This is a genomic window from Enterobacter sp. 01-M-02-SI-ECC (assembly GCF_047530595.1).
Classification (GTDB): Bacteria; Pseudomonadota; Gammaproteobacteria; order Enterobacterales; family Enterobacteriaceae; genus Enterobacter; species Enterobacter cloacae_M.
In genome coordinates, this window is record NZ_JBLKCZ010000013.1 from 1 (window position 1) to 104,673 (window position 104,673).

Here is a 104,673-nt window from a genome sequence, read left to right on the forward strand (position 1 = left end):
CTGTTCGTCGGAAAAACGCTTCTTCATGGGGATGTCCTCATGTGGCTTATGAAGACATTACTAACATCGGGGTGTACTAATCAACGGGGAGCAGGTCAAGGCATTCATCATTACTGGCCTGTCAATTGCGTTCTTAAATAGCAGCCCGCACGTCAGCAGCATGAAGAGTGATAACCCGGAAGGGTAACCGTCTGGCAGGAAGCCAGACGGTGGAAGGGTTATGCTTTACGCGTCGCCGCTTTCATTGCGGTCACAAACGCTTTCAGATCGGCCAGCATCTGCTCGGGCTTGTCCACGTTCTTTTCGATGATCTTCACAATCGCGGAGCCGGAGATGGCACCAGCCGCCTTCGCGTCAATCGCTGCGGTGACCTGATCCGGGGATGAAATCCCGAACCCCTGCAGCGGAGGCGCGGCATGGTACTCGGCCAGCTTCTCCACCAGATGATGCAGCGGCAGGGCGGCTTTATTCTCGGCACCGGTCACGCCCGCGCGGGAGAGCAGGTAGGTATACCCGCGTCCGTAAGAGGCAATCTGGCGCAGCAGTTCGTCATCGGCGTTCGGCGGGCAGATGAAAATCGGGGCGACGTTATGGCGCATCGCCGCCTGACGGAATGGCGCAGACTCCTCAACCGGCACGTCTGCCACCAGAACGGAGTCGACGCCCACGCGCGCGCACTCGGCATAGAACTCATCAATACCGCGGTTAAAGACCAGGTTGGCGTACATCAGCAGGCCGATCGGAATGGTCGGGTGCTTCTGGCGAATCGCCGCCAGCATCTCGAAGCACTGGGTTGGCGTCACGCCGGAGGCAAATGCGCGCAGCGTTGCGTTCTGGATGGTCGGGCCATCCGCCAGCGGATCGGAGAACGGAATACCCAGCTCCAGCGCGTCGGCCCCGGCTTCAATCAGGGTGTCGATAATCTTCAGCGACTGTTCCGGGCCCGGATCGCCCAGGGTGACGAAGGGAACGAACGCGCCTTCCTGGCGCGATTTCAGCTCTGCAAATACGTTATCGTAGCGTTCCATCAGATTTCCCCTCGTGCTTTCAGAATATCGTGAACGGTGAAGATATCTTTGTCACCGCGTCCGGAAAGGTTCACCACCAGCAGCTGCTCTTTTTCCGGGTTTTCTTTCATCATTTTCAGCGCGTGCGCCAGCGCGTGCGAAGACTCCAGCGCCGGGATGATCCCTTCGCTGCGGCACAGCGTTTTGAAGGCTTCCAGCGCTTCGTCATCGGTAATGGAGACATAGTCCGCGCGGCCGGTGCTGTTCAGATACGCATGCTGCGGCCCGACGGACGGGAAGTCGAGGCCGGCAGAAATAGAGTAAGACTCTTCAATCTGACCCTCATCGGTTTGCATCATCGGGGATTTCATCCCGAAGTAGATCCCCACGCGGCCATGCTTCAGCGGCGCGCCGTGTTCACCCGATTCAATGCCGTGACCGGCAGGCTCGACGCCAATCAGGCCCACGCTGGTGTCGTCGATAAAGTCTGCGAACATACCGATGGCGTTGGAGCCGCCGCCGACGCAGGCGATCACCGCATCCGGGAGGCGACCCTCTTTTTCGAGGATCTGCGCTTTGGTCTCTTCACCGATCATGCGCTGGAATTCGCGCACGATAGTCGGGAACGGGTGCGGGCCAGCCGCGGTACCGAGCATATAGTGTGCGGTTTCATAGCTGCCAGACCAGTCGCGCAGCGCTTCGTTACAGGCGTCTTTCAACGTCGCGGAGCCGCTGTGCACCGGGATCACTTCTGCTCCCATCAGACGCATACGGAAGACGTTCGGAGACTGACGCTCAACGTCTTTTGCTCCCATATAGATGCGGCATTTCAGACCGAGCAGGGCGCTGGCAAGCGCAGAGGCCACGCCGTGCTGACCCGCACCGGTTTCGGCGATGATTTCGGTTTTGCCCATACGCTTCGCAAGCAGCGCCTGACCCAGCACCTGGTTAGTTTTATGCGCGCCGCCGTGCAGCAGGTCTTCACGCTTCAGATACAGCGTGGTTTTGGTGCCTTCCGTCAGGTTGCGGCATTTGGTCAGCGCGGTCGGACGACCGGCGTAATTTTTCAGCAGGTCGGTAAATTCAGCCTGAAACGCCGGGTCTTTCTGCGCGCTGACAAACGCTTCTTCCAGCTGGCGCAGCGCGGGCATCAGGATTTGCGGGACGTACATCCCGCCGAACTCACCAAAATACGGGTTAAGTAATGTCGTCATCTTCTCTTCCTTAATATGCACGCAGAGTTTTAAAAACCGAGGCCAGCTTGCTGGCATCTTTGATACCCGGCTGGGACTCTACGCCTGAATTGAAATCGAGGCCTGCGCAGCTGGTTTTAGCGGCTTCTACGCAGTTATCCGGGCCTAATCCACCCGCCAGCAGGACGTTGTCCAGCTTTGCGCCGTTCAGCAGCGACCAGTCAAAACGCTGGCCGGTACCGCCCGGGCCGTTATCGAGGACGTATTTATCCACGTGGTTCAGGTTACGCGAGGGCAACGTATCGCCAACGCTTTGCGCTTTCCAGATCTGCACCTGTGGTGCCAGCGCGGCGCGCAGGGCATCGATATAGATCTGGTCTTCATCGCCGTGGAGCTGCACCGCGCTCAGGGATAACGCGTCGGCTTTTGCCGCAACGTCTGCAATATCTGCATTGCGGAAAACGCCCACGTAGCTGAGCGGAGCCGCTGCGATGACCTTACGCGCCTGCTCTACGCTGACCGCGCGAGGAGATGAATCCACAAAGATCAGCCCGCCATAAATCGCCCCGGCTTCATACGCGGCCTGAGCATCCTGTTCGCGGGTTAAGCCGCAGACTTTGTTTTCACCCAGCAGCACGCGACGCACAGCCGCATTGAGATCGTCATGTTCCATCATGGCGGAGCCAATCAGGAAACCGTTGGCGAAGTGGCTCAGCTCGCGCACCTGGGCGTAGCTGTTAATGCCGGATTCGCTGATCACCGTGACGCCAGACCCCAGACGCGGCGCCAGCTGACGCGTACGGTTAAGGTCAATGGACAGGTCGCGCAGATCGCGGTTGTTAATGCCGACCACTTTGGCTTCCAGCGCAATCGCGCGCTCCAGCTCCTCTTCGTTGCTCACTTCGGTCAGCACGCCCATATTCAGGCTGTGTGCCACGGCGGAAAGCTGGCGATACTGCTCATCGTCGAGCACCGAGAGCATCAGCAGGCAGGCGTCGGCCTGGTAAAAACGCGCCAGCCAGATCTGATACGGGTCGATAATAAAGTCTTTGCACAGGATCGGCTGCGGCGCGATGCCGCTGACGATGGGCAGAAAATCGAAGCTGCCCTGAAAATATTTCTCATCCGTCAGCACGGAGATGGCTGAAGCATGATGCTTATAAATGCCGGCAATACGTGCCGGATCGAAATCGTCACGAATAACGCCTTTGGAGGGGGACGCTTTTTTGCACTCAAGAATAAACGCGGTGCGCGTACCCCGCAGGGCGTCATAGAAACGACGGCTGCTCGGGACGACGTCATTCTGGAAACTGGCAAGCGGCTGCTGTTGCTTGCGGGCTTCCACCCAGATGGCCTTATCGGCAACGATTTTCGCTAAAACGGTCTGCATTCTTTACCCTCTTGCCGCAAGTGCGGTAACGCGATCGTAAGCTGCACCGGAGCGCAGTACATCCAGAACTTTTTGAACGTTGGCCTTCAGGTCTTCCTCACCGTGCAAACGCATCAGCATGGCGACGTTGGCAGCAACGGCGGCCTCATGGGCGACCTCTCCTTTACCTTGTAATAAGCGCGTGAGAATGTCACGGTTTTCTTCCGGCGTACCGCCAGCCAGCGCTTCCTGATGGTATGGCGCAAGGCCGAAGTCGGCAGCCTCCAGCTGATAGCTCAGGATTTCACCGTCGCGCAGTTCGGCCACCAGCGTTGGCGCATGAAGAGAAACCTCATCCATACCGCCGCTGTGCACCACGGCGGCACGCTGATAACCCAGCACGCGCAGCGTCTCGGCAATCGGCAGAACCAGTTCCGGGCTGTAAACGCCAATCAGCGCCAGCGGCGGGTGGGCCGGGTTGATCAGCGGGCCGAGCACGTTAAAAAGCGTGCGGGTTTTAAGCTGCTGACGAACCGGCATCGCGTGGCGGAAACCGGTGTGGTACTTCGGCGCAAACAGGAAGCAGACGCCCAGGTCATCCAGCGCTTCACGGGAACGCTCGGCGTTCATATCGAGGTTAATACCGAATGCGGCGAGCAGATCGGAAGAACCTGACCGGCTGGACACGCTGCGGTTGCCGTGCTTCGCGACCTTCAAACCACACGCCGCCGCCACGAAGGCGCTGGCGGTGGAGATATTGATGCTGTTACTGCCGTCACCGCCGGTACCGACAATATCCGCAAACTGATAGTCCGGGCGAGGGAACGGGGCGGCATTTTCCAGCAGTGCCGTGGCGGCACCGGCGATCTCCTGCGGGCTTTCGCCGCGCACCTTCATGCTCACCAGCGCGGCTGCAAGCTGCTCAGGCTTCAGCTCACCGCGAACCACGGCGGAGAAGAGCTGATGGCTCTCCTGCTGGCTCAGGGTCTGCGCCTGGTACAGTTTTTCCAGAATCGGCTGCAGGGTGTTGGTCTGCTCCAGCTTCTGTAACGCCCAGTCGAGCGTCTGCTCCAGCAGGCGGGCGCCATGGGAGGTCAGGATTGATTCCGGGTGGAACTGCAGGCCGCAGACGCGGTCCGCATCGTGGCGCACCGCCATCACCATACCTTCAAACGAGGCGTTGATAGTCAGCCCGGCGGGAATATTGCTGCCAACCAGCGAATGATAGCGCGCGACCGGGAGCGGGTTCGGCAGCCCGGCAAACATCGCCTGGCCGTCATGTTCAATGCTGGACGCTTTACCGTGCAGGATCTCACCCGCCTGGCCAACGTAGCCGCCGTAGGCTTCAACAATCGCCTGATGGCCGAGGCAGATGCCGACGATCGGCAGTTTGCCGCGCATGCGGGTCAGCAGCTCCGGCATACAGCCCGCTTCGCTCGGCGCGCCTGGCCCCGGGGAGAGCATCAGCACCGGGTTTTGCATGGTGGCCAGACGGTCAATCAGGGTCTGCGCCGGAACGTGGTTGCGGTAGATAACGACGTTGTGGCCATTCGCACGCAGCTGATCTGCCAGGTTATAGGTAAAGGAGTCGATATTATCGAGCAGCAGAATGTCAGCCATCAGAAAATCTCCTGTGCATGGTGTGCGGTAGCAATGGCGCGAAGGACCGCACGGGCTTTACTGCGCGTTTCGTCAGCTTCAGACTGCGGAACAGAATCAAGAACAATCCCGGCACCCGCCTGAACGGTGGCGATACCGTCTTCAACGTAGGCAGAGCGGATTACGATGCAGGTGTCGAGGTCACCGTGGGCGGTGAAGTAGCCCACCGCGCCGCCGTAGCTGCCGCGACGGCGTCCTTCGGCGGCAGCAATCAGCTGCATGGCGCGTACTTTCGGCGCGCCGCTGAGGGTGCCCATGTTCATGCAGGCGCGGTAGGCGTGCAGCACGTCGAGATCGTGGCGCAGCTCGCCGACCACGCGGGAGACCAGGTGCATCACGAACGAATAGCGGTCGACTTTGGTCAGGTCCGCCACGTAGCGGCTGCCGGGAGTACAAATGCGTGCCAGATCGTTACGCGCCAGGTCAACCAGCATCAGGTGCTCGGAGAGTTCTTTATGGTCGGTGCGCATCTCCAGCTCGATGCGGCTGTCCAGATCGCGGTCCAGCGAGCCATCGGCGCGGCGTCCGCGCGGACGGGTACCGGCAATCGGGTAGATCTCAATCTGACGGCTGGTGGCGTCGTATTTCAGCGAGCTTTCCGGCGAGGCGCCGAACAGCGTGAATTCGTTGTCCTGCATGAAGAACATGTACGGGCTTGGGTTACTCTTTTTCAGCACGTCGTAGGCTGCGAGCGGCGATGGGCAGGGCAGTGAGAAGCGACGGGACGGCACGACCTGGAAAATTTCCCCGGCGCGAATCGCTTTTTGCATCTGGCGAACCACGGCGCCGTACTGATCGTCAGTCTGGCTAACGTCGCAGGTCATTTTCTCCACGCGCTGCACCGGCAGCGCGGGTGGTGCTTCCGTCATCTGCTGCTGCAGCTGAGCGATGCGGTGCTCAAGACGGTTTTTCTCAGCGGCAGACGGCGTGAACAGGCTTGCCTGGATGCGGGTGTATTGCTTCTGGTGGTCGATCACCAGCAGCGTTTCAGCCAGATAGAAGCAATAATCCGGGCAGCGATTGCCCTGCTCGGTTTCCGGCAAATCTTCAAAACCGGCAACCAGGTCGTAAGCAAACAGCCCGCCGAAGAACATCGCCTCACGCTCGTCTTCCGGCACGGTGACCAGATTCTGCAGCAGGCGGAAGGCATCGAAAACGGACAGGGAGCAGAGGCGCGCGTCTTCGTCCAGCAGCTGGCTCACCGGCGGGAAATGCAGAATGCGCATTTCTGGATGACGTTCATTTTCAATGCCCGATGGCAGGGCGGCATCCAGCAGCGGCAGCAGCGATGCGCCATTGTCTGATAATGCCTTGATGGTGACAGTGTCACCTAAAGCGGTAATGCGCAGCGCGCTGTCGACCAGCAGCAGGCTCTTGAGATCGTCCTTGCTGTCAATATCCGCCGATTCCAGCAGCAGCGTTGCCGGACGTGCCCCGCACACCTGATGAAACAGCGCGGTCGGGTTGTGGCGATAGGCCGCCTCGCAGGTCAGCAGTTCGAGATGAGGTTTGGCTGTTTGCATGTTGTTGTTCTCATATTTTGTTCAAAAAAAAGCCCGCTGGGTAGCGGGCGGGTATCTGTTTGCATTTCGCAGACGCGTGACACTGCCCGAAGATCAGGAAGTGCGCCACCAGCCGTGAAGAGCGAAATGTGCTGTCATTTTCAGATACCTTTCTCGTGTGAACTTTCGTACTAGTTAACTGGTTCGGTGGCAAGTTGTCAACCCTTGATTTCAGAATTTCGCGTTAAGTCGGTATCATGGTGTTTTCGGATGTCTCCAACCTGTTATGGGAAGTGCTTTGAGCGATACCACCTACGCCATTATTTATGATTTACACAGCCATACTCAGGCCTCTGACGGCCTGCTGACACCCGAAGCCCTGGTTCATCGCGCCGTTGAAATGCGCGTCGGCACGCTGGCGATAACCGATCACGATACCACTGATGCCATTCCGGCGGCGCGCGCAGAGATTGCCCGCAGCGGGCTGGCGCTGAATCTGGTGTCCGGCGTCGAGATCTCGACCGTCTGGGAAAACCATGAGATTCATATTGTTGGCCTGAACATCGATATAGACCATCCGGCACTTACGGCATTTTTGCAAGAACAAAAAACGCGCCGCAATCAGCGCGCAGAGATGATCGGCGAGCGTCTGGAAAAGGCGCATATTCCGGGCGCGCTGGAAGGCGCGCAAAAAATGGCGAATGGCGGGGCGGTCACCCGCGGTCATTTCGCCCGTTTTCTGGTCGACGTGGGCAAAGCGACGAACATGGCGGACGTCTTTAAAAAGTATCTGGCACGCGGTAAAACCGGATACGTTCCGCCACAGTGGTGTACAATAAAACAAGCTATTGATGTGATTCATCATTCTGGTGGTAAGGCCGTGCTGGCCCATCCTGGGCGGTATAATCTTTCTGCTAAATGGCTGAAAAGGCTGCTGGCACACTTTGCCGAATGCGGTGGCGAGGCGATGGAAGTCGCCCAGTGTCAGCAGGCGCCCAACGAGCGCGCGCAGCTCGCGACCTATGCCCGCCAGTTCGGCCTGCTTGGGTCACAGGGCTCTGATTTCCATCAGCCCTGCGCGTGGATCGAACTGGGGCGCAAGCTCTGGTTGCCCGCTGGCGTTGAGCCGGTCTGGCAGCTCTGGGAACAGCCGCAGCAAATTGAAGAGAGGGAAGTATGAGTCAGTTTTTCTATATCCATCCGGATAACCCGCAGCCACGTCTGATCAACCAGGCCGTGGAGATCGTCCGCAAAGGTGGCGTGATTGTCTACCCGACCGATTCAGGCTATGCGCTGGGCTGTAAAATTGAAGATAAAGGGGCAATGGAGCGCATTTGCCGTATTCGCCAGCTGCCGGACGGCCATAACTTTACTCTGATGTGCCGCGATCTCTCTGAGCTGTCGACCTATGCGTATGTTGATAACGTGGCGTTTCGCCTGATTAAGAACAACACGCCGGGCAACTACACCTTCATCCTGAAGGGCACGAAGGAAGTACCGCGTCGTCTGCTGCAGGAGAAACGCAAAACCATCGGTATGCGCGTGCCGTCGAACCCGATTGCGCAGGCGCTGCTGAAAACCCTCGGCGAACCGATGCTTTCTACCTCGCTGATGCTGCCCGGAAGTGAGTTTACCGAGTCCGATCCGGAAGAGATCAAAGATCGTCTTGAGAAGGTGGTCGAGCTGATTATTCACGGCGGCTATCTCGGCCAGCAGCCGACCACCGTGGTCGACTTAACCGAAGATGCACCAGAAGTGATTCGTGAAGGCGTGGGTGACGTAAAGCCTTTCTTGTAAAGGTATAAGCAGATATACTACGCGGCCATCAAAGCAGGGCTCAGCCCTCTTTTGACCTGATTCGACGCCTGTGAAGGCGAAAGTAATTTTGTGATTTTTCTTTTAAGTGATTGAAAGTAATGAATTTAATAATTCTTTGATTTTGAGAGAAGATTGATTTGTTACAGTCATTTTGCCATCCAATTACTACAGTTAGATCACGGTAAAGTTGTACACGTATAAAAAAAGGCCATTCGCATTTCGAATGGCCTTTTTTGCTGAATGGACTACTTGCTGAGAAGAGGGGCGTAATAGGTTTTCTCGAATGCCTCAACTAATGCCTCAAACATTGAACGACCGTTTAATGGTATGTCGAATTCACCTTGTGAGCATTTAATGTGCAAAGGATCACCAGAAGTCACAATCATGCCGCCATCTACACAAGACGAAAAGACCAGAACCCCCTGAACAACACTCTTGATCTCTTTGTTTTCAAGGATGGCGTATGCCATATCTTCGGACAATTTTTTTATTAGTTGATTACTCATTTTATTTCCCTTTATGAACTAAAAACAGTTCGATGATAGTAACTTAAACATCTTATAACATGCAAAAAGGCCGACCCGTTAAGGCCAGCCTCTTTAAAATTCAATATGTTACTTACTTCTTAGGCGCTGTTTAGCGATCATAACGTTAAGCGCGTATTCAAAGCCGTGTTGCTTTTCCAGGCGGCTAAAGATCACGTTACACAGGCCCAACTCTCTGCACAGTGCTTTACGGTTTACGACTTCCGCCGCGCCAGATACGTACACGGCCCCGGAGCCAGGTATATTAATTGTAACTTTGATATGTCACCTCAGTGTAAAAGTAAAAATGAATATAACCGGAAGAGATAACCCCCAGCCGATACCCAAAGGGCGCGACCGGGGGAAATGTGCATTACTTCAGCTTGACGTTCAGCATGTAGTTCGGGCGCAGGTTCAGAGGAATGAAGCTCGCCTCTTGGTGAACGGTCACCATGCCGTAACGGTCAGTCATTACTTTCTGGTAGTAAGGGCTGATCACACCTTTAGCGGCAATATCCTGATTACGGGATGCTGGGCCATGTACCAGTTTGAACGGGTTACGATCTGCTGTATTGAACTTAGGAACGAACAGGCCGGAACCTTCTTCGATTTCGTAGCGGTCATCGTCCGCCAGAATGAAAGTAATGTTGCCAATGCTGAAGGAGTCATAACCCGCGGTGTTAACCGGGATCAGAGCGCCTTTTGCAGCTTCCGCCACTTTGTTGGTGATCAGGCTGGTTACTTCCGGGTGGCTCGCCAGTGCGTCATACAGATCCGGGGAGCAGAAGACAAAGAAGCGATCCAGATAAGAGCGGCTCGCGCCGTACTCTTTAACCAACATGCGGCGAATCTTCGCAAGCTGTGCATAGACGTTAGCGCCTGCTGATCCGTCGAGGTCGAAACTCAGCGGGGCGGTGCCGAATACCGAATTAAAATCCACATCGCCCGAATCCGTTTTAGCCGCTTTGGCGGACTGTTTGAACAGGGCACGGGCCAGTGTGCTTTCAACTGTTTCCAGATGATAGTTACGCATACGGATAGCTTTATCAGCAATAACAGAGGTGATCGCCTGAGCCTGATCCGGGTTAGCCGGGCTTACCAGGCCTTGCCAGTCAGCGGTTTTTACATCCGCCTCAGTGGCATAGTGTGGGATCTCCTGGTTACGCAGGATGGTTTTATCCATCTTGATCGCGTTAACTTCGGTGCCATAACGGGCAACCTGTTCCAGTTCGCTAACCTGAGTTTCCACAATATCCACAATCTGGGCGTTTGGAGTGGTTGAGTTAACATCGGAGAAGATACCCAGATCAGTGATCAGGTAATTACCTGCTGGTTGATCTTTGATCGCCGCTACAGTGTCCAGCTTTTCAAACTGTTTAAAATCAATAGCCATTGTGTGATTTCCTTATGCTTTGAAGTAATCGGCGTTGATAGCCAGGCGAATATCACCGGAGGCTGTCAGCGCTTCCAGTGCGGCTTTTTTGCTCGCGGCGTCTTTAGCACGTAGGGCAAAATCGGTAATCACAACATGGCGATCCACGATAACCAGCGTTTTGGGCTTGCCATCGGCGGACATATTGGAAAGGTTAATGATCGGCTTGCCAGCGTCAGCGGCGTCAGAGTCGAACAAGGCAAAACTTTTGCCGTCCAGAATATCGCCACAGAAGACGTCAGCCGGGAGGCTTGGGGCGGTTACTTCGGTGCGGTCAAACAGGCTGGAGGCGTAATTCACGATTACGTCACCTTGCGTTACCGGGTAGCGCTCGGAAGTTTTCATAAAGGTTTTCCTTATGGAGGGTTTTAGACGTGGAGAGAGTCCACAGGGTGATCCGGCTTTGCACCGGATATAAGGACCGCCAGAGAGGGCAATCCGAATTGTTGGAAGATGGGAGGCCGTGGATTGAATAGAAGAGGGCGGCTTCCTCGCCGCCCTTTCTAATCTGGCTCTCTCTCACCCTCGCAGGGTGGGGGGAGGTGTAAACCTCTTTTTTGTGGTCACTCACCCGCCAGCGTCACGGGAGCAACCGCCAGCCGATGGGCAAATAACCACAAAAAAGAACCTGGAAGGAGACACCGGGATGAAGGCGATGTAACTTACTGTCTGATCACTTGTTTTCCTGTGTAGCCTCAGAGCCTTACATGATTTGCTTTCATGGTTCAGCAAAGAAGCCACAGAGGAAAACGGACGCCTGAAATACGCCCGGAAACCATCGAAGAAAATCAATAGTTTATCGTTGCAACTGGGGAACCACCCCCGGCCCAACTGAGACCCCGTGGAGGGTCGCTACAATCGAGGAGATCGCTTGTATTCTGAAGAGCCGCAGTCTAAGAGACTTTTAGCGACGCTTTAGAATAGGGCCTGTGGAGCAAGCCCTATGATTAGAGGCGTTTTGAATCGTAGGAGAAACTACAATCGGCGGAACTTGAGGAGAGGACCGCACACAAAGCATTCTGGCAAGTGGAGTTGAAAGAACACTTTGGGTGAGGGCCGGGGCGGGGGAGAAGTCCGCCCGGCTCACTCAGTACAGACCCACAGGGGCTGGCTAAAGCACACGTTAATGAAAGTTCTGTACAGGTGCGGGGCGGTAAGCTGCAAAACGGCGATTTCGACATACTCACCACATCCCACACCATGTATATTAGTTTAACACGAATGATTATCATTTGCAATAAAAATTAATTGCATTGTGTTGATTGGTGTGTTATATGATAATGTGGGTAGATCTTGCGGCTGGTACGGAGGAGCCACGCAGGAGAGGGGCGGGAGCATCCCACAGGTGCCATGGGAGAGCCTCCACGGGGTTTTAATGGGGTAAGATGATAAATAACCTTGCCGCAGTGGTGGACGCGCTGGAGAGCTTTACAGAAGGTTGGAGAGGGTGGAGGGATTATTGATTGATAATTGAACAGGGACGTGTCCCAAAAGGCACACAAGAGTATATAACTACATAAAACCTCGCTACGCTCGCCCCCCGGGCTACGGTTTTATTGATCTTATATTATAACTTCATTCAATAACTAATTGTTTGCACAATTAATTATTTCATTCGTTATAATCTGTTCTTAAAACCTTCTCGCCCTTCCGGGCTTACCAGGTTTTAGGCCGTTGGCCTGTTTTCCACAGTGTGGAGTCTCGCCTGTGTGGCTCACTCCAGGGGAGGGGGGTCATATTGACCCCGGTAGGGGGTTCAGGCTGGACCCGGTAGGGGGTTCACATTGGACCCCAATAATACTAATCATAAGACTAACCCATAACACTAACCCCAGGGGCCAGGTCAAGATCTTTAAGGGAGTGTTAGAGATTGATTAATGGTTAAGTGATTTGTCTCTTTGGACAGGCTACGCCCAACGGGTTAGCCTCCTTTTGGGCAATGCAGAACAGAAAGCGCAACGCGCCTTTCTTTTCTGCCTTTGGGAAACACCGGAACGATGTGAAGGTGACATCTGGGCGGCGGGGTCCCGGCCCGGTACAGCGTACAGAACCACAAGCAGCAGGAATCCCCTAAACGCGCCGCTATGGCGCTTTCTCATACGTAGACAGGGAAACGCCTTCTAAACGCCCTGCGCCTCACTGAGGGCGTTACAGAGGCTTTCTATGCCTCTAGCACAATAATCAACTGAGCGCAAGATAAAACAAGAAAGTTATTGCGAATCATTGTCAAATAGTGTAAAATAGATATTGTGATGAGGAGATTAATGATATTTTAAATATCCCCATCATACTATAACCAACCCGAAAGGAGATTGCAATGAGTATTTACCTTGATGTTGAAAAAATGGTTGATCGTGTCGATCAGCGTGATTTGACCCGTAAGACCCTGACAGAAACCCGTAGCCGAATGAAAGCCGCCGGACGTATGAGAGAAGTAGAAGCGATTACGCAGGCACTTGAATTGACCAAATCCAGCGCCTCCGGCGTTATGCGACAGTCTCAACGTATCGCGGCAAAGGTCACCGAGATGGACGCAGAGAAAGCACTTGAAGTTAAAGCAGCCGTTTCGCTGTTCGCTTCCAAGTCTACAGACATGCAAGCCTCCATCGTGATGGCGTTCCAATCTCTCTTCGAAGCTAAAGGCGTCCCGATGGAATATGACGAAGTGATGGCCTTTATCATGCTGCAAGCGGCGGATCAGTTTGAGCGTATCACCGGAGAGTTGCCCGTTATCGTTCACTAATTATTCATTTACTTTTTGGAGAGGAAACAATGAGCAAATATCAGCCTTATGTTGATTTGAGTGATTCCCCTGTGCTGTCAGCGTATGCACAGCAGATGATCAACCAGTTGGAGCCGACTTTGTATAGCGACATTTACGAAATGTTGACGCAGGTTAGCCCCTCCCAAATGGTGACGATTGGCAACCCGGCTATTACCGCCCCGGCGTCATGGTGGGGTGATTGGTTCGGCCTCAACCTCACCGCTGAAGACATCGCAGAATTAAAGGAGATTTGCCTGTGAGTAAAAACAAAGAGTTGGGGATCAGCTTCGATCCCTATGTTATGGAGCAGCTTTTCGCGTTGGCCTCCACCCGTGAACATGGCAGCGTTCACACCATTGTTAAGAAAGCCGTTAGCCAGTACCTGAAAACCGTTAATTCCATCTCTGTTAAGGATTCCCAAAATGACAGCAGCCGCAGTAAATAAATCTGGTTTTGTAATGTTGGAAAATGACCTCCTGAATATTGAGAAGGTCGCCGGAAAAACTTTCACCGGGAACATGAAAATCACTTACAGCCTGATCCAAGGCTTTGAGAAAAACGGGCAGATCGCCTATTTCTCCCGCGCCACTCTGGAGCGTTATCTCGGGGCCTCCCGCTCTACTGTGAAGCGACTTGTAAACGAGATGGTAGAGATCGGACTGATCCAAAAGGTGGAGAGAAAGCAGGGCGAAACGATAGAGTGGCGCACCTGCCCGATCACCCCGGAAATGGTGGGAACCCCTGAAGCCGCCAAACCTGAAGTAACCAAACCAACCGCAGCACCCCGACCCGTGGAGACCGTAGAGAATGCAGGAAGTAACCAGCCTGGAATTGTTAAGTGTGGATCTGACAGCGTACATAGAAGCCGCCCGGCGTCGCCTGGAGCTTCTCCTGTGGACCACAGCGGGGGCGCTGTTCGTCCCGCTTCTGTCCCTGTGCCAGTAGAGCAGGGGGCCGCAAACGATGATTTACGCAACCCTGTTATTAATTTTGTGGCTGGCTCTAATGTGATGATGGTCAACGGCTTGCCTGTTGAATATTTGGAGCCAGAAGAAAGCGCCATTGATCAGTTTGGTGATGCTTTCTAAAAAGTCTGCAATTGATTTCCCACAAGTAACACTCTACACCAAACACCCGCCGTTTACAACCCTTTGGAGAGTCTCGCATGAATAACTTTATCACCACTAAATTCAACGCCTTAACCTCTGAAGAGGAAGCCGCAGTAAATGCACTGGCGGAGAAATTAGCAGCAAACAAGCCCCGTCGGATTATGGATGAGAGCCATTTAACCCCGGATCAAATCCTGAAGATCAAGCGGGCCTGTATTCAGGGCCACAGCGCTAAAGCCATCCAAGCGGCCTTTAACGTTTCGTTGGCCTATGTGCTGAGAGTAAAGCGCTCCCACAACCCTATGAAGTACCAGAAGACCCCGCTCACCTTGCCAGAAAAGGCAGTGTTGGCCCAGCAGATGGACGCCGATAATTTGAGCGTGGATAAAATGGCGGAACTTCTGGGGATCAACAGTAAGATGGTCTCCCTACTTCTTACCCAACCTTCACCCTATTACCTGGTGGAGCAAATGCTCCCGTATGACCAAGTTTTACAGAACCTCCGCAGCGCCCGCTACGTGGAAAGCCCTGTATACAAAAAAGGGACGAGTATGCGCCGTGTGCGACTGATCGTTTCTGAAGCTCGTCAGCAGGCCCGCCAGGCAATCATTAAATCCCGGTAATTATGTCCAACCCAACGGAATGGGACCTAAAGGATTACTTAGGTTCCAAACTGGTTAAGCGTCAGACAAGACTCTCTAACTTTCTCGCCTCCCTCCTCTATATCCCCTTTAAGCCCGCTTCCCTCCTCCTGTGGGTAGTGGTAATCACTTTCATTATAAGGACTCTCTCAAATGCACCCCTTTGAACTACTGAAACGCCAGCTTGACGAAATGGCGAAATCCCGCCAGGTAGAGCAGGCCAAAGAGGAAGCCGCCGCCCGTGAACTCCGCAAGGCACAGGCCGATCTGTCACTGGATGAGGCTATCGCTCTGTACGGTACACAGTTGGAAGCCTCCACAGAGGCCGCAGACAGCGCCCAGAAGGGCCGCACCATTAAGAGCCGGGGAATTGCTCTGTGTCACAAGGATCAGGGCTACAGCGCCAACGGTCGCCCGGTCTCTCTCCTGACCAAATCCGCAGACCTGCCAGCAGGTCACCGCCGGGTAATCATCAACAAGGCAGCAGGGCGCACCCTGAAGGCTATCAATCTGGAAGGGGCTGAATAATGAGCGGTAACGTGATTATTACCAAGACCGTCAATAGAACAGTTTTTACTGTAGATTCAGCGAGTTACAGAAAGATCGTTGACCGTATCAAACAGGTGGGGAAAGAGTGGGATAAAGTCTCCTCTAAAATGAAGCCTCTACGGATGAAATTTGAGGAAAACGCCTACACCAAGATCCGCCGGAAACAGCAGGACGCCGCCGCAAAAGCAGCACTGGCAGAAGCCAAAGCCAAAGCGGCAGCAGAAGCCAAAGCAGCCAAAGCACAGATCGCAGCGGAGCGCAAACTCCAGACAATCCGAGCTAAAGCCATCCGCTTTAATACCGCAGCGGCTAACGCCAACGTGACCCCGGCCCAACGTGCCGGACACCTTCAGGAGTTTGGACAGCTTACCCGCCAGTATCACGCCGGGTCTATGGCATTGCAGGAATATAACGCCCGTGTGTCACGCCTTCAGCAAACCATGCGCCAACAAGGCCGGGTAGGCATGAGGGGAGCAACAATCCCGGTAACCGCCAAAGTAAACAAACTGGATACCTCCATGATCGAGGGTGCAGGCGGGGCGATCACCTTAGCGGCTACCGTTGCGCTCTCCGGCAAGATCATGACCACCGGACAGGATTTTGAATCCGCTATGTCTGGTCTTACAGCGATCACCGGTTCCACAGAGAAAGCCGCTAAAGAGTTTGAGTATCTCAAAGAACAGTCCAACCGCTTGGGTTTGGATTTGCTTAAAACATCCAAGGATTACACACAATTTGCGGCCTCTGTTGGGGATAAACTCCCTAAAGACCAGATGCGATCCATCTTTGAGGGTGCCAGTGAATGGGGCCTTGTAACTGGTGCATCCGCAGATGAGCAATCACGTGCTTTGAAATCGCTCAATCAAATGATGTCTAAGGGAACGGTAATGAGTGAAGAACTCAAAGGCCAGTTGTCCGAAGCTCTCCCCGGTTCTGTGGGTCTGTTCGTTAAGGCTCTTAACGACATGAAAGGCGTTACCAACCTGACAGAGAAAGATCTGTTTAAGTTGATGGAAGACGGGAAGCTGTTCTCTAAGGACATCCTCCCACACGTGGCTAAACAGATGAAGGGAGCGGCCCGGAACGGCGGAGCACTTGACAAGGCTATGAAGTCCAACCGGGCATCATGGCAGCGCCTCAATACCAGTATGCAGAACGCTATGAATGTTTTCTTTACTTCTGGCTTCGGCAACGAATTAACCAACGCTTTCGACTCAATCAGCGCCGCTATTGACGGGTCTGGAGGAGCCTTTGAGATGTTCGGGCATATCGCCGGGAAGATTGTTGAAGGTGCCACAGATGCGTTTACAGAGTTGCATGACACTGTGATCCTGACCTTCCGCATTATTGAGTATTACGCCGCCAAAATGGGGATCAGTGGGGAGCAGATCAAAGCCTGGGGGGAAATGGCAGCATACGCCGCCGGGGTGGCTTTGTTCGCTGGCTCTGTTTACAAGTTGGGCGGGGCTTTCAAGTGGGTTCTCACCATGCTGAACCCTCTTACCAAACTGTTGGGAGTCATGAAGGGGATCGCCGCTATTGGTGGCATTGAAGCCGCTTCTGAAGCTCTGGGGGACGGTAAGCCAGGTAAAGACGGTAAACCGGGCAAACCTGGGAAGAATACCAAACCGATCGGCGCGGGCCGTGGCGTTAACTTTGGTCTTCCGGCAGTAATCGCCGCTGTATCTCTGAATGACCGCCTTGATCAGATTCAGGCAGACCCGGAAGCGTTTAAGCGCAACGTGCAGGAGAATAGAGACCGTCCAACCTTGTGGACCGACATCATGGAGGCTTTCTCCGGTAGTTGGTACGAAAAGCAGCAGAACGCAACCCAGCAGGCAGCACAGACCGCAGCACTCGATCAGACTGTTCGTGTTGCTGTCCCAACCTTCACCCCACCAGACGCAGCGACGCTAACCAAAAACGGGTATGGAAATCCACTGATGGCCCCGCCAGCGTGGCTAAACCAGCCGCTTAACGTGAACGTTAATGTGAAGGTGCAAGACGGACAAGTGAAAAACCTTGTGCAATCTGAGATTGAACGTAGTGAACAGGCGGCATTTAACATGCTTATGCAGGGCGGGCCTAACTAACTGCCCATACAAAAATGGCTCCTCTAGTGGGAGCCTTTTCTCTTTCATAATTCCTAATATCCTGGCTTTTCATAACAGATCCGCTATTGAATATTTATCACTAAAATCATCTACTTTGCGTTGCGTGGCCCCAATGTAATGGAGCGTACTTGATAACGATTTGTGCCCTAATGCCTTACTGATTACGGCTATATCCTCCCCATTGTCATAACCAATTGTTGGTTTACTCTTCCTCATGCTGTGGGTCGAAAGATTCAGCCCCAGCTTTTCCCCGGCGTAGCTAATTTCCTCATGCAATTTGGAGCGGCTCACAGGTTTTCCCTTGCTCCTGTGGCTGTCCAACTGTAAGAGGTACACATGATCAGGGTTCGCCTCTCTCCGGGCCGCTATGATGCGTTTAGCGGTATCGGTAAGCCTCACCCGGACAGATTCACCGGTTTTCTGTTGGGACAGGACAAGGTGATCGCCTTTGATGTCGTCATAACGGATAGAGCGCAGATCCGACACCCTCAGCATTAATTCATAACCTAATAACCAGGCGTCACGGTACAGCGTCAGCCCCTTGCCCTGTTTGAGTAGCTCAACCGCTACCGCTTTCACTTCCTGAACTGATTTACAACCCTCTACGAAATTCATTTTGTACCCTCCAGATCCTAACTGTGATCGATTCTTGATCAAAAACAGGCACTTGTAAACGACAAAAATTATTAATTTTAAGTTGTGTCTTTTTAGTGAATTAAATCGGGTTTAATCGCGTTTAATGGCAGAGTAATGACCCTGCAGGGGAGAGAAACGGCCCTTATGGGCTGTTTATGTGGGTAAAAGATGGTTGCTTAATGTACTATTACCACAAAGCGGGTAAGGTGATTTGACTCCCTTGGTGCATTTAAGTTATTGTATTTGTTGGTAATTAATTATTGTTTCGTAATAGTGTTGCCTGGCAAAATTTCAATTTACCCTCAAGAAAAAATCCCCAGCTTTTTTATTTTGATATGAGAATCAATCTCACCTGTAAACGATAGTTATTCTCAATTCCAATCGGGGCGAAGGCTTTCGCCCCTCAAAGGGTCTCTGTAGGCCCGCTCTCTGTATGCGCCTGTGGCGCTACCACTCTTAACCCTGTGGGTTTGTATTGCTTGCCACAAGATAACGCGCCACAGGCGCACAGGGGAGGCGGACGCCTCCGGGGTGGCCCGGCTGGGCCACTGGTCCACAGGATAAAAGGACAGAATCACATTGTGTATTTACTAACTTATTGAATCCAAAGGGATGGCCTGAAGAGTTGAATCGGTATGGGTCTGTAATATCAAGAAGTGTAAAGAGTGGATGGCTGGGTGAATGGTCAGTGTTGACAAGTGCAGATATTTGTGAAGCATGATCGAGGCCCCCTGGGGGGGCGGTTCGTGGTGCCTGGCAGCACTCTAAAGGCGCTGGATATTTTCCCACATAAGATAAGGCGCTGGGGGAGGCGGACTTGTACCACCCCCAGGAAATGGGGATCTGTTAAGTTATTGATTTTTATCGATATTCGATCAATCATCCGTTGTCGGTATCACCCCCACCCAGACGGATGACACATAAATGAATAACGATAAGTCTACCCACCCGAAACGCTTCCCATATGGTGGGCGCATGGTCACCGCTTACCCTACATACATCATAATTGATGGTATCCGGATAAGCCGTACCCGTCTGTCATTTGCCTTTCAGTTGGAGTTAGCGAAAGCTTTTCGTGTGTATACATCAGGAAAAGAATAAAAAAACCCGCCATAAGGCGGGTTAGTGAGTTGGGGTTAATCTTCTTCGTCTAATTTAGTTCTGACCCACTTGCGCTGGATTTTTAGATCCGCAGGATTTTTCTTCCTGTGCGGAAGAAACATAAGGTCATGATCAATCATTGCTTCAATCACTGCTTTTTCGTATTCTTGTTGATCAATTATAATGCCTTGGAACGTCACTATGACAAGAGGATCATTCTCGCCAGTACTTAACAATCTGGCGTGATAAAGGCCCGTGTATTCGGGTGAAGAGCCCGGAACTGAGTTGGAATCTTTAGCTAAGGGATAAGATGCTTTACTGCCATGTATGGTTTCATCATAGACTTCGATGAAACCGTCTTCTTCCCAACGCTCTTGGAGATTTAACAAGTCATCATCGTAAGAATCTTGGACCTCTTCGTCAAATCCAAATTTTTCGCTATTTGTTGCGTATTTATTTGAAATTTCAACTCGTTTTATGTGAAAGCGTTTTGCACGTTTCTTAGAGGGTTGTGTCGCCAACTCTTTTCCCTTCTTGCAAAAAATCTCGACAACGAAGGGCTTTCAACTGAGCTTTACGTTCTTCACGCGAACCACATAAATGAAAGCTTCCTGCTTTACGAGACTCATTCAGGATTGCAACAATTTCTTTTTGGGTTGGAGTGTGTTTCATAGAGAACCTCCATATGATTTCTACCTCATTATACACCAAAGAAACTTCATTGATACACATCAAATGTATCAATTGTGGTTTATTAAAGCCATCACGCTCTTTGACTAGCCACAGGGTGAGGGATTCCAGATCCCGGCCCGCCTTGTGGGTCCGCTTGCCTTTACGCATGAATGAGGCGACGTAATAGCCGGGGACACGTTCCACAATTCCACGAGGGAGAGTGGACTTACTACGGGTGCCACTGGCAGAGGCCACTCGGGCCGCTTTACGGCGTTCTGTGGCTTTCTCTACGGTGATCAGTGTGGCATTGCTCAGGCGACTGTCTGCCGGGTCCTGAAGCGCTATAGTGTAACCGTCTGGGATATCACCATTGTGGAGAATCCAAGCGATTACAGAGGCGGGGACGTCCCCACAGTTGGGAACACGCACCAGAGATTTACCTCTGGCAATGAAGCCCACAGCTTTACGACCGTGTTTTCTGCCACGGCCCTGTTTAACGTCACGCACGATAGCAAACGGGACGCTCTCGTCGTATTCATAACCCCATGCGATCAGGTTGTCACGGGTTAAAGGGGTATCAGGTTTAAAGGTTGCTTTCATTGCCATGCGGGGATCTCCTCAACAGTTAAGTAAGGAGTTAGGGCGGTGGGTGGCTCTGTGGCCTGTTTGATATTCTCTAACTCATCCTGTATATATTAACAGTATTCTTTGCAATTTGCTATACATACATTTCATTACAATGCAATAAAAATTAATCAGGTTGCTTTGTGTACAAAAAAGGCCGAATAAATCGGCCTATGTATATGATTTTATTTCTTAAATACAATCACATGTGTGTTTGTCGTTTCCCAAAGAATTGGGAGCTATTGGTTTGCCGAATCAACCACGGTAAGCAGATCCTTTAGTGGTGGTGTATGGGTATACCTGGCTGTGATGCCAAGGGATTGGGTCCTGCTGTGACCGACGACAAATTGAACCAGTGAGGAATTCCCAACTGATGCAATAGCATTGCTTATAAATGTGTGTCTTAGTGAATGAACCCGCCGCTTGAGTTCAAACTCGTTATAATCTGGGATGTCTAATCCATTCATCATATCTACCCAATCCGTGGTTACGGTGGTGTAGTTGGGAAGGTTGCCAAATACATGCTCGGAATCCTTGAGGTTTTTTATACAAGACAAAAGCCCTGCCTCTATAGCTTTATGGATTGGAACCTGTCGCCGAGCGTGTTCGGTTTTACCACCTTCAATAAAGATGTACCAGCGCCCGGTCTCTTCATCTTTCCTTATATGGTTTCTACAGATCGCCCCTATCTCTCCACGGCGAGCGCCTGTATAAATCAGGGTGAGGAAATACCATTTTCGATAATTACTGTCCGGTAGCGCGAAGAGATATTCTTTGATTCTACCCAGTTCGCTGGATGTATAGCTTCCACCACGGTTAGGCTTCACCTCGTAGGTGATCCCATCGGTTGGGGACTTGGTAAGAATATCTTTCTGATCGACTAGATACGTTTTGAACAAAGAGCGCCAGAGCTTTAAATGTTTGTGGACATGCTCGCTGGCGATCAGGTCATCCTCGGGGACATCGTAATCTATGCACTCGGCAAGACTCATTTTGGAGTAAGGTAGTTTAGTTCGAGTAGGCAGGTTTTCCGCGACCTTTAGAGCTTCCCTTATATGTTGTTTAGATATTTTATCGACGGGAATGTCCCCAACAACGTGAGAGAGCACATCAAAGAATCGCTGATTTTCGTTAGCTGTCTGCTTACGCCACTTTTGACCTTTATCCTTTATATAGTCCTTCCACGCTTCTAACAAACTTGGGCGGTCTGCTGGTTCAGCCTCTGCAATTGTCGCTGTATTTTGCTCCACTGGTGCGGGGATAACCGCCGGGGCTGCATTTTGTAAAGCTGACCCCATCGAATCAATAATCTGCTGGTATCGTGTCAAATCCCCAGAATAGAATGCTTCATAAGCCTGTGACATAAGAGCCTGATTCATATCTATCTGGCTGGCGATATGATGAACCTGATCAAGGTCGGATTCATTGACATCTAACTTTTTCATTTTCAGCGCTGCGACCATCATTTGGGCTGTCATATTTTCGCCACTGTACATCTTGCCCAAATAGTGGTTAGCGTAGCCTCGCGCTTCGTTTGCTGTAGCTGACGGCGATAAAGGCTCACCAGTGATTTCTTTATGATACCGTCCTAACTCTGGCAATCGTTTAGCCTCTTCGAGACCACCTCTAAGCCAGTTCAGTAGGTACTCGTCGAAATCCTTTTTTGTGGCGTCTCGGAAACCTTGCAGATGCAATTTGAACTCGTCTAGGCTCATAGAACCGTTTTGAACTAGGGGGATATATGGGCGGATCTGATTCATAATCAGATCAGCCTGTTTAAAGCTATCCGTCCCCAATGTTAGTCGTACAAAACGATCAGAAGCATTGATTTTGAAATTAGTGTACCATTGCCGCCCACGTAAATAGGCGTGTCTGATTTGGTACGGTTGTTGTGACATATTTTGGGACACCCTTATAAGCAAAATTTACATACACAACAATGAGTTATGAGATTATCTATCTAACTCTTTGTTTTGCAAGTATATCAAGACGCCTGTGAAGGCGACACCTGAGGAAGCTCAATGAGCGAGAAGTTACAGAAAGTGCTGGCGCGCGCCGGCCACGGCTCACGCCGTGAAATCGAAGCCATTATTGAAGCGGGTCGCGTGAGTGTGGACGGTAAAATCGCCACGCTGGGTGACCGCGTTGAAATCGTACCGGGGCTGAAGATCCGCATCGACGGTCACCTCATCTCCGTGAAAGAGTCCGCTGAACAGATCTGCCGCGTGCTGGCTTACTACAAGCCGGAAGGCGAGCTGTGCACCCGCAACGACCCGGAAGGTCGTCCGACGGTGTTTGACCGTCTGCCTAAACTGCGTGGCGCTCGCTGGATTGCCGTCGGTCGTCTGGACGTGAACACCTGCGGTCTGCTGCTGTTCACCACCGATGGTGAACTGGCAAACCGTCTGATGCACCCAAGCCGTGAAGTGGAACGTGAATACGCGGTGCGCGTATTTGGCCAGGTTGACGAAAATAAACTGCGCGATCTGTCGCGTGGCGTTCAGCTTGAAGACGGTCCTGCGGCGTTCAAAACCATCAAATTTACCGGTGGGGAAGGCATTAACCAGTGGTACAACGTGACCCTGACCGAAGGCCGTAACCGCGAGGTGCGTCGTCTCTGGGAAGCGGTAGGCGTCCAGGTGAGCCGTCTGATCCGCGTCCGTTACGGCGACATTCTGCTGCCGAAAGGTCTGCCGCGCGGGGGTTATACCGAACTGGATCTGACCCAAACCAACTACCTGCGCGAGCTGGTTGGCCTGACGCCAGAAACCACCTCAAAAGTGGCGGTGGAAAAAGATCGTCGTCGCATGAAGGCGAATCAGATCCGTCGCGCGGTGAAGCGCCACAGCCAGGTGAGCAGCAGTCGCCGCTCCGGCAGCCGTAACAACAACGGTTAATATTAAAGCCCGGTGAACGCACCGGGCTTTTTTCTTTAGTAATCAATTCCAATTTGCGCTTTGACGCCTGCATCAAACGCGTGTTTGACCGGACGCAGTTCGCTGACGGTATCGGCCATCTCCAGAATATCCCGATGACACCCGCGCCCCGTGACGATAACCGTCTGGTGTACAGGACGATTCTTTAGAGCATCCAGCACGGCTTCCAGCGGCAGGTAGTCGTAGGCGACCATATAGGTGATCTCATCCAGCAGCACCATATTCAGCGAGGGATCGGCCAGCATTCTCTTTGCATGCTCCCAGACGGCGAGACAGGCTGCGGTGTCCGTTTCCCGATTCTGAGTATCCCACGTAAAACCGGTCGCCATCACCTGAAACTCAACGCCGTGAGGCTCAAGCAAATTCCGCTCACCGTTGGGCCATTCGCCTTTGATAAACTGGATCACGCCCACTTTTTGACCGTGTCCAACGGCGCGTGTTGCCGTGCCGAATGCGGCGGTGGTTTTCCCTTTTCCGTTGCCGGTAAAAACGATGACGATCCCACGTTCGTCCTGGGCTGCGGCAACGCGTGCATCGACCTGTTCTTTCAGACGCTGCTGGCGCTGCTGATGACGTTCTTCACTCATTGCGAAATTCCTGGTTTACGTCCCGGCTGGGCGTCAAAGGTCATCCCGGTTTTGCGGCGGCTGTCGTCGCCCATCAGCCAGAGATAGAGCGGCATAATGTCTGCCGGGGTTTTCAGCTTCTGCGGATCTTCGCTCGGGAACGCGCTGGCGCGCATTTTGGTGCGCGTACCGCCCGGGTTAATGCAGTTTACGCGCAGATGGCGGCTCTGATACTCCTCCGCCAGCACCTGCATCATGCCTTCGGTCGCGAATTTTGATACGGCATAGGCTCCCCAGTTTGCGCGTCCTTCACGGCCAACGCTGGATGAGGTAAAGACCAGGGACCCGGACTCGGATTTGAGTAATAAAGGAAGCAATGCCTGTGTCAGGAAAAACGTGCCGTTGACGTTGACCTGCATCACCTGCTGCCAGATATCAGGATCCTGTTCATCCATCGGACGAACCTCGCCTAACAAACCGGCGTTATGCAGCACGCCGTCGAGTCTCGGATAGTGAACGCTGATGCGCTGGGCTAATTCCTGGCACACCGCGGGCGTGCAGGTCAGTAAATCGAGTGTATACCACGGGGCAGGCGTGCCGCATTTAGCCTCAACCTCCTGAGCGACGTTTTGCAGTTTTTCTTCGCTGCGGCCGATCAGAATGACGTTCGCGCCATATTCGGCGTATGTCAGGGCCGCCTCGCGGCCAATCCCGTCGCTGGCACCGGTGACAAGAATAATCCGGTTGTGCAGCAGATTTTTTTGCGGTTGATAATGCACGGTGACTCCTCTGGCGACCGGTGACGCAATGGTGCCTTTATAATGACTTTTCGGCTTTATGCCCGAATTCGCCTGATAATTCAATCAGTCTACAGGACGCATTACTGTAAAATTAACATTTTGCAAATATTTAATCTCCGGTCCGGGGATTCCTGAAGGCGCCTCGCAGAGGTAATGTCGCGAGCGAGACGCATGGGCAGGGCTGTTGTACACTGCCGTGAAAGATTCGTGGTTAAATCAAGGTGGAACGCGTGGAATTACTTTCTCAATATGGGTTGTTTTTGGCCAAAATCGCGACGGTGGTGATTGCCATTGCGGTGGTAGCCGTTCTGATTGTCAACCTGACGCAGCGCAAGCGTCAGCGTGGGGAGTTACGCATCACCCGCCTGAGCGAGCAGTATAAAGAGATGCAGGAAGAGATGTCTCTGGCGCTGCTTGATAGTCATCAACAGAAACTCTGGCTGAAAGCGCAGAAGAAAAAGCATAAACAGGAAGCCAAAGCGGCAAAGGCAAAAGCAAAGCTCAATGCGCCGCAGGATAAGGCCACGCCGCTCGTCTATGTGCTCGATTTTAAAGGCAGTATGGATGCGCATGAAGTGTCTTCTCTGCGGGAAGAAGTGACTGCCGTTCTGGCCGTGGCGACACCGCAGGATCAGGTTGTCGTGCGTCTTGAAAGCCCGGGCGGGGTGGTTCACGGTTACGGACTGGCCGCCTCACAGCTGCAGCGCCTGCGTGAAAAACAGATCCCGCTGACCGTGGCCGTGGATAAAGTTGCAGCGAGCGGTGGCTACATGATGGCCTGCGTGGCGGACAAAATTGTTGCCGCGCCGTTCTCCATTATTGGCTCGATCGGCGTGGTCGCGCAGATTCCGAACTTTAACCGCTTCCTGAAAAATAAAGAGATCGATATCGAACTTCACACGGCGGGTCAGTACAAACGTACCCTGACGCTGCTGGGGGAAAACACGGAAGAAGGACGTCAAAAATTCCGCGAAGATCTCAATGAAACGCATCATCTCTTTAAAGATTTTGTACACCGTATGCGCCCAACGCTCGATATTGAACACGTCGCGACGGGCGAGCACTGGTACGGCGTCCAGGCGCAGGAGAAAGGGCTGGTGGATGAAGTTGGAACCAGCGACGATCTGCTGCTCAATCTGATGGAAGGTCGGGAACTGGTGGGCGTGCGCTTTACCCAGCGTAAGCGACTCCTTGACCGCTTTACCAACAGTGCCGCAGAAAGCGCGGACCGCCTGCTGCTGCGCTGGCTACAGCGCGGACAAAAACCGCTGCTGTAAACAAAAACGCGAGGCATATGCCTCGCGCTTTGCGTTAATCGAGCAGGTGATATTTCTCTGAAAGCGTATGCGCCAGGTATTTGAACATGTTAAACACGGCAGTGCTTTTCGGGGTCGGTAAACCCTGTTCGTCAAGGAAGTATTCGCCGCTGAAAATCAGCACGCCATTACGCTGCTCTACGCCGGTGGCTTCAATGCCCGCCAGCGTATCTTCATGGTCACGGATAAGCTTGTTTGCTTCGATAAGCAGAGAGGCTCGGTCAATAGGTTGGGTCGTATTCTGCATAATCCACTCCTTAAACAGTGACAATAGTCTACGCCGAGGGCGCTTTGGGGGCAAATTTTCCCTGTAATGTGAGGGGATAAGGTGCAGGGTCCTGGCTGGCGGGATCTGCTTTTGCATGCTAATAAAGTTGCGTAACGAATTTTATCAGGTAGAGTGTGCGCTTTCGTCATTCTGGCAACAGAATTGCTTGACATTCAACCGGGAATTCGTCACGAATTACACGAGATGTGAGAAAAATACCCGAAAACTCAATCACCTGGGCGTCTTCTCATTAACGTCCGGTAAGACAAAGGGGTTGATATCTCCTGACGCAGTCGCAATATCATTGGCTCGTCGTCAGCGGAAGGGAAATCAACGTGCGGCGTATTCCTGGAAGAATTAAATTAGGTAAAGGTGAATATGGGTAAAGCTCTCGTCATCGTTGAGTCCCCGGCAAAAGCCAAAACGATCAATAAGTATCTGGGTAATGACTACGTGGTTAAGTCCAGCGTGGGTCATATCCGCGATTTGCCGACCAGTGGCTCAGCCAGCAAAAAGAGCGCAGACTCTACCTCCACCAAAGGGGCTAAAAAGCCTAAAAAGGATGAACGTAGCGCGCTTGTCAACCGCATGGGTGTTAACCCATGGCATAACTGGGATGCACAATATGAAGTGCTGCCCGGTAAAGAAAAAGTCGTTAACGAACTGAAGCAGCTTGCTGAAAAAGCAGACCACATCTATCTCGCAACCGACCTTGACCGCGAAGGGGAAGCCATTGCGTGGCACCTGCGGGAAGTGATCGGTGGTGATGACAAACGCTACAGCCGTGTAGTGTTTAACGAAATTACGAAGAATGCGATTCGTCAGGCGTTTGAGAAGCCGGGCGAGCTGAATATTGACCGCGTAAACGCACAGCAGGCACGTCGCTTTATGGACCGCGTTGTGGGTTACATGGTCTCTCCACTGCTGTGGAAGAAGATTGCCCGTGGCCTGTCCGCAGGGCGTGTGCAGTCCGTCGCCGTGCGTCTGGTCGTTGAGCGTGAGCGCGAAATTAAAGCCTTCGTGCCGGAAGAGTTCTGGGAAGTCGATGCCAATGTGACCACGCCGGGCGGTGACGCTCTGCCGCTGCAGGTGAGCCATCACAACGACAAGCCTTTCCGTCCGGAAAACCGCGACCAGACCATGGCCGCCGTAGCGCTGTTGGAAAAAGCACGCTATCAGGTGCTGGAACGTGAAGACAAACCGACCAGCAGCAAGCCGGGTGCGCCGTTTATTACCTCTACGCTGCAGCAGGCTGCAAGCACGCGTCTGGGTTATGGCGTGAAGAAGACCATGATGATGGCGCAGCGCCTGTATGAAGCGGGCTACATCACCTACATGCGTACCGACTCAACCAACCTGAGCCAGGATGCGGTCAACATGGTCCGCGGCTACATCAGCGACAATTTCGGTAAGAAATACCTGCCGGAAAGCGCTAACCAGTTCGCCAGCAAAGAGAACTCTCAGGAAGCTCACGAAGCGATTCGTCCTTCTGACGTCTCGGTGTTAGCGGAATCGCTGAAAGACATGGAAGCTGACGCGCAGAAGCTGTATCAGCTGATCTGGCGCCAGTTCGTGGCGTGCCAGATGACCCCGGCGCAGTACGACTCCACCACGCTGACCGTCGGCGCGGGTGATTTCCGCCTGAAGGCGCGCGGTCGTATTCTGCGCTTCGACGGCTGGACGAAGGTGATGCCTGCGCTGCGTAAAGGCGATGAAGACAGAACGCTGCCTGCGGTTAATAAAGGTGACGAGTTGTCGCTTGTCGATCTGGTTCCGGCACAGCACTTCACCAAGCCACCTGCGCGCTTCAGTGAAGCGTCCCTGGTGAAAGAGCTGGAAAAACGCGGTATTGGTCGTCCATCGACCTACGCGTCCATCATCTCGACCATTCAGGACCGCGGCTACGTGCGCGTTGAAAACCGCCGTTTCTATGCGGAAAAAATGGGTGAGATCGTCACTGACCGTCTGGAAGCAAACTTCCGCGAGTTGATGAACTACGATTTCACCGCGCAAATGGAAGACAGCCTCGACCAGGTTGCCAGCCATCAGGCGGAATGGAAAAAGGTACTCGACAGCTTCTTCAGCGACTTTACCGACCAGCTTGAAAAAGCGGAGAAAGACCCTGAAGAGGGCGGCATGCTGCCTAACCAGATGGTTCTGACCAGCATCGACTGTCCAACCTGCGGCCGCAAGATGGGGATCCGCACTGCAACCACAGGCGTGTTCCTTGGCTGTTCCGGCTATGCGCTTTCACCAAAAGAGCGCTGCAAAACCACTATCAACCTGGTGCCTGAGAACGAAGTTCTCAACGTGCTGGAGGGTGACGATGCGGAAACTAACGCTCTGCGTGCCAAACGCCGCTGCAAGAAATGCGGCACGGCAATGGACAGCTACCTGATCGATCCAAAACGTAAGCTGCACGTTTGCGGTAATAACCCAACGTGTGACGGGTATGAGATCGAAGAGGGCGAGTTCCGCATTAAAGGCTATGACGGCCCGATTGTGGAATGCGAGAAGTGTGGTTCTGAAATGCACCTGAAAATGGGGCGTTTCGGTAAGTACATGGCCTGTACCAACGACGAGTGTAAAAACACGCGCAAAATTCTGCGTAACGGCGAAGTGGCTCCTCCTAAGGAAGATCCGGTTCCGCTGCCAGAACTGCCGTGCGAGAAATCAGACGCGTACTTCGTGCTGCGTGATGGTGCTGCAGGTGTCTTCCTGGCCGCCAACACCTTCCCGAAATCGCGTGAAACGCGCGCGCCGCTGGTGGAAGAGCTGCATCGCTTCCGCGATCGTCTGCCTGAGAAACTGCGTTATCTGGCCGATGCGCCACAGCAGGATCCGGAAGGCAACAAAACCGTGGTACGGTTTAGCCGTAAAACTAAGCAGCAGTATGTTGCGGCAGAGAAAGAGGGTAAAGCGACCGGATGGTCAGCCTTCTTTGTCGATGGCAAATGGGTTGAAGGCAAGAAATAATCTTCCCTTACCGTAACTTACCTGTAAAAGGGCCGGATTTCCGGCCCTTTTTTATTACCTTGTTATTATTTTTTGTTCCGTACTATACAGTCAGGCTATAAATGATATAGTGGTTATAGTTAACCTGTTTCTTATTATTAAATCGTCTTAAGCGATTGACCGCATGCGCTAAATCGGATGGTCTGGCATGAAATTACAGCAGCTTCGTTATATCGTTGAGGTGGTGAATCATAACCTTAACGTCTCTTCTACCGCCGAGGGGTTGTATACCTCGCAACCGGGCATCAGCAAACAAGTTCGTATGCTGGAGGACGAGTTAGGTATCCAGATATTTGCCCGCAGCGGTAAGCATCTCACCCAGGTGACGCCTGCGGGGCAGGAAATCATCCGCATTGCGCGGGAAGTCCTCTCTAAAGTCGATGCAATTAAGTCTGTGGCGGGTGAACACACCTGGCCGGATAAAGGTTCGCTGTATATTGCCACGACGCACACCCAGGCGCGCTATGCGCTACCCGGTGTGATCAAAGGCTTTATCGAGCGTTATCCTCGCGTCTCTTTGCATATGCACCAGGGCTCGCCAACGCAAATTGCTGAAGCCGTATCCAAGGGGAATGCAGACTTTGCCATCGCCACCGAAGCGCTTCATCTGTATGACGATCTGGTGATGCTTCCATGCTATCACTGGAACCGTTCTATCGTGGTGACCCCCGATCACCCCCTGGCGGGTAAAGGGTCGGTCACTATCGAAGAGCTGGCTCAATATCCGTTGGTGACGTATACGTTTGGCTTTACCGGACGGTCCGAGCTTGATACGGCCTTTAACCGGGCAGGGTTAACGCCGCGCATTGTCTTTACCGCGACGGATGCCGACGTGATTAAAACCTATGTGCGGCTTGGTCTGGGGGTGGGCGTTATTGCCAGCATGGCGGTGGATCCGGTGTCAGACCCTGACCTGGTGCGTCTTGATGCGCATGATGTTTTCAGTCATAGCACTACAAAGATTGGCTTCCGTCGTAGCACCTTCCTCCGCAGCTATATGTATGATTTTATTCAGCGCTTTGCCCCTCATTTAACGCGTGACGTGGTTGATACCGCCGTTGCATTACGCTCAAATGAAGATATTGAAGAGATGTTTAAAGACATCAAACTCCCCGAAAAATAATCACACCCGGTATCTTTCCCTTAGGGAAAGATACCGAAATAACGCCTCAAAGCTAAATTAGAATTATCATCATCTACGCATCCCCTGTCATATAATGTCATTATCCATTTAATTTGTAAGGTTATAATGTCGTGAATTGGCGACAAAAGTAGAAACTAATTTACGCCTTCGCAAATTTTTCTTTTCAATTATTTATTTCTGGTCAAAAGATTGAATATTTCATACCTTCCGGTGCGTAAATTCACTGGCTTTTCGGCTAAAGTTTCTTTAGGATTTATCTCAACAGATGATTAATTGTACCAATTGTTTGGTCCTAAATGATAAGCGATGTCGATTGTATGAGGTTAGCAATGCCTTCAGGAAGCGAAGAACCGCAAAGGGATCCTGCGCTCAAGCGTAAAGCCTGGCTGGCGGTCTTTCTCGTCTCTACCCTGTTTTGGGTGGTGGTTGCTCTCCTGGCCTGGAAATATTGGGGTTAAATATGGCAGTGACGGTACGTACAGAAACGGTAAAACAGATGTGTCAGCATCGTGACAACGGCCACAGAGGGCGTAAAGCACCTGCGACTGTTGTACCCGCGTCCTGGAAACTAACGCCGCAGCAGCAAGCGTTTATTGATGTGTTCGCAGAAGACGAACCCAAAAAACAATAATTTAGTTAATTGCGTAATGATGCAAATAGTCTGAATATCGACTCTGCACTTTCGTACTCTTTAATAAATACACATCAGCAATATAGCACTGAGGACTTACCTCGGAACTTTTAATAAATAATGCCTGGTGTCCCTATGATGAATAACATGACGTCTCACAAATACTGGTCATGGATCGGCGTTTTTACCGTGTCGATTCTGTTCTGGAGTCAGCTCATCTGGTTGGCCCTCCACTAAATTGTAAAACCTCGCTCCGGCGGGGTTTTTTGTTTTCCCTTTCTGGACCAATCCTAAATTTATCAATTTGGGTTGTTATCAAAACGTTACGACATCTTTGTGTTATCTTTAATTACGGCCCTGATGATTGTCGGGGCATCTCTGTGATTAAGGAGGAGCTTATGTCGTTAACCCTACGCGAAGCCAGTAAGGATACGTTACAGGCAGAAAATAAAACCTGGCATTACTACAGCCTGCCGCTGGCTGCCAGAACGCTTGGGGACATTTCGCGTTTACCCAAGTCATTGAAAGTTTTACTGGAAAACCTATTGCGCTGGCAGGACGGTGACTCTGTCACCCTCGATGATATCAAGGCGCTGGCAGGGTGGCTGGAAAATGCCCATGCCGACAGAGAAATCGCCTACCGCCCGGCCAGGGTGCTGATGCAGGACTTTACCGGTGTCCCGGCCGTCGTTGATTTAGCCGCGATGCGCGAGGCCGTTAAGCGTCTCGGCGGAGATACGGCAAAAGTGAATCCGCTTTCCCCCGTTGACCTCGTCATTGACCACTCCGTAACCGTTGACCGCTTTGGTGATGACGACGCCTTTGGCGAGAACGTGCGTCTGGAGATGGAACGCAACCACGAGCGCTACGTGTTTCTTAAGTGGGGGCAGCAGGCGTTCAGCCGGTTTAGCGTGGTCCCGCCGGGTACCGGTATTTGTCACCAGGTGAACCTTGAATATCTGGGTAAAGCCGTCTGGAGTGAATTGCAGGATAAAGAGTGGGTCGCCTATCCGGACACGCTGGTGGGCACGGACTCCCATACCACCATGATCAACGGTCTGGGCGTGCTGGGCTGGGGCGTCGGGGGTATCGAAGCGGAAGCGGCCATGCTCGGCCAGCCGGTGTCCATGCTTATCCCTGACGTGGTGGGCTTCAAGCTCACCGGCAAGCTGTCTGAAGGCATTACCGCCACCGATCTGGTGCTCACCGTCACCCAGATGCTGCGTAAGCATGGTGTGGTGGGCAAGTTTGTAGAATTCTACGGTGATGGTCTGGATTCGCTGCCGCTTGCCGACCGTGCCACCATTGCCAATATGGCGCCTGAATACGGTGCAACCTGCGGCTTTTTCCCCATCGATGACGTCACGCTGGAATACATGCGCCTTAGCGGGCGCAGCGAAGAGCAGGTCGCGCTGGTGGAGGCCTATACCAAAGCGCAGGGCATGTGGCGAAACCCGGGCGATGAACCGGTCTTCACCAGCACGCTTGAACTCGATATGGGAAGCGTCGAGGCGAGCCTCGCCGGGCCGAAACGTCCACAGGATCGGGTTGCGCTGAGTGACGTGCCAAAAGCCTTTGCCGCCAGCAATGCCCTGGAAGTGAACGTGGCGCAGAAAGACCACCGTCCAGTCGACTATGTCCTGAACGGACATCAGTATCAGCTCCCGGACGGCGCGGTTGTTATTGCGGCCATTACCTCCTGCACCAACACCTCGAACCCCAGCGTCTTAATGGCGGCAGGTCTGCTGGCTAAAAAGGCGGTAGAGCTTGGGCTAAAACCTCAGCCATGGGTCAAGGCCTCGCTGGCACCGGGTTCCAAAGTGGTATCGGATTATCTGGCGCAGGCCAAACTGACGCCGTACCTTGACGAACTGGGCTTTAACCTCGTGGGCTACGGCTGTACGACCTGCATTGGTAACTCCGGCCCACTGCCTGAACCGATTGAAACGGCGATTAAGCAGGGCGACCTGACGGTAGGCGCGGTCCTGTCCGGTAACCGAAACTTTGAAGGGCGTATTCACCCGCTGGTGAAAACCAACTGGCTTGCCTCGCCGCCGCTGGTCGTGGCGTATGCCCTTGCAGGCAACATGAATATCAACCTGGCGACCGATCCGATTGGGCACGATCGCAAGAATGACCCTGTCTACCTGAAAGATATCTGGCCATCTTCGCGTGAAATCGCGCTGGCCGTTGAAAAGGTCTCAACCGAGATGTTCCGCAAAGAGTATGCGGAGGTCTTTGAAGGCACGCCGGAGTGGAAAACCATCAACGTCGTGGGCTCAGATACCTACGACTGGCAGGATGACTCGACCTATATTCGTCTGTCGCCGTTCTTTGATGAGATGCTGGCCGAGCCGGCACCGCTTAAGGATATCCACGGCGCGCGCATACTGGCGATGCTGGGGGATTCCGTCACGACCGACCATATCTCTCCGGCGGGGAGTATCAAAGCCGATAGCCCGGCAGGCCGTTATCTGCAGAGCCGGGGCGTCGAACGCCGCGATTTTAACTCCTACGGCTCGCGTCGCGGCAACCATGAGGTCATGATGCGCGGGACCTTTGCCAACATCCGCATTCGTAACGAAATGGTCCCGGGCGTAGAAGGGGGCATGACGCGCCATCTGCCGGGAACGGAAGTAGTTTCGATTTATGATGCGGCGGTCAAATATCAACAGGAAGGTACGCCGCTGGCGGTGATCGCCGGGAAAGAGTACGGTTCCGGCTCCAGCCGCGACTGGGCGGCGAAAGGTCCGCGTCTGCTTGGCGTTCGCGTGGTCATCGCCGAATCGTTCGAACGTATTCACCGCTCGAATCTGATTGGTATGGGGATCCTGCCGCTCGAGTTTCCGCAGGGTGTGACGCGTAAAACGCTGGGACTGACCGGGGAAGAGCAGATTGAGATTAGCGGTCTGCAAAACCTGCAGCCGGGGAAAACGGTGCCGGTGAAGTTAACGCGGGCAGACGGGAAAATCGAGGTGCTGGATTGCCGGTGCCGTATTGATACGGCAACCGAGCTGACCTATTACCAGAACGACGGCATTTTACATTATGTGATTCGTAAGATGCTGGATTGATGAAACGAGCCCGGCACCCGTGCCGGGCTTTTTAGCATTACTCTTTCAGCAGGTGACCCATTTTGGCGGCTTTGGTATCCAGGTAGTGGGCGTTCTTCGGGTTACGGCCGACAATCAGCGGTACGCGCTCGACGATGTTGATCCCCGCTTCGGTCAGGATCTCCACTTTTTTCGGGTTATTGGTCAGCAGGCGAACTTCGTCCACGCCCAGCAGCTTGAACATATCGGCGCATAAGGTGAAGTCGCGTTCGTCAGCGGCAAAGCCAAGCTGATGGTTTGCTTCAACCGTATCGTAGCCCTGGTCCTGAAGCGCGTAGGCGCGGATTTTATTCAGCAGACCAATATTACGACCTTCCTGACGGTGATAAAGCAGCACACCGCGGCCTTCTTCTGCAATATGAGACAGGGCGGCTTCCAGCTGGAAACCACAATCACAGCGCAGGCTGAACAGCGCGTCGCCGGTAAGACACTCTGAATGGACGCGGGACAGAACCGGCGTCTGCCCTGAAATGTCACCATAAACCAGCGCGACATGATCCTGTCCGGTTGCCAGTTCTTCAAAACCCACCATCAGGAAATCGCCCCATGGGGTTGGCAGTTTGGCTTCTGCCACACGTTTAAGCTGCATGTGATTCTCCAGAGTAGGCTGACACGTTTCGTGCCTTTGCCCTGTTTTGCTTTCTGTATCAGTTCATTTTGCCACAAGCTCAGCAGGTTCGCCTAATGGGCACCATGCTATATGAACGTTAAACGCACGATCCGACATATCCACCAGGATGATTAATTTCAGTTATGATTGTGACGCTTAGCGAAAAAGGAGAAGACATGCTTTCAATCGCCAGACGTACGGCAGCAGGTGCGGCCATTTTACTGATTATGCCTCTGGCCGTATGGCTTTCAGGCTGGATATGGCAGCCCGGGCATAATGCCACGTGGCTGAAAACGTTATACTGGATAACGGAAACGGTCACCCAGCCGTGGGGGATTATTACCCACGTACTCCTCTGCGCCTGGTTTCTGTGGTGCCTGCGCTTTCGTTTGCGCGCGGCGCTGATGCTCTTTGCGATCCTCGGGGGCGCTATCCTTGTCGGCCAGGGCGTAAAGTCCTGGGTTAAAGATCGCGTTCAGGAACCGCGTCCTTTTGTCGTCTGGCTGGAAAAAACGCATCATGTTCCGGTGGATGAGTTCTACAATTTAAAGCGAAAAGATCGTGGCGCGCTGGTGAAAGAACAGCTTTCGGAACAGCAGGATATCCCGAAATTCTTGCGTAAACACTGGCAGAAAGAGACCGGGTTCGCGTTTCCTTCCGGTCACACCATGTTTGCGGCCAGCTGGGCGTTGCTGGGGGTTGGGCTGCTTTGGCCAAGGCGCCGAACGATCACTATCGTGATTTTACTGGTCTGGGCGACGGGAGTCATGGGCAGCCGCCTGCTGCTGGGGATGCACTGGCCGCGCGACCTGGTCGTCGCCACGCTCATCTCATGGCTGCTGATCGTGCTGGCGACCTGGCTCACTGAACGATTCTGTGGCCCGCTAACGCCACCGCCAGAAGAGAAAGAAGAAATTGCCGAAAGGGACCAGACAGACGCCTGACGGTTGATATTCCGCATTTTGCCCATAGATCCATGACCTGCGCGTCACTTTTTCCGTTTCGCGCTCGTCGCTAAAATGGTAGTTTATAAGGCTGATTGCGGTGAATTGAACACACTTTATTCGCTTGAACCACATAACGGGAAGTAATGTGAAATATTTACTCATTTTCTTACTGGTATTGGCGATTTTTGTCATTTCAGTCACGTTGGGTGCACAAAACGATCAGCAGGTGACGTTTAACTATCTGCTGGCTCAGGGTGAGTATCGCGTCTCGAGCCTGCTGGCGGTATTATTTGCTGCCGGATTTGCCATTGGCTGGCTGGTTTGCGGTCTGTTCTGGCTTAAAGTCCGTGTCTCTCTTGCGCGCGCTGAACGTAAAATTAAGCGACTCGAAAATAACATTGCCCCTGCGTCTGACATCCCGGAAAGCTCTGGTGTGCCGGTCGTGAAGGAATAATCGACTATGCTGGAGTTGTTGTTTCTGCTTTTGCCTGTAGCCGCAGCCTATGGCTGGTATATGGGCCGCAGAAGTGCGCAACAAACAAAACAGGATGAGGCCAACCGGCTCTCCCGCGACTACGTTGCGGGGGTGAACTTCCTTCTGAGCAATCAGCAGGACAAAGCGGTAGACCTGTTCCTCGATATGCTGAAAGAGGATACGGGGACGGTTGAAGCGCATCTCACCCTGGGCAACCTGTTCCGCTCGCGCGGCGAGGTCGATCGTGCCATTCGTATTCACCAGACCCTGATGGAAAGCGCCTCGCTGACCTACGATCAACGTCTCCTTGCGGTGCAACAGCTGGGGCGGGATTACATGGCCGCAGGGTTGTACGATCGCGCAGAAGATATGTTCGCGCAGCTGGTGGACGAAACAGATTTCCGCATCGGCGCGCTGCAGCAGCTCCTGCAGATTTATCAGGCCACCAGCGACTGGCAGAAAGCCATTGATACCGCGGAACGTCTGGTGAAGCTGGGTAAAGATAAGCAGCGCGTTGAGATCGCCCATTTCTACTGTGAACTTGCTCTTCAGCAGATGGGCAACGACGACATGGATAAAGCCATGGCGCTGCTGAAGAAAGGCGCCGCCGCGGACCGCAACAGCGCGCGAATCTCCATCATGATGGGGCGCGTCTTTATGGCGAGTGGCGACTACGCCAAAGCCGTTGAAAGCCTGCTGCGGGTTATCGACCAGGACAAAGAGCTGGTCAGTGAAACGCTGGAAATGCTGCAAACCTGCTATCAACAGCTGGACAAGCAGGAAGAGTGGGTAGCTTTCCTGCGTCGCTGCGTGGAAGAAAATACCGGTGCCACCGCTGAACTGATGCTCTCAGACGTCGTTGAGCAGTATGAGGGAAGCGACACCGCGCAGGTTTATATTACGCGTCAGCTGCAGCGCCATCCGACCATGCGGGTGTTCCATAAGCTGATGGATTACCACCTGAACGACGCTGAAGAAGGGCGCGCCAAAGAGAGCCTGATGGTGCTGCGCGACATGGTTGGCGAACAGGTGCGCAGCAAGCCGCGCTATCGTTGCCAGAAGTGTGGTTTTACCGCGTATACGCTCTACTGGCACTGTCCTTCCTGCCGCGCCTGGTCCACCATCAAGCCAATCCGTGGTCTGGACGGGCAGTAATTTTTTTAAAACACTCCACTTTAGTTACAACATACTGATCGTTTTTCCCACATCCTGAACTCCGTGCGGTTTGTCGGCCTGGCAGGCGCGTAAATGGATCCTGTCAATTTGCGGCGTCGGCAGGTAGAATGCTGGCCGTTTATCTGTTCCGCGCCGCTGCGCGCCCATAGACGAAAAGGGCTGGTCATGACGTCTGTTACATCCTCCACTTCCCGCGTAATTACGGATTCTCCTGTTGTTGTTGCGCTTGATTACAATAAGCGTGACGCTGCACTGGCGTTTGTCGACGGCATCGACCCTCGCGACTGCCGTCTGAAAGTTGGCAAAGAGATGTTCACGCTGTTTGGACCGCAAATCGTTCGCGATCTGCAGCAGCGCGGCTTTGACGTTTTCCTCGACCTGAAATTCCATGATATCCCGAATACCACGGCGCACGCCGTTGCCGCAGCCGCAGAGCTGGGCGTATGGATGGTCAACGTCCATGCATCGGGTGGGGCAAGAATGATGACGGCCGCCCGTGAGGCGCTCCTGCCGTTCGGTAAAGATGCACCGCTGTTGATTGCGGTCACCGTTCTGACCAGTATGGACGAAAACGATCTACGCGACCTGGGCGTGACGTTGTCACCCGCCGAGCATGCCGAACGTCTCGCACGTCTGACGCAGCATTGCGGCCTGGATGGCGTCGTCTGCTCCGCGCAGGAAGCGGTACGTTTCAAATCAGCGCTGGGCCAGGATTTTAAACTGGTTACGCCGGGTATCCGTCCTGCAGGCAGCGAAGTGGGCGATCAGCGCCGTATTATGACGCCTGAGCAGGCGCTGGCTGCTGGCGTTGACTACATGGTCATCGGGCGTCCGGTAACGCAGTCTGCCAACCCGGCTGAGACGCTTAAGGCTATCAACGCATCGCTGAAAAAGGGGGCCTAATGACCGATTCCAACAGCCGTCTGGTCTATTCAACTGATAGTGGGCGTATAGACGAGCCGAAAGCGAAAGTGGAACGTCCAAAAGGGGACGGCATCGTTCGGATCCAGCGTCAAACCAGTGGACGAAAAGGGAAAGGGGTTTGCCTTATCTCCGGCATTGACCTGAATGATGCTGAACTGGCAAAGCTGGCGGCCGAGTTGAAAAAGAAATGTGGCTGCGGCGGCGCCGTGAAAGACGGCATTATTGAAATCCAGGGAGATAAGCGCGATTTAATAAAATCTCTGCTGGAAGCCAAAGGTATGAAAGTCAAACTGGCAGGCGGTTAAAATAAATGAGCCACGGCAAATGCCGTGGCTCGTGTTATATACGTGCGTATGTCAGACCTGAAATGCGTTCAAATATCGCAATACCGTGGAAGGCTTAGATAATAATTATTTGCCAACCTGGTGACCGATAATACCACCGACAGCAGCGCCACCTAATGTACCCAGCGTACTACCATCCGTTAATACTGCACCACCGAGAGCACCGGCACCGGCACCAATAGCGGTGTTACGGTCACGTTTAGACCAGTTAGAGCACGCGCTCAGGGACATTGCTACAGTGATTGCCAGAACAGCGGCGGCTAATTTTTTGCTGGTTAAGGTCATAATACTTTCTCCTGAATTATCGATTCACGGAAAGATGTACACGTTAAGTATAGACGAATCGAATACTTAATTCTGTTCTCCGTGAAAGCTGGTCGCGCAGGCGTTACGTAATCACGCAGGTGATAGTCACTTCCTGTTATATCGCTAACATTAATTTTACGACTTTAATGCAGGTTAAACAGGTAAAAACTCTTAAAGAAGTACCAGGAATCATCTCAGACAAAGAAGGGGCTTATGCGCCCGATATTCGGGCGCGGAGGGAACTCAGGCGGTCGTTTTAATAATATTGACGATCAGCCCGTCATCTTCCAGTTTATTACGGTGCGCATCGCTCAACCGTTCATCGGTAATCACGCGGCTAAAGCGTGACACGGGGCCCATCGTATAAGGGTGAACGGCACCAAATTTAGAACTGTCGGTCAGTACAATGGCTTCACACTCTTTTTCCAGCACGGCATTCACCACGTCGGAGCGCATCATATCCCGGCCGGTAAAACCTGTCTCCGGTTGCCAGCCGTCAATCCCGATAAAGGCCTTGCTGAAATGTACCTGCTGGACATACTGACGGGTCAGCGGGCCAACCATGCTTTCACTTTTTTTCTGGTAAATACCGCCCAGCAGAATCACCTCGCAGCGCGTCTCTTTGAGCAAATGCGCGATATAGCTGCTGACGGTGATGATGGTAACGTCTTTTTGATCGGCAAGCGTGCGCGCCAGCAGGGCATTACTGCTGCCGTTTTCAATAAAGACGGTCTCGCCGTTGTTCACCAGTGACGCGGCAAATTCCGCCAGTTCACGTTTGAGCGCGTAGTTATTCATCATGCGCGTCTCAACGTCATCACTGTCCAGCGGGACAGCATATCCGTGCGCGCGACGCAGGTAGCTCTGTTTTTCCAGCAGATTAAGATCCTGACGAATGGTGACTTCAGACACGCCAGTGGTTTTAGCGAGATCGACTACGCTTACGCGTCCCTGATCGATGACCATCTGCAAAATGAGTTGTTGTCGGGAATTCATAGCATCCATTTAATAAAGCGAAACGAGGTCGGAGACGGTGGGATTAAACTTCCCACGGCGCTTTTGGCTGTCCGTTTTCTGGCGCATTGTCGGCACCATTCTGAGCAAGAAGTTCAGACTTCAGGATCTCGAGATTACGGATAGCAGAGTGATAATCGCCCGCCACCAGGATATCCAGCACGGTATCAATTCGTTGTGCTACAGCTTGTGCGTCAATAGTCGACATAATCTCACCCCAGGCGCGAAAAGTTAATATTTTCAATGATGCAGAAAATAGGATCAAAAGAGAAGGGAAAAAATGCAATAACTAAATTACTTAAACGTAAGTGATAAATTTATTCCCCCTCATGCAGCAGGCTTAATGAGTGGATTAGTCTAAAACTGCGCGCAAGGCGCTTTTTTATAAGAGGAATTAGACTATGACAGTTATCAATCAGCCTACCTGCACACTGTTTACCGATACTGAACGGTTCACGCAGCTGTCAGGGTATTACGAGGCGGAGCGTCACACGGTCTGGATGATGCTGCGGGCTCAGCCACGTCCTTGCTTTAACCATGCGTTAATAGAGGAGATCATGAACTTTTCATGGCTGGTTCGCCAGTCCGGGTTTGCGGTTGATTTTTGGGTAACCGGATCGCTGGTTCCCGAGATGTACAATACGGGCGGTGATTTACAGTTCTTCGTCGAGTGCATTCAGAACGGACGTCGGGAAGCGTTACGGGCGTACGCTCGCGCCTGCGTTGATTGCGTCCATGCGGCCTCGCGGGGGTTTGATACTGGGGCTATCACTCTGGCAATGGTCGAAGGCAGTGCGTTAGGGGGCGGGTTTGAGGCCGCTCTGGCGCACCATTTCGTCCTGGCTCAGCGCGATGCCCGTTTAGGTTTCCCGGAGATTGCCTTCAACCTGTTTCCGGGTATGGGAGGATATTCCCTGGTTGCACGCCGTGCAGGCATGAAGCTGGCGGAGGAACTCATCTACAAAGGGGAATCCCATACGGCTGAATGGTACGAACAGCACGGGCTGGTGGATGTCCTGTTTGAACCCGGACAAAGCTATGTCTCCACCCGAACCTTCATCGATACGCTGCGGCCAAAACTGAACGGCGTAAGGGCGATGCTGCGCGCCCGTACCCGCGTTCTGCAATTGCCCCGCAGTGAACTGATGGATATCACGGAAGACTGGGTGGATGCAGCTTTCTGCCTGGAGCCGAAAGATATCGCCTACATGGAGCGTCTGGTCACGCTGCAAAACCGCCATCACGCGGCGGGGCTGCGTAAAGCCAGTTAACGTTGATTTCGCGCTTGATATCGTTTTAGCCATCGCTCGAATGCGGCAGCGGGCATCGGCTTAGCAAACAGAAAACCCTGCCGTTCGTTGACGCCGTTCTTGGTCAGAAAGGCGTCTTCTTTTGCATTTTCCACACCTTCGGCAATCACCTGAAGATTTAACGCCTGCGCCACCGCGACGATAGCGCGCACCAGTGACTGTGAAATGGACTGCTTATGAATGTCCCGGACAAAGGATTGATCGAGTTTAATGGCGTCGATAGGGAAGCGGGCGAGCTGCGAAAGAGAAGAGTAGCCGGTGCCAAAATCATCCAGATGAATCTGCGCCCCGAGCCTGCTGAACTGCTGGATCACGGAGAGCGCCAGCTCTTCGTTCTCGATAAGACAGCTTTCGGTCAACTCGACGTCGACAGGGCAGTATTCAAAATTCAGATCCTTCAGCGCCTGCTTTAAGTCGCTGAAGATAGTCTGGTCGGCCAGCTGTCGCGCAGAGACGTTCACCGCCACGCGCAGGTTAATTCCCTTGTCGCGCCATTTCGCCACCTGGCGAACCACATCAAGCATCACCCAGCGGCCCAGCGGCACAATCAGCCCCGACTCCTCGGCATAAGAGATAAACTCCAGCGGCGGGATCAGGCCGCGTTCTGGTGATTGCCAGCGGACCAGTGCTTCAAGGCTTCTGACTTCCCCACGCCAGGTTATTTTGGGCTGATAGTGGATTAGAAGCTGATCGTTATCCAGTGCTTTACGGAGGTTGGTATCCAGCCAGAGATACTCAAACACGCGCTGGTTCATCTCGGGTGAGAAGACGCAGAACTTGCCCCGGCCGTTCTCTTTGGCGGTGTACATGGCGGTATCGGCGTTACGAATGACGCTTTCCCGGTCGCTACCATGCTGCGGGGCTAGGGCGATACCCAGAGAGCAGCCGGTATAAATCTCAATCAGACCGATTCGGAACGGCTGGCGCAGGCGGGTTAAAATGCGTGATGCCATTGCCTCCAGAGAGCCCTGAGAGGTATTGGTGGCCATGACGATAAACTCATCACCGCCAAGACGCGCCAGCACCTGTTCCTCATCCAGACAGCTCAAAATGGCTAGGGCGACAGCCTGTAGCAGCTGATCGCCAAACATATGCCCGTAAGCGTCGTTGACCTTTTTAAAGTTATCCAGATCGAGATACACCACGCCTACCTGCGTGTCGCCGCGGTTGGCGATGGCGTCAGAAATCAGATCGTGGATCGCATTGCGGTTTGGCAAGCCGGTGATGGTATCGGTATTGGCCAGCACGCGCAGCCGCTCCTGAGCGCGGCGTTCGTCGGTAATATCTGTCCCGGAACAGATAAGGAAAATTTCATTTTTACCGCTGCCGCTGTGAACGAATTTGTTTCTGAACAGAAACAGCCGCTGGCCTTTACGCGTTTTGATCCAGCGTTCGACTTCATAGGAGCTGCCGTTACGAAAAAAACCGGTAATATTGCGCTTTGAAGCGGCCGCTTCGCTGCGGCTCATAAACAGCTTAAACACGTTCTGGCCAATCACTTCCTGCTCTTTCAGGCCGGTATACTCTTCGCTAAGCCGGTTAAAACGCTGGATATTGCCGTGCCGATCGAGAATAACAATGACGGAGTTGGCCTCAGAGACAACCTGTTCCGCAAAAGAGAGCCCTTGAGCCAGATCGCGCGCCACGGAGGGCGTATCGTTCCATGCGGAAGCGGTTCCGGCCCACTCGTTACGGGTTATTTTCCGCCCAACAAGGTGAACCGGGAGGTCTTCCCCGAATAGCGAGAGCGTCATGGAAATACTGGAGGTAATAACGGTTAAGTGACGGATGAGATCGGCCTGATCGTCGTCCAGCGCAATCACCTGAGTGACATCGGCATTTTCGCTGGTGGAAAGGTGCAGAGCGTTGCTGTCAGCTGACAAACGCCACCACGGGCTGTGAGTCCCCATGTAGCGAAACAGCAAATTCTGCTCCAGATCGTCCATCATGTTTTCTCCCGCAGCTGTTCATTAGCGCACAAATTATTCATTTGTTGTCGACTTTTCCGTTGAGAAACAGCGGCAAAACCGAAGTGAACCTGTTGTTTTTACCTGCTTTCTTATAATAAAACGAGTCAGGTTAAAAAGGATACTGAGCGTATAAAAATTCACGCAACCGAATATAACAACACTCTTTTACTGTAGATAATTCTGGCGGTTTTGGGCGAAGGGATACTGAAAATAGTAAGGAAAAATAATGATTTTGTTGCGGGGATAAAAATAAAAATTGTCGGCCCTTCCGAAACGAAAAGACCGACAATTGAAGCGGTTATCAGGCGACAGGACGCGCGATAATACTGCGGGTTTCCATGCGAACTTCGGCGATCTTAACGTCAATCACGTCGGTGACTTTGTAAACTGTTTCACCTTTGATTTGCACGGTACCGTTTTCCTGACTACAGACCATTTCGTCGCGAACCGCATGCAGGAACGGCGCAGGAATAAACGCGACAGCACCGTTATCGACCAGACGGACGCGCATACCCCCGCGGCTGATATCGATGATCTCTGCGGCGAAACGGGTATCCGTACCGGCTTTATCCTGCAGGAAGCGTGCGTACAGCCAGTCGCCAACGTCACGTTCCGCCATGCGGTTCAGACGACGGCGATCGGCCATCTGCTGCGTGGTGTCCTCCTGAGGACGGGCAATGGTTTCACCTTTGATAATCGCTTTCAGCAGACGGTGGTTAACCATATCGCCATACTTACGGATCGGCGATGTCCAGGTGGCGTAAGCTTCGAGGCCAAGACCAAAGTGCGGGCCAGGCTCGGTGCTGATTTCAGCGAAGGACTGGAAGCGACGAATGCGGCTGTCCAGGAAACCCGACGGCTGCGCGTCCAGTTCGCGGCGAAGCTTGCAGAAGCCCGGCAGCGTGAGCACTTCTTCCGGATCAACGTGCACGTCGTGATTCTTCAGCAGGGCCGCCAGCGCTTCGGTATTCGCCGGATCAAAGCCGGTATGGACGTTGTAAATGCCAAAGCCCAGCTTGTCGCGCAGCACGCGCGCGGCACAGATATTGGCGGAAATCATCGCCTCTTCAACGATGCGGTTCGCAATGCGTCGCGGTTCGGCCACGATATCCAGCACTTCGCCTTTCTCACCCAGAACAAAGCGATAATCCGGGCGATCTTTGAACACCAGCGCATGGGTTTGACGCCACTCGCCGCGGTTGAGACAGATGCGATGCAGCAGACGGATCTGAGCGGCAATGGCGTCTGATTCAGGTTTCCAGCTACCGGTATTTTCCAGCCAGTCGGAGACGTTATCGTAGGCCAGCTTGGCTTTCGACTCGATGGTGGCGGCAAAGAACTCGATATCGTCTTCGATGGCGCCATCCGCAGCAATGGTCATGCGGCAGGCAAGGACCGGGCGCACTTCATTTGGACGCAGCGAGCAGAGATCGTCTGACAATTCGCGCGGCAGCATCGGAATGTTGAAGCCCGGCAGGTAGTTGGTGAACGCACGGATTTTCGCGGCGTCATCCAGCTTGCTGCCTTCGGCAATCCAGGCGGTTGGATCGGCAATGGCGACGGTCAGATGCAGTTTGCCGTCGGCGCTCTCTTCAGCGTACAGCGCGTCATCCATATCTTCTGTGCTGGCGCTGTCGATGGTGACAAACTCCAGCGCGGTAAGATCGCGGCGCGTCAGACCTTCGTCCTGCATCTCGGTTGCCACGCCGTTCGGCGCTTCTTTTTCAAGATTATGGCGTGCCAGCGTAACCCACCATGGCACAAAATGGTCGGCGCCAAAGGTAATGAACTGGGTCAGTTCAGCATAAAAACCGCGATCGCCTTTCAGAGGATGACGGCGCATTTCAGCTACGGCCCAGTCGCCTTCTTTAAAATCATGCTCAACGCCACGGGCGGCGCGGCAGGGAATAGCATCTTTCAGCAGGGGATGATCCGGCACGATAGAAAGACGATCGTCTTTTCTCTGTACCTTACCCACAAAACGGGTCAGGAACGGTTCGATCAGTTCTTCCGGCTCGGCAGACTCGCGGTCCTTCTCGGTATGAATGACGGCCATTACGCGATCGCCATGCATCACTTTCTTCATCTGCGGAGGCGGAATGAAGTAGCTTTTCTGCGCGTCAACCTCAAGGAAGCCAAAGCCCTTTTCCGTGGCTTTTACGACCCCTTCTGCACGCGGCGTCTGGGAATGCAGTTGCTGTTTAAGCTGCGCTAGCAGCGGGTTGTCCTGAAACATAATGTTCTATTTTCGTAGCCATTGAGCGGCTGACAGTTTTACGCGATTCTCACTGTCTCAGCAAGCGGTCTTTGGGTAATGAGTGTGGTTATTCCTCTTTACCAAACGCGACTTTCAGACGATTGAGCCAGCCATCAAACGCGCTTTGGGTAAGCAGCGTGATGGCTTGTTCGCCCGCGATCCCTCGATCCGTGAGAGGGGTAAACTGCGCGGCGCTGAAGCGGTCAGGAGAGCGTGTCAGCAGTTCGACCGCCGCCGAAAGTGCGGGGGACGTCAGCGGGATCTCTTCGCGGGTGTTTAACAGGATTTCTCCGGTCAGGTCGAGCAACGACGGCTCATGACAAAGGACCGGCGCCAGCGCCTCCAGCGCGGGTTCAGCCTGCCAGCGGGACAGCGACTCAAGCTGGTGCGCACTCGCATAGCGCAGCTCGACGACGGGCAACAGCGGCACCCAGGCGGCGTGGCTCGCGGGCAGCGTGTGCGGCTGAATATGATGGCCTGGCAACCAGCGAACGGGGTGTCCTAACAGCGCCTGAAAAACCGCGACCACGCGCGCCTGAAAACCAATAAACCCGATAATCTGGTTAATCACCACAATGTCATATATTGACAGGCCAACCTCATCAAGCTGGTTCTGCGCTTTATCATCAATGACATCAGGGGAGCTGGCGAGCTGGCGGGCATACTGCGTAATTTGCGCCAGACGTCGGTTGCTTTCACGCGAGGAGTCCGGGCCGGGAAGCGGGGCGAGGAGGGCGGCGTAATGGTTACAAAGCCGCTGAACGCCACAGGCCTGGGCGACCGTTAGCGCGGTGCTGAGCCGATCGTATGCGCTGAGCGTATGCAGGCGGTTCACGGGAATCGAGAGCGGAAACAGCTGGTGGCACAAGGCTCTGGCAGGGGTAAGCCAGCCAGAACAGGCGGCGATAATCTTATCAGGCAGGGCTAAATCGAGCAAAAAACGATCGTCAACGTTAGCGGCTTCGGGCACCAGAGGCAGAACATCTGTCTGCGCGTGGTTCGACTGGGTCTCGTGATACCAGTGGCCTTTGCCGGAAAAACGGCGTTGTTCCATGTGCGTTCCTTGATCTCAAAATGGCGATCAATATCCTGGCGTAAGGCAGATAAAGGGAAAAATATTGTTAGGTGATAACAAATAGCAGAACGGAATAACGAAGGGGCGGTGCGGGGGGGAAACTCTCTTCCCGTGCGGGAAGAGAGTCACAGCTTATTTAATTTCCAGCTCGTTCATTGCAGCGATGTTGAAGCCGCCGTCAACGTGAACTACTTCGCCGGAGATACCAGCGGAAAGGTCAGAGCACAGGAATGCTGCAGAGTTACCCACATCTTCAATGGTAACGGTACGACGAATCGGGGTAACCGCTTCGCAGTGTGCCAGCATTTTACGGAAATCTTTAATACCGGAAGCTGCCAGGGTGCGGATAGGACCTGCAGAGATGGCGTTAACGCGCACGCCTTCAGGACCCATTGCGTTCGCCATGTAGCGTACGTTGGCTTCCAGAGAGGCTTTCGCCAGGCCCATAACGTTGTAGTTAGGGATAGCACGCTCAGCGCCCAGGTAGGACAGAGTCAGCAGGGCTGCGCCCGGGTTCAGCATCGCGCGGCAGGATTTCGCCATCGCAACGAAGCTGTAGGAGCTGATGTCGTGAGCGATTTTGAAGCCATCACGGGTAACCGCGTTCACGTAGTCGCCGTCCAGCTGGTCGCCAGGAGCGAAGCCAATGGAGTGAACGAAACCGTCGAATTTCGGCCATGCTTTTGCCAGTTCAGCAAACATGCCGTCGATGCTTTCGTCTTGTGCAACGTCACATTCCAGAACGATGCTGGAACCCAGCTGCGCGGCAAACTCTTCAACACGGCCTTTCAGCTTGTCGTTCTGGTAGGTGAACGCCAGCTCAGCGCCTTCGCGATGCATTGCCTGTGCGATGCCGTATGCGATGGACAGTTTGCTGGCAACGCCAGTCACCAGAATGCGCTTACCGGAAAGAAAACCCATAGCTTTAATCCTTATATTCATTGCTAATTTTGCCTTGTAATTCATAGCGTTACAGGCAGTATTTCAAAATCATTCGAAATTAGCTCGAAATTATAGCCCACTCACAGCCCCTTGTGTCACGATATTTCTCGCTGTTCTCCGAAGACGCCTGCTCCGAAGAATGCGCCGCGGACTCGCGGGGGCTCAAAATTTCAGCATTCGTCCAGTATATCACCCGGCAACAGCTTCGCCTCATCCAACCAGCGAGGAAGCGCGATCCCGCAAGGGTATTCACGCTTTCCTGAGGTTGTCGATGAAGCGCGCGATGACGATAAAGAAAACCGGTACGAAGAAAATGGCGAGAAGCGTACCGCTAATCATCCCGCCAAATACGCCGGTACCGATGGCATGCTGCGTACTGTCGCTCGCCCCATGGGCCAGCATCAACGGAACAACCCCTAAGGTGAAGGCTAACGACGTCATCAGAATAGGGCGCAGGCGCTGGCCGGCGGCATGAATGGTTGCCGCCAGCAGGGGCTGCCCCTGGCGATGGAGCTGCCTCGCAAATTCAACAATCAGAATGGCGTTTTTTGCCGACAGGCCGATAAGCGTAATCAGGCCGACCTTGAAGAAAACGTCATTCGTCATGCCGGCAACGGACACCGCGATCACCGCGCCAATAAGACCCAGCGGAACGACCAGCATGACCGCAAATGGAATAGACCAGCTCTCATACAGGGCGGCGAGCACCATAAACACGACCAGTATCGACAGGACGATAAGGCCCGGAAGCTGAGATTCCGATTTTCTCTCCTGCAATGAACTCCCGGCCCACTCGCCAGCCATGCCCTGAGGTAAATCTCTGGACAAACTCTCCATAACCTTCATTGCGGTGCCGCTGGATGCTCCCGGCGCCGCATTTCCGGTAATGCGAATAGCCGAATATCCCTGATAACGCGTCAGCTGCTGGGGCGCAACGTTCCAGGAAAGCGTGGCAAACGTCGATACCGGCACCATCTGTCCCATCCGGTTTTTCACTGATAATGTCAGTATCTGCTCAGGCTGCATTCGGTAGGGCGCATCGGCCTGAATGATCACCTGCTGAACGCGGCCGTTGTTCGTATAGTCATTAACGTAATTTGAGCCCAGGGTGACGGAGAGCGTCTGGTTGATTTCATCAAACGAGACGCCCATTGCTTCCGCCTTTTCTCTGTCCAACTGGAGCGCAAGGTTTGTTCCTTCCGGCAGACCGTCTATATACACGTCACTCAGTTCAGGGCGCTGGTTGGCCTGCAGGACCAGCGCGTCGGCAGCGCGCTTTAACGCCTCGTAGCCCAGTCCCGCTCTGTCCTGCACGTACCAGGTGAAGCCCGACGAGGTGCCCATATCCGAAATGGCCGGCGGGAGCAGGCTCATCGTGACGGCATCAGAGACGTTTGCCATGCTGGCCTGTATCCGGTCGGCTTCCCCCTGGGCCGTCGAGCCCTGCCGATCTTTCCAGTCTTTCAGCGTGGTGAAGGCCATAGCCGAGTTTGGCCCTGAACCTGAAAATCCAAAGCCCAGGATCATAATGTTGCTTTCAATATCCGGCCGGGTCGCAATTTCCTCTTCAAATTTTTTAACCACGTTGAGGGTACGCTGCATCGTGGCATCTGAAGGCAACTGGATTGAGGACATAAAGTAGCCCTGATCTTCATCCGGCAGAAAAGACGACGGTAGCGAAGACAATCCCAAAAACAGCGCAGCACAAAGCGCAGCGTACAGGAGCAGCATACGCCCGGTTCGCTTCAGAACGGCACCCAGCCCTGCTTCGTAACAGGCGGTGAGCGAACGGAAGCGCGCGTTAAACCCGACCGCGAACCTTCCGCCTCCGCTCTTTCCTGCCTTATGCGGCTTGAGTAACGTTGCGCACAGGGCAGGCGTCAGCGTCAGGGCAAGAAACGCGGACAGCAGTATGGAAACCGCCATGGAAATACAAAATTGTCGGTAGATAATCCCGACGGATCCTTCAGCAAACCCCATGGGGATAAACACGGCAGTGAGCACCAGCGTGATCCCGATAATCGCCGGTGTGATTTCCTGCATGGCTTGCCGCGTAGCGTCAAGCGGGGAAAGGCTTTTTTCCTCCATCAGTCGTTCAACGTTTTCTACAACCACAATGGCATCATCAACGATAATCCCTATCGCCAGCACCATGCCGAACATCGTCAGAATATTGATGGAGTAGCCGCTCAATAGCATCACCGTGAAGGTGCCAAGAAGTGCGACGGGAGCAACAATCGCCGGGATAAGCGTACAGCGTATCTTGTGCAGAAACAGCAGCATAACCAGGAAGACGAGGACCATCGCTTCTACAAATGTCTGAACAACCTTCATGATAGAAAGTTTCACAAACGGTGCGGTATCGAAGGGGATCGTAAACGACATTCCGTCGGGTAACACCCGGGAAAGTTCGTCGATGCGCGCCCGTACGCCGGAAGCCGTACTCATCGCATTCGCACCAGGCGAGAGCTGGATTGCTGCCGCCGTTGCGGGCACGCCATTTTCACGGATACCAAAGGCGTAGCTTTGCAGGCCAGATTCAATCCGCGCAATGTCGGACAGTTTCAGGCGGGCGCCGGATGCGTCAGATTTCAGGGTGATATTCCTGAACGCCTCTACCGAGGAGAGCTGTCCCTTCACGGTGATGGGATACGTTACCCCTTGTCCTGCAGCGGCGGGCTCATCTCCCGTTTTGCCGGGCGAAACCAGGGCATTTTGCTGGCCAACGGCGGTAAGAACATCGCTCACCGAAAGCCCGTAGCCGTGGAGCTTCATGGGATCCAACCAGATGCGCAGCGCTTTTTCGCCGCCAAACAGCTGAACTTTCCCTACGCCGGGCACGCGACGAAGCTCGTCACTGACGTTTCGGGCAAAATAGTCGCTTAAGTCGGCTTCCTCAAATTGACCCGTCGTGGACTTAAGCCCCACCATCATTAGAAAACCCGAATTAGCGGCCTCGACGTTAATGCCGTTTTGTCTTACCGCCTGAGGGAGACGAGGCTCGACAATCTTAATCTGATTCTGCAGGTCCATCTGCGCCAGCTTGATGTCCGTGCCCGGTTTAAACGTGACGGTAATCGATGCCGAACCGGTTGTGTCGCTGGATGATTCGAAATAGAGCAAATTATCGACTCCAGAGATTTCGCGCTCGATTAACGATACCACCGACGTATTCATGATATCGGGGCTCGCCCCCGGGTAACTGACGGAAATAATGATCCCCGGCGGTGCCACGGCCGGATATTGCGCAACAGGCAAACGGGGAATAGACAGGAGTCCTGCCAGCACGATAAAAAGCGCCACTACCCAGGCGAAAACGGGGCGTTCAATAAAAAAATGAGGCATTAAATTAACGTCCAGTTACGTGAATTTCTTCATCAGTGGATACGCGTTTACCGATATCCCTGAGCTGCGAAAACTTCTCTAGAAGCTGCGGTGCGTCATCAAGGCTCGTCGCGAACATCCACATGTAGGTCATCACGGAATAAATATGTCCGGCGGTGATGCCGGTTGAGCGCGTCATCCAGACGATGGTCAGCGTAAAAAGCGCGGCAACAAGCACGCCAACCCACAAATAGCCCCACGCCTCGCGGTCAGATAATGCGATACGTAAACGCGCCAACGTGGAGTAATGTCGGTGAAGCGTGGCCGTGCCCGCCTTATGGACATAATCCACTTCTTTTTCCAGCCGATTATTCAGGCGCATGAACAGCCATTCATTTTTACGGGCATATTCTGAGACAAATCCGAGCAGGATAAATACAATCGCAAAGCACATGACGCCGGCCCAAAATTCAATAAACAACAACATGATTGCGGCACCAAAAAGTGAGCTCAGCGAGGTAATAAGCAGGGGAAGGTGCATTTCAAAGAAATCCACATATTCGCGCGAGAGCGTTACCCTGGCGGCGATCGCCGAATGGTTAAGCTGGTATTTGCGCTGTGCCAGGACGACGGAAACCGCGAGTCCGGCATAAATGCGTGCAAACGTGCGCGTGTCTACGCTTCGTCTGGCCGCACCGATGAACCACATGCAAAGCACCATCAGGCCATACAGCGCGGCGTTAAGCGTTTCACCGGCGAGGATGGCATTTATCGCGATGCCAGCCAGAACGGGATAAAGTAAAAACGTCACGTTTTCGGCCACCACCAGGAAGAAAGTGACAGCCAGTTTTTTTCGGTGCCGTATCGCGAGTTTTTTAAGCGAGCGCATCATACCGGCAGGTTCAGAAGAACGAAAATTATTATTACGGTTCATCATGATGGGTAAGTCATGTCAGACTTTTCAGTGAGTTATTTTTGTGTGAAAGAGTGAGGTAGAGATTCTACCGCGCGCCTGTTTAGCGGACATGGGCGGTTTATGGAGGACGTGTGGAGCAGCGGCTCAAATCATTCTCATAATGAGGTACAGCGGTGCTCCGCCAAAAAAAATGATCAAATAACACTCGTAGTAAAAGATCAGATCTTCGATATCGGGCATCGCGTTTAACAGTACGGTGAACGTAATAATGAGATAGACAAAAATCATCATCAGCCAGAAGGCGACGACGAGTAGCTCAGTCAACGCGCCGGCTTTATTTTGGATCATCAGAGAGACCACCGACAATGCGATGCAGCCATAGATAATGGGTGAAGAGAGTAGCGTCGAGGCGACTTTTTCATCCATTCTGTGCACCAGTACCAGCCAGGTATAAAGTAATCCCCACGACAGCAACAGGAACAGGGAATATATACCCAGTTTTTTAGGAGAGAAATATTTAGAAAGTTCCATGTTCATTATTTCAGCCAACTTCATAAAATCTTGAAGAAACAGTGGTAATTTGCAACGCGCAATGCACAAAGGACTATGCCTCAATAGCGATTATGCGCGGACATTGTCGAGTCTTTATTGACTGAATGTGTAGGCTGTGTGGAGAAATAACCGGGCATTTAAATCAACCTGGAAATTTTCGTGACCACGGCACTTTTTCGCGGAGGCCGTGTCTTATTGTGCTAAAGATATCTGATAGCGTGCTCAAAGGGATTTCACCCACGGAGATAAAATGCACAAAAATACGCTGATCCTTATTGTTGAAGATGAAGACGAAATCGCCGATATACTGATGAGCTACTTAGAGCGTTCGGGAATGAAAACGCTCAGAGCCAGGCAGGGCGAGCAGGCCATAACGCTCAATCGCCTCCATAAACCGGATCTCATATTGCTGGACATTCACCTGCCCGTATGTGACGGCTGGAGCGTACTTACCACGCTTCGTCAGGAAAGCGCTGTCCCCGTCATTATGGTTTCCGCTCTCGATCAGGATGTCGATAAGCTCATGGGGCTGAGGCTGGGCGCGGATGATTACGTGATCAAACCCTTCAACCCTTCTGAAGTCGTCGCCCGGGTTGAGGCTGTGCTGCGCAGGACAAAACCCGCGCTTCAGCAGGCGGGTTCCCAGCCGCTCAGAACGCCATTTATTACGGTCTACCCGGATGACTTCTACGTGGAAGTCACCGTGGGGGCAGAGGTTGTCTCCCCGGTATTAACGACGACCGAATTTAAATTGCTCACATACCTGGTGAGATATCCGCGAAAGGTCTGCTCACGCGAAGAGCTACTCAACGCGTGTCTGCCGGAAGGGGATACACTCGACAGAACGGTCGATAGCCACATGAGCAAGTTGCGTAAAAAACTGGAGCTGGCCGGCCTTTACGGTGTTCCCGAGAGCATCAGAGGCATGGGTTACCGGCTTGGGGAAAAGAAATGAACAAAGAGTCTGTCCTGAGTCGTCAGATCTTAACGTATATGCTGTTGCTGACGTTTACGATCATTGCCATCGCCATACTCGGCTCCTGGTTTTTTTACTCCTTTATTCTGGATCACCTCCCGGGCGGCCCTGCTGCGGGCGATGACGAGCAGATGACGATGTGGGACTGGGCATGGATTGGGACCGCGACTACGATCAGTATGATTATTGCCCTCTTTTTCACGGTCAAACTTTCATCGCGGATACTCACCCCGCTAAACGCGGTAGCGTCCAGCCTGAAAAAGATTTCTCAGGGCGATCTGGACGCCAGGGCATTTTGCGCCAGTTCCCGGCTGGGTGAGATCAATCACCTGGTGACGGATTTCAATGAAATGGCGGAAAAATTACAGACGCTGGATATTCAGAGGAAATCCTGGAATGCCGCTATCGCGCATGAGCTGAGAACCCCGGTCACGATCTTACGCGGACGGCTTCAGGGGTTGGTTGACGGCGTTTTTACCCCGGATCCGGTGCTGTTTAATAATCTTCTCAAACAGACGGAAGGGTTAACCCGCCTGATTGAAGATCTCCGGGTTGTCAGTTCGGATGGCGGGGCGGGATACACGTTATGCCAGTCCAAAACCGATCTAAAAGGGACAATACAGAACGCACTTGATACGTTCATGCCCGAGTTCATCCGTAAGGCGTTTACCGTCAATACAGACCTTAGGGAGCAGCAGTGCGTATTCGATCCATTACGCATCAATCAGTGTCTGACCGTTTTATTTGATAATGCCTTACACTATTCAACCTCGCGCACGCTCATCGTGAAAAATGGCGTTTCTGATAAAGGCAATTATATCCTTATTCAGGACGGGGGACCGGGCATCCCCAGAGAGTTTCATGATTTCCTGTTTCAGCCCTTTCAGCGCGATAATGGCGCCAGACATGTGAACCCGGAAGGCTGTGGCTTGGGCTTGTCGGTGGTAAAAGCCATCATGCTGGCTCATGGTGGCGATGTTTCCTATACCTTATCGACGCAAAACCACTCGATATTTAAGCTCACCTGGCCCGACTCGTGAGCTTCAGCGGCAGGTCAAATCTGCCTGCCGGCGATAAATGCCATATTTTTCCTAATTTAGCATCCCATTCCTGCGGGGTAATCGTCAGTTTACCGCGTCTTGGGCTTAAGGTTATTTCGCTGAAATAGATTTCATCTTTTTTTAGCATAAGGTCAACGCGGCAGTAGTCAATTCCATCCGCCAGCTCCTGGGAGGCCAACAGTGCCTGACGGAACAAGAGCGGTTCGCCAGGCGTTGCTGAAGTATTCGGATATTCCATCCGGAAGGGTTGTAAGTTCCACAGCCTGTCATAAACGTTGATAAACCCTTTGCCGTTATCATCCGTAAAATCCGCTTCTACATAGTGGGCAACGCCATGAAAACAGTGGATCCTCAGCATTTCGGGCGTTGTGTTTCTGTCAGCATCGTCGAAGAGATCGACAAACGGCTCGCAAAGTATGCTCGGCGTAATGTTTTTGTACTGCCATTCGCGCGTGGTGTAGTAAAGATTTTTCTTTAACGCGAGGCTCAGCTTTTTACACGCTTCTTTTTCATTAAATTGCGCTTTGTTTGTACATATTATTGTGCTGCCGCTGTCATGGTTGCACTTAAGGACGAATTTGTCAGGAAGAATTGAAAAATCAATCTGCGACGGCCGGGTATAAACGCCAATTAATGGCACCGTTTTCACGCGCGTTGTTCTGGAGGAAACGTATGCCCGAACGGCGAGTTTATCCGCAAGCATCGTGTAGAAGTTATTATGGTCATAGACCAGACGATGACATATTTTTTCACTCAACGTCGTGGGCGAGTTAATGTCAGGAGTTTCCCCGGTTGATTTTTTAAGCCTCACGGTATGAAAATGCAGGTCCGTCATTAAAAATGAGCGGCATTTTCTGATGAGATACTCTGTGTATTTTAAAACGTAAGTGGCGGTGTTCATTTCTTCTCCTCCGTAATGTCCGGATATTCTGGAGAAGAACTGTTGATTGATATTGCTTAAAATATGGAGCAGGGATGGAGACGAAAATTAAAGGATTAAATAGCGCACGCAGATTATTTAATCCTTAATTTAATGGGGTAGTTTTTGTGAAGCGTCGCGCTTAGCGGTCCTTTCTCCACGCATCGGCGGTTAATGCTTCACCGAAATGACCGGCAATCAGCCGTTTTGTCAGTTCATGAAGCGGAGAGGCCATCACATCCGCGGTGCTGCCGCGCTCTACCACTTCACCCTGGTGCATGACCATCACCTGATCGCTGATGTGCTTCATCATTCCCAGATGCTGGGTGACGTAGATATACGAGATCCCCTGTTTTTCCTGCAATTCCAGCATCAGGTTAATCAGCTGCGAGCGCATCGACATATCCAGCGAGGCAAGCGCTTCATCCGCAATGATCACTTTTGGCCGCAAAATCAACGCACGCGCCAGACCCAGACGCTGTTTCTGGCCTGGTGCCAGCATATGCGGGTAGTAGCTTTCGTGATCCGGCAACAGCCCAACCATACGCAGGGTTTCAAATACGCGCTTACGGCGCGCCTCTGGCTCCAGGTCGGTGTTCAGACGCAGCGGAAAATCGAGGATCTGAGAAATGCGCTGGCGCGGGTTAAGCGAGGTAGACGGATCCTGGAAGATCATGCGGATGCGCTGGCTGCGGAAAGAGTAGTCGCCGAACGTCAGAGGATGATCGTCAATCAGCACTTCGCCTGCAGTCGGTTCAACCATGCCGGCGAGCATTTTCGCCAGGGTGGATTTCCCGGAACCGTTCTCGCCGATGATCGCCAGGGTCTGTTTTTCACGCAGCGTAAAGCTCAGCGGCTTCACCGCGTCGACAGTTTGACGATGAAACAGCCCCGTGCGGTAGCGAAAGGTCTTACTCAGGTTGCGGACTTCCAGTAAGGTTTCGACCATTTCACTCTCTCTCCATGTTCAGCGGGAAATGACAGGCGTATAGATGATTTTTGGCCCCGGTCAGGCGTGGCGTCTCGATACATTTACGCTGAGCATAGGGACACCGCGGCCCCAGACGACAGCCTATCGGCAGGGATTCCAGCAGCGGAATCGCCCCCGGCAGGGTATTCAGGCGACTCTTATGCGGCATCGCGCTGCCAAAATCTGGAATGGCGCGGATAAGCGCCTGCGTATACGGATGATGCGGCGCGCCGATCAGATCTTCACTCGGCGCGGTTTCGACCGTTTGTCCGCAGTACATCACGTCAATTTTATCCGCCCATTTGCTGAGCATTTGCAGGTCATGGCTGATCAGCAAAATGGTGGTGTTGTTATTCTGGTTGAGACGCGACAGCAGGCGGAAAATTTGCGCCTGCGTGGTGGGTTCCATCGCGTTGGTGGGCTCATCCGCAATCAGCAAACGCGGCTGATTTGCCAGCGCGATAGCAATCATCACTTTCTGACATTCGCCGTCGGTCAGCTCATAAGGGAAGCTGCGCATCGCATCTTTGTGATCTTTGATCCCGACGCGGTGTAAAAGCTCAATGGCGCGGCGCTTGCGCCAGCCAACGCGTTGCCACCAGCGGCCTTTATAGGTCCAGCCGGGAATGTTCTGCATGAGCTGTTTACCCACGCGTTCGGACGGATCGAGACAGGACTGCGGCTCCTGGAAAATCATCGAGACGTTATGCCCGACCAGCTTACGCCGCTCGCGGGGGGAGAGGCGCAGCAGATCGATATCGTCAAAACGCATACGGTCTGCCGTCACGCGCCAGTTGTCTTTCGCCACGCCGCATATAGCTTTGGCAATCAGGCTTTTTCCCGAGCCGGATTCCCCCACCAGCCCGCGAATTTCACCCTCCGCGAGGGTGATACTGATGCGATCGACGGCTTTAACCCAGCCTTCACCGGTTTTGAATTCGATGGTGAGGTTGCGAATATCAAGAAGCGGCATTATTGCACCCCCGCGTTAATTGCACGGCGAATACCGTCGCCCAGCAGGTTGATAAGCAGCACGCTCACCATAATGGCCGCACCCGGCAGCATGACCGTCCACGGTGCCACGTAGATTAACTCCAGCGCGTCGCCGAGCATCGCACCCCATTCGGGCGACGGCAGCTGTGCACCGAGATCGAGGAAGCCGAGCGCCGCGATGTCCAGGATCGCCATCGACAGGGCGCGGGTGATCTCTGTGACCAGCCCGGCGGCGATGTTGGGCAGCACGGCAAACCACAGAATGTTGAAGGTCGTCGCGCCGTCCAGACGCGCGGCAACGACGTACTCTTTTTCCAGTTCATCATGCACCATGCTGTAAACCGAGCGCACGATGCGGGGCAGGATAGCCAGCCAGACGGCGAACATGGCGTGCGACAGGTGCGGACCGGCAAAGGCAACAACGATGATCGCCAGCAGCAGGGACGGAATCGACAGCAGCGTATCCAGAATGTGGTTAAGCACCGCCGAACGCAGGCCATGGGTGGATCCCGCAAAAATACCGAGCGCCAGCCCGCAGATCGTAGCCGCGAGCGTCACCACAAATGCGCCACCCACCGTCGGGGCTGCACCGCTCAGCAGGCGGCTCAACACGTCACGTCCGAGGTCGTCCGTTCCCAGGAAGAAAGAGACTTCACCGTAGCGCGACCAGGACGGTGGCAGCAGCTGATAGCCAAGGAACTGCTGGTCGATGCCGTACGGCGCAAACCACGAGCCAAAGACGCAAAGCAACACCAGGCCGGCGCAGCCGTAAAGGCCGATCATAGCCGTGGTGTCACCGTAGAACTTACGCCACACGGTACGCAGCACGCCGGGCGTGCGCTTTTCACTGTATACGCTATCGTAAGGCATACCATTCCTTATGCTTCAATGGGTTAGCCATGGCACCCAGAATATCGGACAACACGTTAACAATAATCACCAGCGAACCAATCACCATCACGCCGGCAGAAATAGCGGCGTAGTCCTGCTGGCGGATGGCGTTAATCAGCCATCGCCCCAGGCCCGGCCAGCTAAAGACCATCTCGGTGATCATGGCCAGCGTCAGCATGGTGGAAAACTGTAATCCCAGACGCGGAATTACCGGCGGCAGCGCGTTGTGCAGGACGTTGCGGCGCAGGATGGTCAGGCGCGACAGCCCGCGCGTGGCGGCGGCTTTGACGTAGTTCTGGTCAAATACCTCAATGGTGCTCAGGCGCATCAGGCGGATCACTTCGGTGGTTGGCGCAACCGCCAGCGTCAGCACCGGCAATACCATATGGCGCACGGCGCTGACGATCATCTCATGGCGCCACACCGAATCGGACAGCCACGCGTCAATGATGGCAAAACCCGTCACCGTTTTAACCGTATAGAGCAGGTCAAAGCGACCCGAAACCGGCAGCCAGCCCATCGTCAGCGAGAAGAACAGCGTTAGCAGCAGCGCCAGCCAGAAAACCGGGATGGAGAAGCCGAACAGGGCGAGGGCGCTGATAAACTTATCCTGCCATTTGTTGCGATAGATCCCGGCGAGCATGCCAACGGGGATGCCGACCATCAGGGCAAAACCGAAGGCCAGAATGCACAGCTCCATCGTGGCCGGGAACACCTCTTTCAGCTGCTGGGAAATCAGCTGCCCGTTAATGCTGGACACGCCGAAATCCCAGTGCAGCAGCCCGTTAAACCAGAACAGCCAGGCATCCCACAGCGACGACCCCTGGAGCGGGGCGTGGGGCGTGAAATAGCTCAGGCTGAAGCCGACAAAGTTCAGGAAAAAGAGCGTCACCAGCAGCAAAAGGAGCCGACGTAAGGTAAAAATAATCATGGTTTTTTCACCTCTTGTTCTTTTTCACGCGACACGCCGGCGAACGAGGCGTTGCCGAACGGGCTCAGCACCAGGCCTTTAATATCATAACGATAGGCCTGAAGGCGCAGGGAAGAGGCCAGCGGCAGCACCGGGAGTTCCTGGGCAAGGATCTTCTGCGCTTCATCATAGGCGTCGATGCGCGAGGCCAGCTGCTGGGAAGCCAGCGCTTTTTGCAGCACGGCGTCAAACTCCCGGTTACACCAGTGGGCGTAGTTGGTCTGCGAATTTATCGCCGCACAGCTTAACAGCGGCCGGAAGAAGCTGTCCGGATCGTTACTGTCGGTCGCCCAGCCGGTCAGGGTTAAATCATGATTCATGTCCATCAGGCGCGCCTCCTGGAAACGGCCCTCAACCGGTACGATGATCACTTTGACGCCCACCTGCGCCATATCTGCCTGCAGCAGTTCGGCGGTCTTGAGCGGGCTCGGATTCCACGCCTGGGAGCTGGTTGGCACCCAAAGCTGCAGCGTAAGGTTTTCCGCCCCCAGCGCCTTCAGCTGTTCACGCGCTTTTGCCGGATTGTATTCCGTAATTTTAGCTTCACCGTCATAGGCCCACGAGGCGCGCGGTAAAATTGAGGCGGCGGTTTCCGCCGTGCCGTAGTAGATCGACTGCATTAAACGCTGGTTGTTAATCGCCAGCGCCAGAGCGTGACGTACGGCAGGGTTATTCAACGGCGGCTTATCCGTGTTAAAGGCCAGATAGGCGATATTCATGCCCGGGCGTAACGTCAGGCGCAGGCGCGGATCGTCGCGCAAAATGGTGAGCTGGCTGGCCGCGGGCCAGGCGAGTACGTCGCACTCCCCGGTGAGCAGTTTTGACAGACGTCCTGTCCCACCTGAACCGAGATCGACCACCACCTGCGGCATCAGCGGAGTGCCGCGCCAGAAATGCTCATGACGCTGCAGACGAATATATTGCCCGGCGCGGTATTCGGCGAGCTGGAACGGACCGGTGCCAACCGGCTGACGATCGAGCAACTCCTGACGATCTTTTTTTGTCAGGTTCGCCGCGTATTCAGCGGACATGACTGACGCATAGTGGGTCGCCAGGTGCCAGAGGAAGGAGGCATCCGGGCGCGTCAGCGTAAATTCAACCGTGCGGTTGTCCAGCTTGCGCACGCTCTTGACGGTGTCGGCAAACTGCAGGCTGTCGAAATAGGGGAAGTTGCTGCCGTTAACGTTATGCCACGGGTGGTTGCGGTTAAAGATGCGCTGGAAGGTAAAGACCACGTCATCTGCGTTCAGCTTGCGCGTGGGGGTAAACCACGGCGTGCGTTGAAATGCGACGTCATCGCGCAGATGAAAACGGTAGGTTGCGCCGTTATCCAGCACTTCCCAGCTTTCCGCAAGCTCAGGCACCAGACGGTAGGTGTACGGATCAACATCAAGCAGACGGTCGTAAAGCTGCGCGGCCAGGGTATCCACGATCAGGCCGCTGCCCGCTTTTTGCGGGTTGAAGGTGTCCACCTGGCCGCTTACGCAATAGACGAAGCCGCTGTCACGAATGTCAGGCTGCGGAGTTAGCCCGGGCGCGGCAAAGGCCAGGCTGCTAAACAGACCGAGAGCAAAAAAGGACGATAAAACCAGACGCATAATTTTTAAGGTTTTTAGGTTTGATCTGCAAAGTGTATCGCACTTACGCATGCTTCGTAAAAATGTCTGCAGGTAAGTGCTGATATTGTCAGCGCATTTGATGCTTTTTGAGCAATGCCCTTAACTGATGGTAGGTCAGACCCAGCAGTTCAGCCGCCCGTTTCTGGTTATATTTCGCCGTCTTCAGGCTTTGCTCCAGCAGCTGTTTCTCCTGTTCGTTCTGGAACTGGCGTAAATCAAGGGGGAGAGTAGGGGCATCGCCTGAAGACGCTGGTGTGGGTAGCGACGGCGCGCTGCGCTGAAAAGGATCGATAATGATGTTGTCCAGCTCCGTCTCGCTGCTGCCGTGACGATAGACGGAGCGCTCCACGACGTTTTTCAATTCGCGGATATTTCCCGGCCAGTGGTAAGCGAGCAGCGTCTCCTTTGCATAATCGCTGAAGCCGGGGAACAGCGGCAGTCCGAGCTCGCGGCACATCTGAATCGCAAACTGGTCTGCCAGCAGCATGATGTCGCTTTTGCGCTCGCGCAGCGGAGGAAGTTGAACGACGTCAAAGGCCAGGCGGTCAAGGAGGTCGGCACGGAATTTCTCCTCAGTCACCATCTCCGGCAGGTTGGCGTTAGTGGCGCACACCAGGCGCACGTTAACCTGCAGCGGCTGGCTACCGCCGACGCGCTCCAGTTCGCCGTACTCAATCACGCGCAGCAGTTTTTCCTGCACCAGCATGGGCGCGGTGGCCAGCTCATCCAGAAAAAGCGTACCGCCGTCGGCGCGCTCAAAGCGTCCGGGATGGCGTTTCTGGGCACCGGTAAACGCCCCTGCTTCATGGCCGAAGAGCTCGGTGTCGAGCAGGTTTTCATTCAGCGCCGCGCAGTTAAGGGAAATAAATGGGCCATCCCAGCGCCCGGACAGGTAATGCAGACGGTTGGCTATCAGCTCTTTCCCCGTTCCACGTTCACCGATGATCAGCACCGGTTTATTGAGCGGCGCCAGGCGAGAGACCTGTTCCAGCACTTCGAGAAAGCTGTTTGCTTCGCCGAGTAAATTGTCTTTGTATCCGGGCATGATGAAATTAACCACTCCTTAGCGATATTCACCAGGGAAGAATAGTTCTTCACTGCGCAAAAAGCAATCAGGCTTAGTAAAATCAATAAGATAAAAACCTGGCATGATGTTTGTATTATCAGTACAGCAGGGCCTGGCCCGATAACAGAACTATGAGGATTAGATTATGGGTATTTTTTCTCGTTTTGCCGACATCGTGAACGCCAACATCAACTCACTGCTTGAGAAAGCGGAAGATCCGCAGAAGCTGGTACGTCTGATGATTCAGGAGATGGAAGACACGCTGGTTGAAGTGCGTTCAACCTCCGCCCGCGCGCTGGCGGAGAAAAAACAGCTTACGCGTCGCATTGAACAAGCTACCGCTCAGCTGAACGAATGGCAGGAAAAAGCGGAACTTGCGCTGCGCAAAGATAAAGAAGATCTGGCCCGTGCGGCGCTGATCGAAAAACAGAAGCTGGCCGATATGGTCGCGACGCTCGAGCATGAAGTGACGCTGGTGGACGACACGCTCACCCGTATGAAGAAAGAGATTGGTGAGCTTGAAAACAAACTGAGCGAAACCCGCGCGCGTCAGCAGGCGCTGACCCTGCGTCACCAGGCGGCAAGCTCCTCCCGCGACGTGCGTCGTCAGCTGGACAGCGGTAAGCTCGATGAAGCGATGGCGCGTTTTGAATCGTTTGAACGTCGTATCGACCACATGGAAGCGGAAGCCGAAAGCCACGGCATCGGCAAGCAGAAGTCGCTGGATCAACAGTTCGCCGATCTGAAGGCTGATGATGAAATCAGCGAGCAGCTGGCGGCACTGAAAGCCAAAATGAAGCAAGACAACCAATAATAATTCCTGCGGCACCTGAGCGTGCCGCATCATAAGACAAGGAGTACACATGAGCGCGCTTTTTCTGGCCATTCCCCTGACAATTTTCGTGCTGTTCGTTTTGCCGATTTGGCTATGGCTGCACTACAGCAACCGTTCTTCTCGGGGCGAACTCTCCCAGAGTGAACAACAGCGTCTGGTGCAGCTCTCCGACGAAGCGAACAAAATGCGCGAACGCATTCAGGCGCTGGAAGCCATCCTGGATGCTGAGCATCCAAACTGGAGGGACCGTTAATGTCTGGACTGAATCTGAACAAAAAGCTGTGGCGAATTCCACAGCAGGGCATGGTGCGCGGCGTTTGCGCCGGGCTGGCTCACTATCTTGATGTCCCGGTTAAACTTGTCCGCGTGGTCGCGGTGCTATCGATCTTCTTCGGCCTGGCGTTTATTACCCTGGTGGCATACATCGTCCTGTCGTTTGTTCTTGACCCGATGCCGGAAGGAGAACTGGCTGCGGAGGGAGCCCCGACCAGCAGCGATCTTCTCAATGCCGTTGATGAGCAACTCGCCGCCGGTGAGAAGCGGCTACGGGAAATGGAACGCTATGTCACGTCGGATACCTTTACGCTGAGAAGTCGCTTTCGTCAGCTTTAAGAGAGAGATGAGATGAAACAACACTGGCAACAGGCCGGTCAGAAGGTAAAACCCGGCCTGAAAATCGCAGGTAAACTGGTCCTGCTGACCGCGTTACGGTTCGGCCCGGCAGGTGTGGCAGGTTGGGCAATTAAATCCGTTGCCCGCAAGCCGGTCAGAATGGTGCTGGCCGTGGCGCTCGAACCGCTGTTGCAAAAGGTGGCAAAACGGCTTTCTCGCCGCTACTTATCCCAATAATTGCCGTTGGCGTTAGCCCTTTCCCTGACGGGGGAGGGACTGGCGACGGTTAACCGCATTTCCTCTTTTCCCCGTTCTTTCTTTGCGGCAGCTCACAATATTGCGCTGAGCTGCTTTGCAATCACCTTTTTCTCCTTTCTGGTCCGTTGACAGATATTTTTCATGGGAGTAGATTGCCACTCCGTGGGACCGCTACCATGGAAAGTGAAATGGATACAAAAATTAAAGAGATCATTAATTTTGTTTACGGAGAAACGTTTTCTGAAGCCCATCTTAATGTGCTGCTGGAAAATATTGAAAAGGCCGCTTCTGTTATTACGGAAAAACGTAAAACGGGTTGGGATGAAAAAGACGTTGTCCTGGTCACCTATGCCGATCAGTTTTCAGCGAAAGGGGAGAAGGCGCTGCCTGTTTTTACACGTTTTTATAACAGGTGGCTTTCTCATTCTTTTTCTCATGTCCATCTCTTGCCTTTTTATCCATGGTCTTCGGACGACGGGTTTTCTGTTATCGATTATCATGAGGTTGCACCGGAAACCGGAACGTGGCGAGACGTTGCCGAATTAAAAAAGTCAGCCAGTTTAATGTTTGATTTCGTCTGTAACCATATGTCAGCCAAAAGTAAATGGTTCGCTAATTACCTGAAGCAAATTCCTGGGTATAGCGATTTCTTTATTTCTGTCGATCCTGAAACAGATTTATCCGCGGTGACGCGTCCGCGTGCTTTACCGCTTCTTACGCCTTTCACGCTGCATGACGGTAGCGTGCGACACCTGTGGACCACCTTCAGCGAGGACCAGGTTGATCTCAATTTCGCCTCTCCGCAGGTGCTGATCGCGATGGTCGACGTGCTGCTGCATTACCTGATTGAAGGGGCGCGATACATTCGTCTGGATGCAGTGGGATTCATGTGGAAACTACCCGGAACAAACTGCATCCACCTTGAGCAAACCCACCAGCTCATCCAGCTTTTCCGCGCGATTACCGAGGCTGTCGCCCCGGGAACGGTGATTATCACCGAGACGAACGTTCCGCATAAAGATAACGTTGCTTACTTTGGTGACGGTGAAAATGAAGCGCAGATGGTTTATCAGTTCTCTTTGCCCCCGCTGGTGCTGCATGCGGTGCATTGTCAGAACGTCCGGACGCTGAGCCAGTGGGCGGCGTCGCTGACGTTGCCTTCCACCAAAACCACCTGGTTTAACTTCCTGGCCTCGCATGACGGGATTGGTCTGAATCCGTTACGCGGAATTTTACCCGAGTCGGAAATACTCTCGCTTGTGGAAAAACTTCAGGCTGAAGGGGCGTTGGTTAACTGGAAAAATAACCCGGATGGAACACGCAGTCCTTATGAAATTAATGTGACCTATCTGGATGCATTAAGTACGCGTAACAGTCCTGACAGCCAACGGATTGCCCGTTTTATTCTGGCGCATGCCGTCCTTTTAAGCTTCCCCGGCGTGCCTGCGGTTTATATCCAGAGCATTCTCGGTTCCCGTAATGATTATGCAGGTGTTGAGCGCCTGGGATATAACCGTGCGATTAATCGAGAGAAATACACGGCAGGGCAAATTGATAGCGAGCTTGAAGATAAAAATAGCCTGCGTTCTCAGGTCTATTGCTCGTTAAGCCAGTTAATCGCGCTGCGTCGGGCGGAGAAAGCATTTCACCCTGACAGTGAGGCTTATTTTAGCGCGTCAGGTGAACATGTTTTAAAAATCGTTCGCGTGGCGGGTTGTGGTGAAAAAATAACGGCGCTGTTTAATTTCAGTGACGGCATTCAAACGGTGGAATCCGATATTCAATCCGGAAAGGACTTGATCACCGGAAACGATATTACAGACAAAAAGCTGACCCTACATCCATGGCAGTTGTTGTGGATTAAAGAAAACTAAAAAGGACCTTAAAAATGAAAATGCCCAGAATCGTGCTGATTTCAGCACTGGTTTCGTGCGCCTTGTTATCAGGCTGCAAGGACGACAAAAATTCTGCTGTGACTATTGAGTTTATGCACTCGTCAGTCGAGCAGGAGCGTCAGGCGGTTATCACTAAGCTGATCGAAAAGTTCGAGAAAGAGAACCCCGGCATCACGGTGAAACAGGTGCCGGTCGAAGAGGATGCCTACAACACCAAGGTCATTACGCTCGCCAGAACGGGCGCGCTGCCAGAGGTGATTGAAGTCAGCCATGACTACGCGAAAGTCATGGACAAGGAACAGCTCCTGGATCGCAAAGCTATCGGCGAAGCCATTAAAGCGGTAGGCGAGGACACCTTCTATGACGGCATTTTGCGTGTTGTTCGTACGGAAGACGGTTCTGCCTGGACGGGGGTGCCAGTCAGCGCCTGGCTATCCGGCGTCTGGTATCACAAAGATGCGCTTGCGGCGGCGGGTATCCAGGAGCCGCATAACTGGGAACAGCTGCTGAAAGCCACTCAGAGGCTCAACGACCCGGCTAAAAAACATTACGGCATTGCGCTGCCCACCGCCGAAAGCGTGATGACGGAGCAGGCATTCTCCCAGTTTGCGCTTTCCGGCGGCGCGAACGTTTTTGATGCCAAAGGGAACGTCGACATCGATACCCCTGAAATGGCAAAAGCCCTGGCGTTTTATAAAGATCTGGCCGCGACCACCATGCCGGGTTCAAACGACGTCATGGAGATCAAAGATGCCTTCATGAACGGTTCTGCGCCGATGGCGGTGTACTCCACCTACATCCTTCCGGCGGTATTCCTGGACGGAAAACCTGCCAATCTGGGCTTCGTCGTCCCAACAGAAACCTCTTCTGCTGTTTACGGCATGGTCACGTCGCTGACGATTACCACCGGTCAAACTGAAGATGAGACTCAGGCGGCTGAGAAATTTGTGACCTGGATGGAGCAGGCTCAAAACGCAACCGACTGGGTCATGATGTCTCCCGGCGCGGCACTGCCGGTGAACAAGCTGGTGGTGGGCACCGATACCTGGAAAAACAACGATGTGATTAAAGCGTTTGGACAACTGCCTTACGAACTGATTGCGCAGTTCCCGAATGTGCAGGTGTTTGGCGCGGTGGGGGACAAAAACTTCACACGCATGGGCGATGTTACCGGGTCCGGCATCATCAGTTCCATGGTGCATAACGTCACGGTGGGGAAAAAAGATCTCAGCAACACGCTTAGTAACAGCCAGAAGCGTCTGACCGATCTGATTTCACAACGATAGGAGCGCTCTGCGGAAGGAAATTATGAAGACGTTGTTTTCTGGTCGTTCAGATATGCCTTTTGCCATGCTGCTGTTGGCCCCCAGCCTGATTTTGCTGGGGGGCCTGGTGGCCTGGCCAATGATTTCCAATATTGAAATCAGTTTCTTACGTCTGCCGCTTAACCCGCGCATTAGCGCTGTGTTTGTCGGGCTGGATAATTACATTCGCATTCTCAGTGATGCAGCATTCTGGCACTCGCTGTGGATGACGTTCTGGTACACCGCGCTGGTGGTGATCGGCAGCACGGGGTTGGGTCTGGCGGTTGCGATCTTCTTTAACCGTGAATTCCGTCTGCGGAAAACGGCACGTTCACTGGTGATTTTGTCCTACGTTACCCCGTCCATTTCGCTGGTGTTTGCATGGAAATACATGTTCAACAACGGCTACGGCATTGTGAACTATCTGGGCGTTGACCTGCTGCATCTGTATGACCAGGCACCCCTGTGGTTCGACAATCCTGGCAGCAGCTTTGTGCTGGTGGTGCTGTTCGCCATCTGGCGCTACTTCCCGTACGCGTTCATTTCGTTCCTCGCGATTTTGCAGACCATTGATAAGTCGCTGTATGAAGCGGCGGAAATGGACGGCGCGAATGCCTGGCAGCGTTTTCGAATCGTTACGCTGCCCGCGATTATGCCGGTGCTGGCAACGGTAGTGACGCTCCGCACTATCTGGATGTTCTACATGTTTGCGGATGTCTATCTGTTGACGACCAAGGTCGATATTTTGGGCGTCTACCTCTACAAAACGGCATTCGCTTTCAACGATTTGGGTAAGGCTGCGGCGATCTCCGTCGTGCTGTTCGTGATCATCTTCGCGGTGATTTTGCTGACCAGAAAAAGGGTAAACCTCAATGGCAACAAATAAACGCGTACTGAGCCGTATTGGTTTTTATCTCGGTCTGGCGGTATTCCTGGTCATCACGCTATTCCCGTTCTTCGTGATGCTGATGACGTCATTCAAGAGCGCGAAAGAGGCTATATCGCTTAACCCGACCATTTTGCCGCAGGCGTGGACGCTGCAGCATTACGTCGACATCTTTAACCCACTGATTTTCCCGTTTGTGGACTATTTCAAAAACAGCATGGTGGTGTCGCTGATCTCCTCGGTGATTGCCGTGTTTCTCGGCACGCTGGGGGCTTACGCCTTGTCCAAACTGCGTTTTAAAGGCCGCACGACGATCAACGCGAGTTTTTACACCGTCTACATGTTCTCCGGAATATTGCTGGTGGTGCCGCTGTTCAAAATCATCACTGCCCTTGGGATCTACGACACCGAGCTGGCGCTGATTATCACCATGGTGACCCAAACTTTACCGACAGCGGTGTTCATGCTGCGCAGCTATTTCGACACCATCCCGGACGAAATCGAAGAAGCCGCGATGATGGACGGCCTTAACCGCCTGCAAATCATCTTCCGCATCACCGTGCCGCTGGCGATTTCCGGGCTCGTATCGGTGTTTGTCTACTGCTTCATGGTGGCGTGGAACGACTATCTGTTTGCGTCCATTTTCCTGTCCAGCGCCAGCAATTTCACCTTGCCGGTCGGGCTGAACACGCTCTTTAGCACACCAGATTATATCTGGGGTCGCATGATGGCGGCATCGCTGGTGACGGCGCTTCCGGTGGTCATCATGTACGCCCTGTCTGAACGTTTTATTAAAAGTGGTTTGACCGCCGGTGGCGTGAAGGGCTGAGGCGGCCAATTTTAACAAGGAGTCAGTCATGAAAAAATTAGTAGCGACAGCGCCACGCGTGGCGGCGCTGGTGGAATATGAAGATCGTGCTGTGGGAGCACATGAAGTGAAAATTCGTGCACGCTTTGGCGCGCCAAAGCACGGCACTGAAGTCGTGGACTTCCGCGCGGCAAGCCCGTTTATTGACGAAGAGTTCAACGCGGAGTGGCAGATGTTCACGCCGCGTGAAGAAGGGGCGGCCCGCGGGATCGAATTCGGTAAGTTCCAGCTGGGCAACATGATTGTTGGCGAGATTATCGAATGCGGTGATGACGTCACTGAATATCAGATCGGCGACAGCGTCTGCTGCTACGGCCCGCTGCAGGAAACGGTGATCGTTAACGCGGTGAACAACTACAAGCTGCGCAAAATGCCGCAGGTTGCGTCCTGGAAAAACGCCGTTTGCTACGATCCGGCGCAGTTCGCCATGAGCGGCGTGCGTGATGCCAACGTCCGCGTGGGCGACTTTGTGGTCGTGGTCGGTCTGGGAGCCATTGGGCAGATTGCGATTCAGCTGGCGAAAAAAGCCGGTGCGTCAGTGGTTATCGGCGTTGATCCAATCGAACACCGCTGTGAGATCGCCCGTCGTCATGGGGCAGACCACTGTCTGAACCCCATAGGCACTGATGTCGGTCTGGAAATCAAAAAGCTGACCGGGAAGCAGGGCGCGGACGCGATCATCGAAACCAGCGGCTTTGCAGATGCGCTGCAGTCCGCGCTGCGCGGACTTGCCTACGGCGGCACCATCTCCTATGTAGCTTTCGCAAAACCGTTCGCGGAAGGCTTTAACCTCGGCCGCGAAGCGCATTTCAATAACGCGAAGATTGTCTTCTCCCGCGCCTGCAGCGAACCCAACCCGGACTACCCGCGCTGGAGCCGCAAGCGTATTGAAGAGACCTGCTGGGAATTGCTGATGAACGGTTATCTGAATTGTGAAGATCTGATCGACCCGGTCGTGACCTTCGACACCACCCCGGAAAGCTATATGAAGTATGTCGATCAGCACCCGGAACTCAGTATCAAAATGGGCGTCACTTTTTAAGCTAAGGACAGCAAATCATGAAGATCGCAACACAAAACCAGGCCTTTTTCCCGACCAGCATCATGGAGAAATTCGAGTACATCAAAGCAATGGGTTTTGATGGCTACGAAATTGACGGCCGCCTGCTGGTGGAAAACCTCGATGAAGTGAAAGCGGCCATCAAAGCTACCGGTCTGCCGGTGACGACAGCATGTGGCGGATACGATGGCTGGATCGGTGATTTCATCGAAGAACGCCGTCTGAACGGGTTACAGCAGATCGAACGCATTCTGGAAGCGCTGGCGGAAGTCGGCGGAAAGGGCATTATCGTGCCTGCTGCCTGGGGGATGTTTACCTTCCGTCTGCCACCAATGACCTCTCCACGCAGCCTGGACGGTGACCGCAAAGCCGTAAGCGCCTCCCTGCGCTGGCTGGATGAGGTGGCGGCGCGCACCGGAACAACCGTCTACCTGGAGCCGCTGAACCGTTATCAGGATCACATGATCAACACCCTGGCTGACGCGCGTCGCTATATCGAAGAGAACGGTCTGAAGCACGTGCAGATCATCGGCGATTTCTATCATATGAACATCGAAGAAGACTCGCTGACGGATGCGCTGCATCAGCACCGCGATCTGCTGGGCCATGTACACATTGCAGATAACCACCGCTACCAGCCGGGCAGCGGCAGCCTCGATTTTGCCAGCCTGTTCGATCAGCTGCGTGCCGATAACTACCAGGGTTACGTGGTGTATGAGTGCCGTGTTCGCGCCGAGGATCCGGCTCAGGCATACCGGGATTCGCTCACTTACTTGCGTGAATGCTAAGGATGACGAGCGTGATGAGTGCTTCTACACCTTCGCCTCTGCGCGTTGCCATCATTGGCGCCGGGCAGGTCGCGGATAAAGTGCATGCCTCGTATTACGCCACGCGCAGTGATGTTCAGATGGTGGCTGTCATGGACAGCCATCCTGAACAGGCTCTGGCGTTTGCGGAACGTCATGGTATTTCCTCGGTATGGCAGGATGCGCGAGACATGCTCGAGGCGGTTAAGCCGGATGTGGTGAGCGTCTGTTCGCCTAACCGGTTCCATTTCGAGCACGTCATGGCAGCGCTGGAAGCTGGCTGCCACGTGATGTGTGAAAAACCACCTGCTATGACGCCGCAGGAGGCCGATCGGATGCGCATGGCCGCGCGCAAGGCGGGAAAAGTGCTGGCGTATGATTTTCACCATCGCTTTGCTCTCGATACGCAACTGCTGCGTGAGGCTGTGATGAAGGGGGCGCTGGGAGAAATTTATTACACCACTGCGCAGGCGCTACGCCGCTGCGGGGTTCCCGGCTGGGGCGTCTTTACCAACAAAACGCTACAGGGCGGTGGGCCGTTGATTGATATCGGCATCCATATGCTCGATGCCGCTATGTACGTGCTGGGGTTCCCGGCGGTAAAAAAGGTGACGGCACACAGCTTCCAGAGGCTGGGAAACCGTAAAAGCAGCGGCCAGTTTGGCGCGTGGGATCCCACGCAGTTTACCGTTGAAGATGCCCTGTTTGGCACCATTGAATTTTGCAACGGCGGCATTCTGCGTCTGGACACGTCGTTTGCGCTCAATATCCGTGAACAATCCATCATGAACGTCGCATTTTGCGGTGAAAAGGCGGGCGCCATGCTGTTCCCGGCGCACATCTACAACGACGAAGCCGGGACTTTAGTCACCCTCACGCAGCGTGAAGAGGCTGACGATCGGCGTCATATGCGCAGTATGGATGCCTTTGTGCGGCATGTGCAGGGAGAGCCCGTCATGATCGCTGATGCAGAGCAGGGGCTGGTTATCCAGCAGCTCGTCGCCGCGCTGTATGAATCTGCAGAAACAGGGGAAAGCGTGACGTTATGCTAAACGTGTCTGTATTAACCGACCCGGGCTTTTGTCCACACAGCCTGAATAAATACGCCTCCATCATGGCCTGCGGTAATGGCTACATGGGGATCCGCGCTACGCACGAAGAAGATTACACCCAGCAAACCAGAGGCATGTATCTTGCGGGTCTCTATCATCGTGCTGGTCGCAACGAGACCACTGAGCTGGTCAATCTGCCGGATATCATCGGTATTGATGTTGAGCTGGATGGCATCAATTTCACGCTCCTGTCAGGCGAAATCCTCGAGTGGCAGCGCGAGCTGGCGTTTGCCAATGGCGAACTTCGTCGCAGCGTCGTCTGGCGCTCGTCTGACGGGAAACGCTATCGTCTGGAGAGCCGTCGTTTTGTGTCGCTGGTCCAGTTGCCCTTAGTGGCCATGCAGCTTTCCATCACGCCGCTCGATGCCGTCGCGCACGCCGTGCTGCAAACCGGCATTGACGCAACGCAAACGAACAGCGGCAGACAGCATCTTGATGAAGTGTCGGTCAGAGTGTTCGATCAGGAATACATGCAGGGCGTATATGAAACGCAGGACCGCACGTCTGAGATTGCTGTTTCAGCGTATTGTCAGCTCTCAGCGAAGAGCGACAGCTGTTTCACCGCCAAAAATCGTCGTCTCAGCGCCCATCATTCGCTGACGATTGCGAAGGGTGACACTGTCACGCTTGAAAAAATCGTCTGGGTTGCACATCGCAGTGATAAGGCACTGTCGCAGGCCTCTTTCGCTCGCAACGCGCTGGCCGATCTCAAAGTCTGTGCGGCAAGAGGCTACGACGCCTTGCTTGAGAGTTCGGCGTGTGCCTGGCAAGAGGTCTGGCGTAACGCTCGGGTGGAGGTTGACTCTACGGAACATCAGGATCAGATGGCGCTGGATTACGCCGTCTGGCATTTGACGGCCATGACGCCAGCCCATGATGAGCGAAGCAGTATCGCCGCCAAAGGGCTGACTGGAGAGGGGTATAAAGGCCACGTCTTTTGGGATACCGAAATTTTCCTGCTGCCTTTCCATCTCTTCACGCGTCCCCAGACCGCCCGTAGCCTGCTGCGCTATCGTTGGCTCAACCTGGCCGGGGCGCGGGAAAAAGCCCGTCGCAACGGCTGGCCCGGCGCGTTGTTTCCATGGGAAAGCGCCGCCAGCGGGCTGGAAGAGACGCCGGAGTTCGCGGCTATCAACATCCGAACCGGCACGCGTCAGAAGGTGGCCTCCGCGCTGGCGGAACACCACATCGTGGCGGACATCGCCTGGGCCGTCGTCGCTTACTGGCAGGCGACGCACGATGAGACCTTTATGCGGAATGAAGGTCTGACGCTCTTGATGGAAACCGCTGCGTTCTGGATGGGCCGCGCGACGGAAATTAATGGTCGTCTCGAAATCCATGACGTTATCGGACCTGACGAATACACCGAGCATGTGAACAACAACGCTTATACCAACTATCTGGCCTGGCACAACGTCGCCTGCGCTCGCCAGTTTATGACGATGTTTGGGCGCGAGGATGAAGGTTTTACGCAGAAAGCGACACGGTTCCTGACGCGCTTATGGCTGCCGGAGGCCAATTCAGACGGTGTGCTCCCGCAGGATGATACCTTTATGGCAAAACCTGCCATCGATCTGAGCCGCTACAAAGCCAAAGCGGGTAAGCAGACCATTCTGCTCGATTATTCCCGCGCGGAAGTCAACGACATGCAGATCCTTAAGCAGGCCGATGTGGTGATGCTTACCTACCTGTTGCCGGAGCGGTTTACCCCGCAGCAGTGCGCCGCCAATCTGGCGTTCTACGAGCCCCGCACGATCCATGATTCTTCGCTGAGCAAGGCCATTCACGGCATTGTGACTGCCCGCTGTGGTGACGTCGAAGGTGCCTACGCCTTCTGGCGCGATGGCGTCGCAATTGATCTTGGGGACGACCCGCACAGCTGCGATGACGGAATTCACGCCGCTGCGACCGGCGCTATCTGGTCCGGCGTCATTCAGGGCTTTGCCGGTGTGCAGATTGTAGAAGGGGAGCTGCATCTTGCGCCGAAACTGCCAGCTCACTGGCAAAAACTCACATTCCCTCTGCGCTGGCGGAACGCAACGCTGCACTTCACCTATGAAAATGAGGTGTTAACCATAGAAGCTGCAGTACCTGCCACGCTGACGCTGTGGGGCAAAACGCTACATGTATCGGGGCGGAAAATTTGCGCTTATAAGGATTTTCTTGCATCTGAAAATGGGACCGCTACCACGGAGAGGCGCCATGATGCTTAAGGCTGTTGTATTCGATCTGGACGGTGTGATCGCCGATACCGCACACCTCCATTTTCTGGCCTGGCGTGCAGTGGCGGATGAAATCGGCATCACCTTCGACGAAGCGTTTAACGAACAGCTGAAGGGCATTAGCCGCATGGATTCCCTTCAGCGCATCCTGAAGCATGGCGGGAAAGAGGGGACGTTTAGCGATGAGCAGTGCCTCGCGCTGGCGACGAAGAAAAACGCGCTCTATGTCCAGTCTCTGGCGTCGCTGACGGAGGATTCACTGCTTCCCGGTATTCGCGACGTGCTGGCGGATATCCGTGCGGCGAAGGTCAAAATTGGGCTCGCCTCCGTTTCCTTGAATGCCCCGGGGATCCTGCACGCGCTTGGCATTGATCAGGCCTTCGATTTTTGCGCCGATGCTTCCCGTATTCGCCGCTCAAAACCAGACCCGGAGATCTTCCTCGCCGCCTGTGCAGGCCTGAATGTGCGTCCTGACGCGGCTATAGGTATCGAAGATGCACCTGCAGGCGTTGAGGCGATCAACGCGGCGGGATTGCTATCCGTTGGGATTGGAGCTGGCCTGAACCATGCGGGATTACAACTTCATTCAACGCGGGAACTGACCTGGAAATGCCTGACCGAGTTTTGGGCATCCCGGACGTATTGCTAAGGAATTAACAATGGCTCAACTGTCCCTGAAACACATTCAGAAAATCTATGATAACCAGGTCCACGTGGTTAAGGATTTCAGTCTCGAAATCGAAGACAAGGAGTTCATCGTCTTCGTTGGGCCTTCGGGCTGCGGTAAATCCACCACGCTGCGAATGATTGCCGGTCTGGAGGAGATCAGCGCCGGTGAACTGATTATTGACGGGGTATGCATGAATGACGTGCCCGCCAAGTCTCGCGATATTGCGATGGTCTTCCAGAACTATGCGCTTTATCCGCATATGACGGTCTACGACAACATGGCGTTTGGCCTGAAGATGCAAAAAATTGCGCCTGCGGTTATCGAAGACCGCGTTAACTGGGCGGCACAGATCCTCGGATTACGCGAGTACCTCAAGCGCAAACCCGGCGCGCTGTCCGGCGGCCAGCGTCAGCGCGTGGCGTTGGGCAGGGCGATCGTGCGCGAGGCGGGCGTGTTCCTGATGGATGAACCGCTCTCTAACCTCGATGCCAAGCTTCGCGTGCAGATGCGGGCTGAAATCAGCAAGCTGCACCAGAAGCTCAACACCACCATGATTTACGTGACCCACGATCAGACGGAAGCCATGACCATGGCGACCCGCATCGTGATCTTAAAAGACGGCATTATTCAGCAGGTCGGTGCACCGAAGCAGGTGTACAACGAACCTGCAAACATGTTTGTTGCAGGATTTATTGGATCGCCAGCCATGAACTTTATTCGCGGCGCTATCGACGATCGCTATTTTGTTACGGAAACGCTGCGTCTTGCGATCCCGGAGGACAAGCTCGCTTCACTGAATGCCGCAGGGTATCAGCGCAAAGCCGTGGTCTTTGGGATCCGCCCGGAAGATATTCTCACGCTGCAGAGTCGAGGTGAGAATATCGCGGCGAAAGTCAGCGTAGCCGAACTGACCGGAGCGGAGTTCATGCTTTACGCCACCGTTGGCGGCCATGAGCTGGTTGTGCGCGCTGGCGCGGCGAATGATTATGCCTCTGGGGATAATATCGACATCCAGTTCGATATGAACAAGTGCCATTTCTTCGACGCTGAAACCGAAGCGGCTATTAGATAAGAAAGGTGTTCGCCGGAAATGCAAATTTCCGGTTTTTTTGTTTGTTACTTATAAAGGGAAAATTAAATGAGTACTCTACTAAGAAGTGCTGCGCTCGTGCTGTGCGCAGGGGTTAGCTGTGCACAAGCATCAGAAACAGCAAAACAGTGGGAATTTAATATCGGCGCGATGTATGAAATCGAAAACGTTGAGGGGCAGGGCGACGATAAAGATGGATTATATGAACCTTCCGTGTGGTTCAATGCAACCTGGGATGCGTGGACTATTTCGCTGGCGATGTATCAGGAGGGGCCGGTTGATTACAGCAGTATGACCCGTGGAACCTATTTCGACCGTCCTGAATTTGAATTACGCTATCGCTTTATTGGAACCGATGATTTTACTTTCGGTCTGACCGGTGGTTTCCGTAATTATGGCTACCACTTTAAAGATGAGCACGGAGCCAAAGACGGCAGCGCGAATATGCAGCGCTACAAAGTTCAACCTGACTGGGATATTAAATTAACCGATGACTGGCGCTTTGGCGGCTGGTTTGCCATGTATCAGTTTGCCAACGATCTGGAGAAAACCGGTTATTCTGATAGCCGCGTTGAAACCGAAACGGGCTTTACCTGGACCATTAACGAAACCTTTGCGGCTAAAGTGAATTACTATTTAGAGCGCGGTTTCAATATGAACGGTTCGCGTAATAACGGCGAATTCTCCACCCAGGAAATTCGCGCCTACCTGCCTATTTCATTGGGCCAGACGACCTTAACGCCTTATACCCGACTGGGGCTCGATCGCTGGTCGAACTGGGACTGGCAGGACGATCCTGAGCGTGAAGGACATGATTTCAACCGCCTGGGTATGCAGTATGCCTATGACTTCAACAACGGTTTATCCATGACGCTTGAATACGCCTATGAATGGGAAAACCATGACGAGGGTAAAAACGACCGCTTCCACTATGCGGGCGTTGGGGTAAATTACGCGTTCTGACCGAGAGCACGCCAGGGGCGCTAAGCCCCTGGTTTTAGCGCAGCGAGGCCGCCAGTAAAAAGTGGGTATCAACGAGAACTTTTTGCGGTGCGGGCTGACCCGCAATACGCCTGAAAAGAAGATCGCAGCTCTCTTCGCCCAGTTTTCGGGTCGGGATATCGAAGCCGCCAGGTGCGGGCGTTAAAATGAGAGACAGCATCGGGTCACTGTATCCGGCGATGACCACCTGCTCCGGGATCATCAGATTCAACTCATCCGCCGCGCGATAGAGGCTAAGTAACTTCATGCTGTCGGTAGCGAATACTGCATCAGGCGGCATGGGTGAAGACAACAATTCCAGCGCCGCCGTAAGCGCACTCTCATGGGTATAACCGCCATCCCTGATCCAGTCCGGGTTGAGGGCAATATGGTACTTTTCCAGACTGGCTTTATAGCCCGCAAGACGATCGATCGAAACATGATAATCAAGCGGGGCATGCAGACAGGCAATTTTACGGCGTCCGTTTTTAATAAAGGTTTCGGTCAGCGTGGCGCTGTCATGGAAATTATCCGTGTCGACGGAATAAATATTCTGAAACTCACCTTCGACTTTGCCGATAACTACTACCGGTACGCCATACGCATCCAGCGTGGTGAAAAAGGATTCATTTGCCGGTGAGCTCAGCATAATGATCCCTTTGATCATCTTCTGTTTTATTTTATTCACGCATTTCAGCAGATCGTCTTCGCTGCTTTTTGACGTTTGTAAAATAACGTCAAATCCTTCTTCTTCCGCTTTTGCCGTAATGGCATGCAGGACATCTGAGAAAAAAGGATTTCCGGCAGTGGTTTTGGTTGAACGGGTCGAAATAACCATAATGGCATCGAAGCCTGAAGAGGTCAGGGCGCGGGCCAGTTTGTTGGGCTGATAATTTAATTCGTCAATCGCCTTCAGCACTTTTTCACGCGCTTCGGGAGAAATATTCGTTTGTTTATTCAGAACGCGGGAAACGGTTGATTTCGATACGCCCGCAACCCGTGCGATATCATAGATGGTGGGTGACATACACCTTACTCACTCCGGACTGACAGCAATGTCGTTCATCTTACTGGAGAGAAAACGGCAATAGCAATAAATAAGAATTGATAATCAACGATCTGCCCCCATTTATTGTATTCTGAAGCCATGCATTCAAGGCTTCCAGGCAACGAAGGACGGCGATGAAGCGACTTAAAAACGAAATCAATTCACTGGTGAACCGTGGCGTTGACCGCCATCTGCGTCTGGCCGTGACGGGGCTTAGCCGCAGCGGTAAGACGGCGTTTATCACCGCTATGGTAAACCAGCTCCTGAACCTGCACGCCGGCGCGCGTCTGCCGCTGCTCAGCGCGGTGCGGGAAGAACGCCTGCTGGGCGTGAAGCGCGTCCCTCAGCGTGATTTTGGTATTCCACGCTTTACCTATGACGAAGGGCTGGCGCAGCTCTACGGCGATCCGCCCACGTGGCCGACGCCGACGCGAGGGGTGAGTGAGATTCGCCTCGCGCTGCGCTTTCGCTCGAATGAATCCCTGATGCGCCACTTCAAGGATACTTCTACGCTGTACCTTGAAATCGTCGATTACCCCGGTGAATGGTTGCTCGACCTGCCGATGCTGGCGCAGGACTACCTCAGCTGGTCCCGCCAGATGACGGGGTTGTTGCAGGGGCAGCGCGCCGGGTGGTCGGCCAAATGGCGACAGCTGTGCGAAGGCCTGGATCCGCTTGCACCGGCCGATGAAAACCGTCTGGCGGCCATTGCCGAAGCCTGGACGGCGTATTTGCATCAGTGCAAGCAGGAAGGGTTGCACTTCATTCAGCCGGGTCGCTTTGTCCTGCCGGGTGATTTAGCGGGCGCGCCTGCGCTTCAGTTCTTCCCCTGGCCAGACGTGGACGGGGTGGGCGAGTCGAAGCTGGCGCAGGCCGACAGGCACACTAACGCCGGGATGCTGCGCGAGCGTTACAATTACTACTGTGAAAAAGTGGTTAAGGGATTCTATAAAAACCACTTTTTGCGATTTGACCGTCAGATTGTGCTGGTGGATTGTCTGCAGCCGCTCAACAGCGGGCCGCAGGCCTTCAACGATATGCGCCTTGCCCTGACGCAGCTGATGCAAAGTTTCCACTACGGGCAGAGGACGCTGTTTCGCCGTCTGTTCTCTCCGGTGATCGACAAACTGCTTTTTGCGGCCACAAAGGCCGATCACGTCACGGTCGATCAGCATGCCAATATGGTATCGCTGCTGCAGCAGCTGGTGCAGGACGCCTGGCAAAACGCCGCCTTCGAAGGGATCGGCATGGATTGCCTTGGGCTTGCGTCCGTGCAGGCAACGCAAAGCGGGCTGATCGATCTTAACGGCGAGAAAATACCGGCATTACGCGGGAACCGGCTCAGCGACGGTGAACCGCTTACCGTCTATCCGGGGGAAGTGCCTGCGCGGCTGCCGGGTCAGGCCTTCTGGCAGAACCAGGGCTTCCAGTTTGAAGCCTTCCGCCCTCAGGCAATGAGCGTCGATCGGCCATTACCACACATCCGTCTGGATGCGGCGCTGGAGTTTTTGATTGGAGATAAATTGCGATGACGGAACCGTTAAAACCGCGCATAGACTTTACCGGAACGCTTGAGCAGGATCCTCAGGAGGCGTTTAAAACCGCACAGACCTTCAGCGGCACGCAGGCTGATAACTTTGCCCCGGCCCTGACCGAGGAGCCCGGCGTTGAGGAAGGTCCGGCAGAGGCGGTTGTGGAAGCCGCCCTGCGTCCAAAGCGCAGCCTGTGGCGCAGGATGGTCACCGCCGGGCTGGCGCTGTTTGGCGTAAGCGTGGTTGGTCAAGGCGTGCAGTGGACGATGAATGCCTGGCAAACTCAGGACTGGGTCGCGCTGGGCGGATGTGCCGCAGGCGCGCTGATTGTGGGGGCGGGTATCGGGTCGGTTGCCACCGAGTGGCGGCGGCTCTGGCGTTTGCGCCAGCGCGCGCACGAGCGTGATGAAGCGCGGGATCTGCTCCATAGTCACGGTACCGGCAAAGGCCGCGCGTTCTGTGAAAAGCTGGCCAGCCAGGCCGGAATCGATCAGTCGCATCCGGCGCTTCAGCGCTGGTATGCCGCCATCCATGAAACCCAGAATGACCGGGAAGTAGTGACGCTTTATTCCCATATGGTTCAGCCGGTGCTGGATGCCCAGGCGCGGCGCGAGATTAGCCGCTCTGCGGCGGAATCCACCCTGATGATTGCCGTCAGCCCGCTGGCGCTGGTCGATATGGCCTTTATCGCCTGGCGTAACCTGCGCCTGATCAACCGTATCGCGAACCTTTACGGCATAGAGCTGGGTTATTACAGTCGGCTCAGATTGTTCAAACTGGTCCTGCTCAATATCGCGTTTGCCGGTGCGAGTGAGCTGGTGCGCGAAGTGGGCATGGACTGGATGTCGCAGGATCTGGCGGCGCGTCTTTCTGCTCGTGCCGCTCAGGGTATCGGTGCGGGATTATTAACCGCGCGTTTGGGGATTAAAGCGATGGAGGTCTGCCGTCCGCTGCCGTGGATTGACGGCGATAAGCCCCGTCTGGGGGATTTCAGGCGCGAGCTAATCGGCCAGCTCAAAGAGACGCTCAATAAAAAACCGGCTCCGTGAGGTTTTGTTCACTTATCGTGCTGGCTGTCAATATTTGTTGACAGCCATCTTCCCGATCACCGTGTTCTGACATATCATTTTACTGTTATTGGCTTAAAACGGTGAATTTCCCATGCGTCTTGAAGTCTTCTGTGAAGACCGTCTCGGTCTGACCCGCGAATTACTCGATCTTCTTGTTTTACGTAGCATTGATTTACGTGGCATTGAGATCGATCCTGTCGGGCGAATTTACCTCAATTTTGCCGAAATTGAATTTAACACCTTCAGCAGCCTGATGGCGGAAATCCGCCGTATCGCTGGCGTTACGGATGTACGCACCATTCCCTGGATGCCCTCTGAGCGTGAGCACCTGGCCCTGAGCGCGCTGCTGGAGGCCATGCCGGAGCCGTTCCTCTCCCTGGATTTGAAAAGCAAAGTTGAGCGCGTTAACCACGCGAGCTGCCAGCTTTTCGCGCAGAGCCAGGAGAAGCTCAGCAATCATAACGCCGCGCAGCTGATCCCCGGTTTTAACTTCCAGCGCTGGCTGGACAGCAATCCGCAGAACACGCTTAGCGAGCATGTGGTGATTAACGGGCAGAATTTCCTGATGGAGATCACGCCGGTCTATCTGAAAGGGGAAGGGAATACCCGCGTGTTGACCGGGGCGGTGATCATGCTGCGCTCGACGTTACGCATGGGTCGCCAGCTGCAAAACCTCTCCAGTCAGGATGTCGGCGCGTTCAGCCAGATTATTGCCGTCAGCCCGAAAATGCGCCATGTGGTTGATCAGGCGCGCAAGCTCGCAAGCCTGACCGCACCGCTGCTGATTACCGGGGATACCGGCACCGGGAAAGACCTGCTGGCTCACGCGGTGCATCTGGCGAGCCCGCGTGCGGCTAAGCCTTATCTGGCACTTAACTGCGCCTCTATTCCGGAAGATGCCGTTGAAAGCGAGCTGTTTGGCCACGCGCCGGAAGGCAAGAAAGGGTTCTTCGAGCAGGCTAACGGCGGCTCCGTGCTGCTGGACGAAATCGGCGAAATGTCGCCGCGTATGCAGGCTAAGCTGCTGCGTTTCCTGAATGACGGAACCTTCCGCCGCGTCGGTGAGGATCACGAAGTGCATGTGGACGTGCGCGTCATTTGCGCCACCCAGAAAAACCTGGTTGAGCTGGTGCAAAAAGGGATCTTCCGCGAGGATCTCTATTACCGCCTCAACGTCCTGACGCTGAATATTCCACCGCTGCGCGATTGTCCGCAGGACATCATGCCGCTAACGGAGCTGTTCGTCGCCCGCTTTGCCGACGAGCAGGGGGTGCCGCGTCCGAAGCTGTCTGCCGATCTCGGCACGGTGCTTATGCGCTACGGCTGGCCGGGCAACATTCGCCAGCTTAAAAACGCCGTTTATCGCGCGCTGACCCAGCTGGAAGGTTATGAACTGCGTCCGCAGGATATTCTGTTGCCTGATTACGACGCGGGGACGGTATCGGTCGGCGAAGAGGCGATGGAAGGTTCGCTGGACGATATCACCAGCCGTTTTGAGCGCTCAGTGCTGACGCAGCTGTACCGCAGCTATCCCAGCACCCGCAAGCTGGCAAAACGCCTTGGCGTCTCGCACACCGCGATCGCCAACAAGCTGCGCGAGTACGGTTTGAATCATAAGAAAGGCGACGAATAACAAAAAAGCCTCTGTAAAGAGGCTTTTTGCTTTATGGTTATTCCTTCGCCATGGGCGTGTTAACGATTTCTGTTTTTGTCTCTCCCTGAATCGACGCAATCCTGTTTTCGACCTCTTTCACCTGCTGCGGGCTGTGTAGCAGGGTATAGGTCAGGTCAAACTGCGCGCTGGCACCGGGCTGCAGCTGCTTAACCCGCTTCTGCTCGCGTTCAATCGTAACGGGGTAGGCGTAGCTGGTGCCCGGCTCAATGCCCGTGACGTAGCCCTGCTTCAGCGTGTCGGTGTTCTTCCACAAGGTCAGCACGGGCAGCTGGCGGGTATCAAACTGGATTGACGCGCCTTTATCTCCGGCTTTATTGACCACCGCCGCAAGCGTTTCGTGGTTATTGTCCGCGAGCGGTTTAATGTTAAAGACCATCTCATCAAAGCCTTTTGTCGGCCCGGCATAGGTTTGCCAGTCGTTAACCCCCGCTTTGGCGTAGTCATTGAATGGGCTCACGCTCGCCGCCGGCGCAAGGAAACGCGCGCCTTCTTCAAGGATCGGCGTGCCGAAGTTGCTGTGATAGATGATTTGGTAATCATGAGGGTAATCCGCATGGTTGGTCAGCACATCATGCAGGCTGAACTGGTTGGTTCCGGGAACGTAGCGCAGTTCGGTCATGGTTTGCAGATCCGCTTTTTTAAACGTGCTCTCTTTGATCAAACCGCGAACGCGGATCTCATGCGGGGCGGCATCCGCGATTTCAACCTCGACCTGCGAAACAGGGGTATTACCGGCCCTGCCGTGCAGGGTGTAAATTTGCCCGTCAGCGGTGACCGGATGTCCTGTCCACTCATAGCCACAGCGCACCATCATCTCGTTGAAACCATCCAGCCAGCCGAGACCGTTGCGGCTTTCAAGGTTGATGTAGGCCGGATTAACAACCTCTTTAACGGGCGAATTCCACCCCAGTCGGGTACCAAAGCCTTCAACATGGAGAAGGTTCATCCCGCGGGTCGGGCTCAGGGTAATCGTCAGGCCATCTTTGCTGCTAATTATGATGACTTTGCTGCCTTCCTGTTTACCACCGTGTAAGACTTTTTGCTCAATGCTGAACGTCCGATCTTTAACTTTCAGCTCATCACTGGAAATCTTCCAGTTTCCTTTCTCTACGCTGCTTTCAGCGCTTGTCAGCACCCAGGTTTTAGCCGCTGCATGGCCAGAAATCAGTACCGCAAGGAGCGTAAAAGCGAATTTAATCTTCATATATTATCCTTTTTGCTGAAACGATTATTTTCTTTCGTAAGCAAATCTAATGTTTAGACAAAAAGGGAAATGTGATGTGCTTCACTGGGGATGAAAATAGGGGAATTTAACGATTATTATGCGTTATTGATCACGCTCATGTTACATATTGTCTAAGTTATTGCATGATTAATGTGATTTGTGTGCATTTGTGCTTTAACGATTCAGCTTTGGCGCAATAAAAAACCCCGCCGCGGCGAGGTTGAGAATAAGTTGTATAGAATGCTAAGTACTTATTATGCTTTCAGCACGTCCAGCGCGGCAGTGTAATCCGGCTCGGTGGTGATTTCGTTAACCAGTTCGCTGAAGACAACGGTGTCGTTTTCATCCAGAACCAGTACGGCACGTGCTGCCAGACCTTTCAGTGGGCCTTCCGCGATGCTGACGCCGTATTTCTCGAGGAAATCTGCGCTGCGCAGGGTGGAGAGGGTAATAACGTTGCTCAGGCCTTCGGCACCGCAGAAACGGGACTGGGCAAACGGCAGGTCAGCGGAAATGCACAGCACAACGGTGTTGTCCATTTCAGTCGCCAGCTGGTTGAATTTACGCACGGACGCGGCACAAACGCCGGTATCAATGCTTGGGAAAATGTTCAGTACTTTGCGTTTACCCGCAAACTGAGCCAGTGTGACGTCAGACAGATCTTTAGCCACCAGAGTAAAAGCCTGCGCTTTGCTGCCAGCCTGCGGAATGGAACCTGCAACAGCAACCGGGTTGCCCTGGAAATGAACGAGTTGTGACATAGATATCTTCCTGTTTACATATAGTTAACGTCGGGGCTAGTGTATGCCATCAGCGGATAACACGGCAAACCAAATTTTTCGCCTTTCCGGGCTGCAAGGAGTCAGTGATGAGAAGCGTTAAGGTCTATGAAGAAGCCTGGCCATTGCATACCCCGTTTGTGATCTCCCGCGGCAGCCGAAGTGAAGCCAGCGTGGTCGTAGTCGAAATCGAAGAAGAGGGGTTTAAAGGCGTTGGGGAATGTACGCCATACCCGCGCTATGGAGAAAGCCCTGCGTCGGTGATGGCGCATATCATGACCCTGGTGCCAGAGCTGCAAAAAGGGCTCACGCGCGAGGCGTTACAGCAGCGTTTACCCGCCGGGGCAGCACGTAATGCTATCGACTGCGCGCTCTGGAGCCTTGAGGCCGCCAGGCACCAGCAATCGCTGACGTCCTTGCTGGGAGCGGCGCTGCCGGAGTCCGTCGTGACGGCGCAAACGGTCGTGATTGGTGAGCCGGAGCAGATGGCTGCCAGCGCAAAAGCGCTCTATGACGCCGGGGCCACGCTGTTAAAAGTGAAGCTCGACGATCGCCTGATCAGCGAGCGGATGGTCGCCATTCGCTCGGCGGTTCCCTCGGCCACGCTGATTGTTGACGCCAACGAGTCGTGGCATCCCGAGGGGCTTGCCGCCCGATGCCAGCTGCTGGCTGACCTGGGCGTGGCGATGCTGGAGCAGCCTCTGCCAGCGAAGGATGATGCGGCGCTGAAGAATTTTATCCATCCGCTGCCCGTCTGCGCGGATGAAAGCTGTCATACCCGCGAGAATTTGAGCGCGCTAAAGGGCTGCTATGAGATGGTCAATATCAAGCTCGACAAGACCGGCGGGCTGACAGAGGCGCTGGCCCTGGCGGCGGAAGCGCAGGCGCAGGGCTTTTCCCTGATGCTGGGATGCATGCTCTGCACATCCCGGGCGATCGGCGCGGCGCTGCCGCTGGTCAATCAGGTCCGTTTCGCCGATCTGGATGGCCCGACGTGGCTGGCGGTTGACGTTTCACCGGCGCTTAATTTTACCAGCGGCGTGCTTCATCTCTGAGGCTGCCAGCGCAGAAGCTCCATCATCGCGTTTAAGTATTTTTCGCTGGCTTCGTCTGAGGAAATCGGCGGGAATTCAGCGGTGATGCAGGGCAGGCTCAAATCGGCGCACCAGCTACCGAACGATCCGGGTGTTTCATAGCCCACGCTGGTGACGAGCGGCAGGGCGAAAGCCTGCGCCAGCCACGCGCCCAGGTCGGAGTGACGCGGATCTTCAATGCAGGCCAGCGGATCGTGGAAGGAGACAACCCATGCGGGGTGGATCTTATGGATAAGCTGGCACAGCGCCTGCGTTTCCGGCTCGGAGCCGGGCTTGTCTCCCGTCAGCAGCACCACGTCCCGCTCCTCGGCGGAGCTGTTCCAGCGATAAACCGTTTCGCCGGCGCGCCAGTTTGCCGCCGGGAAATTACGGTTCAGGTCGACTCCCCTCGCATTCGCCCGTAAACCAAGCTGACAGCCGTCCGGATTGACGGCAAGAATTACGTGGTGACGTCGCAATGAAGGCGTCAGCGTCCGCAGCGCGCAGGAAAGCGTGACGATGGACGAGTTCTCATCTCCGTGCGTGCCGGCAATGATCAAACCGCTGCTGCGATCGGCATCGGGCGCCGGGAACCAGATCAGCGATGCGCCTAAAAATGAGCGGCCATATTGCTCAGCGCCCGGCGGAAAGGCTCCGCGCTCCGCTCGTGGTCGGGTGATTGCCATACGAAATCCTGATAAAGAAGTCTCTACTGGCAGTGTTGTGCAAAACTCGCTGTTAATCAAATAGTTTCCGTAACGGTTGAGAATTGCCTCAAATCACTATTCCTGACGAAGATATTTGCATTTCTCTGTTTCGAAACAAATAATTACGCATCTGCTTGTTACCTGAATTCATCAAAGGGGATCTTATGAAGCATCCTGTTTCGCGTCTCTGCGCTGCACTGTACCTGTGCGGACTCTCTACACTCTCGTACGCTGCTGATGTGCCCCAGGGCACGGTACTGGCGCAAAAACAGGAGCTGGTCAGGCATATTAAAGACGAGCCTGCTTCGCTCGATCCGGCAAAAGCGGTAGGATTACCCGAGATTCAGGTGATTCGCGATCTTTTCGAAGGGCTGGTGAATCAGAACGAGAAAGGGGAGCTGACCCCGGGCGTGGCGACGCGCTGGCAGAGCAACGATAACCGTATCTGGACGTTTACCCTGCGCGATAACGCGAAATGGTCAGACGGTACGCCCGTCACCGCGCAGGATTTTGTCTACAGCTGGCAGCGTCTGGTTGACCCGAAAACCACGTCTCCGTTTGCCTGGTTTGCGGCGCTGGCAGGCATCAACAACGCGCAGGCCATTATCGATGGCAAAGCGGCGCCAGATACCCTGGGCGTGACGGCGGTGGATGCCAGAACCTTACGCGTCCAGCTGGACAAACCGCTCCCGTGGTTTAGCAACCTGACGGCGAACTTCGCCTTCTATCCGGTGCAAAAAGCGAACGTTGAAAGCGGGAAAGAGTGGACGCGTCCGGGCGCCCTGGTGGGTAACGGCGCGTACGTCCTGAACGACCGCGTGGTGAATGAAAAACTGGTTGTCGTGCCGAATACGCACTACTGGGACAACGCGAAAACTGTCCTGCAAAAAGTGACCTTCATTCCGATTAATCAGGAATCGTCCGCCACTAAGCGCTATCTGGCGGGGGATATTGATATCACCGAATCGTTCCCGAAAAACATGTATCAGAAGCTCCTGAAGGACATTCCGGGACAGGTGTATACGCCGCCTCAGCTCGGAACCTATTACTACGCATTTAACACGCAAAAGGGCCCGACGGCCGATGCCCGGGTTCGTCTTGCGCTGAGCATGACTATCGATCGCCGCATTATGGCAGAAAAGGTATTAGGTACAGGCGAGAAGCCGGCCTGGCATTTCACCCCTGACGTGACGGCGGGTTTCACCCCAGAGCCTTCACCGTTCGAGCAGATGTCCCAGCAGGAGCTGAACGCTCAGGCGAAAACGTTGCTCCAGGCCGCAGGCTACGGTCCTCAGCGTCCGCTGAAGTTGACACTGTTGTATAACACCTCGGAAAACCACCAGAAAATCGCCATTGCGGTGGCGTCCATGTGGAAGAAAAATCTCGGTGTGGACGTCAAACTGCAAAACCAGGAGTGGAAAACCTATATCGACAGCCGTAATACCGGCAATTTTGACGTGATCCGCGCGTCATGGGTAGGCGATTACAACGAGCCGTCGACCTTCCTGTCCCTGCTGACCTCAACCCACAGCGGTAATATCTCGCGTTTCAATGACCCGGCCTACGATAAAATTATCCACCAGGCAGCGCTGGAAACCACGGCGAAAGCGCGTAATACGGACTACAACATGGCGGAGAAAATCCTCATGGAGAAAGCGCCTATCGCGCCCATTTACCAGTACACCAATGGTCGTCTGATTAAGCCCTGGGTGAAAGGCTACCCTATTAATAACCCGGAAGACGTGGCGTATAGCCGGACGATGTTTATTGAGAAGCACTGATGTTTTATGAGACCTGGCGCGGGAATGCGCCAGGTCTGCAATACGCGGTACGGTTTCATCCGCTATGCGTGGCCCAATGCCGGGTCTCTGTTATTCTAATAGCGCATTTAACTTCGCCAGCCACTGCGGATGCGCGGGCCAGGCGGGAGCCGTCACCAGGTTACCGTCTACATGGGCCTGATCGATGCCGATAGCGGCGTAGTGTCCGCCGCTGAGACGGACCTCAGGCGCGCAGGCCGGGTAGGCGCTACAGGTTCGTCCTTTCAGGATCCCCGCGGCAGCAAGCAGCTGTGGGCCGTGGCACACTGCGGCAATCGGCTTACGCGCGGCGTCAAATGCCTGTACCAGCTTTAGGACGTCCTCATTTAACCGCAGATACTCGGGGGCTCTCCCGCCGGGGATGAGCAGCGCGTCGTAGTCCTGCTCCTTTACGGCTGAAAAATCGGCGTTGAGGGTAAAGCGGTGACCGGGCTTTTCGCTGTAGGTCTGGGCGCCGTCAAAGTCATGGATTGCCGTCATGATGTAATCGCCTTTCGGTTTGTCAGGGCAGACCGCATCCACCTGATGGCCAATCATCTGCAACGCCTGAAAAGGCACCATGGTTTCGTAATCTTCGGCGTAATCGCCAACCAGCATCAGGATCTTCTTGCTCATCTTTCCTCACCTCTATCAATAAAGATGATTAAGATATAGCCTGGCGTGGCTGAATTGCCGGAAATAAAAAAGCCCGTCAGAGCACGGGCAACATAAGCAAATGAATAAGTGATTCGTTATCAACGTTGTTGGAGGATAACGCCGCGTATTTTACGCGGCTGTAAGGGAAGCAGATAGCTGACATATTCGGTAGGTGAAACAAGCGATTAAACGTGCGTTACGGTGCGTCAAAGGTCGGGTAAAGGCTATTTTCAAGAAATTCGACGAGATGCCAGATCTCACCGCTAAAAATAAACCAGAAGCCAAATATAATAAGGAGTAAAATAATTAAGGTGAGTATTATTTCTGTTTTTCCCATTGCGGCTTTTACCCACCTGACGCTAATTGATTCGAGGTGGGCATTGTAGCGGGGCTTTTCCGGATACTCCAGTTTCATGCCGCAAGCACTTTATTGCGTCCGTCATTTTTAGCGCGATACAGCGCATCGTCCACACGCTTAAACAGCTCGTCAATACTCTCTCCCTGATTATGCCGCGCCACGCCAATGCTGACGGTAAACCGCGGCAGGCCCGGAATCGTAATGCGGGCAACGGCTGCGCGGACTGACTCGGCAATCTGCATCGCGGTATCGAGAGAGGTGCGGGGCAGCAGGATAACGAACTCTTCGCCTCCCCAGCGGAAGACCATATCGCCCTCCCGACTACAGGCTTCCAGCGTCCGGGAAAGGGCGATAAGCACCTCATCGCCTTTCAGATGGCCGAACAGGTCATTAATGTTTTTGAAATGGTCGGTATCCACCAGCAGCAGGCTAAATTGCTGCTGCGCGGGAAGTGTATTCAGGTTGCTTTGATCGGTAATCGCGTAGAACTGGCGCCGGTTGAGTAACCCCGTCATGGAGTCACGTAACGCCGCATGTTCCAGCTCCTGCTCCAGCCTTTTTTGCTCGGTGATATCGTGGATGATGCACAGCATCAGCTTGTCACCGTAGATCTCAATGGGCCCGGCATATGTCTGAACGTGGCGGGTGGATCCATCGGCAAGGCGGTGAACAAAATTGAGCGGCTTATGACCACCGGGCAGCGCGGCAATCGCAGTCATAATGGGCATCACATCTCGCCCCAGCGTATTGATTTCCCAGGTATGCTTACTGCACATGTCATCATGTGAATAACCATAAAAATTGAGCGCGGCCAGATTCGCATCGACGATTTGACCGTCGCGGGCCGGATCGATTAACAGCATCGGGGCGCTGTTGGTCAGAAAAAAGCGCGCATAAAAACCCTGCTTTTTCCGCCGGTAGGTAGCGGAACGGCTGGCCTTCAATCCTGAGAGTATTTGCTGGGAGATGCCCTCGAAAACAATCACATCGCCCCAGGGCGCGTAGTGGGCAAGCGAGAGGCGACAGCTTAACGGCGTATCCTGTCCATCCCGGCTCGTTGTCCAGATTTCGACGATCTCCTGCTCTGTTTTCAGTTCAGATACATACATCGACAGGACGGTTTGCGCACTGGCAGAGTAGATCCCTTTGCGCAGGTCATCGAGCGTTTTATCCCCCATGATCTGCGTTGCGGACACATTCGCAAAAATGATCTTTTCCGACACGGGTGAAACGAGCCACACGGGTGTTTTAATTACATTCAACGCATCAAAACAAGGTTGCGACATAGGCGTTTCCTGTTCATCGACAACATGTGCCTGACAATCATGACAGAATTGACTCGCGTGTACTCCCTTGAAACATACTCCACTTAACCCCGTCAGGCATGATTTTTTTGAGAAATAAATGCGGGGTCCGTTTGAATTTTATTAATGGGTATAATCTGTTTGTCTGAGTTTATCTGCAGCAGTAGCCACGGTACCTGCTCGGCAGGTAAGGGGCGGGAGAAAAGGTAACCCTGCAGGTAATCGCAGCCGAGACGGGTGAGAACCGCCTGCTGTTCTTCCGTCTCGATCCCTTCTGCCACCACATTCATCTCCATGGTCCGGGCGATACTGATAATGGTTTCAACCAGCTTGTAGCTTTTTTCATTTTCCAGCATCGACGTGACAAAGCTTCTGTCGATCTTGAGCTCTTTTGCCGGAAGCACGCTCAGCATCAGAAGGTTGGAATAGCCTGTACCAAAATCATCAATCGAGACAACGATCCCCGCGTGATTAAACGCATTGAGCAACTCAATGCTGCGGTCGAGATTTTTAAGCGCGGTGCTTTCCGTTACCTCCAGGATCAGCCGGGACGGAGACAGGCTATATTTTTCCAGCATCGACGAAACGATCTGGAAAATATCCGGCTGTTCAAACTGGATGGGGGATAGGTTGAGCGACAGCGTCCACTGGCTGAAACCTTGCTCAGTCCAGAAATGAAGCTGTCGGCATGCCGCTTCAATGGCCCAGTTACCTACCGGAATAATTAAACCCGTTTGCTCCAGGGAGGGGATAAACAGATTAGGCAGTACAACCCCTTGCTCAGGATGCCGCCAGCGCAGAAGGGCTTCAAAACCGTGAATGGTTTTATCTCCCGCATGCCAGGTTGGCTGGTACCACAGCTCAAACTGATCGCGTTCAAGCGCCTGCGAAAGCTCCTGCAGGAAACCGGGTTTCGCCGGGATCGCCGTTGACATCTCGGCCCGGTAAATCGCCCAGCCGTTGCGGCCCTCTTCTTTGACGCGATTTAGGGCTGCATTCGCCTTGAGCTTCAGCTCGTGCAGCGTTTCGCCATCCTGAGGGTAAAGGCTGACGCCCGCACTGATCGTTGTGCTTAGCGTGTGCCCACAGACAGACAGAGGGCGTCGCACGTCTTCAAGCAGCGCGGTGACCAGGGCGTTGAGCCTGTCGTCGTCACATTCCGGCACCAGCAGGATAAAGGCGTCGCCTCCCAGCCTTGCCAGGGTCATCTCACGCGTGAGCCGGGCCGTGATGCGCTGCGCGACCGCGATCAATAACTCATCACCGACGCTGTGACCCCACGTATCGTTAACGCGTTTGAAGTGATCGACGTTCAGGAAAATAACCGCAAAGGGCTTTTTGCTCAGCAGCGCACTGCGCAGACAGTCCTGCATGCGGAGATCCATCTGGTGGCGGTTTGCGAGCCCGGTGAGCGCGTCAAACCGCGCCTGTAGCTCAAGCTGGCGGTTGAGCTGATGCAGATTATCCGTCAGCCGGCTGGTGCGCCGGTGGGAATCGATAAGTGAGATGATTAACATCACCCCGAGCAGGCAGAGCGTGGTGACTGAAACCCAGATGGATAACCCCAGCTCGCCGATCCCGCCCGGGAGGGTATGCGCCATTTCCTGAAACTGCGCGGCACTCATGCCGGTATAGTGCATCGCACAAATCGCGGCAGCCATGACGAAAGCCGCGATAATGCGATCGATAAAAACGCCTTTGCGTTTATCCCGCAGACGAAAAGCCAGCCACAGCGCCGTGCCGGAGGCAACAACGGCAATAACCACGGACAACCCCACGAGGCGGCTATCCCAGATGATGCTGCCATCCAGCATCAGGGCCGCCATACCGATGTAGTGCATCGACACCACGCCAGCGCTCAGGATCGCCGTGGCAAAGATCAGTCGAAAGGGAGAAAGTTTTTTGCCCGCGACGGCAATATTAAGTGCCGTGGCCGATGCAACCACCGCGACGCCCAGTGACGCAAGGGTTAACCAGAGGTCGTAGCTCATCATCATGGGCATTTGCATCGACAGCATGCCGATAAAGTGCATCGACCAAATGCCAATGCCCAGCGTGACCCCGCCGGCAATACGCCAGAAGAGGGCAGCCGTTCGGCTGGAGAGGGGGATCTTTCCGGCGCTGTCCAGCGCCACAAAGGAGGCGATAAACGCCACCAGATAAGAGATAGCGATTAACACAGGGTCCCACGATATATTGAGCATTATGCAGTCCCACGCCTGAGAGGGTTACCGATTTCGCCTGCCGGGTACATCTTTATCGGGCAACGAACATGCGCATTTAAACCATATTAGTTATTTATCGTGAAAAATGACCAGTCATATTAATACTCTAAAACTTATTAAGAATATAAAATATATTCTCTTGTTAATATATTAAGCATTGCTAAACAAGAACGAATAACAGTAGCAAAGCTCCTTAAATAGGAAGGCGATCGTATCGTCTTACCGCGGGCGATACTATCGCTTAAGATGGCGGGAAACCAGTATCACAGCATGCTGAGCAAAACATTTTCACTAATACGCTTTTTTTATCTGACTTAAGACAAATCTCAGGATGCTAACGGCGAAACAAAAAACAAGCGTTGTTTGCGATGAAAAACTTCCGGGCCAATGCTATAAGTCTAAGTGCCGACCAAAATATAAAACGTGGGTATTATCATGCTAAAAAATATTAGTGTCAGGACCTTTATTATCGGGTTCCTTTTCTCTCTTTTTTTGGTAAGTGCGGGTGTCGTTGTTCTATTTTCCAGCAATACGTCTCTCTTTATTTCGCTTAATGTCATCAATTTCGTTGCGCTATTTTTGCTCTGGGTCTATATGACGAAGTATCTTGTGACGCCGATCAATACGGTGAAGAGGAGTATTGAGGAGGTGACCGCAGGTAACCTTGGCGTATCTATCCCTGAATTTGGCAATAACTGCGCGGGACGACTCATCCCCGGTATAAACAGCCTTTCCGGCAATATTGCGACGCTGGTGCGGGAGATCAGGGCATCATCGCAAACTGCTATGACCTTATCGGACCAACTCTCGGCACGTAGCGCTCAGCTATCGGTTAAAACCGAGCAGCAGTCTGCGTCTTTGGTGCAAACCGCAGCCAGCATGGAGCAAATGGCCGCGAGCACCAAAAACAATGCCGATAACACCCGCCTGGCGAGCGAGCAGGCAAATGTGGCGACGTTACAGGCGCGCAAGGGCGGTGAGCTCATGGGGCAGGTCGCCAGCAATATGCAGTCCATTACCGAATGCGCGCAGCAGATGACGGAGATTATTTCGTTGATTGACGGCATTGCGTTCCAGACGAATATCCTGGCGCTCAACGCGGCCGTTGAGGCGGCAAGGGCGGGCGATCATGGAAAGGGTTTCTCTGTCGTCGCGGAAGAGGTAAGAAACCTGGCACACCGCAGCGCGGAGGCCGCGAAGAATATCAAAACGCTGATTGAAGTCACCAGCAGTAACGTCACGCAGGGAGCCAGCGTTGTGTCACAGGCAGAGAAAAATATGCATGAAATCGTGACGGGCTCGGGGAATGTCAGCCGCTTAATGGACGAAATTTCCGCGTCAACGTCAGAGCAGGAGAAAGGTATTTCTCAGATTACCCTGGCGCTATCGGAGCTGGAGCGGGTCACGCAAAGTAACGTGGCAATGGCAGAGGAGCTCAATGGTTCCTCGGACGTACTTCGTAATCAGGTGATTGAGCTGCAGACCCGAACGCGTAATTTCAGACTTGACCAGGGCTCTCCTTACTTATTATCAGGCGGCTCGCCATCCTTCCTTCAGCGGCCAGAACACTCTCTCTGACAGTACCGTAAAGCCTGGCATGCCAGGCTTTATTAATGCCACCGGCCAGAATGTACAATTCCTGAGCGATTTCAGCGCGATGGGATACATAGTTGTTGCTTAACACCTGATGAAAGCTAGACTGACACCGAAAGAGGTAAAAAGGTGGAGGCGCTGTGGAAAGCATTAAAGGATCTGAACTAAACGTTCCAGACGCAGTTTTTGCGTGGGTGCTGGATGGCCGCGGCGGTGCGCGACCGCTGGAAGATAATGATGCGATCGATAGTGCGCATCCCTGCTGGCTACATCTGAACTACACCCACCCGGACAGCGCTGACTGGCTGGCCTCGACGCCGCTGTTGCCCAATAACGTGCGCGATGCCCTGGCGGGTGAAAGCCTGCGGCCCCGCGTGAGCCGAATGGGTGACGGGACGCTAATCACCCTGCGCTGCATTAACGGCAGCACGGATGAACGCCCGGATCAGCTGGTTGCGATGCGTGTCTACATGGACGACGGGCTCATTGTGTCGACCCGGCAGCGAAAAGTTCTGGCGCTGGATGACATCGTCAACGATCTGAAAGAAGGTACCGGGCCGGTCGACTGCGGCAGCTGGCTGGTGGACGTCTGTGACGCCCTAACCGATCATGCGAGTGAATTTATTGAAGAGCTGCACGACAAAATCATCGACCTGGAAGATAACCTGCTCGATCAGCAGATCCCGCCCCGCGGTTTTCTGGCCTTATTGCGTAAGCAGTTGATTGTGATGCGCCGCTACATGACGCCGCAGCGCGACGTGTATGCGCGTCTTGCCAGCGAAAGGCTCGCCTGGATGAATGACGATCAGCGGCGCAGAATGCAGGATATTGCCGACAGGCTGGGGCGCGGGCTGGACGAGATTGATTCCTGTATTGCCAGAACGGCGGTGATGGCGGACGAAATCGCGCAGGTGATGCAGGAGTCGCTGGCGAGAAGAACCTATACGATGTCTCTGATGGCGATGGTGTTTTTACCCAGCACGTTTCTTACCGGGCTGTTTGGCGTGAACCTGGGGGGAATTCCGGGTGGCGCTTATCGCTACGGCTTTACCGCGTTTTGCGTGATGTTAGTTGTTTTGATTGGTGGTGTTGCATGGTGGTTGCATCGTAGTAAATGGCTGTAAATTTACGCTTTTTTCAGCTTTTAACGGGATCAAAACGCTCTTTTAATTGAGCGAAGTCAATAAACAGCTACCCCGTAAGGTGCAATATGACTCCCGCAGGTGAATGCAACGTCAAGCGATGGGCGTTGCGCTCCATATTGTCTTACTTCCTTTTTTGAATTACTGCATAGCACAATTGATTCGTACGACGCCGACTTCATAGTCGGCTTTTTTTTGCCTCCTGATTTTCAGCGTCTACCCTAAAAGGGACGACAGCAAATTCTGGAGGGAATGATGAGCATCCTGAACGCTCTGCTACTGCAACAATCGCGTCAATCCGATCCCGTCCCCACCGATCCGGTGCCAATGCCCGATCCCATCCCGCGTCCGCAGCCGATGCCCGACCCGCCGCCAGATCAAGAACCGATTAAATTGTCGCATCGAACCGCGAGATCTGCGAGGATACGCGCCATCTGACCGCAAAGATGACCACGAGAGACTACTGTGACCGCTTTTTCTACCCTGAATGTTCTGCCCGCCGCCCAGCTCGATAACCTCAACGAGTTGGGTTACCTCACGATGACGCCTGTTCAGGCGGCCGCGTTGCCCGCCATCCTTGAGGGCCGTGACGTGCGCGTGCAGGCGAAAACGGGCAGCGGGAAAACGGCGGCATTCGGCCTTGGCCTGTTGCAGCATATCGATGCGGCGCTTTTTCAGACCCAGTCTCTGGTGCTGTGCCCGACCCGCGAACTGGCGGACCAGGTCGCGGGTGAACTGCGTCGCCTGGCGCGTTTCCTGCCAAACACCAAGATTTTAACCCTCTGTGGCGGACAGCCGTTCGGCGCGCAGCGTGATTCACTTCAGCATGCACCGCACATTATTGTCGCAACGCCCGGCCGCCTGCTGGATCACCTGCAAAAAGGCACCGTCTCGCTGGATGCGTTACAAACGCTGGTGATGGACGAGGCAGACAGGATGCTGGATATGGGCTTCAGCGATGCGATTGACGAGGTGATCCGTTTCGCCCCGGCCGATCGTCAAACGCTGCTGTTCTCCGCGACCTGGCCGGAGGCCATCGCCGCCATCAGCGGGCGCGTGCAGAAAAATCCGCTCACCATTGAAATCGACAGCGTAGATGCGCTGCCCGCTATCGAGCAGCAATTCTTTGAAACCTCGCAGCAGGGGAAAATTTCGCTCCTGCAGAAATTGCTGAGCCAGCATCAGCCTGCGTCCTGCGTGGTGTTCTGTAATACCAAAAAAGACTGTCAGTCGGTCTGTGACGCCCTGAATGCTGCCGGCCAGAGCGCATTGTCTCTGCATGGCGATCTGGAGCAGCGCGATCGCGATCAGACGCTGGTCCGCTTCGCTAACGGCAGCGCCCGCGTTCTTGTCGCAACCGACGTCGCTGCGCGCGGTCTGGACATTAAATCCCTTGAGCTGGTGGTGAACTTCGAGCTGGCGTGGGACCCTGAAGTGCACGTGCACCGTATTGGTCGTACCGCGCGCGCGGGAAACAGCGGTCTGGCGATCAGCTTCTGCGCGCCGGAAGAGGCGCAGCGCGCCAACATTCTCTCTGAGATGCTGCAGATTAAGCTGAACTGGATGAATGCACCGGCCAGCGTCAGCGTAGTGCCTCTGGAGGCTGAAATGGCGACGCTGTGCATTGATGGCGGTAAAAAAGCCAAGATGCGTCCAGGTGACGTATTAGGGGCGCTGACCGGGGATGTGGGTCTGGACGGGGCGGATATCGGCAAGATTGCGGTCCATCCGGCGCATGTCTACGTAGCGGTTCGCCAGGCTGTTGCCCATAAGGCATGGAAGCAGCTGCAAAACGGGAAAATTAAGGGTAAAACCTGTCGCGTACGTCTGCTGAAATAAAGAATGAAGCGTCTCAGACGGTGTTTCTGAGACGCTAATCGCTTACTTCACTTCAAGCACGTTGAGACGCAGCTCTTCAAACTGATTGTCATCTTCTTCCGGCTGCCAGCCCGCTGGCTGCATGGGAATATCTTCCCGATCAAACGCCAGGTCCCCGCCGTTCACAATTTCTGACTCGTGATTGATGCCTTTAAAGTCGAACAGCTCCACATCCGCGAGATGGGAAGGGACGACGTTCTGCATCGCGCTGAACATGGTTTCGATACGCCCCGGATAACGCTTATCCCAGTCGCGCAGCATGTCGCCAATTACCTGACGCTGCAGGTTCGGCTGAGAGCCGCACAGGTTACATGGAATGATCGGGAAACCTTTAGCCTGAGAAAAACGCTCAATGTCTTTTTCGCGGCAGTAGGCGAGAGGGCGGATCACAATGTGCTTGCCGTCATCGCTCATCAGCTTAGGCGGCATGCCTTTCATCTTGCCGCCGTAGAACATATTGAGGAACAGCGTTTGCAGGATATCGTCGCGGTGATGGCCCAGCGCAATTTTGGTCGCGCCCAGCTCCGTCGCGGTACGATACAAAATGCCGCGGCGCAGGCGAGAGCAGAGTGAGCAGGTGGTTTTCCCTTCCGGGATTTTCTCTTTCACAATACCGTAGGTATTTTCTTCGACGATTTTATACTCAACGCCCAGCTTCTCGAGGTATTCCGGCAGAATGTGCTCCGGGAAGCCCGGCTGTTTCTGGTCAAGGTTGACCGCTACCAGGGAAAATTTCACCGGTGCGCTTTGCTGAAGATTACGCAGGATCTCCAGCATGGTATAGCTGTCTTTACCCCCTGACAGGCAGACCATGATGCGGTCACCTTCTTCAATCATGTTGAAGTCTGCAATGGCTTCGCCCACGTTACGGCGCAGTCGCTTTTGCAGTTTATTCAGGTTGTATTGCTCTTTTTTGTTAATCTCTTGATTCTCTTGCATTTAGTACTACCTTCGGAGCCAGCAGGGGCAAACATTGTATGCCGCGTATGGTACGGATTCCGGCGGCGAATGCCAGCACGTTTTACTGCGGGGTTATAACTGGCGCAGCAACGCCGTTAGCGTGCGGTGTGATTTAAGGACCTCATATAGCATTTTACTCGTGTTAGTTTTCCATATTTGTTATATGACCGAGGGGAACTTATATGGCATAAGAGCGTTAAATGAACATAAAAAGGAATGACTTTATGTCGCTATATGACCTCAAAACAGAAGCACTTGCCTTACCGGAGGCCTGGCACTCTCGTGTATTGGGCCGCATTGGAACTGCAAATCTTAAAGTTTTACGAATGGATGAACGCTCAGTGATTGAAGAGGTACATGAGTATGACGAGGGGTTACTGGTCATTGATGGATGTCTGGAGCTGGGCGTGAAGGGTAAAAAAATCTCTGTAACGGCTGGACAGCTCTATATCGCTAAAGCTGGCACTCCCCATACTGTAGAAACAGGCAGTTTTGGTACACTGGTTATCATTGATTTACCAGAAACGGAAGTGGCCTCGCTTTAAGCGGCTTGCGATAAGGTCACTGATTGTCAGGATTGTTCGATGTGCTAATCCAAACTTTAATCAGACTCAACGTTATCAACCCCATCACAACGGCAACAGTGGTTACTACAATATAAGATGTCATAAAATAATCTTTTTTGGTAAGGGTCTTCATTTGACTCATTTCTTTTGCATTAGTTCCTGCAAAAAGCAAAATTTTAATGAAAAGAAGTGTCGAGTTTTAGTCTGTGTTGTTTAAATAAAGATGAGAGGGTTATATTTGCAGGTTTTATAAAAAAACGCCTGCATTTAGCAGGCTTTAATAGTAAGGCATTTTTTTTTAATTCAATAGATAAAGCCTAAAAACGCTCACTGAAAATACTGGTGATTTTACTGAGGTTTTATCTTTCCTTTTGTGAAGTACAGAGAACTAGCCGGAAATGCTGATTACAAATGGATTTTTGCGGCATCAAGTATCTTCTGAGAGGTGAGTTCTCTATCAGAGGCAACGTAGACAAAGCTGCGATCGCCGGTTAGAGACGGGAAACCGGCAGACATAATCTGAAGGTGTATTTCTTCACCGTCCGGATATTCTTGTCTTACGGACGTAGTTGCTTGTTGCACTGTGACAACTTTACCTGGTTTCCCATTGAAAAAAACGATTACATTCTTCATAAACCACCCTGTGTTTTTGAGATCTTTCCAAAACTAAAGCAAGCATTGCTTAGCTTTAAAGTGTATGGTGGCACTCCGTAAAATCAGGAGATGCCTATGTCTGGACGTAAAAAAACACAATCCCATCGAAATCATTTAGTCAAATGTTCATGCCCAAATTGCTCTAAAGATTCAGAGCATAGTTTTAATCGCGTGCAAAAGGGCGCTCAACTTGTCTGCCCGTACTGCCACGTTTTGTTTAAATCTACCCAACGATTCTAAACCAAAGTTGTTGACAAAATGAGTTAACTTTGAGTTTTAGACCATTCATGCAGCAGTTCTGCACTTCATCACATTGGTTAGCGTACTCGTTAAGAAAATATGCTGACTGTTGCTATCAATAACAGTCATATAATCCAGGGCCCGTTTACTCAGGAAACCTTGTTGGTAATCACGGGCCATTGATAAACTTATCTATCTAAAAGAATTACATTTGCAGCAGAAGGGCCTTTATCGCCGCTTAGAATCGCAAATTCGACTTTCTGACCTTCAAATAGTGTATTAAACCTTTCTCCCTGCAGGGCAGAGAAACGAACAAGAACATCTTTACTGCCATCAAGGGGGGAGATAAAGCCAAAGCCTTTATCTTCATTAAACCACTTAACCAGACCTTGAATTCGTGAAGGCATAAATACTCCTTTAAAGACACTTTAAATGATAAGAAATGACTAAAACGTATGGACTCAAAAGGAGGGGATATCAGCGATAGCGCCTGGTTATGAGGACTGCGTGGTAAAATATTGTATTCGGTATTACATCGAACCAACTTAATCATTAAGGCACGGACTGAGTTGATAAGCAAACGTTATTTTAGCCATCCAGATGGCTTTCGCGGCGCATTTCCGGTCACGTTGAATCTGCTGTCAATTTTCGATAAAAAGTCGTCGGCTTGATGTTCGCCTCTGCGAGTCCGGGGCCGGAAAAAGGGTTGTGCGCATTGATCTTGTGAATATATTTGGATTAGGCTATGTATGTTCAGCACCACGCTTTTTCTTAAAATTTTATCCCATTGGAAGGGTTTAACGTGTTCAAGCTTAGCTCATCTCTACTGGCTATTTTCCTGCTGTCAGGCTGTAGCTCCGATCTGGTTCTCATTCCACCTAAACAACCCGAATACAAGTCAATGCCTGAAATAACCCAGTCTGTGACGCCAACGCAACAGCGTGCAATCATGGCCGGCGAGCGGCCAGACTGGTCAGAAAGAACCCCGATCAATACAATAAAGCGATATTAATAGACACTTATCCACCAGGGCTGCCGTTCGGCGGCCTTTTGTTTCCCCTCAATCTGGTTAGCGAGAACATTTCTGACGCCTGACATGGTAATTATTACGTTATCGACCATGCTTAAGACAATGACAATTCAATCACTTCAGCATCGTTGAAGCGGCTACTTCACTTAAATCGAGAACCCTAAATGCGCCATGCATCTATCCCCGTAGCTGCAGCCACGACAATGTTTTTGCTCGGCGTTTTTATCATTAATTTACAGGTCTGGTATTCTGCACGGGCTGATAGCCTGGCAGAGGCGCACTACGTCGTGCGGAACATGAATGTGATTCTTAAAGAAGCTCGTCATGCGACTGAGATGGCAATGCAACTTGCCGAGAATGAGTGTGATGCTGAAGGGCAATATCGGCTGGGCACCGAGGCGGCATTACAGCCTCACCTGAGAACGATCGTTATTCTGAAAAATGATGCGGTCTGGTGCTCCTCGTTACCGGGAAACCGCGTATTGTTGGTCAACAGCTCAATCCTGCCTGAGTCATCACTGCTCCTCGTCCCTTCGGCCAGTACCGTCAACGGTCTTCCGGTTCTCTTATACCAGACAATTCACGCCGGAAGCCGAATCATCGTTAGCATCAGCGATAGCCATATCCGTGATGCGCTGGATATGCCATTAAATGGCGTTGAATATTCCCTGAGAGTAGGCAATAACCTTTTAGGCCTGACAGGCGATGTTACGACGGCAGACCCTACGAAGAAACAGGTATTAACGGTAAAAGCCTCTGGTTATCCATTCTCGGTTCAATTTAACTCTCCACCTCTTTTTAGCCTTAAGAGATTATTCAATCGAGCCGGAGGCGTGGTGCTATTCCTGCTGATAATATCGTCTCTCTCTGCTTATATTCTTCAACGCTATATTTCTAAGGATGTCTCACCCGAAGAGTCACTGCGCATCGCCATTTACAGAAATGAAATTATTCCGTATTACCAACCCGTTGTGAGCGGCAAAGAGGGAACCTTACGGGGTGTGGAAGTGCTGGCCAGATGGAAGCATCCTCAATCAGGGTTTATTTCTCCCGCATCCTTCATTCCTCTTGCTGAGAAATCCGGTTTAATTATTCCTTTGACTCAGAGCTTAATGAGGCAGGTTGCAATACACATGAATGCTATTGCGACATTGCTGCCTGAAGGGTTTCACGTAGGGATTAACTTCAGCGCTTCTCATATCGTTGCGTCCACCTTTGTTGAAGAGTGTCTCCACTACAAGCGCAGCTTTACTCAACAGGATCTTAACCTTGTCGTTGAAGTGACGGAGCGTGAACCACTCGACATTGATGCACATCTCGTTAATACATTGAATGAGTTACATAACAATGGATTTGCCATTGCGCTGGATGACTTTGGTACGGGTTATTCCGGCTTGTCCTATCTGCAGGATCTGCATATTGATTACATTAAAATCGACCAGAGCTTTGTTGCCAGGGTTAACGCGAATGAGGACTCAACGCTAATCCTTGATTCGGTACTGGAGTTGGCCAAAAAACTCTCAATTAGCATCGTGGCGGAAGGCGTTGAAACAGAAGAGCAGCTCGATTACCTCACACGCAATCATATCCGGTTTTTACAGGGGTATTTCTTTTACAAACCTCTTCCTTTCAAGGAACTGGTCAAAGTTCTCTTGTCGAAGCCAAAAGTTAAGATCAGGGTGGAATAATGTTTGTTTAGTTGTTTCTGAGAAAATAAAAAGGGGGGACATCATCCCCCAAAAAATGTAGAGCATTATTGCTTTAACCACGGCAATATTTTGTTATGCATTGACCGAATGGTCAAATTAATTGTTTTCAACATTGTTTTTGAAAATATGAAGCGGATGGGCGAACTTGAATATTAGCTGCCTAACGTTTAATTTGATTCTAATCAATATTGTCGCACCCCTCTTTAGATTAATGGATGCAATACTTGTTGTTTTGTTAAAACAATGCGCTTACGCTGTGTTTTCGACGTAAGATGTTTCAGGTTAATTTTTTAAGAAAAAAATGCTGGCCGCTAAAGCAAAATGAAATAATGCTTACTTATTACCGCTGTTTAAATGTTAGCCAGTAAAGGCCCGGGGCGCAGTTTGCTTTTAGAATAGCCGTCTCACTCTGAGATTTTCGTCAGCTAGCGTATAATGCGTTATCCAAACTGTAAACACCCCGTGACTGGTGCTATGACCCTTAATCGCTTTTGTTATTTACTCCTGATTTTCGCTGCGATCGGCAGCCTTCTTACCACCCATCCTCTGTTCATGTGGTTTCTGGCGATCAACGTGATGACGTTGGTCATGTATGGCGCCGATAAAATGGCGGCGCGGAAGGGGATGCGCAGGGTTCCGGAAGCGACATTGCTGGTATTTGGCGTGACGGGTGGCTGGCCTGGCGCCATTGTCGGCCAACAGCTCTTTCGCCATAAAACCCAAAAGCAGCCCTTCAAAAGCTACTTTTTCATCAGCGTCGTCGTCAGCATCGCCATGATGGCGGCCGTTTATCATTTTTCTTCTTATTCTCTTTTATGAGCGTTGGCAGGGACCGTTGACGGTAAGGCATATCTTTAATTCATTCCTTCATCACTGCCAATAGTAGTAGGACTATTCTTAAGTGGTTGCTGTTTTTTGCACAATCTGAATAATACGTGCAACAACACGGACGACAACATCCCATGAAAATAGAATCTCTTATCCTTGCAGTGCTGGTGCTCTTTTCTGCGCCTTCCTGGTCTGCTTTTCAGGAGCGGGAATATAATACCTGGTATATAAAAAATGCGGTCCTTTATGATATGACACAGACATCGGAAGGTTTCCCTGTCATGGTGAGCGTCTCCCAGCCTGGGAGAAAATCCGCTAATTTACTGGTATCTTATATTACTGAAGGCCGCTGTGGTGAGAATAATCTGCCGCTTAATGTGAACGGTAAAGTGCTGCCCGCAAAATATAATTGTGTCCAGATAGGGAAAAACAGAATTGAACATTTTTCAGTGGTGGACGCGGAAAGCGTCAATGGCATGGTGATGCACCTGAGATCTGATTTCACTATTCTCCTGCAAAACGATATCAAAATTTGGGCGGCAAATATCAAAACACCAAAATACGGACTGGCGCCGAGATTCTAACTATGAAATGCCTGTATTACGACAGGCATTTTTTTAGGATGTAACGCAATCATTTTTAAGTTAATAGTTGTAATGCATTACTATTAAATATTAAAGGTAAGTGGCCTTGGTTTTTTACGTATTTAAACGGACTGTATGCTAAACGGTACAAAACTGTATAAATAATCCTTTCTGACGTTATGGATAAAGCTCATTACCAGACTTACGCTTGTTAGCGGCGTTTTAGTTGTTCAACACATTTTTACTGGTAAGGAGCAGAAAATGTCGCAACGTAATAGTCTGGATTTACTAAGCCGTAAAGAAGGAATGTGTCTGTTAGAGCAAAGCATGGGTTTTGTCTGGCAGGCAGCACTTCGAGCCGTCGCGGTATTAGGCGTCGCAGATCGTCTGGTTGAAGGAAAAAAATCCGTCAAGCAACTGGCGAAGGAGTTGAATGTAGACGTTAACTATCTTCATCGAATCATGCGCTTATTGTCCTCTCGTGGCGTTTTCAACGAATTATCTGAAGCTGAATACAGTCTTAGCCATTCAGCGCAATTCCTCTGTTCTGAGCATGAATTTTCCTTGCGTGCGGCGGTGCTCATGCTGACAGACCCAACATTCTGGCAGCCAGCGGCTAAAATGGATGAGATATTGCACGGCAAACCTGTTTTTAATGATTTGTTTGGCAAGCCTTTTTACGAATACTGGCAGCATGACGACACGATGACTGACAACAACGTTTTTCATGCGGGTATGGCCTCTATGTCATCCGTAGAAAATGAAGTCATCGCAGATAGCTATTCGTTCCCGCAAAACGCCGTGGTTGCCGATATCGCCGGCGGGCTGGGTAACTTATTGCTGGCTGTTTTACGTCGAAATCCGACCCTGACGGGGATCCTTTTTGATCAAAAAGATGTGCTTGAGCGAAATCGACTGCACCTGTTAAATGATAATCGTCGATGGGAAACTGTTAATGGGAGCTTTTTTGAAGCCTGTCCTGCAGCGGACATTTATCTGCTTAAGTATATTCTCATGGACTGGCCTGATGAGAAGGCGGTACAGATACTTCAGTGCTGCAGAAATGCAATGAAAGATAACTCCCGCTTATTAATTTTTGAACCGCTTATTAAAAAAGAAAATAATGAACAGGGACGATTTGAAATTGACCTTCTTCTGTTAACAAGCTTTGATGGAGGACGAGCACGAACAGAGTCTGAGTATCAGGCCTTGTTTGAACAGACCAATCTGGGGTCGGTTCCGGCTGAGGGCGAAATGACACCCTAAGCGTTAGCTCTGTGTCGTTGCACGATGTCAGCGACGGTATTCTTGCTGATACCGAGCTCGCG

Annotated in this window: 100 protein-coding genes, 1 pseudogene and 1 other annotated feature; of the genes and pseudogenes, 54 read left to right on the forward strand and 47 right to left on the reverse strand. The window is 53.1% G+C overall.

The window, feature by feature from the left end; genetic code table 11:
• Nucleotides 1-218: 218 nt before the first annotated feature.
• The 6 genes from trpA to trpL all read right to left on the reverse strand — a co-directional run bounded on the left by trpA (nucleotide 219) and on the right by trpL (nucleotide 6,889).
• Entirely contained in the window at nucleotides 219-1,028 is an 810-nt protein-coding gene (gene trpA / locus ACMWLG_RS16450; protein WP_045404890.1) for a tryptophan synthase subunit alpha, read from the reverse strand.
• Nucleotides 1,028-2,221, reverse strand: coding sequence for a tryptophan synthase subunit beta (gene trpB, locus ACMWLG_RS16455; RefSeq protein ID WP_023312081.1), 1,194 nt, complete (start codon nucleotides 2,219-2,221; stop codon nucleotides 1,028-1,030). The genes trpA and trpB overlap by 1 nt, the downstream gene beginning before the upstream one ends.
• 10 nt (nucleotides 2,222-2,231) lie before the next feature.
• The gene (gene trpCF / locus ACMWLG_RS16460; RefSeq protein ID WP_045404888.1) at nucleotides 2,232-3,590 is read right to left on the reverse strand and encodes a bifunctional indole-3-glycerol-phosphate synthase TrpC/phosphoribosylanthranilate isomerase TrpF; all 1,359 of its coding nucleotides are present in this window, start codon (nucleotides 3,588-3,590) and stop codon (nucleotides 2,232-2,234) included.
• 3 nt (nucleotides 3,591-3,593) lie between these two features.
• The gene (trpD, locus tag ACMWLG_RS16465; RefSeq protein WP_023312079.1) at nucleotides 3,594-5,189 is read right to left on the reverse strand and encodes a bifunctional anthranilate synthase glutamate amidotransferase component TrpG/anthranilate phosphoribosyltransferase TrpD; all 1,596 of its coding nucleotides are present in this window, start codon (nucleotides 5,187-5,189) and stop codon (nucleotides 3,594-3,596) included.
• The gene (locus ACMWLG_RS16470) at nucleotides 5,189-6,751 is read right to left on the reverse strand and encodes an anthranilate synthase component 1 (RefSeq protein WP_045404885.1); all 1,563 of its coding nucleotides are present in this window, start codon (nucleotides 6,749-6,751) and stop codon (nucleotides 5,189-5,191) included. Before ACMWLG_RS16470 ends, trpD begins: the two co-directional genes overlap by 1 nt.
• A 23-nt stretch (nucleotides 6,752-6,774) precedes the next feature.
• Nucleotides 6,775-6,868 (reverse strand) — a sequence feature (Trp leader region).
• Nucleotides 6,845-6,889 carry a trp operon leader peptide gene (gene trpL / locus ACMWLG_RS16475; RefSeq protein WP_071524153.1) on the reverse strand — a complete coding sequence of 15 codons (45 nt, stop codon included), beginning with the start codon at nucleotides 6,887-6,889 and terminating at the stop codon, nucleotides 6,845-6,847. Its footprint overlaps the feature before it by 24 nt.
• A gap of 139 nt (nucleotides 6,890-7,028) precedes the next feature.
• On the opposite strand from trpL, the gene rnm reads away from it, so the two are divergent.
• Nucleotides 7,029-7,910: an RNase RNM gene (gene rnm, locus ACMWLG_RS16480; protein WP_045404883.1), complete on the forward strand. Its 882-nt coding sequence runs from the start codon at nucleotides 7,029-7,031 to the stop codon at nucleotides 7,908-7,910.
• Nucleotides 7,907-8,527: an L-threonylcarbamoyladenylate synthase gene (locus ACMWLG_RS16485; protein ID WP_023344334.1), complete on the forward strand. Its 621-nt coding sequence runs from the start codon at nucleotides 7,907-7,909 to the stop codon at nucleotides 8,525-8,527. The genes rnm and ACMWLG_RS16485 overlap by 4 nt, the downstream gene beginning before the upstream one ends.
• A gap of 266 nt (nucleotides 8,528-8,793) precedes the next feature.
• Here ACMWLG_RS16485 and ACMWLG_RS16490 read toward each other — a convergent pair whose 3' ends face one another.
• The 3 genes from ACMWLG_RS16490 to ACMWLG_RS16500 all read right to left on the reverse strand — a co-directional run bounded on the left by ACMWLG_RS16490 (nucleotide 8,794) and on the right by ACMWLG_RS16500 (nucleotide 10,849).
• Nucleotides 8,794-9,054: a hypothetical protein gene (locus ACMWLG_RS16490; RefSeq protein WP_045404880.1), complete on the reverse strand. Its 261-nt coding sequence runs from the start codon at nucleotides 9,052-9,054 to the stop codon at nucleotides 8,794-8,796.
• A 391-nt stretch (nucleotides 9,055-9,445) separates the two neighbouring features.
• On the reverse strand, nucleotides 9,446-10,465 hold the full coding sequence (locus ACMWLG_RS16495; protein ID WP_045404877.1) for a major capsid protein: 1,020 nt from the start codon (nucleotides 10,463-10,465) through the stop codon (nucleotides 9,446-9,448).
• A gap of 12 nt (nucleotides 10,466-10,477) precedes the next feature.
• Nucleotides 10,478-10,849, reverse strand: a complete 372-nt coding sequence (locus ACMWLG_RS16500) for a hypothetical protein (protein WP_045404875.1) — start codon at nucleotides 10,847-10,849, stop codon at nucleotides 10,478-10,480.
• A 1,972-nt stretch (nucleotides 10,850-12,821) separates the two neighbouring features.
• Between ACMWLG_RS16500 and ACMWLG_RS16505 the strand changes: the two genes are divergently transcribed.
• The 7 genes from ACMWLG_RS16505 to ACMWLG_RS16535 all read left to right on the forward strand — a co-directional run bounded on the left by ACMWLG_RS16505 (nucleotide 12,822) and on the right by ACMWLG_RS16535 (nucleotide 17,660).
• Complete coding sequence (locus ACMWLG_RS16505) at nucleotides 12,822-13,247, forward strand: hypothetical protein (protein ID WP_045404873.1); 426 nt, start codon at nucleotides 12,822-12,824, stop codon at nucleotides 13,245-13,247.
• A gap of 29 nt (nucleotides 13,248-13,276) precedes the next feature.
• The gene (locus ACMWLG_RS16510) at nucleotides 13,277-13,528 is read left to right on the forward strand and encodes a hypothetical protein (protein ID WP_045404871.1); all 252 of its coding nucleotides are present in this window, start codon (nucleotides 13,277-13,279) and stop codon (nucleotides 13,526-13,528) included.
• Complete coding sequence (locus tag ACMWLG_RS16515) at nucleotides 13,525-13,713, forward strand: hypothetical protein (protein WP_025653397.1); 189 nt, start codon at nucleotides 13,525-13,527, stop codon at nucleotides 13,711-13,713. The genes ACMWLG_RS16510 and ACMWLG_RS16515 overlap by 4 nt, the downstream gene beginning before the upstream one ends.
• Complete coding sequence (locus ACMWLG_RS16520) at nucleotides 13,691-14,356, forward strand: helix-turn-helix domain-containing protein (protein WP_045404868.1); 666 nt, start codon at nucleotides 13,691-13,693, stop codon at nucleotides 14,354-14,356. The genes ACMWLG_RS16515 and ACMWLG_RS16520 overlap by 23 nt, the downstream gene beginning before the upstream one ends.
• 77 nt (nucleotides 14,357-14,433) lie before the next feature.
• Nucleotides 14,434-15,000: a hypothetical protein gene (locus ACMWLG_RS16525; protein WP_045620492.1), complete on the forward strand. Its 567-nt coding sequence runs from the start codon at nucleotides 14,434-14,436 to the stop codon at nucleotides 14,998-15,000.
• 171 nt (nucleotides 15,001-15,171) lie between these two features.
• Nucleotides 15,172-15,546: a hypothetical protein gene (locus ACMWLG_RS16530; RefSeq protein WP_045404861.1), complete on the forward strand. Its 375-nt coding sequence runs from the start codon at nucleotides 15,172-15,174 to the stop codon at nucleotides 15,544-15,546.
• Nucleotides 15,546-17,660, forward strand: a complete 2,115-nt coding sequence (locus ACMWLG_RS16535) for a tape measure protein (protein ID WP_226855170.1) — start codon at nucleotides 15,546-15,548, stop codon at nucleotides 17,658-17,660. The genes ACMWLG_RS16530 and ACMWLG_RS16535 overlap by 1 nt, the downstream gene beginning before the upstream one ends.
• Before the next feature lie 69 nt (nucleotides 17,661-17,729).
• Here ACMWLG_RS16535 and ACMWLG_RS16540 read toward each other — a convergent pair whose 3' ends face one another.
• The 4 genes from ACMWLG_RS16540 to ACMWLG_RS16555 form a co-directional block, all read right to left on the reverse strand.
• A complete protein-coding gene (locus ACMWLG_RS16540) occupies nucleotides 17,730-18,296 on the reverse strand; it encodes a tyrosine-type recombinase/integrase (protein ID WP_045404858.1) in 567 nt (188 codons plus the stop codon).
• 1,157 nt (nucleotides 18,297-19,453) lie between these two features.
• Entirely contained in the window at nucleotides 19,454-19,939 is a 486-nt protein-coding gene (locus ACMWLG_RS16545; RefSeq protein ID WP_047634933.1) for a hypothetical protein, read from the reverse strand.
• Nucleotides 19,920-20,696 (reverse strand): HNH endonuclease, encoded by a 777-nt coding sequence (locus tag ACMWLG_RS16550; protein WP_045620489.1) that lies wholly within the window; start codon nucleotides 20,694-20,696, stop codon nucleotides 19,920-19,922. The genes ACMWLG_RS16545 and ACMWLG_RS16550 overlap by 20 nt, the downstream gene beginning before the upstream one ends.
• A 257-nt stretch (nucleotides 20,697-20,953) precedes the next feature.
• Nucleotides 20,954-22,612, reverse strand: a complete 1,659-nt coding sequence (locus tag ACMWLG_RS16555) for a tyrosine-type recombinase/integrase (protein WP_045620488.1) — start codon at nucleotides 22,610-22,612, stop codon at nucleotides 20,954-20,956.
• A 123-nt stretch (nucleotides 22,613-22,735) separates the two neighbouring features.
• On the opposite strand from ACMWLG_RS16555, the gene rluB reads away from it, so the two are divergent.
• The gene (gene rluB / locus ACMWLG_RS16560) at nucleotides 22,736-23,611 is read left to right on the forward strand and encodes a 23S rRNA pseudouridine(2605) synthase RluB (protein WP_023312076.1); all 876 of its coding nucleotides are present in this window, start codon (nucleotides 22,736-22,738) and stop codon (nucleotides 23,609-23,611) included.
• Nucleotides 23,612-23,646: 35 nt separating this feature from the next.
• Here rluB and cobO read toward each other — a convergent pair whose 3' ends face one another.
• Together cobO and ACMWLG_RS16570 are read right to left on the reverse strand one after the other, a co-directional pair.
• Entirely contained in the window at nucleotides 23,647-24,237 is a 591-nt protein-coding gene (cobO, locus tag ACMWLG_RS16565; protein ID WP_045400186.1) for a cob(I)yrinic acid a,c-diamide adenosyltransferase, read from the reverse strand.
• Nucleotides 24,234-24,995 (reverse strand): YciK family oxidoreductase, encoded by a 762-nt coding sequence (locus ACMWLG_RS16570; protein ID WP_023312074.1) that lies wholly within the window; start codon nucleotides 24,993-24,995, stop codon nucleotides 24,234-24,236. The genes cobO and ACMWLG_RS16570 overlap by 4 nt, the downstream gene beginning before the upstream one ends.
• A gap of 251 nt (nucleotides 24,996-25,246) precedes the next feature.
• Between ACMWLG_RS16570 and sohB the strand changes: the two genes are divergently transcribed.
• Complete coding sequence (sohB, locus tag ACMWLG_RS16575; RefSeq protein ID WP_045400183.1) at nucleotides 25,247-26,293, forward strand: protease SohB; 1,047 nt, start codon at nucleotides 25,247-25,249, stop codon at nucleotides 26,291-26,293.
• Nucleotides 26,294-26,327: 34 nt separating this feature from the next.
• Here sohB and ACMWLG_RS16580 read toward each other — a convergent pair whose 3' ends face one another.
• Nucleotides 26,328-26,579 (reverse strand): YciN family protein, encoded by a 252-nt coding sequence (locus ACMWLG_RS16580; protein ID WP_045400179.1) that lies wholly within the window; start codon nucleotides 26,577-26,579, stop codon nucleotides 26,328-26,330.
• A 399-nt stretch (nucleotides 26,580-26,978) separates the two neighbouring features.
• On the opposite strand from ACMWLG_RS16580, the gene topA reads away from it, so the two are divergent.
• The 5 genes from topA to acnA all read left to right on the forward strand — a co-directional run bounded on the left by topA (nucleotide 26,979) and on the right by acnA (nucleotide 34,464).
• The gene (topA, locus tag ACMWLG_RS16585; RefSeq protein ID WP_045620487.1) at nucleotides 26,979-29,576 is read left to right on the forward strand and encodes a type I DNA topoisomerase; all 2,598 of its coding nucleotides are present in this window, start codon (nucleotides 26,979-26,981) and stop codon (nucleotides 29,574-29,576) included.
• 187 nt (nucleotides 29,577-29,763) lie between these two features.
• The gene (cysB, locus tag ACMWLG_RS16590) at nucleotides 29,764-30,738 is read left to right on the forward strand and encodes an HTH-type transcriptional regulator CysB (protein WP_008502814.1); all 975 of its coding nucleotides are present in this window, start codon (nucleotides 29,764-29,766) and stop codon (nucleotides 30,736-30,738) included.
• A 338-nt stretch (nucleotides 30,739-31,076) separates the two neighbouring features.
• Nucleotides 31,077-31,217, forward strand: a complete 141-nt coding sequence (locus ACMWLG_RS16595; RefSeq protein ID WP_213327741.1) for a YmiA family putative membrane protein — start codon at nucleotides 31,077-31,079, stop codon at nucleotides 31,215-31,217.
• A gap of 311 nt (nucleotides 31,218-31,528) precedes the next feature.
• Entirely contained in the window at nucleotides 31,529-31,627 is a 99-nt protein-coding gene (ymiC, locus tag ACMWLG_RS16600) for a small membrane protein YmiC (RefSeq protein WP_032623144.1), read from the forward strand.
• 161 nt (nucleotides 31,628-31,788) lie between these two features.
• Nucleotides 31,789-34,464 carry an aconitate hydratase AcnA gene (acnA, locus tag ACMWLG_RS16605; protein ID WP_023312069.1) on the forward strand — a complete coding sequence of 892 codons (2,676 nt, stop codon included), beginning with the start codon at nucleotides 31,789-31,791 and terminating at the stop codon, nucleotides 34,462-34,464.
• A 37-nt stretch (nucleotides 34,465-34,501) separates the two neighbouring features.
• On the opposite strand, the gene ribA is transcribed toward acnA, so the two are convergent.
• The gene (ribA, locus tag ACMWLG_RS16610; RefSeq protein ID WP_008501210.1) at nucleotides 34,502-35,092 is read right to left on the reverse strand and encodes a GTP cyclohydrolase II; all 591 of its coding nucleotides are present in this window, start codon (nucleotides 35,090-35,092) and stop codon (nucleotides 34,502-34,504) included.
• Nucleotides 35,093-35,289: 197 nt separating this feature from the next.
• Here ribA and pgpB point away from each other — a divergent pair, with 197 nt between their 5' ends.
• The 5 genes from pgpB to yciH all read left to right on the forward strand — a co-directional run bounded on the left by pgpB (nucleotide 35,290) and on the right by yciH (nucleotide 38,940).
• Nucleotides 35,290-36,057, forward strand: coding sequence for a phosphatidylglycerophosphatase B (gene pgpB, locus ACMWLG_RS16615; RefSeq protein ID WP_045400200.1), 768 nt, complete (start codon nucleotides 35,290-35,292; stop codon nucleotides 36,055-36,057).
• A 148-nt stretch (nucleotides 36,058-36,205) separates the two neighbouring features.
• Entirely contained in the window at nucleotides 36,206-36,514 is a 309-nt protein-coding gene (locus ACMWLG_RS16620) for a LapA family protein (RefSeq protein WP_023312067.1), read from the forward strand.
• Between the two features lie 6 nt (nucleotides 36,515-36,520).
• A complete protein-coding gene (gene lapB, locus ACMWLG_RS16625; RefSeq protein WP_023312066.1) occupies nucleotides 36,521-37,690 on the forward strand; it encodes a lipopolysaccharide assembly protein LapB in 1,170 nt (389 codons plus the stop codon).
• A gap of 186 nt (nucleotides 37,691-37,876) precedes the next feature.
• Nucleotides 37,877-38,614 (forward strand): orotidine-5'-phosphate decarboxylase, encoded by a 738-nt coding sequence (gene pyrF / locus ACMWLG_RS16630; protein WP_045355906.1) that lies wholly within the window; start codon nucleotides 37,877-37,879, stop codon nucleotides 38,612-38,614.
• Nucleotides 38,614-38,940 (forward strand): stress response translation initiation inhibitor YciH, encoded by a 327-nt coding sequence (gene yciH / locus ACMWLG_RS16635; protein WP_045400174.1) that lies wholly within the window; start codon nucleotides 38,614-38,616, stop codon nucleotides 38,938-38,940. Before pyrF ends, yciH begins: the two co-directional genes overlap by 1 nt.
• A gap of 105 nt (nucleotides 38,941-39,045) precedes the next feature.
• Here yciH and osmB read toward each other — a convergent pair whose 3' ends face one another.
• The 3 genes from osmB to ACMWLG_RS16650 all read right to left on the reverse strand — a co-directional run bounded on the left by osmB (nucleotide 39,046) and on the right by ACMWLG_RS16650 (nucleotide 40,507).
• A complete protein-coding gene (gene osmB, locus ACMWLG_RS16640; RefSeq protein WP_008501216.1) occupies nucleotides 39,046-39,264 on the reverse strand; it encodes an osmotically-inducible lipoprotein OsmB in 219 nt (72 codons plus the stop codon).
• 264 nt (nucleotides 39,265-39,528) lie between these two features.
• The gene (locus tag ACMWLG_RS16645) at nucleotides 39,529-40,281 is read right to left on the reverse strand and encodes a DNA-binding transcriptional regulator YciT (RefSeq protein WP_023312063.1); all 753 of its coding nucleotides are present in this window, start codon (nucleotides 40,279-40,281) and stop codon (nucleotides 39,529-39,531) included.
• Nucleotides 40,282-40,324: 43 nt separating this feature from the next.
• Nucleotides 40,325-40,507 carry a hypothetical protein gene (locus ACMWLG_RS16650; protein WP_029740522.1) on the reverse strand — a complete coding sequence of 61 codons (183 nt, stop codon included), beginning with the start codon at nucleotides 40,505-40,507 and terminating at the stop codon, nucleotides 40,325-40,327.
• 193 nt (nucleotides 40,508-40,700) lie between these two features.
• Here ACMWLG_RS16650 and ACMWLG_RS16655 point away from each other — a divergent pair, with 193 nt between their 5' ends.
• Nucleotides 40,701-41,570 (forward strand): crotonase/enoyl-CoA hydratase family protein, encoded by an 870-nt coding sequence (locus tag ACMWLG_RS16655; protein WP_039263551.1) that lies wholly within the window; start codon nucleotides 40,701-40,703, stop codon nucleotides 41,568-41,570.
• Here the strand turns inward: ACMWLG_RS16655 and pdeR are convergent.
• The 7 genes from pdeR to ACMWLG_RS16690 all read right to left on the reverse strand — a co-directional run bounded on the left by pdeR (nucleotide 41,567) and on the right by ACMWLG_RS16690 (nucleotide 52,624).
• Nucleotides 41,567-43,558: a cyclic di-GMP phosphodiesterase gene (pdeR, locus tag ACMWLG_RS16660; protein WP_045620486.1), complete on the reverse strand. Its 1,992-nt coding sequence runs from the start codon at nucleotides 43,556-43,558 to the stop codon at nucleotides 41,567-41,569. The two genes, ACMWLG_RS16655 and pdeR, sit on opposite strands and share 4 nt — an antisense overlap.
• A 322-nt stretch (nucleotides 43,559-43,880) precedes the next feature.
• Nucleotides 43,881-45,815, reverse strand: coding sequence for an exoribonuclease II (locus tag ACMWLG_RS16665; protein WP_045400167.1), 1,935 nt, complete (start codon nucleotides 45,813-45,815; stop codon nucleotides 43,881-43,883).
• A gap of 88 nt (nucleotides 45,816-45,903) precedes the next feature.
• Nucleotides 45,904-46,890 carry a CMD domain-containing protein gene (locus ACMWLG_RS16670; RefSeq protein ID WP_045400164.1) on the reverse strand — a complete coding sequence of 329 codons (987 nt, stop codon included), beginning with the start codon at nucleotides 46,888-46,890 and terminating at the stop codon, nucleotides 45,904-45,906.
• Nucleotides 46,891-47,043: 153 nt separating this feature from the next.
• Nucleotides 47,044-47,832 carry an enoyl-ACP reductase FabI gene (gene fabI, locus ACMWLG_RS16675; protein ID WP_003856831.1) on the reverse strand — a complete coding sequence of 263 codons (789 nt, stop codon included), beginning with the start codon at nucleotides 47,830-47,832 and terminating at the stop codon, nucleotides 47,044-47,046.
• A 270-nt stretch (nucleotides 47,833-48,102) separates the two neighbouring features.
• Nucleotides 48,103-51,198: a multidrug efflux RND transporter permease subunit gene (locus ACMWLG_RS16680; RefSeq protein ID WP_045400161.1), complete on the reverse strand. Its 3,096-nt coding sequence runs from the start codon at nucleotides 51,196-51,198 to the stop codon at nucleotides 48,103-48,105.
• A gap of 4 nt (nucleotides 51,199-51,202) precedes the next feature.
• Complete coding sequence (locus ACMWLG_RS16685; RefSeq protein WP_171863449.1) at nucleotides 51,203-52,114, reverse strand: ABC transporter six-transmembrane domain-containing protein; 912 nt, start codon at nucleotides 52,112-52,114, stop codon at nucleotides 51,203-51,205.
• 123 nt (nucleotides 52,115-52,237) lie between these two features.
• Nucleotides 52,238-52,624 (reverse strand): hypothetical protein, encoded by a 387-nt coding sequence (locus tag ACMWLG_RS16690; protein ID WP_032668468.1) that lies wholly within the window; start codon nucleotides 52,622-52,624, stop codon nucleotides 52,238-52,240.
• A gap of 271 nt (nucleotides 52,625-52,895) precedes the next feature.
• On the opposite strand from ACMWLG_RS16690, the gene ACMWLG_RS16695 reads away from it, so the two are divergent.
• The gene (locus tag ACMWLG_RS16695) at nucleotides 52,896-53,600 is read left to right on the forward strand and encodes a response regulator (RefSeq protein WP_045400158.1); all 705 of its coding nucleotides are present in this window, start codon (nucleotides 52,896-52,898) and stop codon (nucleotides 53,598-53,600) included.
• The gene (locus ACMWLG_RS16700) at nucleotides 53,597-54,661 is read left to right on the forward strand and encodes an ATP-binding protein (RefSeq protein WP_045400155.1); all 1,065 of its coding nucleotides are present in this window, start codon (nucleotides 53,597-53,599) and stop codon (nucleotides 54,659-54,661) included. The genes ACMWLG_RS16695 and ACMWLG_RS16700 overlap by 4 nt, the downstream gene beginning before the upstream one ends.
• On the opposite strand, the gene ACMWLG_RS16705 is transcribed toward ACMWLG_RS16700, so the two are convergent.
• The 7 genes from ACMWLG_RS16705 to pspF all read right to left on the reverse strand — a co-directional run bounded on the left by ACMWLG_RS16705 (nucleotide 54,642) and on the right by pspF (nucleotide 62,104).
• A complete protein-coding gene (locus ACMWLG_RS16705; protein WP_045400153.1) occupies nucleotides 54,642-55,583 on the reverse strand; it encodes an ATP-grasp fold amidoligase family protein in 942 nt (313 codons plus the stop codon). The genes ACMWLG_RS16700 and ACMWLG_RS16705 overlap by 20 nt on opposite strands.
• Nucleotides 55,584-55,743: 160 nt before the next feature.
• Nucleotides 55,744-56,550, reverse strand: coding sequence for a putrescine export ABC transporter ATP-binding protein SapF (gene sapF, locus ACMWLG_RS16710; protein ID WP_023312051.1), 807 nt, complete (start codon nucleotides 56,548-56,550; stop codon nucleotides 55,744-55,746).
• Between the two features lies 1 nt (nucleotide 56,551).
• Complete coding sequence (gene sapD, locus ACMWLG_RS16715; protein ID WP_033145732.1) at nucleotides 56,552-57,544, reverse strand: putrescine export ABC transporter ATP-binding protein SapD; 993 nt, start codon at nucleotides 57,542-57,544, stop codon at nucleotides 56,552-56,554.
• Nucleotides 57,544-58,434: a putrescine export ABC transporter permease SapC gene (gene sapC, locus ACMWLG_RS16720; RefSeq protein ID WP_032656751.1), complete on the reverse strand. Its 891-nt coding sequence runs from the start codon at nucleotides 58,432-58,434 to the stop codon at nucleotides 57,544-57,546. Before sapC ends, sapD begins: the two co-directional genes overlap by 1 nt.
• A complete protein-coding gene (gene sapB / locus ACMWLG_RS16725; protein ID WP_023312049.1) occupies nucleotides 58,421-59,386 on the reverse strand; it encodes a putrescine export ABC transporter permease SapB in 966 nt (321 codons plus the stop codon). Before sapB ends, sapC begins: the two co-directional genes overlap by 14 nt.
• Nucleotides 59,383-61,023: an ABC transporter substrate-binding protein SapA gene (gene sapA / locus ACMWLG_RS16730; RefSeq protein WP_023312048.1), complete on the reverse strand. Its 1,641-nt coding sequence runs from the start codon at nucleotides 61,021-61,023 to the stop codon at nucleotides 59,383-59,385. The genes sapB and sapA overlap by 4 nt, the downstream gene beginning before the upstream one ends.
• Nucleotides 61,024-61,111: 88 nt before the next feature.
• A complete protein-coding gene (gene pspF, locus ACMWLG_RS16735; RefSeq protein ID WP_162467370.1) occupies nucleotides 61,112-62,104 on the reverse strand; it encodes a phage shock protein operon transcriptional activator in 993 nt (330 codons plus the stop codon).
• 151 nt (nucleotides 62,105-62,255) lie between these two features.
• On the opposite strand from pspF, the gene pspA reads away from it, so the two are divergent.
• The 15 genes from pspA to ACMWLG_RS16810 all read left to right on the forward strand — a co-directional run bounded on the left by pspA (nucleotide 62,256) and on the right by ACMWLG_RS16810 (nucleotide 76,691).
• A complete protein-coding gene (gene pspA / locus ACMWLG_RS16740) occupies nucleotides 62,256-62,924 on the forward strand; it encodes a phage shock protein PspA (RefSeq protein ID WP_029740507.1) in 669 nt (222 codons plus the stop codon).
• Between the two features lie 49 nt (nucleotides 62,925-62,973).
• A complete protein-coding gene (gene pspB, locus ACMWLG_RS16745) occupies nucleotides 62,974-63,198 on the forward strand; it encodes an envelope stress response membrane protein PspB (RefSeq protein WP_023312045.1) in 225 nt (74 codons plus the stop codon).
• A complete protein-coding gene (gene pspC / locus ACMWLG_RS16750) occupies nucleotides 63,198-63,557 on the forward strand; it encodes an envelope stress response membrane protein PspC (protein ID WP_023312044.1) in 360 nt (119 codons plus the stop codon). Before pspB ends, pspC begins: the two co-directional genes overlap by 1 nt.
• A gap of 12 nt (nucleotides 63,558-63,569) precedes the next feature.
• Nucleotides 63,570-63,794, forward strand: coding sequence for a phage shock protein PspD (pspD, locus tag ACMWLG_RS16755; RefSeq protein WP_023312043.1), 225 nt, complete (start codon nucleotides 63,570-63,572; stop codon nucleotides 63,792-63,794).
• Nucleotides 63,795-64,003: 209 nt separating this feature from the next.
• Complete coding sequence (locus ACMWLG_RS16760; RefSeq protein WP_074465962.1) at nucleotides 64,004-65,689, forward strand: sugar phosphorylase; 1,686 nt, start codon at nucleotides 64,004-64,006, stop codon at nucleotides 65,687-65,689.
• A 14-nt stretch (nucleotides 65,690-65,703) separates the two neighbouring features.
• On the forward strand, nucleotides 65,704-66,996 hold the full coding sequence (locus ACMWLG_RS16765) for an ABC transporter substrate-binding protein (RefSeq protein WP_045400143.1): 1,293 nt from the start codon (nucleotides 65,704-65,706) through the stop codon (nucleotides 66,994-66,996).
• Nucleotides 66,997-67,018: 22 nt separating this feature from the next.
• Nucleotides 67,019-67,900 carry a carbohydrate ABC transporter permease gene (locus tag ACMWLG_RS16770; protein WP_023312040.1) on the forward strand — a complete coding sequence of 294 codons (882 nt, stop codon included), beginning with the start codon at nucleotides 67,019-67,021 and terminating at the stop codon, nucleotides 67,898-67,900.
• Complete coding sequence (locus ACMWLG_RS16775) at nucleotides 67,887-68,729, forward strand: carbohydrate ABC transporter permease (protein WP_045400139.1); 843 nt, start codon at nucleotides 67,887-67,889, stop codon at nucleotides 68,727-68,729. Before ACMWLG_RS16770 ends, ACMWLG_RS16775 begins: the two co-directional genes overlap by 14 nt.
• 28 nt (nucleotides 68,730-68,757) lie before the next feature.
• A complete protein-coding gene (locus ACMWLG_RS16780; RefSeq protein WP_045400136.1) occupies nucleotides 68,758-69,810 on the forward strand; it encodes a zinc-dependent alcohol dehydrogenase in 1,053 nt (350 codons plus the stop codon).
• A 17-nt stretch (nucleotides 69,811-69,827) separates the two neighbouring features.
• Nucleotides 69,828-70,616 carry a sugar phosphate isomerase/epimerase family protein gene (locus ACMWLG_RS16785; protein ID WP_023312037.1) on the forward strand — a complete coding sequence of 263 codons (789 nt, stop codon included), beginning with the start codon at nucleotides 69,828-69,830 and terminating at the stop codon, nucleotides 70,614-70,616.
• A gap of 11 nt (nucleotides 70,617-70,627) precedes the next feature.
• Nucleotides 70,628-71,686 (forward strand): Gfo/Idh/MocA family protein, encoded by a 1,059-nt coding sequence (locus tag ACMWLG_RS16790; protein ID WP_088545041.1) that lies wholly within the window; start codon nucleotides 70,628-70,630, stop codon nucleotides 71,684-71,686.
• Entirely contained in the window at nucleotides 71,680-73,959 is a 2,280-nt protein-coding gene (locus ACMWLG_RS16795) for a glycoside hydrolase family 65 protein (protein ID WP_045620482.1), read from the forward strand. Before ACMWLG_RS16790 ends, ACMWLG_RS16795 begins: the two co-directional genes overlap by 7 nt.
• Nucleotides 73,949-74,617 carry a beta-phosphoglucomutase gene (gene pgmB / locus ACMWLG_RS16800; RefSeq protein WP_045400129.1) on the forward strand — a complete coding sequence of 223 codons (669 nt, stop codon included), beginning with the start codon at nucleotides 73,949-73,951 and terminating at the stop codon, nucleotides 74,615-74,617. The genes ACMWLG_RS16795 and pgmB overlap by 11 nt, the downstream gene beginning before the upstream one ends.
• A 10-nt stretch (nucleotides 74,618-74,627) precedes the next feature.
• Nucleotides 74,628-75,710: an ABC transporter ATP-binding protein gene (locus tag ACMWLG_RS16805; protein WP_023312033.1), complete on the forward strand. Its 1,083-nt coding sequence runs from the start codon at nucleotides 74,628-74,630 to the stop codon at nucleotides 75,708-75,710.
• 66 nt (nucleotides 75,711-75,776) lie between these two features.
• Complete coding sequence (locus ACMWLG_RS16810) at nucleotides 75,777-76,691, forward strand: OmpG family monomeric porin (protein ID WP_023312032.1); 915 nt, start codon at nucleotides 75,777-75,779, stop codon at nucleotides 76,689-76,691.
• Between the two features lie 34 nt (nucleotides 76,692-76,725).
• Here ACMWLG_RS16810 and ACMWLG_RS16815 read toward each other — a convergent pair whose 3' ends face one another.
• Complete coding sequence (locus tag ACMWLG_RS16815) at nucleotides 76,726-77,736, reverse strand: LacI family DNA-binding transcriptional regulator (RefSeq protein ID WP_045400125.1); 1,011 nt, start codon at nucleotides 77,734-77,736, stop codon at nucleotides 76,726-76,728.
• Between the two features lie 155 nt (nucleotides 77,737-77,891).
• On the opposite strand from ACMWLG_RS16815, the gene ACMWLG_RS16820 reads away from it, so the two are divergent.
• The 3 genes from ACMWLG_RS16820 to tyrR all read left to right on the forward strand — a co-directional run bounded on the left by ACMWLG_RS16820 (nucleotide 77,892) and on the right by tyrR (nucleotide 81,992).
• Nucleotides 77,892-79,289, forward strand: coding sequence for a YcjX family protein (locus ACMWLG_RS16820; RefSeq protein WP_023312030.1), 1,398 nt, complete (start codon nucleotides 77,892-77,894; stop codon nucleotides 79,287-79,289).
• The gene (locus tag ACMWLG_RS16825) at nucleotides 79,286-80,338 is read left to right on the forward strand and encodes a YcjF family protein (protein WP_045400123.1); all 1,053 of its coding nucleotides are present in this window, start codon (nucleotides 79,286-79,288) and stop codon (nucleotides 80,336-80,338) included. The genes ACMWLG_RS16820 and ACMWLG_RS16825 overlap by 4 nt, the downstream gene beginning before the upstream one ends.
• Before the next feature lie 112 nt (nucleotides 80,339-80,450).
• The gene (gene tyrR / locus ACMWLG_RS16830; RefSeq protein WP_023312028.1) at nucleotides 80,451-81,992 is read left to right on the forward strand and encodes a transcriptional regulator TyrR; all 1,542 of its coding nucleotides are present in this window, start codon (nucleotides 80,451-80,453) and stop codon (nucleotides 81,990-81,992) included.
• Between the two features lie 37 nt (nucleotides 81,993-82,029).
• Here tyrR and ACMWLG_RS16835 read toward each other — a convergent pair whose 3' ends face one another.
• Nucleotides 82,030-83,238: an aldose 1-epimerase family protein gene (locus ACMWLG_RS16835; RefSeq protein ID WP_045400120.1), complete on the reverse strand. Its 1,209-nt coding sequence runs from the start codon at nucleotides 83,236-83,238 to the stop codon at nucleotides 82,030-82,032.
• Between the two features lie 275 nt (nucleotides 83,239-83,513).
• Nucleotides 83,514-84,020 carry a thiol peroxidase gene (gene tpx / locus ACMWLG_RS16840; RefSeq protein ID WP_023335907.1) on the reverse strand — a complete coding sequence of 169 codons (507 nt, stop codon included), beginning with the start codon at nucleotides 84,018-84,020 and terminating at the stop codon, nucleotides 83,514-83,516.
• Between the two features lie 107 nt (nucleotides 84,021-84,127).
• Between tpx and ycjG the strand changes: the two genes are divergently transcribed.
• On the forward strand, nucleotides 84,128-85,093 hold the full coding sequence (ycjG, locus tag ACMWLG_RS16845; RefSeq protein ID WP_045400117.1) for an L-Ala-D/L-Glu epimerase: 966 nt from the start codon (nucleotides 84,128-84,130) through the stop codon (nucleotides 85,091-85,093).
• On the opposite strand, the gene mpaA is transcribed toward ycjG, so the two are convergent.
• On the reverse strand, nucleotides 85,084-85,797 hold the full coding sequence (mpaA, locus tag ACMWLG_RS16850; RefSeq protein WP_045355868.1) for a murein tripeptide amidase MpaA: 714 nt from the start codon (nucleotides 85,795-85,797) through the stop codon (nucleotides 85,084-85,086). The two genes, ycjG and mpaA, sit on opposite strands and share 10 nt — an antisense overlap.
• Before the next feature lie 185 nt (nucleotides 85,798-85,982).
• Between mpaA and ACMWLG_RS16855 the strand changes: the two genes are divergently transcribed.
• Nucleotides 85,983-87,599: a peptide ABC transporter substrate-binding protein gene (locus tag ACMWLG_RS16855; protein WP_045400114.1), complete on the forward strand. Its 1,617-nt coding sequence runs from the start codon at nucleotides 85,983-85,985 to the stop codon at nucleotides 87,597-87,599.
• A 90-nt stretch (nucleotides 87,600-87,689) separates the two neighbouring features.
• Here the strand turns inward: ACMWLG_RS16855 and ACMWLG_RS16860 are convergent, their stop codons facing one another.
• The 4 genes from ACMWLG_RS16860 to ACMWLG_RS16875 form a co-directional block, all read right to left on the reverse strand.
• Nucleotides 87,690-88,253: a DJ-1/PfpI family protein gene (locus ACMWLG_RS16860; RefSeq protein WP_045400111.1), complete on the reverse strand. Its 564-nt coding sequence runs from the start codon at nucleotides 88,251-88,253 to the stop codon at nucleotides 87,690-87,692.
• A 217-nt stretch (nucleotides 88,254-88,470) separates the two neighbouring features.
• Nucleotides 88,471-88,611, reverse strand: coding sequence for an Ecr family regulatory small membrane protein (locus ACMWLG_RS16865; RefSeq protein WP_032668497.1), 141 nt, complete (start codon nucleotides 88,609-88,611; stop codon nucleotides 88,471-88,473).
• 74 nt (nucleotides 88,612-88,685) lie between these two features.
• Nucleotides 88,686-89,918, reverse strand: a complete 1,233-nt coding sequence (locus ACMWLG_RS16870; RefSeq protein ID WP_023312020.1) for a sensor domain-containing diguanylate cyclase — start codon at nucleotides 89,916-89,918, stop codon at nucleotides 88,686-88,688.
• Between the two features lie 92 nt (nucleotides 89,919-90,010).
• Complete coding sequence (locus ACMWLG_RS16875; protein ID WP_045620480.1) at nucleotides 90,011-92,140, reverse strand: putative bifunctional diguanylate cyclase/phosphodiesterase; 2,130 nt, start codon at nucleotides 92,138-92,140, stop codon at nucleotides 90,011-90,013.
• 456 nt (nucleotides 92,141-92,596) lie between these two features.
• Here ACMWLG_RS16875 and ACMWLG_RS16880 point away from each other — a divergent pair, with 456 nt between their 5' ends.
• The 4 genes from ACMWLG_RS16880 (at nucleotide 92,597) to dbpA (ending at nucleotide 96,735) form a co-directional block, all read left to right on the forward strand.
• Entirely contained in the window at nucleotides 92,597-93,739 is a 1,143-nt protein-coding gene (locus ACMWLG_RS16880) for a methyl-accepting chemotaxis protein (protein ID WP_045400104.1), read from the forward strand.
• A 155-nt stretch (nucleotides 93,740-93,894) separates the two neighbouring features.
• Nucleotides 93,895-94,878: a zinc transporter ZntB gene (zntB, locus tag ACMWLG_RS16885; protein WP_023312017.1), complete on the forward strand. Its 984-nt coding sequence runs from the start codon at nucleotides 93,895-93,897 to the stop codon at nucleotides 94,876-94,878.
• 282 nt (nucleotides 94,879-95,160) lie between these two features.
• Nucleotides 95,161-95,334 carry a hypothetical protein gene (locus ACMWLG_RS16890; protein WP_305089335.1) on the forward strand — a complete coding sequence of 58 codons (174 nt, stop codon included), beginning with the start codon at nucleotides 95,161-95,163 and terminating at the stop codon, nucleotides 95,332-95,334.
• 27 nt (nucleotides 95,335-95,361) lie between these two features.
• Entirely contained in the window at nucleotides 95,362-96,735 is a 1,374-nt protein-coding gene (gene dbpA, locus ACMWLG_RS16895) for an ATP-dependent RNA helicase DbpA (protein WP_045400101.1), read from the forward strand.
• A gap of 42 nt (nucleotides 96,736-96,777) precedes the next feature.
• On the opposite strand, the gene ttcA is transcribed toward dbpA, so the two are convergent.
• The gene (gene ttcA, locus ACMWLG_RS16900) at nucleotides 96,778-97,713 is read right to left on the reverse strand and encodes a tRNA 2-thiocytidine(32) synthetase TtcA (protein WP_045400097.1); all 936 of its coding nucleotides are present in this window, start codon (nucleotides 97,711-97,713) and stop codon (nucleotides 96,778-96,780) included.
• Between the two features lie 35 nt (nucleotides 97,714-97,748).
• A pseudogene (locus tag ACMWLG_RS16905) lies at nucleotides 97,749-97,817 on the reverse strand (hypothetical protein); the annotation flags it as partial.
• 141 nt (nucleotides 97,818-97,958) lie between these two features.
• On the opposite strand from ACMWLG_RS16905, the gene ACMWLG_RS16910 reads away from it, so the two are divergent.
• On the forward strand, nucleotides 97,959-98,279 hold the full coding sequence (locus ACMWLG_RS16910; protein ID WP_045400094.1) for a cupin domain-containing protein: 321 nt from the start codon (nucleotides 97,959-97,961) through the stop codon (nucleotides 98,277-98,279).
• Nucleotides 98,280-98,295: 16 nt separating this feature from the next.
• Here the strand turns inward: ACMWLG_RS16910 and ACMWLG_RS16915 are convergent, their stop codons facing one another.
• Entirely contained in the window at nucleotides 98,296-98,442 is a 147-nt protein-coding gene (locus ACMWLG_RS16915; RefSeq protein WP_350309027.1) for a YnaM/YnfT family protein, read from the reverse strand.
• 263 nt (nucleotides 98,443-98,705) lie between these two features.
• Nucleotides 98,706-98,933, reverse strand: coding sequence for a hypothetical protein (locus ACMWLG_RS16920; RefSeq protein ID WP_045355860.1), 228 nt, complete (start codon nucleotides 98,931-98,933; stop codon nucleotides 98,706-98,708).
• Nucleotides 98,934-99,029: 96 nt separating this feature from the next.
• Here ACMWLG_RS16920 and ACMWLG_RS16925 point away from each other — a divergent pair, with 96 nt between their 5' ends.
• Nucleotides 99,030-99,194: a YnfU family zinc-binding protein gene (locus ACMWLG_RS16925; RefSeq protein ID WP_213751263.1), complete on the forward strand. Its 165-nt coding sequence runs from the start codon at nucleotides 99,030-99,032 to the stop codon at nucleotides 99,192-99,194.
• A 188-nt stretch (nucleotides 99,195-99,382) separates the two neighbouring features.
• Here ACMWLG_RS16925 and ACMWLG_RS16930 read toward each other — a convergent pair whose 3' ends face one another.
• On the reverse strand, nucleotides 99,383-99,601 hold the full coding sequence (locus tag ACMWLG_RS16930) for a cold shock domain-containing protein (RefSeq protein ID WP_023312012.1): 219 nt from the start codon (nucleotides 99,599-99,601) through the stop codon (nucleotides 99,383-99,385).
• Between the two features lie 787 nt (nucleotides 99,602-100,388).
• On the opposite strand from ACMWLG_RS16930, the gene ACMWLG_RS16935 reads away from it, so the two are divergent.
• The 4 genes from ACMWLG_RS16935 to ACMWLG_RS16950 all read left to right on the forward strand — a co-directional run bounded on the left by ACMWLG_RS16935 (nucleotide 100,389) and on the right by ACMWLG_RS16950 (nucleotide 104,611).
• Nucleotides 100,389-101,912 (forward strand): cyclic diguanylate phosphodiesterase, encoded by a 1,524-nt coding sequence (locus tag ACMWLG_RS16935; protein ID WP_045400091.1) that lies wholly within the window; start codon nucleotides 100,389-100,391, stop codon nucleotides 101,910-101,912.
• A 495-nt stretch (nucleotides 101,913-102,407) separates the two neighbouring features.
• The gene (locus ACMWLG_RS16940; protein ID WP_045355858.1) at nucleotides 102,408-102,752 is read left to right on the forward strand and encodes a DUF1294 domain-containing protein; all 345 of its coding nucleotides are present in this window, start codon (nucleotides 102,408-102,410) and stop codon (nucleotides 102,750-102,752) included.
• Nucleotides 102,753-102,895: 143 nt separating this feature from the next.
• Nucleotides 102,896-103,345: a hypothetical protein gene (locus tag ACMWLG_RS16945; RefSeq protein ID WP_023312009.1), complete on the forward strand. Its 450-nt coding sequence runs from the start codon at nucleotides 102,896-102,898 to the stop codon at nucleotides 103,343-103,345.
• A 261-nt stretch (nucleotides 103,346-103,606) separates the two neighbouring features.
• Nucleotides 103,607-104,611, forward strand: coding sequence for a methyltransferase (locus tag ACMWLG_RS16950; protein ID WP_414763009.1), 1,005 nt, complete (start codon nucleotides 103,607-103,609; stop codon nucleotides 104,609-104,611).
• Nucleotides 104,612-104,673 lie beyond the last annotated feature (62 nt).

What these genes read in the sequence shown, in the direction of transcription:
- ycjG (WP_045400117.1), top strand. Translation starts at nt 84,128, where the DNA reads ATGAGAAGCGTTAAGGTCTATGAAGAAGCCTGGCCATTGCATACCCCG.
- ACMWLG_RS16920 (WP_045355860.1), bottom strand. Translation starts at nt 98,933, where the DNA reads ATGAAGAATGTAATCGTTTTTTTCAATGGGAAACCAGGTAAAGTTGTC.
- ACMWLG_RS16780 (WP_045400136.1), top strand. Translation starts at nt 68,758, where the DNA reads ATGAAAAAATTAGTAGCGACAGCGCCACGCGTGGCGGCGCTGGTGGAA.
- ACMWLG_RS16815 (WP_045400125.1), bottom strand. Translation starts at nt 77,736, where the DNA reads ATGTCACCCACCATCTATGATATCGCACGGGTTGCGGGCGTATCGAAA.
- ACMWLG_RS16825 (WP_045400123.1), top strand. Translation starts at nt 79,286, where the DNA reads ATGACGGAACCGTTAAAACCGCGCATAGACTTTACCGGAACGCTTGAG.
- fabI (WP_003856831.1), bottom strand. Translation starts at nt 47,832, where the DNA reads ATGGGTTTTCTTTCCGGTAAGCGCATTCTGGTGACTGGCGTTGCCAGC.
- sapF (WP_023312051.1), bottom strand. Translation starts at nt 56,550, where the DNA reads ATGGTCGAAACCTTACTGGAAGTCCGCAACCTGAGTAAGACCTTTCGC.
- ACMWLG_RS16485 (WP_023344334.1), top strand. Translation starts at nt 7,907, where the DNA reads ATGAGTCAGTTTTTCTATATCCATCCGGATAACCCGCAGCCACGTCTG.
- ACMWLG_RS16760 (WP_074465962.1), top strand. Translation starts at nt 64,004, where the DNA reads ATGGATACAAAAATTAAAGAGATCATTAATTTTGTTTACGGAGAAACG.
- tyrR (WP_023312028.1), top strand. Translation starts at nt 80,451, where the DNA reads ATGCGTCTTGAAGTCTTCTGTGAAGACCGTCTCGGTCTGACCCGCGAA.
- sapD (WP_033145732.1), bottom strand. Translation starts at nt 57,544, where the DNA reads ATGCCGCTTCTTGATATTCGCAACCTCACCATCGAATTCAAAACCGGT.
- pgmB (WP_045400129.1), top strand. Translation starts at nt 73,949, where the DNA reads ATGATGCTTAAGGCTGTTGTATTCGATCTGGACGGTGTGATCGCCGAT.
- ACMWLG_RS16695 (WP_045400158.1), top strand. Translation starts at nt 52,896, where the DNA reads ATGCACAAAAATACGCTGATCCTTATTGTTGAAGATGAAGACGAAATC.
- ACMWLG_RS16770 (WP_023312040.1), top strand. Translation starts at nt 67,019, where the DNA reads ATGAAGACGTTGTTTTCTGGTCGTTCAGATATGCCTTTTGCCATGCTG.
- ACMWLG_RS16470 (WP_045404885.1), bottom strand. Translation starts at nt 6,751, where the DNA reads ATGCAAACAGCCAAACCTCATCTCGAACTGCTGACCTGCGAGGCGGCC.
- ACMWLG_RS16805 (WP_023312033.1), top strand. Translation starts at nt 74,628, where the DNA reads ATGGCTCAACTGTCCCTGAAACACATTCAGAAAATCTATGATAACCAG.
- ACMWLG_RS16820 (WP_023312030.1), top strand. Translation starts at nt 77,892, where the DNA reads ATGAAGCGACTTAAAAACGAAATCAATTCACTGGTGAACCGTGGCGTT.
- ACMWLG_RS16550 (WP_045620489.1), bottom strand. Translation starts at nt 20,696, where the DNA reads ATGGCAATGAAAGCAACCTTTAAACCTGATACCCCTTTAACCCGTGAC.
- ACMWLG_RS16685 (WP_171863449.1), bottom strand. Translation starts at nt 52,114, where the DNA reads ATGATGAACCGTAATAATAATTTTCGTTCTTCTGAACCTGCCGGTATG.
- ACMWLG_RS16500 (WP_045404875.1), bottom strand. Translation starts at nt 10,849, where the DNA reads ATGAAAACTTCCGAGCGCTACCCGGTAACGCAAGGTGACGTAATCGTG.
- ACMWLG_RS16705 (WP_045400153.1), bottom strand. Translation starts at nt 55,583, where the DNA reads ATGAACACCGCCACTTACGTTTTAAAATACACAGAGTATCTCATCAGA.
- sapB (WP_023312049.1), bottom strand. Translation starts at nt 59,386, where the DNA reads ATGATTATTTTTACCTTACGTCGGCTCCTTTTGCTGCTGGTGACGCTC.
- ACMWLG_RS16875 (WP_045620480.1), bottom strand. Translation starts at nt 92,140, where the DNA reads ATGCTCAATATATCGTGGGACCCTGTGTTAATCGCTATCTCTTATCTG.
- ACMWLG_RS16505 (WP_045404873.1), top strand. Translation starts at nt 12,822, where the DNA reads ATGAGTATTTACCTTGATGTTGAAAAAATGGTTGATCGTGTCGATCAG.
- ACMWLG_RS16925 (WP_213751263.1), top strand. Translation starts at nt 99,030, where the DNA reads ATGTCTGGACGTAAAAAAACACAATCCCATCGAAATCATTTAGTCAAA.
- pspC (WP_023312044.1), top strand. Translation starts at nt 63,198, where the DNA reads ATGTCTGGACTGAATCTGAACAAAAAGCTGTGGCGAATTCCACAGCAG.
- ACMWLG_RS16910 (WP_045400094.1), top strand. Translation starts at nt 97,959, where the DNA reads ATGTCGCTATATGACCTCAAAACAGAAGCACTTGCCTTACCGGAGGCC.
- ttcA (WP_045400097.1), bottom strand. Translation starts at nt 97,713, where the DNA reads ATGCAAGAGAATCAAGAGATTAACAAAAAAGAGCAATACAACCTGAAT.
- pdeR (WP_045620486.1), bottom strand. Translation starts at nt 43,558, where the DNA reads ATGATGGACGATCTGGAGCAGAATTTGCTGTTTCGCTACATGGGGACT.
- ACMWLG_RS16915 (WP_350309027.1), bottom strand. Translation starts at nt 98,442, where the DNA reads ATGAGTCAAATGAAGACCCTTACCAAAAAAGATTATTTTATGACATCT.
- ACMWLG_RS16520 (WP_045404868.1), top strand. Translation starts at nt 13,691, where the DNA reads ATGACAGCAGCCGCAGTAAATAAATCTGGTTTTGTAATGTTGGAAAAT.
- pspD (WP_023312043.1), top strand. Translation starts at nt 63,570, where the DNA reads ATGAAACAACACTGGCAACAGGCCGGTCAGAAGGTAAAACCCGGCCTG.
- ACMWLG_RS16665 (WP_045400167.1), bottom strand. Translation starts at nt 45,815, where the DNA reads ATGTTTCAGGACAACCCGCTGCTAGCGCAGCTTAAACAGCAACTGCAT.
- ACMWLG_RS16765 (WP_045400143.1), top strand. Translation starts at nt 65,704, where the DNA reads ATGAAAATGCCCAGAATCGTGCTGATTTCAGCACTGGTTTCGTGCGCC.
- tpx (WP_023335907.1), bottom strand. Translation starts at nt 84,020, where the DNA reads ATGTCACAACTCGTTCATTTCCAGGGCAACCCGGTTGCTGTTGCAGGT.
- ACMWLG_RS16835 (WP_045400120.1), bottom strand. Translation starts at nt 83,238, where the DNA reads ATGAAGATTAAATTCGCTTTTACGCTCCTTGCGGTACTGATTTCTGGC.
- ACMWLG_RS16655 (WP_039263551.1), top strand. Translation starts at nt 40,701, where the DNA reads ATGACAGTTATCAATCAGCCTACCTGCACACTGTTTACCGATACTGAA.
- ACMWLG_RS16595 (WP_213327741.1), top strand. Translation starts at nt 31,077, where the DNA reads ATGAGGTTAGCAATGCCTTCAGGAAGCGAAGAACCGCAAAGGGATCCT.
- ACMWLG_RS16950 (WP_414763009.1), top strand. Translation starts at nt 103,607, where the DNA reads ATGTCGCAACGTAATAGTCTGGATTTACTAAGCCGTAAAGAAGGAATG.
- trpA (WP_045404890.1), bottom strand. Translation starts at nt 1,028, where the DNA reads ATGGAACGCTACGATAACGTATTTGCAGAGCTGAAATCGCGCCAGGAA.
- ACMWLG_RS16945 (WP_023312009.1), top strand. Translation starts at nt 102,896, where the DNA reads ATGAAAATAGAATCTCTTATCCTTGCAGTGCTGGTGCTCTTTTCTGCG.
- ACMWLG_RS16940 (WP_045355858.1), top strand. Translation starts at nt 102,408, where the DNA reads ATGACCCTTAATCGCTTTTGTTATTTACTCCTGATTTTCGCTGCGATC.
- sapC (WP_032656751.1), bottom strand. Translation starts at nt 58,434, where the DNA reads ATGCCTTACGATAGCGTATACAGTGAAAAGCGCACGCCCGGCGTGCTG.
- pspA (WP_029740507.1), top strand. Translation starts at nt 62,256, where the DNA reads ATGGGTATTTTTTCTCGTTTTGCCGACATCGTGAACGCCAACATCAAC.
- pyrF (WP_045355906.1), top strand. Translation starts at nt 37,877, where the DNA reads ATGACGTCTGTTACATCCTCCACTTCCCGCGTAATTACGGATTCTCCT.
- ACMWLG_RS16645 (WP_023312063.1), bottom strand. Translation starts at nt 40,281, where the DNA reads ATGAATTCCCGACAACAACTCATTTTGCAGATGGTCATCGATCAGGGA.
- ACMWLG_RS16540 (WP_045404858.1), bottom strand. Translation starts at nt 18,296, where the DNA reads ATGAATTTCGTAGAGGGTTGTAAATCAGTTCAGGAAGTGAAAGCGGTA.
- ACMWLG_RS16690 (WP_032668468.1), bottom strand. Translation starts at nt 52,624, where the DNA reads ATGGAACTTTCTAAATATTTCTCTCCTAAAAAACTGGGTATATATTCC.
- ACMWLG_RS16860 (WP_045400111.1), bottom strand. Translation starts at nt 88,253, where the DNA reads ATGAGCAAGAAGATCCTGATGCTGGTTGGCGATTACGCCGAAGATTAC.
- mpaA (WP_045355868.1), bottom strand. Translation starts at nt 85,797, where the DNA reads ATGGCAATCACCCGACCACGAGCGGAGCGCGGAGCCTTTCCGCCGGGC.
- ACMWLG_RS16855 (WP_045400114.1), top strand. Translation starts at nt 85,983, where the DNA reads ATGAAGCATCCTGTTTCGCGTCTCTGCGCTGCACTGTACCTGTGCGGA.
- lapB (WP_023312066.1), top strand. Translation starts at nt 36,521, where the DNA reads ATGCTGGAGTTGTTGTTTCTGCTTTTGCCTGTAGCCGCAGCCTATGGC.
- pgpB (WP_045400200.1), top strand. Translation starts at nt 35,290, where the DNA reads ATGCTTTCAATCGCCAGACGTACGGCAGCAGGTGCGGCCATTTTACTG.
- yciH (WP_045400174.1), top strand. Translation starts at nt 38,614, where the DNA reads ATGACCGATTCCAACAGCCGTCTGGTCTATTCAACTGATAGTGGGCGT.
- pspB (WP_023312045.1), top strand. Translation starts at nt 62,974, where the DNA reads ATGAGCGCGCTTTTTCTGGCCATTCCCCTGACAATTTTCGTGCTGTTC.
- ACMWLG_RS16490 (WP_045404880.1), bottom strand. Translation starts at nt 9,054, where the DNA reads ATGAGTAATCAACTAATAAAAAAATTGTCCGAAGATATGGCATACGCC.
- ACMWLG_RS16525 (WP_045620492.1), top strand. Translation starts at nt 14,434, where the DNA reads ATGAATAACTTTATCACCACTAAATTCAACGCCTTAACCTCTGAAGAG.
- ACMWLG_RS16700 (WP_045400155.1), top strand. Translation starts at nt 53,597, where the DNA reads ATGAACAAAGAGTCTGTCCTGAGTCGTCAGATCTTAACGTATATGCTG.
- ymiC (WP_032623144.1), top strand. Translation starts at nt 31,529, where the DNA reads ATGAATAACATGACGTCTCACAAATACTGGTCATGGATCGGCGTTTTT.
- ACMWLG_RS16680 (WP_045400161.1), bottom strand. Translation starts at nt 51,198, where the DNA reads ATGCCTCATTTTTTTATTGAACGCCCCGTTTTCGCCTGGGTAGTGGCG.
- ACMWLG_RS16670 (WP_045400164.1), bottom strand. Translation starts at nt 46,890, where the DNA reads ATGGAACAACGCCGTTTTTCCGGCAAAGGCCACTGGTATCACGAGACC.
- rluB (WP_023312076.1), top strand. Translation starts at nt 22,736, where the DNA reads ATGAGCGAGAAGTTACAGAAAGTGCTGGCGCGCGCCGGCCACGGCTCA.
- sapA (WP_023312048.1), bottom strand. Translation starts at nt 61,023, where the DNA reads ATGCGTCTGGTTTTATCGTCCTTTTTTGCTCTCGGTCTGTTTAGCAGC.
- trpB (WP_023312081.1), bottom strand. Translation starts at nt 2,221, where the DNA reads ATGACGACATTACTTAACCCGTATTTTGGTGAGTTCGGCGGGATGTAC.
- osmB (WP_008501216.1), bottom strand. Translation starts at nt 39,264, where the DNA reads ATGACCTTAACCAGCAAAAAATTAGCCGCCGCTGTTCTGGCAATCACT.
- ACMWLG_RS16580 (WP_045400179.1), bottom strand. Translation starts at nt 26,579, where the DNA reads ATGCAGAATACGACCCAACCTATTGACCGAGCCTCTCTGCTTATCGAA.
- ACMWLG_RS16555 (WP_045620488.1), bottom strand. Translation starts at nt 22,612, where the DNA reads ATGTCACAACAACCGTACCAAATCAGACACGCCTATTTACGTGGGCGG.
- ACMWLG_RS16535 (WP_226855170.1), top strand. Translation starts at nt 15,546, where the DNA reads ATGAGCGGTAACGTGATTATTACCAAGACCGTCAATAGAACAGTTTTT.
- topA (WP_045620487.1), top strand. Translation starts at nt 26,979, where the DNA reads ATGGGTAAAGCTCTCGTCATCGTTGAGTCCCCGGCAAAAGCCAAAACG.
- ACMWLG_RS16510 (WP_045404871.1), top strand. Translation starts at nt 13,277, where the DNA reads ATGAGCAAATATCAGCCTTATGTTGATTTGAGTGATTCCCCTGTGCTG.
- ACMWLG_RS16495 (WP_045404877.1), bottom strand. Translation starts at nt 10,465, where the DNA reads ATGGCTATTGATTTTAAACAGTTTGAAAAGCTGGACACTGTAGCGGCG.
- ACMWLG_RS16935 (WP_045400091.1), top strand. Translation starts at nt 100,389, where the DNA reads ATGCGCCATGCATCTATCCCCGTAGCTGCAGCCACGACAATGTTTTTG.
- ACMWLG_RS16785 (WP_023312037.1), top strand. Translation starts at nt 69,828, where the DNA reads ATGAAGATCGCAACACAAAACCAGGCCTTTTTCCCGACCAGCATCATG.
- ACMWLG_RS16865 (WP_032668497.1), bottom strand. Translation starts at nt 88,611, where the DNA reads ATGGGAAAAACAGAAATAATACTCACCTTAATTATTTTACTCCTTATT.
- trpCF (WP_045404888.1), bottom strand. Translation starts at nt 3,590, where the DNA reads ATGCAGACCGTTTTAGCGAAAATCGTTGCCGATAAGGCCATCTGGGTG.
- ACMWLG_RS16930 (WP_023312012.1), bottom strand. Translation starts at nt 99,601, where the DNA reads ATGCCTTCACGAATTCAAGGTCTGGTTAAGTGGTTTAATGAAGATAAA.
- acnA (WP_023312069.1), top strand. Translation starts at nt 31,789, where the DNA reads ATGTCGTTAACCCTACGCGAAGCCAGTAAGGATACGTTACAGGCAGAA.
- ACMWLG_RS16870 (WP_023312020.1), bottom strand. Translation starts at nt 89,918, where the DNA reads ATGTCGCAACCTTGTTTTGATGCGTTGAATGTAATTAAAACACCCGTG.
- ACMWLG_RS16810 (WP_023312032.1), top strand. Translation starts at nt 75,777, where the DNA reads ATGAGTACTCTACTAAGAAGTGCTGCGCTCGTGCTGTGCGCAGGGGTT.
- cysB (WP_008502814.1), top strand. Translation starts at nt 29,764, where the DNA reads ATGAAATTACAGCAGCTTCGTTATATCGTTGAGGTGGTGAATCATAAC.
- trpD (WP_023312079.1), bottom strand. Translation starts at nt 5,189, where the DNA reads ATGGCTGACATTCTGCTGCTCGATAATATCGACTCCTTTACCTATAAC.
- ACMWLG_RS16775 (WP_045400139.1), top strand. Translation starts at nt 67,887, where the DNA reads ATGGCAACAAATAAACGCGTACTGAGCCGTATTGGTTTTTATCTCGGT.
- ACMWLG_RS16530 (WP_045404861.1), top strand. Translation starts at nt 15,172, where the DNA reads ATGCACCCCTTTGAACTACTGAAACGCCAGCTTGACGAAATGGCGAAA.
- ribA (WP_008501210.1), bottom strand. Translation starts at nt 35,092, where the DNA reads ATGCAGCTTAAACGTGTGGCAGAAGCCAAACTGCCAACCCCATGGGGC.
- ACMWLG_RS16650 (WP_029740522.1), bottom strand. Translation starts at nt 40,507, where the DNA reads ATGTCGACTATTGACGCACAAGCTGTAGCACAACGAATTGATACCGTG.
- ACMWLG_RS16880 (WP_045400104.1), top strand. Translation starts at nt 92,597, where the DNA reads ATGCTAAAAAATATTAGTGTCAGGACCTTTATTATCGGGTTCCTTTTC.
- ACMWLG_RS16795 (WP_045620482.1), top strand. Translation starts at nt 71,680, where the DNA reads ATGCTAAACGTGTCTGTATTAACCGACCCGGGCTTTTGTCCACACAGC.
- cobO (WP_045400186.1), bottom strand. Translation starts at nt 24,237, where the DNA reads ATGAGTGAAGAACGTCATCAGCAGCGCCAGCAGCGTCTGAAAGAACAG.